Source organism: Streptomyces sp. NPDC028368 (assembly GCF_055565615.1).
Genome location: NZ_JBVHTY010000010.1, coordinates 53,648 through 168,990, shown reverse-complemented (window position 1 = coordinate 168,990; position 115,343 = coordinate 53,648). Strand labels below are relative to the sequence as shown.

Annotated in this window: 93 protein-coding genes, 2 tRNA genes, 1 other RNA gene and 1 pseudogene (2 of these 97 running past the window's edge); 39 read left to right on the top strand and 58 right to left on the bottom strand. The window is 71.0% G+C overall.

Going from position 1 to position 115,343, the window contains the following annotated elements; genetic code table 11:
• Positions 1 to 1,314, bottom strand: the beginning of a protein-coding gene (gene tmk, locus ACZ4S3_RS23665) for a dTMP kinase (protein WP_467937286.1). Its footprint begins 1,884 nt before the window's first position; only the first 1,314 of its 3,198 coding nucleotides appear in the window; it begins with the start codon at positions 1,312 to 1,314; its stop codon lies beyond the left edge, outside the window.
• A 122-nt stretch (positions 1,315 to 1,436) separates the two neighbouring features.
• The gene (gene topA, locus ACZ4S3_RS23660; RefSeq protein WP_467937285.1) at positions 1,437 to 4,268 is read right to left on the bottom strand and encodes a type I DNA topoisomerase; all 2,832 of its coding nucleotides are present in this window, start codon (positions 4,266 to 4,268) and stop codon (positions 1,437 to 1,439) included.
• Between the two features lie 791 nt (positions 4,269 to 5,059).
• On the opposite strand from topA, the gene ACZ4S3_RS23655 reads away from it, so the two are divergent.
• A complete protein-coding gene (locus tag ACZ4S3_RS23655) occupies positions 5,060 to 5,428 on the top strand; it encodes a hypothetical protein (RefSeq protein WP_467937283.1) in 369 nt (122 codons plus the stop codon).
• A gap of 5 nt (positions 5,429 to 5,433) precedes the next feature.
• Entirely contained in the window at positions 5,434 to 5,838 is a 405-nt protein-coding gene (locus ACZ4S3_RS23650) for a DUF2752 domain-containing protein (RefSeq protein WP_467937579.1), read from the top strand.
• A gap of 40 nt (positions 5,839 to 5,878) precedes the next feature.
• Here the strand turns inward: ACZ4S3_RS23650 and ACZ4S3_RS23645 are convergent, their stop codons facing one another.
• From ACZ4S3_RS23645 to bldG, 7 genes are all read right to left on the bottom strand, one after another.
• Entirely contained in the window at positions 5,879 to 6,283 is a 405-nt protein-coding gene (locus tag ACZ4S3_RS23645; RefSeq protein WP_467937281.1) for a hypothetical protein, read from the bottom strand.
• Positions 6,284 to 6,455: 172 nt separating this feature from the next.
• Entirely contained in the window at positions 6,456 to 6,653 is a 198-nt protein-coding gene (locus tag ACZ4S3_RS23640; RefSeq protein WP_467937279.1) for a hypothetical protein, read from the bottom strand.
• Positions 6,654 to 6,784: 131 nt separating this feature from the next.
• On the bottom strand, positions 6,785 to 8,323 hold the full coding sequence (locus ACZ4S3_RS23635) for a DUF7059 domain-containing protein (RefSeq protein WP_467937277.1): 1,539 nt from the start codon (positions 8,321 to 8,323) through the stop codon (positions 6,785 to 6,787).
• 101 nt (positions 8,324 to 8,424) lie between these two features.
• On the bottom strand, positions 8,425 to 9,009 hold the full coding sequence (locus tag ACZ4S3_RS23630; protein ID WP_467937275.1) for a small secreted protein: 585 nt from the start codon (positions 9,007 to 9,009) through the stop codon (positions 8,425 to 8,427).
• A 216-nt stretch (positions 9,010 to 9,225) separates the two neighbouring features.
• Entirely contained in the window at positions 9,226 to 11,631 is a 2,406-nt protein-coding gene (locus ACZ4S3_RS23625; RefSeq protein ID WP_467937273.1) for a sodium-translocating pyrophosphatase, read from the bottom strand.
• A 636-nt stretch (positions 11,632 to 12,267) separates the two neighbouring features.
• A complete protein-coding gene (locus ACZ4S3_RS23620; RefSeq protein ID WP_467937271.1) occupies positions 12,268 to 12,702 on the bottom strand; it encodes an ATP-binding protein in 435 nt (144 codons plus the stop codon).
• Positions 12,703 to 12,813: 111 nt separating this feature from the next.
• Complete coding sequence (gene bldG / locus ACZ4S3_RS23615; RefSeq protein ID WP_004571875.1) at positions 12,814 to 13,155, bottom strand: anti-sigma factor antagonist BldG; 342 nt, start codon at positions 13,153 to 13,155, stop codon at positions 12,814 to 12,816.
• Between the two features lie 80 nt (positions 13,156 to 13,235).
• Here bldG and ACZ4S3_RS23610 point away from each other — a divergent pair, with 80 nt between their 5' ends.
• Positions 13,236 to 15,680: a DEAD/DEAH box helicase gene (locus ACZ4S3_RS23610; RefSeq protein WP_467937269.1), complete on the top strand. Its 2,445-nt coding sequence runs from the start codon at positions 13,236 to 13,238 to the stop codon at positions 15,678 to 15,680.
• A 96-nt stretch (positions 15,681 to 15,776) separates the two neighbouring features.
• Here the strand turns inward: ACZ4S3_RS23610 and ACZ4S3_RS23605 are convergent.
• The 7 genes and pseudogenes from ACZ4S3_RS23605 to ssd all read right to left on the bottom strand — a co-directional run.
• Positions 15,777 to 16,010: pseudogene (locus ACZ4S3_RS23605) on the bottom strand (Rv3654c family TadE-like protein); the annotation flags it as partial.
• A 13-nt stretch (positions 16,011 to 16,023) separates the two neighbouring features.
• A complete protein-coding gene (locus tag ACZ4S3_RS23600) occupies positions 16,024 to 16,419 on the bottom strand; it encodes a TadE family type IV pilus minor pilin (RefSeq protein ID WP_467937267.1) in 396 nt (131 codons plus the stop codon).
• A complete protein-coding gene (locus ACZ4S3_RS23595) occupies positions 16,406 to 16,594 on the bottom strand; it encodes a DUF4244 domain-containing protein (RefSeq protein ID WP_467937265.1) in 189 nt (62 codons plus the stop codon). Before ACZ4S3_RS23595 ends, ACZ4S3_RS23600 begins: the two co-directional genes overlap by 14 nt.
• A gap of 49 nt (positions 16,595 to 16,643) precedes the next feature.
• Positions 16,644 to 17,255: a type II secretion system F family protein gene (locus ACZ4S3_RS23590; RefSeq protein WP_467937263.1), complete on the bottom strand. Its 612-nt coding sequence runs from the start codon at positions 17,253 to 17,255 to the stop codon at positions 16,644 to 16,646.
• Between the two features lie 182 nt (positions 17,256 to 17,437).
• Positions 17,438 to 18,274 carry a type II secretion system F family protein gene (locus tag ACZ4S3_RS23585; RefSeq protein WP_467937577.1) on the bottom strand — a complete coding sequence of 279 codons (837 nt, stop codon included), beginning with the start codon at positions 18,272 to 18,274 and terminating at the stop codon, positions 17,438 to 17,440.
• Between the two features lie 38 nt (positions 18,275 to 18,312).
• Positions 18,313 to 19,470, bottom strand: a complete 1,158-nt coding sequence (locus ACZ4S3_RS23580; protein ID WP_467937261.1) for a TadA family conjugal transfer-associated ATPase — start codon at positions 19,468 to 19,470, stop codon at positions 18,313 to 18,315.
• Positions 19,467 to 20,654 (bottom strand): septum site-determining protein Ssd, encoded by a 1,188-nt coding sequence (ssd, locus tag ACZ4S3_RS23575; protein WP_467937259.1) that lies wholly within the window; start codon positions 20,652 to 20,654, stop codon positions 19,467 to 19,469. Before ssd ends, ACZ4S3_RS23580 begins: the two co-directional genes overlap by 4 nt.
• Positions 20,655 to 21,148: 494 nt before the next feature.
• Here ssd and ACZ4S3_RS23570 point away from each other — a divergent pair, with 494 nt between their 5' ends.
• Positions 21,149 to 22,030, top strand: a complete 882-nt coding sequence (locus ACZ4S3_RS23570; RefSeq protein WP_467937257.1) for an HAD family hydrolase — start codon at positions 21,149 to 21,151, stop codon at positions 22,028 to 22,030.
• Between the two features lie 376 nt (positions 22,031 to 22,406).
• Here the strand turns inward: ACZ4S3_RS23570 and ACZ4S3_RS23565 are convergent, their stop codons facing one another.
• Positions 22,407 to 23,264 (bottom strand): Fic family protein, encoded by an 858-nt coding sequence (locus ACZ4S3_RS23565; RefSeq protein ID WP_467937255.1) that lies wholly within the window; start codon positions 23,262 to 23,264, stop codon positions 22,407 to 22,409.
• Between the two features lie 101 nt (positions 23,265 to 23,365).
• On the opposite strand from ACZ4S3_RS23565, the gene ACZ4S3_RS23560 reads away from it, so the two are divergent.
• The gene (locus ACZ4S3_RS23560) at positions 23,366 to 24,352 is read left to right on the top strand and encodes an ATP-binding protein (protein WP_467937253.1); all 987 of its coding nucleotides are present in this window, start codon (positions 23,366 to 23,368) and stop codon (positions 24,350 to 24,352) included.
• On the opposite strand, the gene ACZ4S3_RS23555 is transcribed toward ACZ4S3_RS23560, so the two are convergent.
• Positions 24,333 to 25,637: a polysaccharide deacetylase family protein gene (locus ACZ4S3_RS23555; RefSeq protein ID WP_467937251.1), complete on the bottom strand. Its 1,305-nt coding sequence runs from the start codon at positions 25,635 to 25,637 to the stop codon at positions 24,333 to 24,335. The genes ACZ4S3_RS23560 and ACZ4S3_RS23555 overlap by 20 nt on opposite strands.
• A gap of 324 nt (positions 25,638 to 25,961) precedes the next feature.
• Between ACZ4S3_RS23555 and ACZ4S3_RS23550 the strand changes: the two genes are divergently transcribed.
• The 6 genes from ACZ4S3_RS23550 to ACZ4S3_RS23525 all read left to right on the top strand — a co-directional run bounded on the left by ACZ4S3_RS23550 (position 25,962) and on the right by ACZ4S3_RS23525 (position 33,919).
• A complete protein-coding gene (locus ACZ4S3_RS23550) occupies positions 25,962 to 28,322 on the top strand; it encodes a SulP family inorganic anion transporter (RefSeq protein WP_467937249.1) in 2,361 nt (786 codons plus the stop codon).
• Between the two features lie 148 nt (positions 28,323 to 28,470).
• Positions 28,471 to 30,438 carry an acetate--CoA ligase gene (acs, locus tag ACZ4S3_RS23545; RefSeq protein WP_467937247.1) on the top strand — a complete coding sequence of 656 codons (1,968 nt, stop codon included), beginning with the start codon at positions 28,471 to 28,473 and terminating at the stop codon, positions 30,436 to 30,438.
• A 280-nt stretch (positions 30,439 to 30,718) separates the two neighbouring features.
• The gene (nhaA, locus tag ACZ4S3_RS23540) at positions 30,719 to 32,071 is read left to right on the top strand and encodes a Na+/H+ antiporter NhaA (protein ID WP_467937575.1); all 1,353 of its coding nucleotides are present in this window, start codon (positions 30,719 to 30,721) and stop codon (positions 32,069 to 32,071) included.
• Positions 32,072 to 32,116: 45 nt separating this feature from the next.
• On the top strand, positions 32,117 to 32,575 hold the full coding sequence (locus tag ACZ4S3_RS23535; protein ID WP_467937246.1) for a phage holin family protein: 459 nt from the start codon (positions 32,117 to 32,119) through the stop codon (positions 32,573 to 32,575).
• A complete protein-coding gene (locus tag ACZ4S3_RS23530) occupies positions 32,572 to 33,510 on the top strand; it encodes an alpha/beta fold hydrolase (protein ID WP_467937244.1) in 939 nt (312 codons plus the stop codon). Before ACZ4S3_RS23535 ends, ACZ4S3_RS23530 begins: the two co-directional genes overlap by 4 nt.
• 211 nt (positions 33,511 to 33,721) lie before the next feature.
• Positions 33,722 to 33,919 carry a hypothetical protein gene (locus tag ACZ4S3_RS23525; RefSeq protein WP_467937243.1) on the top strand — a complete coding sequence of 66 codons (198 nt, stop codon included), beginning with the start codon at positions 33,722 to 33,724 and terminating at the stop codon, positions 33,917 to 33,919.
• 78 nt (positions 33,920 to 33,997) lie between these two features.
• On the opposite strand, the gene ACZ4S3_RS23520 is transcribed toward ACZ4S3_RS23525, so the two are convergent.
• The 3 genes from ACZ4S3_RS23520 to nth form a co-directional block, all read right to left on the bottom strand.
• Positions 33,998 to 35,197, bottom strand: a complete 1,200-nt coding sequence (locus tag ACZ4S3_RS23520; RefSeq protein WP_467937242.1) for a MarP family serine protease — start codon at positions 35,195 to 35,197, stop codon at positions 33,998 to 34,000.
• A 13-nt stretch (positions 35,198 to 35,210) separates the two neighbouring features.
• Positions 35,211 to 35,939 carry an NUDIX hydrolase gene (locus ACZ4S3_RS23515; protein WP_467937241.1) on the bottom strand — a complete coding sequence of 243 codons (729 nt, stop codon included), beginning with the start codon at positions 35,937 to 35,939 and terminating at the stop codon, positions 35,211 to 35,213.
• Between the two features lie 73 nt (positions 35,940 to 36,012).
• Entirely contained in the window at positions 36,013 to 37,095 is a 1,083-nt protein-coding gene (gene nth, locus ACZ4S3_RS23510) for an endonuclease III (RefSeq protein ID WP_467937239.1), read from the bottom strand.
• A gap of 482 nt (positions 37,096 to 37,577) precedes the next feature.
• On the opposite strand from nth, the gene ACZ4S3_RS23505 reads away from it, so the two are divergent.
• Positions 37,578 to 38,252, top strand: a complete 675-nt coding sequence (locus ACZ4S3_RS23505) for a Crp/Fnr family transcriptional regulator (RefSeq protein WP_006604164.1) — start codon at positions 37,578 to 37,580, stop codon at positions 38,250 to 38,252.
• A 68-nt stretch (positions 38,253 to 38,320) separates the two neighbouring features.
• On the opposite strand, the gene ACZ4S3_RS23500 is transcribed toward ACZ4S3_RS23505, so the two are convergent.
• The 6 genes from ACZ4S3_RS23500 to ACZ4S3_RS23475 all read right to left on the bottom strand — a co-directional run bounded on the left by ACZ4S3_RS23500 (position 38,321) and on the right by ACZ4S3_RS23475 (position 41,939).
• Entirely contained in the window at positions 38,321 to 39,022 is a 702-nt protein-coding gene (locus ACZ4S3_RS23500; RefSeq protein WP_467937238.1) for an agmatine deiminase family protein, read from the bottom strand.
• Positions 38,968 to 39,387, bottom strand: a complete 420-nt coding sequence (locus tag ACZ4S3_RS23495; protein ID WP_467937236.1) for an agmatine deiminase family protein — start codon at positions 39,385 to 39,387, stop codon at positions 38,968 to 38,970. Before ACZ4S3_RS23495 ends, ACZ4S3_RS23500 begins: the two co-directional genes overlap by 55 nt.
• Positions 39,388 to 39,412: 25 nt before the next feature.
• Positions 39,413 to 40,243, bottom strand: a complete 831-nt coding sequence (locus ACZ4S3_RS23490; RefSeq protein ID WP_467937235.1) for an MBL fold metallo-hydrolase — start codon at positions 40,241 to 40,243, stop codon at positions 39,413 to 39,415.
• Entirely contained in the window at positions 40,240 to 41,226 is a 987-nt protein-coding gene (locus tag ACZ4S3_RS23485; RefSeq protein ID WP_467937233.1) for an NUDIX hydrolase, read from the bottom strand. The genes ACZ4S3_RS23490 and ACZ4S3_RS23485 overlap by 4 nt, the downstream gene beginning before the upstream one ends.
• Before the next feature lie 93 nt (positions 41,227 to 41,319).
• A complete protein-coding gene (locus ACZ4S3_RS23480; RefSeq protein ID WP_467937232.1) occupies positions 41,320 to 41,784 on the bottom strand; it encodes a RidA family protein in 465 nt (154 codons plus the stop codon).
• Positions 41,781 to 41,939 (bottom strand): DUF4177 domain-containing protein, encoded by a 159-nt coding sequence (locus ACZ4S3_RS23475; protein ID WP_020129281.1) that lies wholly within the window; start codon positions 41,937 to 41,939, stop codon positions 41,781 to 41,783. The genes ACZ4S3_RS23480 and ACZ4S3_RS23475 overlap by 4 nt, the downstream gene beginning before the upstream one ends.
• A 173-nt stretch (positions 41,940 to 42,112) precedes the next feature.
• Between ACZ4S3_RS23475 and bagA the strand changes: the two genes are divergently transcribed.
• Together bagA and bagB are read left to right on the top strand one after the other, a co-directional pair.
• Positions 42,113 to 43,090 carry an ATPase BagA gene (bagA, locus tag ACZ4S3_RS23470; protein WP_467937230.1) on the top strand — a complete coding sequence of 326 codons (978 nt, stop codon included), beginning with the start codon at positions 42,113 to 42,115 and terminating at the stop codon, positions 43,088 to 43,090.
• Positions 43,087 to 44,379 carry an ATPase BagB gene (gene bagB, locus ACZ4S3_RS23465; RefSeq protein WP_467937228.1) on the top strand — a complete coding sequence of 431 codons (1,293 nt, stop codon included), beginning with the start codon at positions 43,087 to 43,089 and terminating at the stop codon, positions 44,377 to 44,379. The genes bagA and bagB overlap by 4 nt, the downstream gene beginning before the upstream one ends.
• Before the next feature lie 262 nt (positions 44,380 to 44,641).
• Here the strand turns inward: bagB and ACZ4S3_RS23460 are convergent, their stop codons facing one another.
• Positions 44,642 to 44,983, bottom strand: a complete 342-nt coding sequence (locus tag ACZ4S3_RS23460) for a WhiB family transcriptional regulator (protein WP_238574326.1) — start codon at positions 44,981 to 44,983, stop codon at positions 44,642 to 44,644.
• 384 nt (positions 44,984 to 45,367) lie between these two features.
• Between ACZ4S3_RS23460 and ACZ4S3_RS23455 the strand changes: the two genes are divergently transcribed.
• A complete protein-coding gene (locus tag ACZ4S3_RS23455; protein ID WP_467937225.1) occupies positions 45,368 to 47,557 on the top strand; it encodes a transglycosylase domain-containing protein in 2,190 nt (729 codons plus the stop codon).
• A gap of 138 nt (positions 47,558 to 47,695) precedes the next feature.
• Here the strand turns inward: ACZ4S3_RS23455 and ACZ4S3_RS23450 are convergent, their stop codons facing one another.
• On the bottom strand, positions 47,696 to 48,160 hold the full coding sequence (locus tag ACZ4S3_RS23450; protein WP_467937223.1) for a GatB/YqeY domain-containing protein: 465 nt from the start codon (positions 48,158 to 48,160) through the stop codon (positions 47,696 to 47,698).
• A gap of 139 nt (positions 48,161 to 48,299) precedes the next feature.
• On the opposite strand from ACZ4S3_RS23450, the gene ACZ4S3_RS23445 reads away from it, so the two are divergent.
• From ACZ4S3_RS23445 to ACZ4S3_RS23420, 6 genes are all read left to right on the top strand, one after another.
• Complete coding sequence (locus ACZ4S3_RS23445; RefSeq protein ID WP_467937221.1) at positions 48,300 to 49,226, top strand: metallophosphoesterase; 927 nt, start codon at positions 48,300 to 48,302, stop codon at positions 49,224 to 49,226.
• Positions 49,227 to 49,466: 240 nt separating this feature from the next.
• Entirely contained in the window at positions 49,467 to 50,117 is a 651-nt protein-coding gene (locus ACZ4S3_RS23440; protein WP_467937219.1) for a Pr6Pr family membrane protein, read from the top strand.
• A gap of 12 nt (positions 50,118 to 50,129) precedes the next feature.
• Positions 50,130 to 50,203 (top strand) — tRNA-Pro (locus ACZ4S3_RS23435).
• Positions 50,204 to 50,935: 732 nt separating this feature from the next.
• Positions 50,936 to 54,949 (top strand): nSTAND1 domain-containing NTPase, encoded by a 4,014-nt coding sequence (locus ACZ4S3_RS23430; protein WP_467937217.1) that lies wholly within the window; start codon positions 50,936 to 50,938, stop codon positions 54,947 to 54,949.
• 726 nt (positions 54,950 to 55,675) lie between these two features.
• A complete protein-coding gene (locus ACZ4S3_RS23425; protein WP_467937216.1) occupies positions 55,676 to 56,464 on the top strand; it encodes a GntR family transcriptional regulator in 789 nt (262 codons plus the stop codon).
• Between the two features lie 5 nt (positions 56,465 to 56,469).
• Entirely contained in the window at positions 56,470 to 57,228 is a 759-nt protein-coding gene (locus ACZ4S3_RS23420) for a glycosyltransferase family 2 protein (protein ID WP_467937214.1), read from the top strand.
• A gap of 140 nt (positions 57,229 to 57,368) precedes the next feature.
• On the opposite strand, the gene ACZ4S3_RS23415 is transcribed toward ACZ4S3_RS23420, so the two are convergent.
• Positions 57,369 to 58,607 carry an amidohydrolase family protein gene (locus ACZ4S3_RS23415; protein ID WP_467937213.1) on the bottom strand — a complete coding sequence of 413 codons (1,239 nt, stop codon included), beginning with the start codon at positions 58,605 to 58,607 and terminating at the stop codon, positions 57,369 to 57,371.
• A 181-nt stretch (positions 58,608 to 58,788) separates the two neighbouring features.
• On the opposite strand from ACZ4S3_RS23415, the gene ACZ4S3_RS23410 reads away from it, so the two are divergent.
• Both ACZ4S3_RS23410 and ACZ4S3_RS23405 read left to right on the top strand, forming a co-directional pair.
• Positions 58,789 to 59,241 (top strand): DoxX family membrane protein, encoded by a 453-nt coding sequence (locus ACZ4S3_RS23410; protein WP_467937211.1) that lies wholly within the window; start codon positions 58,789 to 58,791, stop codon positions 59,239 to 59,241.
• A gap of 141 nt (positions 59,242 to 59,382) precedes the next feature.
• Positions 59,383 to 59,514 carry a hypothetical protein gene (locus tag ACZ4S3_RS23405; RefSeq protein WP_467937209.1) on the top strand — a complete coding sequence of 44 codons (132 nt, stop codon included), beginning with the start codon at positions 59,383 to 59,385 and terminating at the stop codon, positions 59,512 to 59,514.
• A gap of 177 nt (positions 59,515 to 59,691) precedes the next feature.
• On the opposite strand, the gene ACZ4S3_RS23400 is transcribed toward ACZ4S3_RS23405, so the two are convergent.
• Both ACZ4S3_RS23400 and ACZ4S3_RS23395 read right to left on the bottom strand, forming a co-directional pair.
• On the bottom strand, positions 59,692 to 59,823 hold the full coding sequence (locus ACZ4S3_RS23400; RefSeq protein ID WP_467937207.1) for a hypothetical protein: 132 nt from the start codon (positions 59,821 to 59,823) through the stop codon (positions 59,692 to 59,694).
• 711 nt (positions 59,824 to 60,534) lie between these two features.
• Complete coding sequence (locus tag ACZ4S3_RS23395; RefSeq protein ID WP_467937205.1) at positions 60,535 to 62,595, bottom strand: APC family permease; 2,061 nt, start codon at positions 62,593 to 62,595, stop codon at positions 60,535 to 60,537.
• Between the two features lie 259 nt (positions 62,596 to 62,854).
• Between ACZ4S3_RS23395 and ACZ4S3_RS23390 the strand changes: the two genes are divergently transcribed.
• Together ACZ4S3_RS23390 and kdpB are read left to right on the top strand one after the other, a co-directional pair.
• Positions 62,855 to 63,292: a CBS domain-containing protein gene (locus ACZ4S3_RS23390; RefSeq protein WP_467937203.1), complete on the top strand. Its 438-nt coding sequence runs from the start codon at positions 62,855 to 62,857 to the stop codon at positions 63,290 to 63,292.
• Between the two features lie 525 nt (positions 63,293 to 63,817).
• Positions 63,818 to 65,989, top strand: a complete 2,172-nt coding sequence (kdpB, locus tag ACZ4S3_RS23385; RefSeq protein ID WP_467937201.1) for a potassium-transporting ATPase subunit KdpB — start codon at positions 63,818 to 63,820, stop codon at positions 65,987 to 65,989.
• A 99-nt stretch (positions 65,990 to 66,088) separates the two neighbouring features.
• Here the strand turns inward: kdpB and ACZ4S3_RS23380 are convergent, their stop codons facing one another.
• Together ACZ4S3_RS23380 and ACZ4S3_RS23375 are read right to left on the bottom strand one after the other, a co-directional pair.
• Positions 66,089 to 67,165, bottom strand: a complete 1,077-nt coding sequence (locus tag ACZ4S3_RS23380; protein ID WP_467937199.1) for a hypothetical protein — start codon at positions 67,163 to 67,165, stop codon at positions 66,089 to 66,091.
• 277 nt (positions 67,166 to 67,442) lie between these two features.
• The gene (locus tag ACZ4S3_RS23375) at positions 67,443 to 68,282 is read right to left on the bottom strand and encodes a class I SAM-dependent methyltransferase (protein ID WP_467937197.1); all 840 of its coding nucleotides are present in this window, start codon (positions 68,280 to 68,282) and stop codon (positions 67,443 to 67,445) included.
• Positions 68,283 to 68,479: 197 nt separating this feature from the next.
• Between ACZ4S3_RS23375 and ACZ4S3_RS23370 the strand changes: the two genes are divergently transcribed.
• Complete coding sequence (locus ACZ4S3_RS23370; protein WP_467937573.1) at positions 68,480 to 70,306, top strand: S9 family peptidase; 1,827 nt, start codon at positions 68,480 to 68,482, stop codon at positions 70,304 to 70,306.
• A 54-nt stretch (positions 70,307 to 70,360) separates the two neighbouring features.
• On the opposite strand, the gene ACZ4S3_RS23365 is transcribed toward ACZ4S3_RS23370, so the two are convergent.
• The 10 genes from ACZ4S3_RS23365 to ffs form a co-directional block, all read right to left on the bottom strand.
• A complete protein-coding gene (locus tag ACZ4S3_RS23365; protein ID WP_467937195.1) occupies positions 70,361 to 71,266 on the bottom strand; it encodes an SURF1 family protein in 906 nt (301 codons plus the stop codon).
• A gap of 234 nt (positions 71,267 to 71,500) precedes the next feature.
• A complete protein-coding gene (locus ACZ4S3_RS23360; protein WP_467937193.1) occupies positions 71,501 to 72,763 on the bottom strand; it encodes a hypothetical protein in 1,263 nt (420 codons plus the stop codon).
• Positions 72,764 to 73,062: 299 nt separating this feature from the next.
• Positions 73,063 to 73,725, bottom strand: coding sequence for a SigE family RNA polymerase sigma factor (locus ACZ4S3_RS23355; protein ID WP_467937191.1), 663 nt, complete (start codon positions 73,723 to 73,725; stop codon positions 73,063 to 73,065).
• 548 nt (positions 73,726 to 74,273) lie between these two features.
• Positions 74,274 to 75,392 (bottom strand): aspartate-semialdehyde dehydrogenase, encoded by a 1,119-nt coding sequence (locus ACZ4S3_RS23350; protein ID WP_467937189.1) that lies wholly within the window; start codon positions 75,390 to 75,392, stop codon positions 74,274 to 74,276.
• Between the two features lie 13 nt (positions 75,393 to 75,405).
• Positions 75,406 to 76,677, bottom strand: coding sequence for an aspartate kinase (locus tag ACZ4S3_RS23345; protein ID WP_403499081.1), 1,272 nt, complete (start codon positions 76,675 to 76,677; stop codon positions 75,406 to 75,408).
• 295 nt (positions 76,678 to 76,972) lie between these two features.
• Positions 76,973 to 77,644: a DUF5063 domain-containing protein gene (locus tag ACZ4S3_RS23340; protein ID WP_467937187.1), complete on the bottom strand. Its 672-nt coding sequence runs from the start codon at positions 77,642 to 77,644 to the stop codon at positions 76,973 to 76,975.
• A complete protein-coding gene (gene recR / locus ACZ4S3_RS23335) occupies positions 77,637 to 78,236 on the bottom strand; it encodes a recombination mediator RecR (RefSeq protein ID WP_467937185.1) in 600 nt (199 codons plus the stop codon). Before recR ends, ACZ4S3_RS23340 begins: the two co-directional genes overlap by 8 nt.
• A 51-nt stretch (positions 78,237 to 78,287) precedes the next feature.
• Positions 78,288 to 78,638 carry a YbaB/EbfC family nucleoid-associated protein gene (locus ACZ4S3_RS23330; RefSeq protein ID WP_467937183.1) on the bottom strand — a complete coding sequence of 117 codons (351 nt, stop codon included), beginning with the start codon at positions 78,636 to 78,638 and terminating at the stop codon, positions 78,288 to 78,290.
• A gap of 308 nt (positions 78,639 to 78,946) precedes the next feature.
• Positions 78,947 to 81,463, bottom strand: a complete 2,517-nt coding sequence (locus ACZ4S3_RS23325) for a DNA polymerase III subunit gamma and tau (protein ID WP_467937181.1) — start codon at positions 81,461 to 81,463, stop codon at positions 78,947 to 78,949.
• A 117-nt stretch (positions 81,464 to 81,580) separates the two neighbouring features.
• Positions 81,581 to 81,679: signal recognition particle sRNA small type (gene ffs, locus ACZ4S3_RS23320), an RNA gene on the bottom strand.
• A 120-nt stretch (positions 81,680 to 81,799) separates the two neighbouring features.
• On the opposite strand from ffs, the gene ACZ4S3_RS23315 reads away from it, so the two are divergent.
• Positions 81,800 to 81,887: transfer RNA gene (locus ACZ4S3_RS23315), tRNA-Ser, on the top strand.
• A gap of 644 nt (positions 81,888 to 82,531) precedes the next feature.
• Here the strand turns inward: ACZ4S3_RS23315 and ACZ4S3_RS23310 are convergent.
• From ACZ4S3_RS23310 to ACZ4S3_RS23300, 3 genes are all read right to left on the bottom strand, one after another.
• Positions 82,532 to 84,862, bottom strand: a complete 2,331-nt coding sequence (locus ACZ4S3_RS23310; protein ID WP_467937178.1) for a transglycosylase domain-containing protein — start codon at positions 84,860 to 84,862, stop codon at positions 82,532 to 82,534.
• Positions 84,863 to 84,942: 80 nt separating this feature from the next.
• On the bottom strand, positions 84,943 to 87,366 hold the full coding sequence (locus tag ACZ4S3_RS23305; RefSeq protein ID WP_467937176.1) for a bifunctional polysaccharide deacetylase/glycosyltransferase family 2 protein: 2,424 nt from the start codon (positions 87,364 to 87,366) through the stop codon (positions 84,943 to 84,945).
• Between the two features lie 14 nt (positions 87,367 to 87,380).
• The gene (locus ACZ4S3_RS23300; protein WP_467937174.1) at positions 87,381 to 88,142 is read right to left on the bottom strand and encodes a hypothetical protein; all 762 of its coding nucleotides are present in this window, start codon (positions 88,140 to 88,142) and stop codon (positions 87,381 to 87,383) included.
• A 596-nt stretch (positions 88,143 to 88,738) separates the two neighbouring features.
• On the opposite strand from ACZ4S3_RS23300, the gene ACZ4S3_RS23295 reads away from it, so the two are divergent.
• The 9 genes from ACZ4S3_RS23295 to ACZ4S3_RS23255 all read left to right on the top strand — a co-directional run bounded on the left by ACZ4S3_RS23295 (position 88,739) and on the right by ACZ4S3_RS23255 (position 98,376).
• Positions 88,739 to 89,371 (top strand): RNA polymerase sigma factor, encoded by a 633-nt coding sequence (locus ACZ4S3_RS23295; protein ID WP_467937172.1) that lies wholly within the window; start codon positions 88,739 to 88,741, stop codon positions 89,369 to 89,371.
• 87 nt (positions 89,372 to 89,458) lie between these two features.
• Positions 89,459 to 90,277: a hypothetical protein gene (locus ACZ4S3_RS23290; protein WP_467937170.1), complete on the top strand. Its 819-nt coding sequence runs from the start codon at positions 89,459 to 89,461 to the stop codon at positions 90,275 to 90,277.
• A 223-nt stretch (positions 90,278 to 90,500) separates the two neighbouring features.
• Positions 90,501 to 91,091: an RNA polymerase sigma factor gene (locus ACZ4S3_RS23285; protein WP_467937168.1), complete on the top strand. Its 591-nt coding sequence runs from the start codon at positions 90,501 to 90,503 to the stop codon at positions 91,089 to 91,091.
• 5 nt (positions 91,092 to 91,096) lie between these two features.
• Positions 91,097 to 92,167 (top strand): zf-HC2 domain-containing protein, encoded by a 1,071-nt coding sequence (locus ACZ4S3_RS23280; protein ID WP_467937571.1) that lies wholly within the window; start codon positions 91,097 to 91,099, stop codon positions 92,165 to 92,167.
• A complete protein-coding gene (locus tag ACZ4S3_RS23275) occupies positions 92,164 to 92,979 on the top strand; it encodes an ABC transporter ATP-binding protein (protein ID WP_467937167.1) in 816 nt (271 codons plus the stop codon). The genes ACZ4S3_RS23280 and ACZ4S3_RS23275 overlap by 4 nt, the downstream gene beginning before the upstream one ends.
• On the top strand, positions 92,976 to 94,331 hold the full coding sequence (locus ACZ4S3_RS23270) for a hypothetical protein (RefSeq protein ID WP_467937166.1): 1,356 nt from the start codon (positions 92,976 to 92,978) through the stop codon (positions 94,329 to 94,331). Before ACZ4S3_RS23275 ends, ACZ4S3_RS23270 begins: the two co-directional genes overlap by 4 nt.
• Positions 94,331 to 94,960 (top strand): hypothetical protein, encoded by a 630-nt coding sequence (locus ACZ4S3_RS23265; RefSeq protein WP_467937165.1) that lies wholly within the window; start codon positions 94,331 to 94,333, stop codon positions 94,958 to 94,960. The genes ACZ4S3_RS23270 and ACZ4S3_RS23265 overlap by 1 nt, the downstream gene beginning before the upstream one ends.
• Positions 94,961 to 95,026: 66 nt before the next feature.
• A complete protein-coding gene (locus ACZ4S3_RS23260) occupies positions 95,027 to 95,500 on the top strand; it encodes a hypothetical protein (protein ID WP_467937163.1) in 474 nt (157 codons plus the stop codon).
• Positions 95,501 to 95,778: 278 nt separating this feature from the next.
• Entirely contained in the window at positions 95,779 to 98,376 is a 2,598-nt protein-coding gene (locus tag ACZ4S3_RS23255; RefSeq protein WP_467937569.1) for a SpoIIE family protein phosphatase, read from the top strand.
• 21 nt (positions 98,377 to 98,397) lie between these two features.
• On the opposite strand, the gene ACZ4S3_RS23250 is transcribed toward ACZ4S3_RS23255, so the two are convergent.
• Positions 98,398 to 99,534: a questin oxidase family protein gene (locus ACZ4S3_RS23250; RefSeq protein WP_467937162.1), complete on the bottom strand. Its 1,137-nt coding sequence runs from the start codon at positions 99,532 to 99,534 to the stop codon at positions 98,398 to 98,400.
• 120 nt (positions 99,535 to 99,654) lie between these two features.
• Here ACZ4S3_RS23250 and ACZ4S3_RS23245 point away from each other — a divergent pair, with 120 nt between their 5' ends.
• Complete coding sequence (locus tag ACZ4S3_RS23245; protein WP_467937160.1) at positions 99,655 to 100,146, top strand: MarR family winged helix-turn-helix transcriptional regulator; 492 nt, start codon at positions 99,655 to 99,657, stop codon at positions 100,144 to 100,146.
• A gap of 88 nt (positions 100,147 to 100,234) precedes the next feature.
• Here ACZ4S3_RS23245 and ACZ4S3_RS23240 read toward each other — a convergent pair whose 3' ends face one another.
• The 4 genes from ACZ4S3_RS23240 to ACZ4S3_RS23225 all read right to left on the bottom strand — a co-directional run bounded on the left by ACZ4S3_RS23240 (position 100,235) and on the right by ACZ4S3_RS23225 (position 105,678).
• Positions 100,235 to 102,247 (bottom strand): ABC transporter ATP-binding protein, encoded by a 2,013-nt coding sequence (locus ACZ4S3_RS23240; RefSeq protein WP_467937158.1) that lies wholly within the window; start codon positions 102,245 to 102,247, stop codon positions 100,235 to 100,237.
• 132 nt (positions 102,248 to 102,379) lie between these two features.
• Complete coding sequence (locus ACZ4S3_RS23235; protein ID WP_467937156.1) at positions 102,380 to 102,541, bottom strand: hypothetical protein; 162 nt, start codon at positions 102,539 to 102,541, stop codon at positions 102,380 to 102,382.
• A 599-nt stretch (positions 102,542 to 103,140) separates the two neighbouring features.
• Positions 103,141 to 104,100, bottom strand: coding sequence for a hypothetical protein (locus ACZ4S3_RS23230; protein WP_467937154.1), 960 nt, complete (start codon positions 104,098 to 104,100; stop codon positions 103,141 to 103,143).
• A 108-nt stretch (positions 104,101 to 104,208) separates the two neighbouring features.
• A complete protein-coding gene (locus ACZ4S3_RS23225; protein ID WP_467937152.1) occupies positions 104,209 to 105,678 on the bottom strand; it encodes an amino acid permease in 1,470 nt (489 codons plus the stop codon).
• Between the two features lie 550 nt (positions 105,679 to 106,228).
• Between ACZ4S3_RS23225 and ACZ4S3_RS23220 the strand changes: the two genes are divergently transcribed.
• Positions 106,229 to 107,731, top strand: coding sequence for an NAD-binding protein (locus ACZ4S3_RS23220; RefSeq protein ID WP_467937150.1), 1,503 nt, complete (start codon positions 106,229 to 106,231; stop codon positions 107,729 to 107,731).
• Here ACZ4S3_RS23220 and ACZ4S3_RS23215 read toward each other — a convergent pair.
• The 6 genes from ACZ4S3_RS23215 to ACZ4S3_RS23190 form a co-directional block, all read right to left on the bottom strand.
• Positions 107,664 to 110,186, bottom strand: coding sequence for a SpoIIE family protein phosphatase (locus tag ACZ4S3_RS23215; protein WP_467937567.1), 2,523 nt, complete (start codon positions 110,184 to 110,186; stop codon positions 107,664 to 107,666). The two genes, ACZ4S3_RS23220 and ACZ4S3_RS23215, sit on opposite strands and share 68 nt — an antisense overlap.
• A gap of 102 nt (positions 110,187 to 110,288) precedes the next feature.
• Positions 110,289 to 111,926 (bottom strand): PucR family transcriptional regulator, encoded by a 1,638-nt coding sequence (locus ACZ4S3_RS23210; RefSeq protein WP_467937148.1) that lies wholly within the window; start codon positions 111,924 to 111,926, stop codon positions 110,289 to 110,291.
• Between the two features lie 85 nt (positions 111,927 to 112,011).
• On the bottom strand, positions 112,012 to 112,653 hold the full coding sequence (locus tag ACZ4S3_RS23205; RefSeq protein WP_467937146.1) for a hypothetical protein: 642 nt from the start codon (positions 112,651 to 112,653) through the stop codon (positions 112,012 to 112,014).
• Positions 112,650 to 113,327, bottom strand: coding sequence for a hypothetical protein (locus ACZ4S3_RS23200; protein ID WP_467937144.1), 678 nt, complete (start codon positions 113,325 to 113,327; stop codon positions 112,650 to 112,652). Before ACZ4S3_RS23200 ends, ACZ4S3_RS23205 begins: the two co-directional genes overlap by 4 nt.
• Before the next feature lie 20 nt (positions 113,328 to 113,347).
• Positions 113,348 to 114,628: a putative T7SS-secreted protein gene (locus tag ACZ4S3_RS23195; RefSeq protein ID WP_467937142.1), complete on the bottom strand. Its 1,281-nt coding sequence runs from the start codon at positions 114,626 to 114,628 to the stop codon at positions 113,348 to 113,350.
• Positions 114,628 to 114,954 (bottom strand): hypothetical protein, encoded by a 327-nt coding sequence (locus ACZ4S3_RS23190; RefSeq protein ID WP_467937141.1) that lies wholly within the window; start codon positions 114,952 to 114,954, stop codon positions 114,628 to 114,630. Before ACZ4S3_RS23190 ends, ACZ4S3_RS23195 begins: the two co-directional genes overlap by 1 nt.
• A 211-nt stretch (positions 114,955 to 115,165) precedes the next feature.
• Between ACZ4S3_RS23190 and ACZ4S3_RS23185 the strand changes: the two genes are divergently transcribed.
• Positions 115,166 to 115,343, top strand: partial view of a hypothetical protein gene (locus ACZ4S3_RS23185; RefSeq protein WP_467937139.1) — the 5' portion only. Its footprint extends 458 nt past the window's final position; 178 of the gene's 636 nt are visible here — the first part of the coding sequence; the start codon lies at positions 115,166 to 115,168; its stop codon lies beyond the right edge, outside the window.

Here is a 115,343-nt window from a genome sequence, read left to right as displayed (position 1 = left end):
CGCGACGATGGCGGCCAGCGCGACCGTGAGGCGTACGACGGCGTGCAGATGCTCGGTCGTACGCGCCGCACGGAACTCCTCGACCTCCTGCTCCAGCAGGACATGGCCGGTGTTGGCCGCGACCCCCGCACCGACTCCGGCGAGCAGCCCCAGCAGCAGCACCGTCGTCGCGTCCGGGACCAGCCCCATGGCGAGCAGCGCGAGCCCGGTGACGGCCACCGCCAGGGCGAGCAGCCGGCGCCGGGGGAAGGCGGGCAGCACCTTGTGAGCACCGCGGATCCCGGCGGCCGTACCGCCGGTCAGCACGAGCACCAGGAGCGCGAAGGTGGCCGGCCCGCCGTTCAGGTCGAAGGCGTGCAGGACGGCCAGCGAGACGGCCGCGGCGATCGCGGCGGCCACGGCGGCGCAGGCGAGCACCAGCAGCGGGATCGCGCCCGTACGGCCCTTGTCGACGCCCGACGCGGCCGTCCTGGGACGGCGCAGTCCCTCCAGAGGGGAGCGCGGCCGCGGTGTCTGGGAACCGGGGAGCTCGATGAAGTAGAGGATCGATACGGAGGCGGCGAACAGACCGGCCGCCACATAGGAGCCCAGGGCCGCCTGGTGGAGGTGGAACCAGTCGATGCCGGTGCCCAGCAGCTTGCTGATGAGGGTGACGACCACCAGGGCGGCGGCCGCGATCGGCAGCGCGATGAAGCCGGTGCGCAGCGAGAGGCGGCGCAGCGCGTCCATGCTGTCGGGCAGCGGCCGGACGGCGGCGCCCTCCGGGGGAGGCGCGGGCAGCAGGGCGGGCGCCGCGCTCTCCCGCGCGACGGTCCAGAAGCGCTCGGCGACGCCGGTGACGAAGACCGTGACCAGCAGCCAGGCGAGCGCGTCCGACGGTGTCCAGTCGATCCACAGCGGCGCGATGACCAGCAGCGCCAGCCGCAGTCCGTCCGCGCCGATCATCGTCCAGCGCCGGTCGAGCGGCCCGGATGGTGAGGTCAGGGCCGACAGCGGGCCCAGCAGGACGGCTCCGAAGAGCAGGGTGGCGAGCATCCGGGCCGCGAAGGCCGCGGTGACCGCGAGGGCGGCGCCGCGATAACCACCGCCGAAGACGGCCTCGCCGCCCACCGGTACGTACAGCGCCGCCTGCAGGGCGAGGAGTACCAGGACAAACATGGACAGGGCATCGCCGATGCCCCCGACAAACTGGGCGCTCCACAGTCGCTTCAGCGGAGGGAAGCGGAGCAGGGCTCGCACCGCGCGCTCGCGGGAATCCGCGGCTAGGGCGCCTGAAGTGGGGGTCACGACCGTTGGCTGCTCGGCACGCGTCATCCTGCCAGCCTATCGGGACGGTCCACACGACCGGGCGCCCGCCCGAACAAAGAGGCGGGCCCGACGGACCGGAGTCCGTCTTGCCCGCCCTTGTCCCGCGCGTCGGCCGAAAGCCTGACGGCTCAGTCCTCGGCCGACGCCGCCGTCTTCTTGGCCGCCGCGGTCTTGGCGGTCGTCTTCTTGGCCGTGGTGGTCTTCTTCGCCGCGGTCTTCTTGGCCGTCGTGGTCTTCTTCGCCGTGGTCTTCTTCGCGGCAGCCTTCTTCGCCGGCGCCTTCTTGGCGGTCTTCTTCGCCGGCCCCTTGGCGCGCTTCTCCGCCAGCAGCTCATAGCCGCGCTCGGGCGTGATCGTCTCGACGTCGTCGTCCCGCCGCAGCGTCGCGTTGGTCTCGCCGTCGGTGACGTACGCGCCGAACCGGCCGTCCTTGACGACCACCGGCTTGCCGCTCACCGGGTCGGTGCCCAGCTCCTTGAGCGGCGGCTTGGCGGCCGCCCGGCCGCGCTGCTTGGGCTGCGCGTAGATCGCCAGCGCCTCGTCGACCGTGATGTTGAAGAGCTGGTCCTCGGTCTCCAGGGAGCGCGAGTCGGTGCCCTTCTTGAGGTACGGGCCGTAGCGGCCGTTCTGCGCGGTGATCTCCACGCCCTCGGCGTCCTTGCCGACGACGCGCGGCAGCGACATCAGCTTGAGCGCGTCCTGCAGGGTGACGGTGTCCAGGGACATCGACTTGAAGAGCGAGGCGGTGCGCGGCTTGACCGCGTTCTTGCCGCTCTTCGGGGTGCCCTCGGGAAGGATCTCGGTGACGTACGGGCCGTAGCGGCCGTCCTTGGCGACGATCTGGTTGCCGCTTTCGGGGTCCATGCCCAGCTCGAAGTCGCCGCTCGGCTTGGCGAGCAGTTCCTCCGCGTACGCCACCGTCAGCTCGTCGGGCGCGAGGTCTTCGGGGACATCGGCGCGCTGGTGGGCTTCATCGCCCTTCTCACCGCGCTCGACGTACGGGCCGTAGCGGCCGACGCGCAGCGTGATGCCGTCGCCGACGGGGAAGGACGAGATCTCCCGGGCGTCGATCGCGCCCAGGTCCTCGACCAGCTCCTTCAGTCCGCCGAGGTGGTCGCCGTCGCCGTTGCCGGCGTCCGAGGCGGCGCCTTCGGCCTCGCCCTCACCGAAGTAGAAGCGCCGCAGCCACGGCACGGCCTGCGCCTCGCCGCGGGCGATGCGGTCGAGGTCGTCCTCCATCTTGGCGGTGAAGTCGTAGTCGACCAGCCGGCCGAAGTGCTTCTCCAGGAGGTTGACCACGGCGAAGGAGAGGAAGGAGGGGACGAGCGCGGTGCCCTTCTTGAAGACATAGCCGCGGTCGAGGATCGTGCCGATAATCGACGCATACGTCGACGGGCGGCCGATCTCGCGCTCTTCCAGCTCCTTGACCAGCGTGGCCTCGGTGTAGCGGGCGGGCGGCTTGGTGGCGTGCCCGTCGGCGGTGATCTCCTGCGCGGTCAGCGCGTCGCCCTCGGCGACCTGCGGCAGCCGGCGCTCGCGGTCGTCCAGCTCGGCGTTCGGGTCGTCGGCGCCTTCCACATAGGCCTTCAGGAAGCCGTGGAAGGTGATGGTCTTGCCGGACGCGCTGAACTCGGCGTCCCGGCCGTCGGCGGCCCGGCCACCGATCTTGACCGTGACGGAGTTACCGGTCGCGTCCTTCATCTGGGAGGCCACGGTCCGCTTCCAGATCAGCTCGTAGAGCTTGAACTGGTCGCCCCTCAGACCGGTCTCGGCGGGCGTGCGGAAGCGGTCGCCGGAGGGGCGGATCGCCTCGTGCGCCTCCTGGGCGTTCTTGACCTTGCCGGCGTAGGTGCGCGGCTTGTCCGGCAGGTAGCTCGCGCCGTACAGCTGCGTCACCTGCGCGCGGGCCGCGGCGACCGCGGTGTCCGAGAGCGTGGTGGAGTCCGTACGCATATAGGTGATGAAGCCGTTCTCGTACAGCTTCTGCGCCACCTGCATGGTCGCCTTGGCGCCGAAGCCGAGCTTGCGGCTGGCCTCCTGCTGGAGGGTGGTCGTACGGAAGGGGGCGTACGGCGAGCGGCGGTACGGCTTGGACTCGACGGAGCGCACCGCGAAGTCGGTGTTCTCCAGGGCGGCGGCGAGCGCGCGGGCGTTCGCCTCGTCCAGGTGGAGTACCTCGTTGTTCTTCAGCTGCCCGTTGGGGCCGAAGTCGCGGCCCTGGGCGACCCGGCGGCCGTCGACGGTGTTCAGACGGGCGGTGAGGATCGAGGGGTCGCTGGCGTCACCGGCGCGGCCGGTGGAGAACGTGCCGGTCAGGTCCCAGTACTCGGCGGAGCGGAAGGCGATGCGCTCGCGCTCCCGCTCGACGACGAGACGGGTCGCGACGGACTGCACCCGGCCGGCCGACAGCCGCGGCATGACCTTCTTCCACAGGACCGGCGAGACCTCGTAGCCGTAGAGGCGGTCGAGGATGCGGCGGGTCTCCTGGGCGTCGACCAGCTTCTGGTTCAGGTCACGCGGGTTGGCGACGGCCTCGCGGATCGCGTCCTTGGTGATCTCGTGGAAGACCATCCGGTGGACCGGGACCTTGGGCTTGAGGATCTCCTGGAGGTGCCAGGCGATGGCCTCGCCCTCGCGGTCCTCATCGGTGGCGAGGAAGAGTTCGTCGGACTCGGCCAGCAGCTCCTTGAGCTTTTTGACCTGGTCCTTCTTGTCGCTGTTGACCACGTAGATCGGCTGGAAGTCGGCGTCGACATTCACGCCGAGACGGGCCCAGGACTCGCCCTTGTACTTCGCGGGAACCTCTGCCGCGCCATTGGGGAGGTCGCGGATGTGCCCGACACTGGCCTCGACCACGTAGCCAGGGCCGAGGTAGCCCTTGATCGTCTTCGCCTTGGCAGGCGACTCGACGATGACGAGTCGGCGGGTGCCGCCCTCTGCGGTCTCGCTGGTCGCGGACAACTTCGCTCTTCTCTCCGGTCGACGCTGGGAATGCCCCCCGGCCGGACGCCGGGGGCCACTGCGGTGACGCTTGACGCTGCGGAGTGTGACGGTACCTCCCGCCCCCGTGTCAAACGGAAAAACCCCACAACGCCACTCGAACGGTAACCCGACTACATGTCTTCGTGTCGCCGCGGACCGCACACGGCCCTTCCTGCGGGACCTTGACGATCTTCGCCACCAGGGCGGCGCCCTGTCCGTACCCTGCCTCGATCCCGCGCTCACCGCCACAGCGCCGCCGCCGGTGATCTCGCACAGTGACGATCCCCACGGCGGCCGCCGCCGGAACGGGGCTGCTCACGGCCCGGCGAGGGTTACGCCGAGTGTCACAAGGAGGACCCGGAAGCCGCCGCCGTCTTGATCCGGCGTGTCGGGCTGCTGGCAGGATGGACGTGGCACGGCTCACGGCTCGAGCCGACAACTGCCGTCATCACGCACTCGGGGGGTCACAACACTCATGGCGAACCAGTACCCGGGACCGCCGCCGGAAGAGCCCGGCCACAATCCGTACGCCCAGCAGCCGGGCGCCGAGCCGGCCGCCGGCAATCCATACGCCAAGCCGCAGGGCGACACTCCCGCCCCTGGATACGGCTATCCGCAGGGCGGCCGCCCCGGAGCGCCCGGGTACGGATATCCGCAGGCCCCCGCAGACGCCGCCGGGATACGGCTACCCGAACGCGGCCCCGCAGCCCGCCGCCGCGCCCGGATTCCCGCCGGGCGCCCCGCCGCAGCCCGCGCCGCTCCCCGTCCCGATGCAGGCCCAGGTCCCGCAGCCGGCCGGTATGGCGCTCTCGGTCGGCGATATAGCCGTGACCGGCGACACGATCATGACGCCGGCCGGCCCCATGCCGCTCAAGGGCGCCGTGTGGACGGTGACGGACATGTCGCGGACGGAGGAGAAGACCCCGACGCACGCGGTGGTGCTCGCCGTCATCTTCTTCTTTTTCTGTCTGCTCGGTCTGCTCTTCCTGCTCATGAAGGAGCGCACCACGACCGGGTTTGTGCAGGTCACGGTGAACAGCGGCGGCCGGCACCACGCCGCGATGATCCCGGTGCAGTCGCCGGAGCAGGTCATGTTCGTGATCAACCAGGTCAACTACGCCAGGTCGCTGAGCGTGTGACCGCGATGGCGCTCACCGCTGCGGCGATCCGCAAGCGCACCGTCCGTGTGGCCGCCGCCGGGCTCGGCGTCGGTGCGCTGGGCGCCGTCTACCTCTGGCACACCAACCCGCACGAACCCGGGCAGGTGCTGCTTCCCTGCCCGCTCAAATGGGCCACCGGGGTGCTGTGCCCGCTGTGCGGCGGGACGCGGATGGCGTACGACCTGCTGCACGGCGATGTCGCGACCGCCTTCCACGACAACATCGTGCTGCTCACGCTGGGCGTACCGGCCGTCTGCTACGTCGTCGCGCGCTGGCTGAGCGCGGGCCTGCGCGGGCGGTACTTCCGGCCGCGGCTGTCCGCCCGCGGCAATGCCGTGGTGCTCGGCATCGCCGCGGTGTGGATGATCGCCCGCAATCTCGTCGGCTGAGCCGGACCGGACGTCCCGCCGGGCCGGCTCAGCCCGGCGCTCAGCGGACGGTGACGGTCACCACCGGCGATATGGCGCTGCCCGCACCGACCCGGAGCTGGTTGACGCCCTTGAGGCCGAGCTTGACCCGTACCGAGTACGTGCCGGCGGCGTTGACCGGGGCCTGCGCGGGCAGCGCGACCCACTTGGTGCCCTGCTTCTGCTGGACGGTGACCTTGCTGCCCGCCTTGATGCCCTTGGCCGTACCGGAGATCCGGAACTCCTGCCAGGGGGCAACCTTGGTCGCGCTGGCCTTGGCCGTCAGCTGCGCTGCGGCCGGGGCGGTGGCCACGACGGGGGACGGCGCGTGCAGCTGGGCCGGCTCGGCGAAGGCGGCGGCCGATCCACCGGCCAGCAGGGCGACAGCGACCACACCGACGGTGGCGTAGCGAAGTGCACGGTTCATGGGGGTTCCTCACTGCTCAAGCCTGTTCGTGACCTTCACCGAGAAACACGAACGGCACGATGAGGAGGTTCCCCGTCCGCGGCGTGTCGGCCACCCGGAACGCAACTGGCCGGAAGTGAACGCCCGGTGCCGGGCGACCGGTTGACGACCGGTCGGACAGCGACGGGTGCGCCTACAGCAATGCCAGCATCCAGCACCCCGCGCCCAGGAACACCGCCCCGAACAGCAGCGCCGTCACCGCCCCCACCGCCCGGCCGACGCCATCGGCGACCGGCGCCCCGGTCCGTACGCATACGCCCGTCCACAGCAGCAGTCCGGCGCCGAACAGCGCGAAGGCCGCGCCCGCGAACGCCTCGGGTCCACTCTCCATACGGGCAGCGTGGCACCCGCGGGCGGCGCCCCGGAGAACGCCGGATGAACGGCTTCCGCTTGCCCCGCGCGGATGTCCGGCACGAGCCCGGCAAGAAGACCCCGTACGGGAGGGAAGGCCGGTCCGCCGCGTCAGCTCCCCGCGGCCACCCGCTCCAGGAATCCCTGCTCGATCAGCGTCCGGATCGAGGCCGGCGTGCGGTCCCGCAGCAGGACCGGGTCCTCGCCGACGAGTTGGGCGATGGCGTCCAGGATCCGCCCGGCGGACAGCGAGCCGTCGCACACCCCGGCGAAACCCGCGCCGACCGTGTCCACCTTCGTCGCCCGCCGCATACCGCGGTTCTGACGCAGCACCACATGCTCGGGGTCCTCCGCCCCGGGCAGCCCGACCTGCTCCTGCACCACCTCATCCGCGAGCCGGAAGTGGCCGGCCAGCAGCGCCGCGTCGTCCGTGGCGCGCAGATAGTCCTGCCGGTCGAAGTGCCGTACGACCGACTCCCCCAGCGGCTGTTCCACCGGATGCGGCCATTCCTCGACCGTGATGGCCGGGCTGTCGGAGCCGGACTTGCGCAGCGTGATCCAGCCGAAGCCGACCGCCTTGGTCTTGCGCGCCTCGAATTCGTCGAGCCAGGCGTCATACCGCTCGGCGTACGCCCGGTCGCCGGCGCGGTGGTCGCCCGCATCGCGCAGCCACAGCTCGGCGTACTGCGTGACGTCCTGGACCTCCCGCTGCACGATCCAGGCGTCGCAGCCGCGCGGCACCCAGGAGCGCAGCCGGTCATGCCAATCCTCGCCCTCCACATGCTGCCAATTGGCCAGCAGCTGGCAGTACCCGCCGTCGCTCAGATGCGCCGCGCTCTGCTGGACGAGGGTCCGGCACAGGTCGTCGCCGCCCATCCCGCCGTCGCGGTAGGTGAGCCGGGCGCCGGGCGAGATCACGAAGGGCGGGTTGGACACGATCAGGTCGTACGTCTCCTCCCCGACCGGCTCGAAGAGCGAGCCCTCCCTCAGGTCCGCCGGGCGCGCCCCGGAGAGCGCCAGCGTCAGTGCGGCGATCCGCAGCGCCCGCGGGTTGAGGTCGGTGGCCGCGACGCGGGTGGCGTGCTGGGCGAGATGCAGCGCCTGGACACCGGAGCCCGTACCGAGATCGAGGGCCTTGTCGACGGGCGTGCGCGCCGTGATCCCGGCGAGGGTCGTCGACGCACCGCCCACACCGAGCACCAGCTCCGCGCGGGCCTGATCCTCCTCGCCCCGGATGCCGCCGGCGCCGCCCACCGCGCAGCCCAGGTCGGAGACGATCCACCAGTCCTGCCCCTCGGGGCCGCCGTACGGCCGGACATCCACGGTGGCGCGCACCTCGTCGCCGTCCCGCACCAGCCAGCCGTCGGCGAGGCAGTCCGCCACCGGCAGCGCGGCCTGAGCCCGCCGCTCCGCCACCGGACGCTGCAGCAGGAACAGCCGCACCAGGGTTTCCAGCGGGCTGTCACCGCGCGTCGCCCGCAGCGCGGGGACGGTCTCGCTGCGCGCCAGCGCGGCATAGGCCGGCGCGCCGAGCAGGTCCAGCAGGCCGTCGGCGGTGAAGCCGGCGGTCAGCAGCGCCTGGCGCAGCCGGTCGGTGCGGGCCCTGCTGTCGGGGTCCTGGGCATCTGCGGTGGGGAGGTGCGTACTCACGCTCCCATTGTCAGGGCAAGCACTGACAATCGGCGACGGCCCGGCGCCACGCCTCTGTCGGGCGCGTCGCCGGGCCGTTGCGGGGCCTGTGGGCCGGATGACTACGACGACTTGGACGGCTTGGCCGAGGGGGCTCCCGACCCGCTCTGGCTCTGGCAGCCCTTCTGCTGGGCCATCGCCTTGCCGACGTCGCCGGACTCGAGGTTCTTGAAGGCCTGCTCGCTCTGGGTGTTGAGCTTCTTGATGCCGTTGGACAGATCGCTCAGGCCCGCCGCGAACTTCGCCTTGTCCTGGGTGCTGAGCGAATCGATCTGCTTCTTGAGGCTCTCGTAACCCTTCGAGAGCGAGTTGAGCTCGTTCACCGCGCTCTTCTGGGCGTCCTGGCCGCCGTCGCTGGGCGGGGCGCCCGCCTTGTCCAGGGACTTGGCCAACGAGGCATAGGCGTTGGAGATCTTCTGGAAAGCCGCCGAATCCGCCTGCTGGACCTTCTTGGAGTCCGTGTTGCCGCCGCCGGCCGTCTGCATGGCGGCGTTGGCGTCCTGGATCGCCTTGAACTGGGCCTGCGCGGGGTCGCAGAACTTCTTCGCCCAGCTGTCGAGTTCCTTGTTGCTGTCGTCGCTGCAGCCGGTCAGCGCGAGCAGGAGTGCCGCACCGCCGGACAGTGCAGCCACAAGCTTCTTGTTCACCGGATTGGTCCCTTCCATGGCTCTCGGCCCCGGAACTTACACGTCCGAACGGCCTGGTCCATGGGTCGGCCATCCCGTCGGCCCCTCATTGCAGCCATTTGCACCAAGGAGCGCAGGGCCGGCCGAGCACAACGACGGCGGGTGGCCGGCGCCCGCAAAATGCGCCGTCCACCCGCCCGTTGAGCCGCTGTCAGGGCTTTTCCGAGTTCGCTGCGGCTAGGACACCGCGGCCGTCTCTGTCGACTTGGCGACCTTTTCCGGCTGCTCGGAGTTGTCTTCGTCACCTACGGCGATTCCGCGCCGCTTCGAGACGTACACCGCCCCGACGATGACGGCGATCGCGAGCACCGAGACCACGATCCGCACGCCGACGTTCTTGTCGTCGCCGTATGAGAACTTCACCACAGCCGGCGCGATCAGCAGGGCCACCAGGTTCATCACCTTCAGCAGCGGGTTGATCGCTGGGCCCGCGGTGTCCTTGAACGGGTCGCCCACGGTGTCACCGATGACCGTCGCGGCATGCGCCTCGCTTCCCTTGCCGCCGTGATGGCCGTCCTCGACCAGCTTCTTGGCGTTGTCCCAGGCGCCACCGGAGTTGGCGAGGAAGACCGCCATCAGGGTGCCGGTGCCGATCGCGCCCGCCAGGAACGAGCCGAGCGCCCCGACGCCGAGCGAGAAGCCGACCGCGATCGGGGTGAGCACCGCCAGCAGCCCGGGGGTCGCCAGCTCGCGCAGCGCGTCCTTGGTGCAGATGTCGACGACCCGCCCGTACTCCGGCGTCTCGGTGTAGTCCATGATCCCGGGGTGCTCGCGGAACTGCCGGCGCACCTCGAAGACCACCGCGCCCGCGGACCGCGATACGGCATTGATCGCCAGCCCCGAGAACAGGAAGACGACCGAGGCGCCGAGCACCAGCCCCACCAGGTTGTTGGGCTGCGAGATGTCCAGGCTCAGCCCCATCCCGCTCGCGGCACTGCCGATATTGCGTACGGCGGTCGCGATGGCGTCCCGGTACGAGCCGAACAGCGCGGCCGCGGCCAGCACGGCCGTCGCGATGGCGATGCCCTTGGTGATGGCCTTGGTGGTGTTGCCGACCGCGTCCAGGTCGGTCAGGACCTGCGCGCCGTCACCGGTGACATCGCCCGACATCTCGGCGATGCCCTGCGCGTTGTCGGAGACCGGGCCGAAGGTGTCCATCGCCACGATCACGCCGACCGTGGTCAGCAGGCCGGTGCCGGCCAGTGCCACCGCGAACAGCGCCAGCATGATGGACGCGCCGCCCAGCAGGAACGCCCCGTAGACGGCCAGACCGATCAGCACCGCCGAGTAGACCGCCGATTCCAGGCCGAGGGAGATACCGGCGAGGACGACGGTGGCCGGGCCGGTCAGCGACGTCTTGCCGATGTCCCTCACCGGCCGCCGGCTGGTCTCGGTGAAGTAGCCGGTCAGCTGCTGGATCAGCGCGGCGAGCACGATGCCGATGGCGACCGCCACCAGCGCCAGCATTCGCGGATCGCCGGCGTGGCCGAGGATGTCCTCGTCGGTGACGCCCTTGAGGTCCTTGTAGCTGGACGGCAGGTAGGTGAACACCGCGGCGGCCACCAGGACCAGCGAGATGCCCGCGGAGATGAAGAAACCGCGGTTGATGGCGGTCATGCCGCTGCGGTCGCTGCGCCGGGGCGCGACGACGAAGATGCCGATCATCGCGGTGACCACGCCGATGGCCGGGACCAGCAGCGGGAAGGCGAGCCCGGCGTTGCCGAAGGCCGCCATGCCCAGGATGAGCGCGGCGACCAGCGTGACGGCGTACGACTCGAAGAGGTCGGCCGCCATGCCGGCGCAGTCGCCGACGTTGTCGCCCACGTTGTCCGCGATGGTCGCGGCGTTGCGCGGGTCGTCCTCGGGGATGCCCTGTTCGACCTTGCCGACGAGGTCGGCGCCGACGTCCGCGGCCTTGGTGAAGATGCCGCCGCCGACCCTCATGAACATCGCGATCAGCGCGGCACCGAGGCCGAAGCCCTCCAGCACCTTGGGCGCGTCGACGGCGTAGACGAGCACGACGCAGGACGCGCCGAGCAGGCCGAGCCCGACCGTGAACATGCCGACGACGCCGCCCGTACGAAAAGCGATCTTCATGGCCTTGTGCGAGACCGCCGTAAGATCCTTTTCTTTCGTATCGCCCTCGGCCGGCGTGGCTTCCCGGGCGGCGGCGGCCACGCGCACATTGCTGCGCACGGCGAGCCACATGCCGATATAGCCGGTGGCCGCCGAGAATCCGGCACCGATCAAGAAGAAGGCGCTGCGTCCCGCGCGCTGCGTCCAATTGTCCGCGGGCAGCAGCATGAGCAGGAAGAACACCACAACGGCGAATACGCCGAGGGTCCGCAACTGCCGTGCCAGGTAGGCTTTTGCGCCTTCCTGCACGGCCTCCGCGATCTTCTTCATACTGTCGGTTCCCTCACCGGCCGCGAGCACTTGGCGGACCAGCACCGCCGCAACGGCCAGCGCGGCCAGTGCGACGACGGCGATCACCAGCACGATGGCGCGGTTGCCGGACGTCAGTGACGGCCCGGCAAGAAATGAGGGGGTGTCCAGCAACTGAGGGGTGTAAGGCCCCGCCATTCGTCCTCCTTGACGTTTGGCACATGGGCGCGCGGAAGCACGCTCAGGCGTCCTGAGCAAGATGTGGACGGATTGTAGGGAGCCGCACCTGATCAAAACAGTGCGCCTCAAAGGGAATTAGCCGGTAGCCGCGATGATCAAAAGGATGACGCCCACAGAATTCGCCCGGACGAAGGAAAGCGACCAATTCGCTGACCGGTGACCGATGATCTCGCTGTCGTACTGATCGCCGCTGTTCAAAGACGCTGCGCGACCATGTGAGCCGGGTGTGTCCCGCGTGACGGCGGAAACAATTGATACGCCTGGTTACGGCCGAACGGGTGACCCGGGGCGGCCACCGCTCTTGCGGCCATGGTTGATGCGATGTCAGATCGAGTCCGGATCGGAACCCTGGAGGGTGACGACGTGCGACGCCCGGCAGCGCCGCAGGCGGCTGCCTTCAGCGCGTACGTCGGGGTCCGCTGCCCCGCGTCCTCAAGGGCGCCGCTGCAGACGTCATGGCGTCTCTCACCGACGCGGCTGATACCTCACCGACGCGGCTGGTCTCCCGCTGACGTGGCTGGTCCCCCACCGGCTGCGGACAAAGACCGGGACGTGCTCGTCCCGCGCCACGGCATCCGCGCCGCGGCATCCGCGCTACGGCACGACCGCGGCAGTCGCCGTCGGCCAGCTCATCCGGATCACGCCGCCGCTCTCGCCGGACGTCACCTCGACGTCGTCGACCAGGCCGCTGATGACCGCGAGGCCCATCTCGTCCTCGCCCTCGGGCTCGCTCTCCGCGCCGCCCGCGGCCGCTTCCCCGGCATGCGCACCGGCCCCGCTCGGTACCTCATCGCCCACCTCGATCGAGAACTTCTTCTCGTCCTCGATCAGCAGCACCCGCACGGGGGCTGTGATGTCGTTGCTGGCATGCAGGCCCACGGCGCGGCTGCACGCCTCCCCGACGGCGAGGCGCACCTCGTCCAGCACGGCCTCGTCCACCCCGGCGCGCCTTGCCACGGCAGCGGCGACCAGACGCGCGGTCCGGACGTGCTCGGGAAGGGCGCTGAAGCGAAGTTCGACGGTGGCCATGCCATCCCCCTCGATATGCGGACGTGCAACGCAGGGGGCCGGACGGAGCGCGCCCGGTACCCCCCACTACTTCCTTACCCCGCGCCTGGGGCGCGGGGCACCACCCAGCCGTCAGTCCGTCGCGGCGACGGCTTCATCGACCGAGGTGTGAATCGGGAACACCTTGGTCAGACCGGTGATACGGAAGATCTTGAGAATGCGCTCCTGGTTGCAGACCAGGCGGAGCGAGCCCTCATGGGCACGCACCCGCTTGAGCCCGCCGACCAGGACGCCGAGCCCAGTGGAGTCCAGGAAGTCGACACGTTCCATGTCCACCACGAGGTGGTAGCTTCCGTCGTTCACAAGCTCGACCAGCTGCTCACGCAGCTTGGGCGCGGTGTATACATCAATCTCGCCACCGACCTCGACGACCGTACGGTCGCCAACGGTCCGGGTCGACAGGGACAGGTCCACGGATCCTCCAGCACCTTGCTATCGAGCGGTCGCCCCCCTGGGGCCTCCCCACCGAAGTAGGGGCGGATCTGGCAGCCGCGATGGCATTCAATCACTTACCAGCAGGCGTGCACGACGCCTTGTCAGCATTGTCGGTCAGTCCGGTGACACACTCGGTGCCGATGGCCTCCAATCGACTGCCGCAGGACGCGGGCGCGCGACCCTCCCCAGGCATGATTCTCGACCGTCTCGCCCGGGGCGCGACCCGCGCTGCGCGCATCACTCATACGGAGCACTTGCCCCCGCGCATCGGAAGCCATGCCGACTGGCCCGAAGAGATCCGGCCGGAAGTGATCGATGCCATCCGTTCGGCCGGAATCGATCGTCCCTGGGCTCACCAGGCACGGACATCCGAACACGCGCTGCGCGGCGAGTCGGTCGTCGTCGCCACCGGGACCGCCTCCGGCAAGTCCCTGGCGTATCTCGCGCCGGTCCTCTCCACGCTCCTGGACGGCTCCGAGGCGCCCAACGGGCGGGGGGCCACGGCCCTGTATCTGGCGCCCACCAAGGCGCTGGCGGCCGACCAGCGGCGTGCCGTACGCGAGCTGGCCGCCCCGCTGGGCACCGCCGTCCGGCCCGCGGTCTACGACGGCGACACCCCGGTCGAGGAGCGCGAATGGGTGCGCCAGTACGGCAACTACGTCCTGACCAACCCCGACATGCTGCACCGCGGGATCCTCCCGGCCCACCCCCGCTGGTCCTCCTTCCTGCGCGCGCTGCGCTATGTCGTCATCGACGAGTGCCACTCCTACCGCGGCGTCTTCGGGTCCCATGTCGCGCAGGTCATACGCCGGCTGCGCCGGATCTGCGCCCGCTACGGCGCCGAGCCGGTCTTCCTGCTGGCCTCCGCCACGGCCGCTGAGCCCGGCGAGGCCGCGACCCGGCTGACCGGGCTGCCCGTGGTGGAGATCACCGAGGACACCTCGCCGCGCGGCGAGCTGGTCTTCGCGCTGTGGGAGCCGCCGCTGACCGAACTCCACGGCGAGCAGGGCGCCCCGGTCCGCCGCACCGCCACCGCCGAGACCGCCGATCTGCTCACCGACCTCGCCATCCAGGGCGTCCGCACCGTCGCCTTCGTACGCTCCCGGCGCGGCGCCGAACTGATCGCCCTGATCGCGCAGGAGCGGCTCGCCGAGGTGGACCGCTCGCTGCCCGCCCGGGTCGCCGCCTACCGGGGCGGCTATCTGCCCGAGGAACGCCGCGCGCTGGAACGCGCCCTGCACAACGGCGACCTGCTCGGCCTGGCCGCGACCACCGCCCTGGAGCTGGGCGTGGACGTCTCCGGCCTGGACGCCGTGATCATCGCCGGCTATCCCGGCACCCGCGCCTCCCTGTGGCAGCAGGCCGGCCGGGCGGGACGGTCCGGTCAGGGCGCCCTCGCCGTCCTGGTGGCCCGCGACGATCCGCTGGACACCTATCTCGTCCACCACCCCGAGGCGCTCTTCGACCAGCCGGTCGAGTCCACCGTCCTGGACCCGGACAACCCCTATGTCCTCGCCCCGCACCTGTGCGCGGCCGCCTCCGAACTCCCCCTCACCGAGGCCGACTTCCCGCTCTTCGGTCCCGCGACCGCGGGGCTGCTGCCGCAGCTGGAGTCCGCCGCGCTGCTGCGCCGGCGCGCCACCGCCTGGCACTGGACGCGCCGCGAGCGGGCCGCCGACCTCACCGACATCCGCGGCCAGGGCGGCTCGCCGGTGCAGGTGGTGGAGGCCGGCACCGGGCGGCTGCTGGGCACCGTGGACGCCGGCGCCGCGCACACCACCGTCCACGAAGGCGCCGTCCACCTCCACCAGGGCCGCACCTACCTGGTCAGGCAGCTCGACCTGGACGACTCCGTCGCCCTCGTCGAGGAGGCCAGCCCGCCGTATTCCACGACGGCCCGCGACACGACCGCCATCTCCATCCTCGAAACCGACACCGAGATCCCCTGGGGTGACGCCCGGCTGTGCTTCGGCTCCGTCGAGGTCACCAACCAGGTCGTCTCCTTCCTGCGCCGCAAGCTCATCACCGGCGAGGTACTGGGCGAGACGAAGCTGGACCTGCCGCCGCGGACGCTGCGCACCCGCGCGGTGTGGTGGACGGTCACCGAGGATCAACTCGACGCCGCCCGCGTCAATCCCCAGCAGCTGGGCGGCGCGCTGCACGCCGCCGAACACGCCTCCATCGGCATGCTCCCGCTGTTCGCCACCTGCGACCGCTGGGACATCGGCGGCGTCTCCGTCCCGCTCCACCCGGACACCCTCTTGCCGACCGTCTTCGTCTACGACGGCCACCCGGGCGGCGCCGGCTTCGCCGAGCGCGCCTTCCACACCGCCGCCGACTGGCTCACCGCCACCCGCAGCGCCATCGCCGCCTGCGAGTGCGACGCCGGCTGCCCGTCCTGCATCCAGTCCCCCAAGTGCGGCAACGGCAACGATCCGCTCCACAAACGGGGCGCGATCCGGCTCCTGGGCGAGCTGCTGCGAGGGGCCGCGCAGGGGGCGTAGCGGGTGCGCTGCGGCGCCCTGTGCGGCATCGGCGGCCGGCCCGGCTCTGGCTCGTACCCGCGCGGTGTACGGGGCGCGGCCCGCCTCGGCCGAGACGTCGGCGACCGCTCCGGCCAGGGTGCAGCGCACCAGTCGGGTGTGCTGTGCCGCGGCCACCCGCAGCGCCGCCGCGCAGGCCGTGGCCTGCCCCTGGAGGGCACGATCCGCGGCGGCCAGCGCCGCCAGGTCCGCGGCGCCACCCGCCCGGTGCCGCGCCGTGACGGCCTGGCCCACGCCGATCAGGGCCACGAACACCGCGCAGAGCGCCGCGGCCGCAAAGACCGTCCACACCGTCGCGGAGCCTTCATCGCCGCCCCACCGTCTCCTCCGCAACCGTCTCCTCCGCAAGAGCCACCGCCTCCCCTCTGACCTGCGCCGTCAGCCGCCCCAGACCGGGCAGCTCGGCCTCGACCCGTACGCGCACCAGATCGCCTTCCCGCGCCACCGCGACCCGCGCGCCCGGGGGAGCCGCGCCCCGGGCCGCCTGGATCACCGCCGCCGGCGGCTCCGACCGCGCGGCCGCCCGCGCCCCGGCCCGCGCCGCATCCACACACTCGATGCGGGCGCAGACCGCCATCAGCCCCCAGACGAGCGCCGCCACGACCGCCACCAGCACCGGCATCACGACGGCCGTCTCCGCCGTCACGAAGCCCGCGTCCCGAGCGGTCCGGCCGCGCGGGCCGGCCTCAGAACTGGACACTCAGTGCCCTCTCGAGCGCACCTTGCAACAGGTCCGCCACTGCGCCGCTGGTCACGACCTTGTAGAGGACCGCCGCCAGGGCACAGGCCGCGAGCGTGCACATGGCGTACTCCGCCGTGGCCATCCCCCGGTCCGCCTCCGCGGCGCGCACCCGCATCCACCAACGTCGAAACATGCCAACCCCCTTGAACTCATGACTCGTGGATCTCCCTTACTTCCAGATCTCAGTGACGCCCCAGCAGTCCGCCCGCCAGACCGATCAGCACCGGCGCCACCCCGAGCGTCAGGAACGCCGGCAAGAAGCACGCCGACAGCGGCAGGGTGACCAGCACCCCCGCCCGCCGGGCTCGCGCGGCCGCCGCTCTGCCGTGCTCCGCACGGAGCTCCGCCGCGATCCGCGCCACCGGCTCGACGGCCGGCACGCCCGATATCCCGGCGCGCTCCATACAGCGCGCCAGCCCCTCGGCCCCGGGGAGGGCGGCCAACCGCGGCCATACGACGGCCGGTTCACCGCCCAGACGGAGTTCCGCAGCCACTTGGCGCAGCCGCTCGGCGACGACGCCCTCCAGTGACCGGCCCACCACCTCGGCCGATTCCCGTGGCCCGGCCCCGGCGGCGAGGGTGGCCGCCAACAGGTCGGCGACCGGAGCCAGTTCGGCACGCACGTCGGCCTCCGCCAACCGCCCGGCTTCCGCGGCCCGTTGCCGTACGAGCCAGAGGTGCGCGCCGTAGCCCACGGCCAGCCCCGATATGACACCGGCCATTCCATCGACGAGAATGATCACGAAACCCGCCGCCCCCAGCGGCCCCGCCCACTCCTTGAGCCGACGGCCCATCCGGCCGTCACCCTTCGCCCGGCGCCCGCCGGCACGCGGCGCCGGCCGCCCGCGGCCCACGATCGCCCGAGCCCGTCTGCGTAGGGTCCGCTCGCGGCGGGCCGCTCGCACCAGCGCCGGCGCGTACGCCACAGCGATCGCAACCGCCGGCACTGTCCCCAGCCTGTGGACAACTTCCACGCTCACCGCACACCCCTCTCCTCGCCTGCGTCCACGACGATCCGCGCCGTCCAGGCCACGCCGCCCCACTCCAGTAGTCCGCCGATCACCAGACAGCCCCATCCGGCCGGGGTGTGCAGCAGCACCCGCAGCGGGTCGGCTCCGAGAGCGCTGCCCATCAGGAGCCCGCACACCGGGAGGAGTGCGAGCATCAGCGCCGTGGCCCGGGGGCCCGCCAACTGGGCGCGCAATTCCTCCTGTTGGTCGCGCCGGGCCCTGAGGCCGGCCGCGATCCGTTCCAGACCGGAGGCGAGCCCGGCGCCGCCCTGCACCGCGACCTGCCAGCAGGCCGCCATCCCGGTCAGCCCGTCGGCCCCGGGCAGCCGCGCCGCCGTGCGCAGCGCCTTGGGGACATCACCCCCATAACGCGCGGCCGCCAGCACCGCCGCGCCTTCGCCCCCGAGACCCGTCGCCCCGGTGGCGAGCAGGGCCCGGTCCGGCTGCTGTCCGGCCCGCAGTTCGCCCGCCACGGCCGCACACAGGCCGATCACCTCCGCCGTACGCCGGTCCCGTGCGCGCTCCGCACCCCGGGCGGCCAGCCACCTCCGGATGACGAACGCGGCCGCCGGCGAGGCGAGCACCGGCACCACCGACCCGCCGGCCACGCCGATCCCGAGCCCCACCGGGAAACACCAGGCCTCCCGCCCGATACGGCCACGGCCCCAGCGGCCGGCGCGCCACCGGGCCCACCACCGCGCCCTCTCCGGTGGCCTCCCGAACAACTCCCGAGCCCGCCGCCCCGGAATATCCCGCCACCCGCCTGCCGGCCACCCCGCCCCACCCGCGCAGAGCACCGCCATCACCGCCACCACCGCCGCTCCCGAGCCCGAAATCCCCCTCACCGCTCGCCACCCCGCGCGCAGAGCTCCCTCAGCCGCCCCCAGCCACGCGCCTCCCGGAAGCCGTCCGGGGCCCAGAGCGCGGCCGGTACGGTCACCACGAGGCCGTCGCGGTCCCGCTCCAGAACATGGATCTCGGCGATCCGCCGGCACCCTGACCGATCGCGTACCAGATGCAGTACGACCGAGAGCGCGGCCGCCAGCTGGCTGTGCAGAGCGGCACGGTCCAGGCCGGCCGTGGAGCCCAGGGCCTCCAGCCGCGCGGGGACGTCGCACGCGGCATTGGCATGCACCGTGCCGCAGCCGCCCTCATGGCCGGTGTTCAAGGCCGCCAGCAGGTCGGTGACCTCGGCGCCGCGCACCTCGCCGACCACCAGCCGGTCCGGTCTCATTCGCAGCGCCTGCCGCACGAGGTCCCGTAGCGTCACCCGCCCGACGCCTTCCTGGTTGGCCGGACGGGTCTCCAGCCGCACCACATGGGGGTGGTCGGGCCGCAGCTCCGCCGAATCCTCGGCCAGGACGATCCGCTCGTTCGGGCCGACCAGCCCCAGCAGCGTGCTGAGCAGCGTCGTCTTGCCCGAGCCCGTGCCGCCACTGATCACAAAGGACAGCCGGGCCGCCAGCACCGCGGCGAGCAGCCGGTCGCCGCCCGGTGGAACCGTCCCGGCCGCCACCAGGTCCGCCAGGGTGAAGGCCCGGGGCCGCAGCACCCGTAGGGACAGGCAGGTCCCGGCGACCGCCACCGGGGGCAGCACCGCATGCAGCCGGGTGCCGTCCGGGAGCCGGGCGTCCGTCCAGGGACGGGCGTCGTCGAGCCGGCGCCCGGCCACCGCCGCCAGCCGCTGGGCGAGCCGGCGTACCTCCGCCGCGTCCCGGAAGCGCACCGCCGTCCGCTCCAGTCCGCCGCCCCGGTCCACCCACACCTCGTCCGGCGCGGTGACCAGGACGTCCGTCACATCCGGCGCGGCCAGCAGAGGCTCCAGCGGCCCGCTGCCCACCATCTCGGACCGCAACGCGGCCACCACGCCCAGCACTTCGGCGTCCCCCAGGAGCCTCCCCTCCTCGCGAAGCGCCACCGCCACCCGGGCCGGCGTCGGCTCCGCCCCCGCCTCGGCCAGCCGCCTGCGCACCACGTCCAGCAGGTCCTGGCCGCTCATGCGCCCACACCGCCCCGGACAGCGGTGAATGCCGGCCTGCCGACGGGCGGACGGGACCGGGACGGGTCCGGGCCCGAGGGCGCCGGCATCCGCCCCCAGAACGCCGCACAGAACCGGGCCAGCGGACCCCGCGGCTGGGATCCCGGCGGCACACCCCGCGCCGTATCCCCCAACAGGCCCGCTTCCCATGCCAGTTCGCCGGCCAGCGGAAGCTCCAGTAGGCGGGCGATCTCCTCCGGGTCCAGGCCGGGGTCCGGCCCGGGGTCCGGCCCGGGGCCGCCCCGCGCGACCACGCGCACATCGCCGAGCACTCCCCGCACCCCCGCCGCCACCCGCTGCGCCGCCGCGACCGCGCGCAGCTCCCCGGGAACGATCAGCAGCCCCAGGTCCACCTGCGCCAGCGCCTCCGCCACCGCGTCATCGACCCGGCGGGGCAGGTCCACCACCACGACGCCGCCCCGTCGGCGCGCCGCCGCCAGCACCGCGCGCATGGCCGGTGGCGGAATGGCGACCTCGCCGCCCCGGTCCCAGCTGAGCACCCGCAAGGAGTGCAGCCGCGGCAGCGACTCCGCCAGGGCGCCGCCGGCCACCCGGCCCCGTGATTCGCGGAAGGCGGGCCAGCGCAGCCCCTTCTCCTTCTCCCCGCCGAGCAGGACGTCGAGCCCACCGCCCAGCGGATCGCCGTCCACCAGCATGGTGCGCGCTCCCTTACGGGCCGCCGTGACGGCGAGAGCGCAGGCCAGGGTGCTCGCACCGGCCCCGCCTCGGCCGCCGATGACGCCGACCGTGCGGGCCGGCGGGCCGACGCCCTCGACCGCGTCGGCGATCCGGTCGACCAGCCAGCGCTCACCGTCGGGGAGCGCCAGCACCCGTTCCGCCCCGATGGCGACGGCCTGCCGCAGGAGCGCGGGATCGTCGGCGTCGTGACCGGCCAGGACCACGCCCTCCCGGCGCCCGGCGCCACCCAGCCGCGCCGCGCAGTCCTCGCCGATGATCACCAGGGCGGCCGATTCCCAGCCCCTTTTTCGCGCCGGCAGACCGTGCGCCACCTCGGGCAGTGCACCGGCCGCCGCGCTCAGCCGCAGAAGATCATCGAGAAGCCGTTCATCCTCGGTGATGATCAGCAGGCGGCCCCGCTCTTCCTCGCTTCGATCCGGCCGTTCGGAAGTCATGGATCCGGCCACGTTCCGTCCCCCTATCGCTACACAACTCATGCATCCGCGAACTCGCGGACTTTCACGGTGCAGCGATCGGAAAAATCTCGTGGATCTTGACCCAAAACTGTGGACAACTCCGCGGCTGTGAATATCCCCGTCACCTATTCCGGCGACGAACCACTACTTCTACGGCCACAGAGCGGGACGAAGCCCGACAAGAAGATCCGGCCCGAAGTTGAGCTTTCGCAGAGCAGCGCAGCAGCTACAGGCAGTTACGAGTAATGCGCGTCGACGACGGGCGTCACGCGAGAGAAGGGGAACGGCGGGATCCGGGTTCCGCGACGCAAAACGCGTCCGGACATGCGACGACCCCCGCCGGGGGGGAGAGCGGGGGTCGTCCCCACGGCCGACTCGGGGGGGGAGGAGCCGGACCGGGTTAGCACGGTCGCGAACGATCCGTGACTTCCATGGTGTACCCGAGAGCCTTCTCAGGCAAACCCACGCGCCACACCTTACGCCGAATGGTTGGCCCCTATGCTCGCCCCGTGGAAAACCACTCCGTGCCTCACTCGACACCCCGTACTGCCGCGTTCTTCGACTTGGACAAGACCGTCATTGCAAAGTCGAGCACGCTGACCTTCAGCAAGTCGTTCTACCAAGGCGGCCTGATCAATCGCCGGGCTGTCCTGCGCACCGCGTATGCCCAGTTCGTGTTCCTCGCCGGCGGCGCCGATCACGACCAGATGGAGCGTATGCGCGAATATCTCTCCTCGCTCTGCCGCGGCTGGGATGTGGCCCAGGTGCGGGAGATCGTCGCCGAAACGCTGCACCGTCTGATCGACCCGATCATTTACGACGAGGCGGCCTCACTCATCGAGGAACACCACGCCGCCGGGCGGGACGTCGTCATTGTCTCCACCTCCGGCGCCGAGGTCGTCGAGCCGATCGGCGAACTCCTGGGCGCCGACCGGGTGGTGGCCACCAGAATGGTGGTCGGCGAGGACGGCCGCTTCACCGGCGAGGTGGAGTACTACGCCTACGGGCCTACCAAGGCGCAGGCCGTCCGGGAGCTTGCCGCGTCCGAGGGCTACGACCTGGACCGCTGTTACGCGTACAGCGATTCGGCGACCGATGTCCCGATGCTGGAGGCGGTCGGCCACGCCTTCGCGGTCAATCCGGACCGCGCGCTGCGCCGCGAGGCGGTCGCGCGCGGCTGGCCGGTGCTGTCCTTCAACCAGCCGGTACCCCTCAAACAGCGACTGCCGACACTGTCGCTGCCCCCGCGTCCGGTGCTCGCCGTCGTCGCCGCGGTGGGCGCGGCGGCCGCCACCGCGGGCCTTGTCTGGTACACGAGCAGGCGCAGAACGACGGCCAAACGCCTAGCCCGTATTGCCCGCATTTGAAGCCAAACGTAAATATCTGCGGTGCGGGGTTCCACTTGCCCCGCATCAGTAGTACAAAGGACTTAACGGCCCGCGAGACCAAGGACATCCGAGAGGACTACCTGAAAACGCAGCAAGGCCCACGGACCGATGCATGAAAGTCGGGCACCCACGCGACGCCGACCCGTCGATTACGGGCCAGCCGCACCAGGTAACGGACAAAGATTCCGACCTGATCGGCAAATATCGTGCACGCATGGTCACGCGACGGACATGCCAGCGACGGTACCCATCGGCAACGGGTACCGTCGCAACCCCTTTCCGGGGTAATGAAGTTCCGGCCTGTTAAAGGCCGGTCGAGGGCGCCGCCGTTCAGGGCGGGCGCCCTTACACCTGCTTATGCCGCGCCGCGCTGCAGCGCCTCGCAGACCGCGGTGCTCTCCCGCGCCCCCAGGTCCACCGCGCGGCCGCAGTGCGCGATCCACGCCGCGACGCCCTCCGGAGTCCCCGAGGCATAGCCCTCCAGCGCCGCCACGTACGCCGCACGCCCCAGCTCGGCGTGCCCGACCTCCGCCGGGCAGATGGACTTCGGGTCCAGCCCGCTGCCGATCAGCACGATCCGCTCGGCCGCCCGCGCGACCAGCCCGTTGTACGAGCCGAAGGGGCGCAGCGCCAACAGCTCGCCGTGCACCACCGCGGCCGTCACCAGGGCCGGGGCCTCGCTGCCGGCCAGCAGCAGCCGCGTCAGCCCGTCCAGCCTTCCGGCGACCTCATCGGCGTCCGGCAGCGCCAGCTCGATGAGCGGTTCGTCCACCGGCTCGGCCCCCAGTCGCGGCCGCCCCACCGCCTCGTCCGCCGCACCTCCGCCGGCCGCCACCAGGTGCAGGCGTGCCAGCACCCGCAGCGGCGACTGCCGCCATACGCTCAGCAGCTGCCCGGCCTCGGCGGTCAGCCGCAGCGCGGCGCCGACCGTCCGCGGCTCGCCGTCCACGCCGAAGTCGGTGCGCCGCCGGACCTCCTCGAGCGCCCAGTCGGCCCCCGCGAGCGCCGCGGAACCACGCGCTCCGCGCAGCGCCGCCTCGGAAGTGACCTCATTGCTGCGGCGTCGCATGATCCGGTGCCCGTAGACCCGGTCGACCCCCTTGCGCACGGAGTCCACCGCTTCGAGGACCCCCGGGAGCGACGCCAGGGCGGCGAGCGGATCGGCGCCGGCGTTCGGGGGTGCGGGGGTCGCGCCCCGGGAGTGTGCAGCCATGGGTACGACCCTACGCACCACCAGGCCGGACCCCTCGAAGGAGTGGTCTTCTTCACGCAAAGCCCTCACCCATCGCGATATGACGATTACCCTTGGTGAACATGAAGATCGCTTTCGTAGGCAAAGGCGGCAGCGGCAAGACCACGCTGTCCTCCCTGTTCATCCGCCATCTCGCCGCATCCCGGCTCCCCGTCATCGCGGTGGACGCCGATATCAACCAGCACCTGGGCGCCGCCCTCGGTCTGGACGAGGCGGCGGCCGCCGCGCTCCCCGCGATGGGCGCCCATCTCCCGTTGATCAAGGACTACTTGCGCGGCAGCAACCCCCGCCTCCCCTCCGCCGAGACGATGATCAAGACGACGCCGCCCGGCGAGGGGTCCCGGCTGCTGCGGGTCTGCGAGGACAACCCCGTCTACGACGCCTGCGCCCGCACCGTGCCGCTGGACGACGCCTCCGTGCGGCTGATGGCGACCGGCCCGTTCACCGAGTCCGATCTGGGCGTGGCGTGCTACCACTCCAAGGTCGGCGCGGTCGAGCTGTGCCTCAACCACCTGGTGGACGGCCGCGAGGAGTATGTCGTCGTTGATATGACGGCCGGTTCGGACTCCTTCGCCTCTGGGATGTTCACTCGCTTCGACATGACCTTCCTGGTGGCCGAGCCGACCCGTAAGGGCATCGCCGTCTACCGCCAGTACAAGGAGTACGCCCGGGACTTCGGCGTCCCCCTGAAGGTGGTGGGCAACAAGGTGCAAGGCCCGGACGACCTGGCCTATCTGCGCTCCGAGGTGGGCGACGATCTGCTGGTGACCGTCGGGCACTCCGACTGGGTGCGCGCCATGGAAAAGGGCCGCCCGGCCCCCTTCGCGCAGCTGGAGGAGGCCAACCGCCGTGCTCTCGAGGCCCTGCACAGCGCGGCGGACGCGTCCTACGAGCGCCGCGACTGGGAGCGCTACACCCGCCAGATGGTGCACTTCCACCTCAAGAACGCGGAGAGCTGGGGCAACGCCAAGACGGGCGCCGACCTGGCCGCCCAGGTCGATCCCGCGTTCGTACTGCTGGAGGGGGCGGCTACTCCACAACCGGCCTGATCCGGGCATCCGCACCGGCGGGCAGCACCGGCCCGTCCGGCCTGTCCGCCGGTCCGCGCGGGGCGCCTTCGGGGCCGCCGGAGAGATACGAAGCCCAGCCGCCCTGCGGCGACTCGCCGACCGACAGCTCCTGCAGCCTGGCCAGCACCTCGGGCTGCTGCGCGTCCAGCCACTCGGTCAGCTGCTTGAAGCTGACGCACCGCACGCCCGTCCTGGGGCAGATGGCCTTGATCGCTTTCTCGACGGCCCTCATGTAGGTCCCGCCGTTCCAGGACTCGAAGTGGTCGCCGATGAACAGCGGTGCGCGATTGCCGCGGTAGGCCCGCGCGAAGCCCTCCATGACGCCCGCGAACATCTGCCGGCCCCAGGAGGCGTGCAGGGCGCGGTCGCCGTGGGTGGTGCCGGACTGGTTGGCGAGGAAGTTGTAGTCCATCGAGAGGGTCTCGAAGTCCCGGCCGGGCATCGGTATCTCCTGCAGCGGAAAGTCCCAGAGGCCGGCGGTCTTCCGCGGCCAGGTCTGCAGCCCCCCGGACGAGCTGGCGTCGTAGCGGAAGCCCATCTCCTTGGCGGCGGGTATCAGGTTGTGCTGCCCCTCCAGGCACGGCGCCCGCCCGCCGACCAGTTCCTTGGAGTAGTCGAACGGCAGCGGCTGCTCGGATATGAGGCCCGAGTTGGTCTTCCAGTGTTCGACGAACGCCTCGGTCTGCTCGATCTCGCTGATCCATTCGTCGGGCGTCCAGACCCCGACGCCCCGGGGGCCGCAGAAGTGGCCGTTGAAGTGCGTGCCTATCTCGTGGCCGTCCTGCCAGGCGCCGCGCATCTGCGTCACGGTGTCCCGGATGCCTCTGACGTCATTGAAGCCGATCTCCGAGGTGCCGACGGCGTGCCGGGGCGGGGCGTACAGGTCCCTCTTGTCCTCCGGGAGCAGGTAGACGCCGCTGACGAAGAACGTCATGGCCGCCTGGTACTTCTTGCCGACCGCGCGGAAGTGCGAGAACAGCTTCTGGCCGTCCTCGCCCGCGCCGTCCCAGGAGAACACCACGAACTGCGGGGGCCGTTTGCCCGGCTCGAGGCGCACGGGGGTGGGCTGGTGCGGCTGCTCACCGGTGTACGCGGTCGAGCCGTCGCCTATGAGCTGGACCGTCTGGGCGGGGACATGCGGCGCGGCCCGTCCCTTCCTGGTGTTCTGCGGCGGGCCGCCGCGGGTGGGCCCGCCGCAGCCGGCTATCGCAGCCAGCGCCACCGCTGCCGCAATTCCCGCCGTCACCTTCGCCGGTGTCGCCATCGGCCCACCTCATTCCCGATGCCGTAGCACCTTCCGAGTGATTAATAGGAAGAACTACCCATAGCGGGATGCAAGCTCATAACTAGGAGAAAGAAGGCAGCCTAATGGTCATTAAATTCACCCCATAGAGGGAACGACTGCCTCATATGCCCGAAAAGGCTTCTCTTTATCTTTACGCGTCATTACGATCCGTTTACCGATGCTTGGGAGTCACCAGGTCGTCGACCCATCGCGACGACCACCTGGTCGGCTCGCGTCCCGCCGCAGTACACCGCCGCCCACGATCGCGCCCCGCGCGACCGCGTCGCCCCGGAGGAGACGGGAATGTCGCAGATCGAGAAGTCGCCACCGCCGAAGCCGCGTGCCCCGCATCCCGCCGAAATCCCGCCCGAGATTCCGCCCGAGTTCCCGCCCAGGATCCTCAAGGCTCCGGTGCCCGAGCCTCGCGTCAAGGAGGCCGGCCTCGCGGCTCTCCGCCGGGACCTTTCCGCCTCCGTCGTGGTCTTTCTGCTCGCCGTTCCGCTGTCGCTCGGCATCGCGCTCGCCACCGGCGCCCCGCCGCAGGCGGGCCTGGTCGCCGCGGCCGTCGGCGGCATTGTCGCCGGCCTGCTGGGCGGCGCCCCGCTCCAGGTCAGCGGGGCTGCCACCGGGCTCCTGGTGGTCACCGCCGATCTCGTACAGCGCTATGGCTGGCGGGCCACCTGCGCCATCACCGTCCTCGCCGGCCTCGTCCAACTCGCGCTGGGGGCGCTGCGGTTCGCCCGTGCGGCGCTGGCGATCAGCCCGGCGATCGTGCACGGCATGCTGGCCGGGATCGGCGTGACGATCGCCGTCGGGCAGCTCCATGTGGTGCTCGGCGGCAGCCCCGACAGCTCGGCGCTCGACAACGCCGCGGCACTGCCCCGCCAGTTGGAGCACCCGCATGCGGCCGCGCTGCTGATCGGCGCCGTCACGGTCGCCGTACTGGCCGGTTGGAAGCATCTGCCGGGCCGCGGCGGGCGCTGGGCACGGGTGATCCCGGCCCCGCTGGCCGCCGTCCTCGCCGCGACGGCCGTCAGCGCCGGAATGGCGGTGCCGCGGGTCGATCTGCCCTCCTGGCAGCCGCCCGGACTGCCCGCGCTGCCGGACGCCTCCTGGCCGGCCGTCGCCGCCGCGGTGCTGACCGTCACCCTGGTAGCCGGCACGGAGTCGCTGCTGTCCGCGGTGGCGGTGGACCGTCTCGCGGCCGAGCGGCCCGGCGCCCCCGGGGGCCGCTCGAAGCTCAATCGGGAGCTGGCCGGACAGGGCGTCGCCAACGCCGTCTCCGGGCTGCTGGGCGGTATGCCGGTCTCCGGTGGCGCGATGCGCGGCTCGGCGAATGTGAAGGCGGGCGCGGCGACCCGGCGTGCCACCGTGCTGCACGGCGTATGGGTGCTGCTCTGCGCGGGCCTGCTGGCCGGGACGCTGGAGCTGATCCCGCTGGCCTCGCTCGCCGCCCTGGTGATGGTCGTCGGCGTACGGATGGTGAGCTTCGCGCATATCCGCCATGTGCAGCGGCACCGCGAATTCCCGGTGTATGCCGTTACGTTGGGCGCGGTCGTGCTGCTCGGCGTGCTGCAGGGCGTGGCAGCGGGCATCGCGATCTCGGTGTTCCTGGCGCTGCGCCGGCTGACGCACACCCGCATCGCGGTCACGGAGGAGGCCGACTGCCACCGGGTGCGGGTCAGCGGGCAGCTGACGTTCCTGGCCGTACCGAGGCTGACCCGGGCGCTCGCTCTGGTGCCGGCCCGCGCCAACGTCGTCGTCGAGCTGTGCGGTTCGTTCATGGACCACGCCGCCTACGAGGCGCTGCGGTCCTGGTCCGCCGGGCACCGGGCGCACGGCGGCTGGGTCACCCTCGGGGGCCGCTCGGGCCGCCCGATCGCCGAACCCGCCAGCGCACACTCCTGCCGCCCGTGGACGCCCTGGCGCAACCACCACTGCACCCGGCCCGACCCGGCCCGCGAGGCGGCACCGGCGAGCAGCGGCAGCCAACTGCTCGGCGGGGTCAGCGCGTTCCAGCGCCATACGGCCCCGCTGGTGCGCGAGGAGCTCGCCCGTCTGGCGCGGGAGGGGCAGCGGCCCACCCAGCTGTTCCTGACCTGCGCGGACTCCCGGCTGGTCACAAGCATGATCACCTCCAGCGGTCCGGGCGATCTCTTCACCGTGCGCAATGTCGGCAATCTGATGCCGCCGCCCGGCTCGGACGCCTCCTGCGACTCGGTGGCGGCGGCGATCGAGTACGCCGTGGAGGTGCTGCGGGTGGGCTCGATCACGGTGTGCGGGCATTCGGGGTGCGGTGCGATGGGAGCGCTGCTGGCCTCCGCCGCGCCGGACGAGGCCGAGCCGACGCCGCTCGCCCGGTGGCTGCGGCACGGCCGCCCGAGCCTGGCCCGTATGCGGCGCATCGGGCGGCTGGGCCGGGGCGAAGTCGCCATCGACAACCGGCCGGTGACCGACGACCAGGAGCGGCTGGCGCTCGTCAACGTCCTGCAGCAGCTCGACCACCTGCGGGCACACCCGTGCGTGGCCCGCCGGGTGGCGGAGGGCTCGCTCGCCCTGCACGGCATGTATTTCCATGTCGGCGACGCACAGGCGTACGTGCTGGACGAGGCCTCCGGGCAGTTCGCGGCGGTCCACGGCGAGCCGGCGCCGGTCCGCGTCTGACCTGCGCGGGCGCCGCCGAAGAGCCCTGCGGAGGACCGGCGCCCGACAGGTCTACACCAATAGTTTTCCACAGCCCTTGTCACGGCCGGGCGCGGGCTGATGAGCTATGGCCTGGGACACATCTGACGGCCCGGGAATGGGAGATGTTGTGAGCAACGAAAGCCTGGCCAACCTATTGAAAGAGGAGCGACGGTTCGCACCGCCCGCCGATCTGGCCGCGCATGCCAACGTCACGGCTGCCGCGTACGAGCAGGCCGCGGCGGACCGGCTGGGCTTCTGGGCCGAGCAGGCCAAGCGCCTCAACTGGGCGGTCGAGCCCACGCAGACACTCGACTGGTCCAACGCGCCGTTCGCAAAATGGTTCGCCGACGGCAAGCTCAACGTCGCGTACAACTGCGTGGACCGCCATGTGGAGAACGGCCTGGGCGACCGGGTCGCCATCCACTTCGAGGGTGAGAGCGGCGACACCCGCTCGATCACCTACGCCGAGCTCCAGCGCGAGGTCTCCAAGGCCGCCAACGCGCTGATCGAGCTGGGCGTGCAGACCGGCGACCGGGTCGCGATCTACATGCCGATGATCCCGGAGACGGTCATCGCCATGCTGGCCTGCGCCCGCCTGGGCGCCCCGCACTCCGTCGTCTTCGGCGGCTTCTCCGCGGACGCGCTGGCGACGCGGATCAACGACGCCGACGCCCGCGTGGTGATCACCGCCGACGGCGGCTACCGCCGCGGCAAGCCGTCCGCCCTCAAGCCCGCCGTGGACGAGGCGCTGACCAGGCCCGGCACGGAGAACGTCCGCAGCGTTCTGGTCGTGCGCCGTACGGGCCAGGAGGACATCGCCTGGCACGACGACCGGGACGTGTGGTGGCACGAGATCGTCGAGCGGCAGAGCGAGACGCACACGCCCGAGGCCTTCGACGCCGAGCACCCGCTGTTCATCCTCTACACCTCCGGCACGACGGGTAAGCCCAAGGGCATCCTGCACACCACCGGCGGCTATCTCACCCAGGTCTCGTACACCCACCACGCCGTCTTCGACCTCAAGGCGGAGACCGACGTCTTCTGGTGCACCGCCGACGTCGGCTGGGTGACCGGCCACTCGTACATCACCTACGGCCCGCTCTCCAACGGCGCGACCGAGGTGCTCTACGAGGGCACGCCGGACACGCCGCACCAGGGCCGCTGGTGGGAGATCGTGCAGAAGTACGGCGTGACGATCCTCTACACCGCGCCGACCGCGATCCGCGCCTGCATGAAGTGGGGCGACGACATCCCGGCGAAGTTCGACCTGTCGTCGCTGCGGATCCTCGGGTCGGTCGGTGAGCCGATCAACCCCGAGGCGTGGATCTGGTACCGCAAGCACATCGGGGCCGATACGACGCCGATCGTCGACACCTGGTGGCAGACCGAAACCGGCGCGATGATGCTCAGCCCGCTGCCGGGCGTCACGGAGACCAAGCCGGGCTCGGCGCAGCTGCCGCTGCCCGGCATCGCGGCGACGGTCGTGGACGACGACGCCAACGAGGTGCCCAACGGCGCCGGCGGCTATCTGGTCCTGACCGAGCCGTGGCCGTCGATGCTGCGCACCATCTGGGGCGACGACCAGCGCTACCTCGACACGTACTGGTCCCGCTTCGAGGGCAAGTACTTCGCGGGCGACGGGGCCAAGAAGGACGACGACGGCGACATCTGGCTGCTGGGCCGGGTGGATGACGTGATGCTGGTGTCCGGCCACAACATCTCCACCACCGAGGTCGAGTCGGCGCTGGTCTCGCACCCGAAGGTGGCCGAGGCCGCGGTCGTCGGCGCCGCCGACCCGCAGACCACCCAGGCCATCTGCGCCTTCGTCATCCTGCGTGGCGGCGCGTCCGCCGAGGACGAGGGCCTGGTCGACGAGCTGCGGGCGCATGTCGCCCAGCAGCTCGGCCCGATCGCCAAGCCCAAGCGGATCATGCCGGTCGCGGAGCTGCCCAAGACGCGCTCCGGCAAGATCATGCGGCGGCTGCTGCGCGATGTCGCCGAGAACCGTGATCTCGGCGATGTCACCACTCTCACCGACTCCTCGGTCATGGACCTGATCCAGGCGAAGCTGCCGAGCGCGGCCTCGGAGGACTGATCGGAGTACGTCCCGCAGGGGGCACCGGCCGACTCGGCCGGTGCCCCCTTTGGCGTTCGCTCGGCGGCCGAGTGCCCGATATGTACGTAAAGTGAGACCTGCCGGATAGCCTCACACATCCGCCCGGTAAAGTGGTGAGCGCGTTAATGACACGCCAAGAAATTCAGGGTGCGCCGGGAAGTCTGGTCGGCAACTGCAACAGCCGTACACAGCTGCCGAATTGACCGGAGGTCATCCCGTGAACGCGCCCAAGACCCGTCGTTCCATATTCCTCGGGCGGATGTCACTGCCGGAGCGGAACTTCATCGCGGACGCGCTGCGCGCCGAGACCGTCGGCGGAGTCCTCCTTCTCGTCGCCGCCGTTGTAGCCCTGATCTGGGCAAACACCCTGAGCGGCAGCTACGCGTCGATCCGCGATTTCCACCTCGGCCCCACCTCGCTGGGCCTGGACCTCTCCGTCCAGCACTGGGCCGCCAACGGCCTCCTCGCCGTCTTCTTCTTCGTCGCCGGTATCGAGCTCAAGCGCGAGCTGGTCGCGGGCGAGCTGCGTGACCCCAAGGCCGCCGCCCTCCCGGTGATCGCCGCGATCTGCGGCATGGCAATGCCCGCGGTCGTCTACGCCGCCGTCAACGTCATCGGCGGCGGCTCGCTGCAGGGCTGGGCGGTTCCCACCGCCACCGACATCGCCTTCGCCCTCGCCGTCCTCGCGGTCATCGGCACCTCCCTGCCCTCCGCGCTGCGCGCCTTCCTGCTCACCCTCGCCGTCGTCGACGACCTCTTCGCGATCCTGATCATCGCGATCTTCTTCACCTCGAAGCTCAACTTCCTGGCGCTCGGCTTCGCCGTCGTCGGCCTGGTGATCTTCTATCTGCTGCTCCGCAAGGGTGTCCGCGGCTGGTACATCTACGTCCCGCTCGCGCTGGTCATCTGGGGCCTGATGGAGAACAGCGGGGTGCACGCGACCATCGCGGGCGTCGCCATGGGCCTGATGCTGCGCTGCCACCGGCGCGACGGCGAGAGCCAGTCACCCGGCGAGCACATCGAGCACCTGGTCCGCCCGCTCTCGGCCGGCCTCGCGGTGCCGCTGTTCGCGCTGTTCTCCGCCGGTGTGTCCATCTCCGGCGGCGCGGTCCACGACGTCTTCACCCGGCCCGAGACGCTCGGCGTCGTGCTCGGCCTGATAGTCGGCAAGGCACTGGGCGTCTTCGGTGGCACCTGGGCCACCGCCCGCTTCACCAGGGCGGAACTCAACCCCGACCTCAAATGGCCGGACGTCTTCGCCGTCGCCGCGCTCGCCGGAATCGGCTTCACGGTCTCGCTGCTCATCGGCGAGCTGGCCTTCTCCAAGGACCTCGCGCTGGCCGCCGAGATCAAGGCATCGGTGCTGGTCGGCTCGCTGCTGGCCGCCGTTTTCGCGGGCGTGCTGCTCAAAGTCCGCAACAACAAGTACAAGAAGCTGTGCGAGGACGAGGAGCGGGACGATGACCAGGACGGCATCCCCGACATCTACGAACTCGACAAGCCGGAATACCACCTGCGCATGGCCGCGATCCACGAGGCAAAGGCCGCCGAACACCGCCGCCTTGCCGAAGTAGCCGCCGACGCACACGCCGGAGACGATGGTCCGGCATGATCTGAGAGGCTTGGCAATCCGGGTGAAGACAAGAGGGAGACGGCGATGAGCGCAGCCGACGGGAGCACGGACCGCAGCCTCGGGCAACTGGTGGCCACGGCCACCGCCGAGATGTCCGCACTGGTGCATGACGAGATCGCGCTGGCCAAGGCGGAGTTCCGGCAGGACGCCAAGCGGGCCGGCATCGGCAGCGCCGCGTTCGTGGTGGCGGGCGCGCTGGCGCTGTTCGCGCTGCCGGTGCTCAGCTTCGCGGCGGCGTACGGCATCCACAACCTCGGCCTCGGGCTCGCCTGGTCCTTCCTGATCGTCGGCGGCGCCTTCCTGGTCCTCGCCGGCCTGCTGGTCCTCATCGCGATGGCCAAGATCAAGAAGATCAAGAAGCCGGAGAAGTCCATCAACTCCGCCAAGCAGACCGCGGCCGTACTGCAGAAGGCCAAGCCACACCCGCGCGTCGCGCCCGCGGACCACCCGGTCCTGGAGTCTGTGACACGCTCGTCGGTATGACAGCCCCTGACAGCACCGCCGCGGTCGTACGGATCGGCATCCCCGGCGGGAGAGAGGTCTCGCACCGGGACGTCGCGGCGAACGGCGCGCGATTCCACATCGCCGAGATGGGCGACGGCCCCCTGGTGCTGCTGCTGCACGGCTTCCCGCAGTTCTGGTGGACCTGGCGCCACCAGCTCCCCGCGCTCGCCGACGCGGGCTTCCGGGCGGTCGCGATGGACCTGCGCGGCGTCGGCGGCAGCGACCGCACCCCGCGCGGTTACGACCCGGCGAACCTCGCCCTCGACATCACCGGCGTCGTGCGGTCCCTGGGCGAGCCGGACGCCGCGCTCGTCGGGCACGACCTGGGCGGCTATCTGGCCTGGACGGCGGCGGTGATGCGGCCCAAGCTGGTGCGCCGGCTGGCGGTCTCCTCGATGCCGCACCCGCGGCGCTGGCGCTCGGCGATGCTCGCCGACGTACGGCAGAGCGCCCGCAGCTCGCACATCTGGAACTTCCAGCGGCCCTGGCTGCCGGAGCGCCGGCTGACCGCGGACGACGCGGCGCTGGTCGGCCGGATGATCCGCGACTGGTCCGGGCCCCGGCTGCCCGAGGACGACGACGTCGCGGTCTACCAGCGGGCGATGAGCATCCCCTCGACGGCACACTGCTCGATCGAGCCGTACCGCTGGATGGTGCGGTCGATGGCCCGCCCGGACGGCATCCAGTTCAACCGCCGCATGAAGATGCCGGTACGGGTCCCGACTCTGCATCTGCACGGCTCGCTCGACCCGGTGATGCGCACCCGCAGCGCGGCCGGTTCCGGCGAATACGTCGAGGCCCCCTACCGCTGGCGGCTCTTCGACGGGCTGGGCCACTTTCCGCATGAAGAGGACCCCGCGGCGTTCTCCACGGAACTGATCAACTGGCTGAAGGACCCGGAACCGGACCGGTGAGACCCGGAACCGGGGACCGGTGAGGCCGGGCCTCCGGGGACCGCTGAGCGGACGCCGTGGGCCGCTGAGCGGGCAGTTGAGGCCGTTCGGTGCGATCCGATCACAGCGATCTCGAACGTTCGTGTGACGAACAGCCAATTGCCTGGCGCATAGGCCAATTGGCGGCTCCCGGGGCGGTTACGGACCTTGGGCCACGGGCAGTGTCGTGGGTATGGGCTGGACGCACGACTACCGTGACGTGGCACGCAACCGCCGCAGCAGTGCCGCTGCAGTGGGCACTCGAGAGAGGGAAACCCCGGATCTCAGGTCCGGCGGCTCCCCCGATCCCGGGCACCCGATGGGCATTCCGCGCATCCTGCGCCGCAGAGCGCGCTGGATGAGTGCGCGCCTTCGCCATCCCCGAAGTTGAGCCGCCGCGCCCCGGCGCGCGCCCCGGCGGCACCGGCGCGGGAAACCTCGGTCCCCCGCGCCGCGCGCCTCGCCTGTCTCAGATCGCGCAGCCCTGGCTGTTGACCTGCCGCACGGCCGTACGCCCCTTGGTGATGTCCTCGCGGATCTCGTCGGCGGTCAGTGCGTAGCCGGTGTGGGAGTCGTCCAGCGACTTCGCGAAGACGACGCCGTAGACCTCACCCTTAGGGGTGAGCAGCGGGCCGCCGGAGTTGCCCTGCCGGACCGTGGCGTAGAGCGAGTAGACATCCCTGGCGACCGTGCCGCGGTGGTAGATGTCCGGGCCGTTGGCCTGGATACGGCCGCGGATCCGGGCCGCGCGGACGTCATAGCCGCCGTTCTCCGGGAAGCCGGCGACGATGGCGCTCTTGCCGCTGTTCGCGTCCGGGCCGGAGAACTTCAGCGCCGGGGCGTCCAGCGAGGGCACGTCCAGGACCGCGATATCGCGCTCCCAGTCGTAGAGCACCACCTTGGCGTCGTACTGGCGCCCCTCGCCGCCCACCTGGACGGTCGGCCGGGTCACACCGCCGACGACATGCGCGTTGGTCATGACGCGGTGCTTCCCGAAGACGAAGCCGCTGCCTTCGAGGACCTTGCCGCAGCTGGGCGCCGTACCGACGACCTTGACGATGCTGCGCTTGGCGTGCGCCGCCACCGGGCCGCCCGCCAGCGCCGGGTTGGGCGCGGGCACGTTCGTGATCGGCTCGTTGGAGAACGGCGTGAAGACCTGCGGGAAGCCGTTCTGCGCGAGCGCGGCGGAGAAGTCCGCGAACCAGGTGTTGGCCTCCTGAGGCATCACCCGGGACACGCCCAGCAGCACCTTGGAGTTACGGACCTCCTTGCCGAGCGTCGGCAGGGACGTGCCCGCCAGGGCCGAGCCGATCAGCCACGCGACCAGCAGCATCGCCAGGACGTTGACCAGCGCGCCACCGGTCGCATCCAGGGCCCGCGCCGGTGACCAGGTGATGTAGCGGCGCAGTTTGTTGCCCAGGTGGGTGGTGAGCGCCTGGCCCACCGAGGCACACACGATCACGATCGCGACCGCCGCGATGGCCGCGAAGGTGCCGGGCGTCGCGTCGCCGGTGATCTCGTTCCAGATCACCGGCAGCAGATACACCGCGATCAGGCCGCCCCCGAGGAAGCCGATCACGGACAGGATGCCGACGACAAAGCCTTGCCGATAGCCGACGATCGCGAACCACACGGCGGCGACCAGCAGCAGGATGTCCAGGACGTTCACGCCGGACACCGTCTCACGAGCGCCAGTCGAGCGGGACCTGCTTGTCACGGTCCCACGGAATCTCCCAGCCGGCGTAATGCAGAATCCGGTCGATGACACCGGCCGTAAAGCCCCAGACCAGGGCGTTCTCGACAAGGAACGCCGGGCCGACGTGTCCACTGGGGTGGCGGGTGGTCACCCGATGTGCCGGATCCGTGAGATCCGCCACGGGAACCGTGAAGACCCGGGCGGTCTCCGCCTGGTCCACCGCGCCCACCGGGCTCGGCTCGCGCCACCAGCCCAGGACGGGCGTCACGACGAAGCCGCTGACCGGGATGTAGAGCCGCGGCAGTACACCGAAGACCTGGACACCGGCCGGATCGAGGCCGGTCTCCTCCTGGGCCTCGCGCAGCGCCGCCCGCACCGGGCCGTGCCCCTCGGGATCGCCGTCCTCCGGGTCGAGGGCGCCACCGGGGAAGGAGGGCTGGCCGGCGTGCGAGCGCAGGGTGCCGGCGCGCTCCAGAAGCAGCAGCTCGGGGCCGCGCGGGCCCTGGCCGAAGAGGATCAGCACCGCGGACTGCCGGCCGCCGCTCTCGGGCGGCAGGAAGCGGCTGAGCTGCCGCGGCTCGATCGTGGCGGCCGCGCGGGCCACCGGGGCCAGCCACTCGGGCAGGCCGTCGGCCGTGACGGTAACCTCCCGGCCGCACACCGTCCCCGCGCGGGTCTCGGTCTCCTCGCCGTACTGCTCCCGTGCACTCGTCATACGCGCCCCTCAGCCCCTGGCATCTATGGTCGGTCCCCCTTCTGGGGGCCTCCGGTGGTCATCGCGGCGGCCGTCATGAGGCCGCCATCGGGGGCGCGGGCTGCCCCGGATAGTCGGCCGGCGGCTTCAGCCGCTGCCCCGGCTGACCGCCCAGCTCGTACTTCAGCAGCTTCTTCGCCTTCTCCGGGTCCGTCTCGCCCTCGCCGTACGAAGGGCAGAGCGGGGCGATGGCGCAGGCGCCGCAGGCGGGCTTACGGGAGTGGCAGACGCGGCGGCCGTGGAAGACGACGCGGTGCGAGAGCATCGTCCACTCGCTCTTGGGGAAGATCGCGGCGACGTCCGCCTCAACCTTCTCGGCGTCCTCCGCGGTGGTCCAGCCGAAGCGGCGCGACAGCCGGCCGAAGTGCGTGTCCACGGTGATCCCCGGCACGCCGAAGGCATTGCCCAGCACCACATTGGCGGTCTTGCGGCCGACACCGGGGAGCGTGACGAGGTCTTCCAGGCGGCCCGGCACCTTGCCGCCGAAGCGGTCGCGCAGCGCCGCCGACAGCCCGAGCAGCGATTTGGTCTTGGCCCGGAAGAAGCCGGTCGGCCGGATCAGCTCCTCCAGCCGCTCGGGGTCCATCGCGGCCAGGTCCTCGGGCGTCGGACAGACCGCGAACAGGCGCGGGGTGGTCTGGTTGACCCGCAGGTCGGTGGTCTGCGCCGACAGCACCGTGGCGACCAGGAGCTCGAAGGGGTTGGTGAAGTCCAGCTCCGGGTGGGCGTACGGATACAGCTCGGCCAGCTCCTGGTTGATCCGGTGCGCCCGCCGCACCATGGCGGCCCGCGACTCGGGCTTGCGGGCGGGAGCCTTCTTGGCGGGGGCCGCCTTCTTCGCGGCGGCGGACTTCTTGGCAGGAGCGGACTTCTTGGCGGGGGTTTTCTTGGCCGCGGCGGTCTTCGTAGCGGCGGTCTTCGTAGCCGCCTTCTTCGTCGCGGCCGTCTTCTTCGCGGCGGTCTTCGTCGCGGCAGGCGCCTTGGCCACCGCCGCCTTCTTCGTCGCGGCGTCCTTCGTCGTCACGGCCTTCTTGGCGACGGTCTTGGCTGCGGACTTGGCTGCGGTCTTCTCGACGGCCTTCTTGGCTGCCGCCGGCTTCGCGGGGGTTTCCTTCACGGCGCCCTTCTTCCCTGCCGAGGTCTTGCCTACCAAGCTCTTCGATACGGAGGTCTCAGCGGTTGCGTCCGCCCGTATCCCGCGCTTGGCCGCCGCGTCCCGCGTCGCTCCCGAAGCCGGCCGCGACGCGCCGGACCGCTGCGCCGCCCCCGTCCGGCCGGACGTCACCCCGGAGAGGGATTTGTTACCTTTATCCGCATTCGCCGCATCGGTGGACGGGTGTTCGCCCACAGCGGAATCGCCCTCGGCGCTCACTCGCTCAGCCCCCGAGTCCCTTGCTCTCACCGGCGTATTGGACACTCGGCCAGACTAAGGCCACCCACTGACATCCGCCCCGGCCACTGTGATTCGTGACCCCAATCGGCCCCCTGCCTTATGGCTTGCGGCACCGGTCCGGCAAACTTGTGATTGATCGCACTGTTTTGCATTCCGGCATGATGGGGACCACAGTCCCCCGGAGCATGTCGACAAGGAGAGATCTCGTGGACGACGTTCTGCGGCGCGCACCGCTCTTTGCGGCGCTCGATGACGAGCAGGCGGCCGAGCTGCGCGCCTCGATGGGAGAGGTCACGCTCGCCCGCGGCGACGCCCTGTTCCACGAAGGGGACCCCGGCGACCGCCTGTACGTGGTCACCGAGGGCAAGGTGAAGCTGCACCGCACATCCCCGGACGGCCGCGAGAACATGCTCGCCGTCCTGGGCCCCGGCGAGCTCATCGGCGAGCTCTCGCTCTTCGACCCGGGCCCGCGCACGGCCACCGCCTCTGCGCTCACCGAGGTCAAGCTGCTCGGCCTGGGCCACGGCGACCTTCAGCCCTGGCTGAACGCCCGCCCCGAGGTCGCCACGGCCTTGCTGCGCGCCGTCGCCCGCCGCCTGCGCAAGACCAACGACCAGATGTCCGACCTGGTCTTTTCCGACGTGCCGGGCCGTGTGGCGCGCGCCCTCCTGGACCTGTCGCGCCGCTTCGGCGTGCAGTCCGAAGAGGGCATCCACGTCGTGCACGACCTCACCCAGGAGGAGCTCGCCCAGCTCGTCGGCGCCTCCCGTGAGACCGTCAACAAGGCCCTCGCCGACTTCGCCGGCCGTGGCTGGCTCCGCCTGGAGGCCCGCGCCGTGATCCTCCTGGACGTCGAGCGGCTGGCCAAGCGCTCGCGCTGACACCACACCGCGGCAAGCCTGGGAAGGGCCCCTCGGAATTCGAGGGGCCCTTCGCCATGCGGCCGCCGCTACCCCACCGGCTCCTGCTGCGTCGCACAGTGGATCCCGCCGCCCTCCGCGATCACGTCGATCGGGATCTGCCGGATCTCCCGCCCCGGATACAGCTCGCGCAGCGTCCCGGCGGCACGGTCGTCGGCCGTCCGGTCGCCGAAGCGCGGCAGGATCACCGCCCCGTTGGCGACGCAGTAGTTGACGTACGACCCCAGGAAGTCCGGTCCGCGTTCGCCGACTTCGGACGCCTCGGACAGGTCGACGATCCGCAGCCGCCGCCCGTCCGCGTCCGTGGCCCGCTCCAGGGCCGTGCGCGCCTGTTCGTACACCCGCTGCCATACGGGAGGCGCAGCGGGCTCCGGGCGGCTCAGGACGACCACGCCGGGCTCCGTGAAGCGGGCGAGGGCGTCGATGTGGCAGTCGGTGATGTCCTCGCCGCGTACGCCCTCGATCCAGATGACGGTGCGTACGCCGAGCGCCTGCCGCAGGGCGTTTTCGATGTCGGCGCGCGAACGGCCCGGATTGCGGTTGGGGTTGACCAGCGAGCTCTCGGTGGCCGGCAGGGTCCCCTCGCCGTCGGCCTCCAGGGCGCCGCCCTCGGCGGTGACCCCGGCGGCGACCCCGGCGGCGACCCCGGCGGCGATACGAGGCGCTCCGGCGCGCTTCAGGAGGCGGCGGGCGACATTCCCGTCCCGGGGACGGGCTGTTCGCCGCCCCACCCGTTGAAGCCGAGGTCGACGCCCGCCACGCCACCGGGGCCCGTCACAAAGACCGGCCCGCTGTCCCGTACCCACAGGTCATCCACCGGGACGGGCAGGATCTCCACCCCGGAGCGGTCCGAAGCGGACACCCCGCAGGCCTGACGGGCCCGCCGCTCCTCCTCCGGGGCGGCCGGCACCGTCACCGGTTCGTACGCGGCGATGGTCCGGGCCGGCCCGGCAATGTCCTGTTGGACGGCGGGGGTGTCCGCGCCCCACACGGACGCGGCGGGCGGCCAGGCCAGGTAGGTACGGGCGTGCGGCACGGTCTCCGCGGGCATCGCCCACACGTCCGCGGCCCCGGCCGCGCACGGGAGTTCGGTCACGGCAGGCTCCGGCTTCGTCCGCGGATCAGATCAGCCCATGCTCGCCCAGATAGTCCAGCTGCGCCCGCACCGACAGTTCCGCGGCCGGCCAGAGGGAGCGGTCGACGTCGGCGTAGACGCTGGCGACAACCTCGCCAGGGGTGCGACGGCCGGATTCGACCGCGGTCTCCACCTGGGCGAGACGGTGCGCGCGGTGCGCCAGATAGAACTCCACCGCCCCCTGAGCGTCGTTCAGGACCGGCCCGTGGCCGGGAAGGACCGTCGATACGCCGTCGTCGACGGTGAGGGAACGCAGCCGTCGCAGGGAGTCCAGGTAGTCGCCCAGGCGGCCGTCAGGGTGCGCGACCACAGTGGTGCCCCGCCCCAGGATCGTGTCGCCGGTGAGGACCGCGGCATCGGCCGGGAGGTGGAAGGAGAGCGAGTCCGCGGTATGGCCCGGTGTCGGCACCACGCGCAGCTCCAGGCCGCCGGTGGTGATGACCTCGCCCGCCGCCAGGCCCTCATCGCCGAGCCGCAGCGCCGGGTCCAGGGCTCGTACGGCCGAACGGGTCAGCTCGGCGAACCGGGCGGCGCCCTCGGAGTGGTCCGGATGACCGTGGGTCAGCAGGGTCAGCCCGATGCGCTTGCCGGCCCGCTCGGCGGTGTCGATGACCGTCTGGAGGTGGGTCTCGTCGAGCGGTCCGGGGTCGATGACGACGGCAAGATCGGAGTCCGGTTCGGCCACGATCCAGGTGTTGGTGCCGTCGAGGGTCATCGCCGACGGGTTGGGGGCCAGCACGCAGTGGGCGCGGGCGGTGGCCTGCCCGGAGATCACTCCGCCTCGGGGCTGGCCGGGGAGGGCGGCTGCTTCGGTCATGGGGTCCCTCCCGAGGGGCTCGTGGCGCCTGAGGAGCCATCGGCATCGCCGTCCCCAGGGCCGTCATCGGTCGCGATGTGCTTGGTGAACTCGTCGTGCCCCGGCCAGCTCAGCACGATCTCGCCGCCCACCAGACGCGCACGGGCCAGCACCGGCGTCAGGTCCTGGGCCGCCGCCGCGGCCAGCGCGTCCGCGGCGGTGCCGTACGGCTGGAGTCCACGCAGCGTCGCGATGGTCGGCGGCATCATCAGCAGCTCGCCCCGGTCGTAGCCGGCCGCGGCCTCCTCCGGGCGGATCCACAGCGCGAGGTCCGCCTCTGTGGAGGCGATGGGGGTCCCCCCTGGACCGGAGCTTGTCGAAGGTCCTTGGGGGAGGGTCCGCTGGCCCTCGGGGAGCGCGGCGACGAAGAACCAGGTGTCGTAGCGCCGCGGCTCGAATTCCGGGGTGATCCAGCGCGCCCAGGCGCCGAGCAGATCGGAGCGCAGGACCAGGCCACGGCGGCCCAGGAACTCGGCGAAGGACAGCTCGTGGGCCACCAGGGCGGCGCGGTCGGCCTCCCAGTCCTCACCGGTGGTGTCCGCGACGACCGTGCCGGCCGAGGCACCGGCGAGCAGCACGCCCGCTTCCTCGAACGTCTCCCGTACGGCCGCGCAGACGATGGCCTGCGCGGTGGCCGGGTCGACGCCCATCCGGACCGCCCACTGGGCGCGCGACGGCCCGGCCCAGGCCACCGGGCGCTCGTCACGCGGGTCGACGGAGCCGCCCGGATATGCGTACGCGCCTCCGGCGAAGGCCATGGAGGCGCGTCTGCGCAGCATATGGACGGCGGGGCCGCGCGAGGCGGAGCCAGGGGCGGCGTCCCGCAGCAGCAGGACGGTCGCGGCCCGCCGGGGTGTGGCGGGGGTCAGCTCGCCGCTCGCGAGCGCCCGGATCCGGTCCGGCCACTCCGGCGGGTACCACTGGCCATTGGTCGTGGACGACATGGCCGGATGCTATGCGCTCGCGCGCGGATGTTCGAGGGCCCCTTGGGCGCTATTCGGCGCCCCTGGCCACTCTTCGGCTCTTCGGCTCTTCGGCTATTCGGCGATCTCGACCTGGATCTCGACCTCGACCGGGGCATCGAGCGGCAGCACCGCCACGCCCACCGCGGACCGGGCGTGCACGCCCTTGTCGCCGAGGATCTCGCCCAGCAGCTCGCTGGCACCGTTGACGACGCCCGGCTGACCGGTGAAGTCCGGCGCGGAGGCCACGAACCCGACGACCTTCACAACCCGCTGGATCTTGTCCAGGTCGCCGACCACCGACTTCACGGCGGCCAGCGCGTTGAGCGCGCAGGTCGCGGCGAGTTCCTTGGCCTGCTCCGGGCTGATCTCGGCGCCCACCTTGCCGGTGGCCGGCAGCGCACCGTCCACCATCGGCAGCTGGCCGGAGGTGAAGACGTACGCACCGGAGCGCACCGCGGGCTGGTACGTGGCCAGCGGCGGCACGACCTGCGGCAGCTTCAGGCCGAGCGCCGCGATCTTGTCCTCCGCCGCGCTCATGCCTTCGCCCGCTTCAGGTAGGCCACCAACTGCTCGGGGTTGTTCGGGCCCGGCACGACCTGGACCAGCTCCCAGCCGTCCTCGCCCCAGGTGTCCAGAATCTGCTTCGTCGCGTGCACGAGCAGCGGCACGGTCGCGTATTCCCACTTGGTCATGGGGCGAGCGTAATACCTGCACGGGGCGGCGGCGGACGCCGTCCACGCCGGGCCCCTGAGGTGCGTTCCCGCCGCGCCCCTGACGTGTCCCGGAGATTTCCGCCACGGATCTGGGGGACATCCCAGGCGTATCCCGTGCGTAGCCGCGACGCGGACTGGTTAGGCTCCTTGGCGTGAGCAGGCTCCATGTCGTCAGCGGCAAGGGCGGCACCGGCAAGACCACGGTCGCCGCTGCCCTCGCCCTCGCCCTCGCCACCGAAGGGCGCCGTACCCTCCTGGTCGAGGTCGAGGGCCGGCAGGGCATTGCCCAGGTATTCGAGACCGAGGCGCTTCCGTACGAGGAGCGCAAAATCGCGGTGGGACCAGGCGGTGGGGAGGTCTTCGCCCTCGCCATCGACGCCGAGCGCGCCCTCCTGGACTACCTCCAGATGTTCTACAAACTGGGCGGCGCGGGCCGGGCGCTGAAGAAGCTCGGCGCCATCGACTTCGCCACGACCATCGCGCCGGGCCTGCGGGACGTCCTGCTGACCGGCAAGGCGTGCGAGGCGGTCCGCCGTAAGGACAAGAGCGGCCGCTTCGTCTATGACGCGGTCGTGATGGACGCCCCGCCGACCGGCCGCATCACCCGCTTCCTGAACGTCAATGACGAGGTGGCGGGGCTGGCGAAGATAGGCCCCATCCACAATCAGGCGCAGGCCGTGATGCGGGTCCTCAAATCGCCCGAGACCGCGGTCCACATGGTGACGCTCCTGGAGGAGATGCCGGTCCAGGAGACCGCGGACGGCATCGCTGAGCTGCGCGGCGCCGGCATCCCGGTGGGCGGCATCGTCATCAACATGACCCGCCCCGCCCTGCTGGACAACGGTGACCTCGACATCGCCGCCCGCGGAGCCCGTACGGGCATCGCCAAGGCGCTCTCCCAGGCCGGCCTGGGCGGCGCACGGCGCGGCGGACTGGCCGACCGGCTGATCGACCCACTGCTGGAGCAGGCCCGCGAGCACGCCGAGCGGGTCGAGCTGGAGCGCGCCGAGCATGCCGAGCTGACGGCAATCGGCCTGCCCACCTACGAGTTGGAGCTGCTCCCCGAGGGAGTGGACCTCGCCGGGCTCTACCGCCTGGCGAGAGACCTGCGGAAACAGGGGCCCATATGACCTCGGACGACACGACGCTGGACGCCTCGGCCCCGTGGCTCGAGATCGATGCGCTGCTCGACGACCCGCGCACCCGCATCGTGGTGTGCTGCGGCTCGGGCGGCGTCGGCAAGACGACCACCGCCGCGGCGCTGGGGGTACGGGCTGCCGAGCGCGGCCGCAAGGCCGTCGTGCTGACCATCGACCCGGCCAAGCGGCTGGCGCAGTCGATGGGCATCTCGGAGCTCGACAACATCCCTCGGCAGGTCAAGGGCGTCGACGAGGCGGCAGGCGGCGAACTGCACGCGATGATGCTGGACATGAAGCGCACCTTCGACGAGATCGTCGAAGGGCATGCGGACGCCGACCGGGCGCGCGCGATCCTGGAGAACCCCTTCTACCAGTCCCTGTCGGCCGGTTTTGCGGGCACGCAGGAGTACATGGCCATGGAGAAGCTCGGCCAGCTCCGCGCCGGCGACGACTGGGACCTGATCATCGTCGACACCCCGCCGAGCCGCTCCGCGCTGGACTTCCTGGACGCCCCCAAGCGCCTCGGTTCTTTCCTGGACGGCAAGTTCATCCGGGTGCTGATGGCACCGGCGAAGGTCGGCGGCCGGGCCGGGATGAAGTTCCTGAACGTCGGCATGTCCATGATGACGGGCACCCTCAGCAAGCTGATGGGCGGTCAACTCCTGCGCGATGTGCAGACCTTCGTGGCCGCGATGGACACCATGTTCGGCGGCTTCCGCACCCGCGCGGACGCCACGTACCGGCTGCTGCAGGCGCCCGGCACGGCGTTCCTCGTGGTGGCCGCGCCGGAGCGGGACGCGCTGCGCGAGGCGGCGTACTTCGTCGAACGGCTGGCCGCCGAGCAGATGCCGCTGGCCGGACTCGTACTGAACCGTGTGCACGGCAGCGGCGCCGCCCAACTGAGCGCGGAGCGCGCGCTGGCCGCCGCGGAGACCCTCACGGACCATGCCGAAAATCTTGAACCGGCCGGCATTGTCGATCATCACAACGGGAAGGCTGCTTCAGGAACCGCCGGCGGCCTCTCCCCCGCTGCCGCGGCGGAGCAGGTGCCACCCACATCGGCCTCAGCGGCGCAGCTTGCCGCCGGGCTGCTACGACTGCACGCGGAGCGCATGCAGGTCCTTGCGCGCGAACGGCGCACACGGGACCGCTTCACCGCGCTGCATCCCGAGGTCCCGGTGACCGAGGTCGCCGCGCTGCCCGGTGACGTCCATGACCTCGCCGGCCTGCGCGCGATCGGCGATCGCCTCGCACTGGGCCCGGCCGATGCCGAAGGCTGACCAAGCCGACGGCTGACCACCCAAGACGACTGACCAGCCAAGACGATTGACCAGCCACGACGATTGAGCAAGCCAGCGACTAAGCAGGCCGACGACTGACCGCTGACTGACGGCCGACCACCAGCGTCCGGACCACGCCCACTTGGGCAGATCCGCCGATCCAGTGGTTTGCTGACGCAGCAGACCACTGCCTGGTGGCGTGCCGACCCAATGGCCCGCCCGCTCGCTCGCTATCGGCCCGCTTCCGGCCCGCCGCTTTCGGCTAGCCGACCGCGGCGTACTCGTCGAAGGCCTCGTCCTCGCAGTCCACCGGCAGGATGCCCGTGCTGCGCTCGTATTCCGTACGCGCTGTCTCCAGCAGCCGGCGCCACGACGTCACGGTCGGGCGGCGGCGCAGCAGCGCCCTCCGCTCCCGCTCGGTCATGCCGCCCCACACACCGAATTCCACCCGGTTGTCCAGGGCATCGGCCAGGCACTCCGTACGCACCGGACATCCGGTGCACACCGCCTTGGCGCGGTTCTGCGCCGCCCCTTGCACGAACAATTCATCCGGATCGGTAGTGCGGCAGGCTGCCTGTGCACTCCAGTCGGTTACCCAGCTCATGCTGGCGCCGTCCTCTCCCGAATCGAGGCTCCCCCACGGCGGCAAGCGGCATATTCACCGTTGCCAGTTGAGGACGTTACGGAAGGCAGGCAGGGCGCAACACCCCCTTCGGGCCCAATCTTGAATGGCCCGAACGGACTATGCGTACGCGGCAGATCACCCAACGGAGTGACCGGACGGCATATGTCGCTTTCCATCCAAGTCCGGACACTTCACCGTGGACACAAGGGACTTGCGGCGACACAAGGGGTCAAGAGGGGTGCGGTCTGCACAGAGAGAGGGGGTTGACGAACCGAGGCGTAACCATCCCGCTGTGACAGGTGAGAACAGGCTAAGCGAACAGGTGCACCCCTGTCCGGCGATTCAGAACGTAGGGTTGTCCGCATGGCTAAGAAGCGCGATGGCGGAGGTCTGTCCAAGACCCAGATGGCCGCCAAGTTCCTCGGTGTCAGCGTCCTCGCCGGAGCCGTACTCGCCGGCATCGCGCTGCCCGCAGCCGGGGCGCTGGGCCTGGCCGCCAAGGGCTCGGTCGAGGGTTTCGACGACATACCGGCCAACCTGAAGACGCCACCGCTCAGCCAGCGGACCACCATCCTGGACGCCAAGGGCGGCGAGATCGCGAAGGTCTACTCCCGCGACCGCACCGTGGTGGGCCTCAAGGACATCTCGCCGTACATGCAGCAGGCGATCGTCGCGATCGAGGACGCCCGCTTCTACCAGCACGGCGCCGTCGACCTGAAGGGCATCCTGCGCGCGGTCAACAAGAACGCCCAGTCCGGCGGCGTCTCCGAGGGCGCCTCGACGCTGACCCAGCAGTATGTGAAGAACGTCTTCATCGAGGAGGCGGGCGACAACCCCGACAAGGTCGCGCAGGCCACCCAGCAGACGCTCGGCCGCAAGGTCAAGGAGCTCAAGTACGCGATCCAGCTGGAGAAGGAGCTCGGCAAGCGCAAGATCTTGCAGAACTACCTCAACATCACCTTCTTCGGGCAGCAGGCGTACGGCATCGAGGCCGCCTCGCAGCGCTATTTCAGCAAGCCCGCCAAGGACCTGAAGCTGGAGGAGGCGGCCCTGCTGGCCGGCATCGTCCAGTCGCCGAGCCGCTACGACCCGGTCAACGACCCGCAGGAGGCGGCCCGGCGGCGCAACACCGTCCTGCAGCGGATGGCCGACGTGAAGGACATCACCCAGGCGCAGGCCCACGCGGCCGCCCAGAAGCCGATCCGCCTGTCGGTCAGCCGCCCCAAGAACGGCTGCATCACCGCCGTGGACGGCGCGGGCTTTTTCTGTGACTACATCCGCAAGGTCTTTCTCAGCGACAAGGCTTTCGGAAAGAACCGGACAGCCCGTTCCAAGCGCTGGAACCAGGGCGGTATGACGATTCACACCACCCTCGATCCGCAGACCCAGAAGGCGATTCAGAAGTCGGTCAGCGATCACGTCTACGAGGACGACCCGGTCGCCAGCGCCGCGACGATCGTCGAGCCGGGCACCGGCAAGATCCTCGGCATGGGCCAGTCCCGGCCGTACGGTCTGGGCGCGCACGAGACCCAGATCAATCTCTCGGTGGACCACGACATGGGCGGCGGCGCCGGCTACCAGCCCGGTTCGACCTTCAAGCCGGTGGTCGCGGCGGCCGCGCTGGAGCAGGGCACCAGCCCGTACCAGAAGTACTCCTCGCCGTTCCGGATGCAGTATCCGAGCCCGGTGCAGACCTGCAACGGCGAATGGCAGGGCACGGATGCCACCCAGAACGAGAACAAGTCGGAGGTCGGCCCGTACGGCATGAAGGAGGCGACCGCGAAGTCGGTCAACACCTACTTCGTCCAGCTGATCAGCGACATGGGCATCTGCCCGGCGGTCAAGATGGCCCAGAAGATGGGTATCGAGCGGGCGGACGGCAAGCCGTTGCAGCAAGTTCCGTCGATGACGCTCGGCGTGCAGGAAATGTCGCCGCTGACCATGGCCTCCGGTTACGCCGCCTTCGCCAACGGGGGCGAGTACTGCTCCCCCATCGCCATCGAGTCGATCACCGACGCGCGCGGCAAGGCGATGACCGTCCCGCAGAGCAGCTGCCGCAGCGCGATGTCCAAGAAGACCGCGGACACGATCAACACCCTCCTCAAGGGCGTCGTGCAGGACGGCACCGGCCAGAAGGCGGGCCTCAAGGGCCGCGACAGCGCAGGAAAGACAGGCACCAGCGACAGCCGTTACGCCGCCTGGTTCGTGGGCTACACCCCGAACGCGGCCGGCGCGGTCTGGGTCGGCGACCCGCAGCACCAGCGCAAGATGTACGGCATCACCATCGGTGGCGTCCCCCACGACAAGGTCTACGGCGCCGACACCCCCGGCCCCATCTGGCGCGACGCCATGACCGGCGCCCTGGCCGGCCGCCCCGCGCCGGCCCTGTCCACCGTCCCGATCAACGACCCGGGCAAGGGCAAGGGCGACAGCGGCAAGGGGAAGGGCAAGCCCCGGCCCGGCCGGGGCCACGGCGGCGACAACAAGCCCGGCGGTGGATGGCACATCCCGGGCTTCCCGGACATTCTGGGCGGCAATAACGGAGGCTGGTAACCGGCCCGTTGGACGGCCGGCGCCGGCCGACGGGACGAACGGCCGCCACGCCGACGCAAGGAAGAAGGGGCGCCCTCCATGAGGAGAGCGCCCCTTCTTCTGCCGTCCGGCGGCAATGCCGGGCGAGGCGGCGTGGGCTCAGCCCGCCAGCAGCTTCTTCACCACCACGGCGACCCGGCCGCCCTCGGCGCGGCCCGCCACCTGCGGGTTGACGATCTTCATGACGGCGCCCATCGCACGCGGCCCCTCGGCGCCGGCGCCCTTGGCCTCCGCCACGGCCGCCGCGACCAGCTGCTCCAGCTCGTCGTCGGTCAGCTGCTTGGGGAGGTAGTCCGCGAGCACCTCGCGCTCGGCGCGCTCCCGCTCGGCCGACTCGCTCCGGCCGCCCTTCTCGAAGGCGTCCGCGGCCTCACGGCGCTTCTTCGCCTCCTGCGCGATGATCTTCTCGACCTCGCCGTCGGACAGCACGCGCGCCTCGGTGCCCGCGACCTCCTCCTTCTGGATCGCGGTCAGCGTGAGACGGAGGGTGGAGGAACGCAGCTCGTCGCGCGCCTTGATCGCGGTGGTGAGGTCGTCATGCAGCTTGGACTTGAGCGTGGTCATGCCGTCGAGTATGCCCCTACCCACCGACAACCGCCGCGCCTTTTCCCGCCGCCCGGCCCTGCCGCCCCTCCCCTTGCCCACTCCACTCCCCTCCCCCTCCCATTCCCCCCTCCCCCCTCTCCTCTGCAACGATGGGGACATGCGCGCGCGATACGGAGTACCCCTGACCCTGACCGCAGTCGGCGCGGCCGGCCTGGCCTACGCCGCCGGCTTCGAAGTCCGCTCCTTCCGCCTCCGGCGCGTCACCGTGCCCGTACTGCCCCGCGGCATGCGACCGTTGCGCGTCCTGCAGGTCTCCGACATCCACATGGTCGGCGGGCAGCGCAAGAAGCAGCGCTGGCTGCGGTCGCTGGCCGGGCTGCGCCCCGACTTCGTGATCAACACGGGCGACAACCTCTCCGACCCCGACGGCGTCCCCGAGACGCTGGACGCGCTCGGCCCCCTGATGGAGTTCCCCGGCGCCTATGTCTTCGGCTCCAACGACTACTACGGCCCCAAGCTGCGCAACCCCGCCCGCTATCTGATCGAGAAGGCCCAGGGCCGGCACGGCCTCAACGGCAATGCGCCCGCCGTCGGAGTCGTCCACAACCCGTGGGAAGACCTCCGCGACGCGTTCGACGCGGCGGGCTGGGTCGGCCTGTCCAACTCCCGCGGCCGCCTGAAGCTGGAGGGCGTCGAGATCGCCCTGACCGGCCTGGACGACCCGCACATCAAGCGCGACCGCTACGCCGAGGTGGCCGGTGGCCCGGAATCCGGCGCCGACCTCTCCCTGGCCGTCGTCCACGCCCCCTACCTGCGCTCCCTGGACGCCTTCGCCGCCGACGGCTACCCGCTGATCCTGGCCGGCCACACCCACGGCGGCCAGCTGTGCATCCCCTTCTACGGCGCCCTGGTCACCAACTGCGACATCGACACCGACCGCGTCAAGGGCCTCTCCACCCACACCGCCGCCGGCCGCACCTCCTACCTCCACGTCTCCGCCGGCTGCGGCACCAACCGCTACACCCCGGTCCGCTTCGCCTGCCCCCCGGAGGCGACGCTGCTGACCCTGGTGGCGCGGGACTGACGCCACCGGTGCCGCGGGACCGATGACACCGACGTCACGGGCCGAGGCCACCGATGGCAACGGGGCCGATGACGCCGAAGGCGGGCCTTTGACGGCACGGGCGCGATGACGCCGAGCCGCACCGCCCCTGCGAGGCCCACGGCCGGACCGAGCGGCCCGGCCGATCGGGGAGGGACGCTACGGGCCCCGGCCCGGCCCCGTCCCTCCCCCCATCCGGGGCCCGCCCCCTAACGTGGAGGAATGTCCGACCCCACCCGGACCTCGCAGTCCACGCGCCACGCGACCGGCCCGGCCGGCGCCGCCGCCCGGACCCCGGCAGCGGCCGTCGCCCCCACCGTCCGCCGCCCCTTCGCGGCCACCGTGCGCGCCCTGATCGTCGCGACCGCCCTCACCGGCCTCGCCCTGGCGGCCACGCACTCCCCCGACCCGCCGCGTCTCCTCGCCGACTTCGCCTTCCAGGCCAACCTCGCGGCGGCCCTCGGCTTCACCGTCTCCGCCCACCGCGCCTGGACGGGCCGCCGCCCCGTATCCCCCCGTATCACCGGCGCGCTCCTCTGCTTCCTCGCCCTCACCGTCCTCGTCCCACCCACCGGCACCACCAACCACCTCCTCACCACGGCCACCCCCCTCTGCGCCCTGGCCGACTGGCTCCTCCTGACGGCGCCCCGCGGCTTCCGCCGGCCCTACGCCTGGCAGTGGCCGGCCTACCCCCTCCTCTACCTAGCCCTCACCACCGTCCCCACCTTCCCCAGCGCCCCCTCCCACCCCCTCACCCTCGCCGCGGCCGCCTGCCTCCTGCCCTTGATCACCATCGCGATCGACCAGGTCAGGCCCGCTCCCCGCCGCCACAAGAACCGGATTTCACCTATGGGGATCGGTCCGCTAAAGTAGAGCTCGTTGCTTCGGGGTGTAGCGCAGCTTGGCAGCGCGCTTCGTTCGGGACGAAGAGGTCGTGGGTTCAAATCCCGCCACCCCGACTGAAGGAACACAGGTCAGGCCCGGTTTTCGGAAACGGAAACCGGGCCTGATGCGTTCTCTGGAGCGTCTCCGGAGTGAGCGAGGGGTGGATCTTGAATGTGCGTCCGTCAGGCGCCACCCGCTGACGCTCCTTCAGGGGCATTTCCCTTGCTTGCCGAGCACCGCATCGGAAGTGATCCGCGCCACAAGCGACGGCGCCCCCGCAGCGCCGGTCGCCTCGGCGGGACAGGTCTCCGGGCTCAACTCGCCCTCGGGCCGGCAGGCGAGCCCACCCGGACCGCACTCATGCTCCGAGCCTCAGGGCAAAAACAACGCCGCGCCATTCGGCGCCGGTCCCTCCCCTCGTGGGGACCGGTGCCGAACGGTGCGGCGGTGTCGATCCGCGCCCCCCGTACCGGCGCGGATCGAGAAAAGGCCGGCCTCGTGGCCGACGCGGCGGCAGTCCGGAGGGGACCTGCTTCACAGATCCCTGGCGCTCATGCGCCGAGGCCGTCACCATCGGCTCGTGACTCCGACGGGAGATGACTGAGAACATGCGTCATGAGTTGTCTCTTTGGGCACTGAGCTGGTGGCCTGTCCGGGCTACGCCCGGTTGCTGCGCCGCTGCGTCGTGATCCTGCCAGCTGTGGCTCCCGCCGAGGAGGTTCCGGCATGGGAACAACGGCTTAACCACAGGTCAGACAGCTAAGGTGAGTTTTCCGGTCCGGACGCAAGCGCGGGGGAAGTAAGGAGTGGAGACCTTGAGTTCCGACTCAGGGGCACGCACAGCTTTCGCCGAACGTCTCGCGCTGCTGTACAAGGAGGCCGGCAACCCTCCCCTCAAGAAGGTGGCCGAGGCGGTCGTCCGCCTTCAGCGGGTCGACGAACGAGGGCGGCCCGTGCGGGTGTCCGTGCAGCGGATCAGCGACTGGCGACGCGCCAAGAACGTGCCTGCGCAGTTCGCCGCCCTCGCTGCGGTGCTGCACATCCTGATCCCCCAAGCACGGCGCTCGCGGCCCGCGCCGGTGTCCGCGGGCCTGTACGACCTGGCCCAGTGGCAACGTCTGTGGGAGCGGGCGGTCGCCGACCCGGTCGGCGACCGCGCCGCGCCATCCGCGCCAGAGGAGGAACACCCGCCGGCCGAAGCCGCGACCGTCCCCGGTGTGTGCCCGTACCGAGGGCTGGCTTCGTATCGCGAGCAAGACGCCCGGTGGTTCTTCGGCCGGGAGCGGAGCACGGATGCCCTCGTTGCCCAGCTCCGCGCGGCGGAGAAGACGGGCGGCCTGGTCATGCTCGTGGGCGCCTCAGGGGCGGGAAAGTCCTCCCTGCTCAACGCCGGCCTGGTGCCCGCATTGCAGAACGGCGCACTGGGCGATGAGAACAGCCCGGAGAGGGAGGTACTGCAGCTCATGCCGGGAGGCGATCCTCTCGCGGAGCTGACCCGCCGGATCCCTGGGCTCGCGCATGTCGTCTCTGCCTCAGAGGAGTCGGCGGCGAAGGAGCCCGGTACTCCGCACTTCGCGCACGCGGTGAGGGAGGCCGCCACGGCATGGGCGGAGCGCGGGACGTCCTCCGCCGCCCGTCCGGTCGTGATCGTGGATCAGTTCGAGGAGGCGTTCACCCTCTGCTCCGACGAGGCGGCCAGGCGCACGTTCATCCAGCTCCTCCACGCCGCCTGCACGCCCACCGAGTCGGGTGACCCGGCCCCCGTCCTTGTCATCCTCGGCATACGTGCCGACTTCTACGAACAGTGCCTCGGCCATCCCGAACTGGCCGACGCGCTACAGCACCGGCACATGGTGCTCGGGCCGCTGACCACCGCGGAGCTGCGCGAAGCGGTGACCGGCCCGGCCAAGGCCGTGGGTCTGGAACTCGAACCGGGGCTGACGGAACTGATCGTCCGGGAGGTAAGCGCCGACGGCCACGGCGGGGCGCACGACGCGGGGGTGCTTCCGCTCCTCTCCCACGCCCTGCTCGCCACCTGGCAGCGGCGGAAGGCGGGACGGCTGACGCTGTCCGGTTACCGCGCGGCGGGCGGAATCCAGGGGGCGGTGGCAGCGACCGCCGAGCGGGCCTGGTCCGGCCTCGACCCGACAGCACGTACGGCCGCGAGGCTGCTTCTCCTCAGGCTGGTCCGGCTGGGCGAGGACACCCAGGCCACCCGTAGGCGGGGGACGCGGCGCCAACTGGCGGACGAGTCGACAGACCCGAACAAGACGGAGGAATCGCTCGAAGCGCTGGTTCACGCCCGATTGGTGACGCTCGACGCAGAGGCTGTGGAGATCACCCACGAAGCGCTGCTCCACGCCTGGCCACGTCTGCGCGACTGGATCGACGAGGACCGGCACGGCAATCTGCTGCGCCAGCGGCTGGAGGAGGACGGCAGGGCCTGGGAGGGCTCGCACCGCGACTCGTCACTGCTCTACCGGGGTTCCCGTCTGGAGCAAGCCCGCAATTGGGCACAATCCGCCGGGGACACCTTTCTCACCCGCAGCGCGGTGGAATTCCTGGCGGCTTCGGTAAGACTGCGCAAGCGCACCGTCTGGATCAGCCGTGGTGCGGTGGCGGCTCTGATCGTCATGGCGATGCTTGCTGTCAGTTCGGCGGTGATCGCGTGGCAGCAGCGGGACGACACCGTTTTCGAGCAGGTGCTCGCCGAGGCCGATCGCGCCCAGTACACCGATCCGTCCCTGTCGGCTCAACTCGACCTGGTGGCGCACGGCTTGCGGCCCAACGACGAGGGCACCAAAAACCGGCTGATCTCGATCGTGAACGCGCCGCTGGCCACACCGCTTCTGGGCCACACCGGCGCCGTCTACCTCACCTCGTTCAGTCCGAACGGGCGGATCCTGGCCACCGCCAGTTACGACCGGACCGTTCGGCTGTGGGACGTGGCGGACCCGACTCGCCCCAAACCCCTGGGCAAGCCCCTCACCGGCCACACGAGCTGGGTGAGCACGGCTGTCTTCAGCCCGGACGGCCACACCCTCGCCAGCGCTTCGGACGACGGCACGATCCGGCTGTGGGACGTGCGGGATCCGCGCCACCCGCGCCCGCTCGGGGCACCCTTGGCCGGCCATGACGGCACGGTCTACCTGCTCGCCTTCAGCCCCGACGGACACACGCTGGCCGCCGCCGACGAGGATCACACCGTTCGCCTGTGGGACGTACGCGACCCGCACCGGCCGAAAGCGCGCGCTACCTTGACCGGCCACACCGGCGCCGTACGCTCCGTGGCGATCAGCCCCGATGGACGGACGCTGGCGGCCGGTGGCGATGACCGCACGATCAGGCTGTGGGACCTGGCCGAGCACCGTCGTCCGACGCCGATCGGCCAGGTGCTGACCGGCCATACGGGCACGGTGCACTCCGTGGCCTTCAGCCCGGACGGCCGCACGCTCGCCAGCGGCAGCTCGGACAACACCATCCGCCTCTGGGACGTGGCCGCCCCACGCCACGCGGCACCGCTCGGCCCGCCGCTCACCGGCCACACCGGCCCCCTGTGGTCCGTGGCCTTCAGTCCCGACGGGAACATGCTCGCCGCCGGCAGCGCGGACAGCACGGCGAGCCTGTGGAACATCAGCGATCCGGCATTCCCGTCACAGGTCGGCGAGCCCCTCGCGGGCAGCAGCGGTGAGATGTACGCCGTGGGCTTCAGCCCTGACGGACGGACGCTCGCCACGGGGAGCGGCGACGGCAAGGTCCGTCTGTGGTCGATTCCGACGTCGCACATGGTCGGCCGGAGCGGAGCGTTCCGCCCGGACGGGCGAGTGCTCGCCACGGCCGCGCGCGACGGACGGATCCGGCTGTGGAACGTGGAGAATCCCGACCGGCCCGTGTCGCGGAGCGAACCGTTCATGCCCGGGGACGGCGGCGAACGTTCGCTGACGTTCTCCCCCGACGGCCACACCCTCGCGGTGCTGACGGCGAACCGGGCGGTGTATCTGTGGAACGTCACCGACCCGGCCCGGCCGGTCTCCTACGGGCCGCCCGTCACCCTACGGACACGGTTCATGGGTCCCGATGCGCTGGCCTTCAGCCCGGACGGACGCACGCTCGCCACCGCTTACAACGAGCACACCATTCAGTTGTGGAACGTCGGCGACCCGTCCCACGTCGTTCCGTTCGGCGCGCCGCTCACCGGTCACAAGGGTTACGTCAACTCCCTCGCCTTCAGCCCGGACAGCCGCACGCTCGCCAGCGGCAGCGCGGACGGCACCATCCGGCTCTGGAACGTGACCGACCCACGCCATACCGCCCGGCTCGGCGCACCTCTCACGGGACACCTGGGACCCGTCAACGCGCTCGCCTACAGTCCCAACGGCCGCACATTGGCCAGCGGCAGCGACGACGACACCGTCCGGCTCTGGAATATGGCCGACCCCCGCAAGGCAACCCGGCTGGGCTCCCCTCTCACGGGCCATACCGAAGCGGTCGCGTCGCTGACATTCAGCAAGGACGGCCGCACCCTGGCGAGCGGCGGCAACGACAGCACGGTCCGGTTCTGGAACGTCACGCGCTCTTCCGGGGCCACTCCCATCGGTCAATCGACAAGCCCCAACGCCAAGACAGGCAATTTCTTGGCGTTCAGCCCCAAAAGCCACATGCTCGGAGTGTCGAGCGGCGCCGGCACCGTCCGGCTGTGGAACCTGAACGCCGACAAGGCAATCCACCGCATTTGCTCGACCACTCGGGGCGTTCTGACCCCGGAAAAATGGCGCGAGTATCTGCCCCATCTCTCGTACGCGCCTCCGTGCGGCGAGTAAGGAAGCCGAGGCTCAACGAACGGCATGTGTCCGAGCGTCAGGCGGACGCCCACGGGCTCCTCTGCGGCGCTTCCCCGGTACTCCGTTTCCGCTCCGCGCCCGACCGCGTCACGTGACTCCGATCACAACTCCGCGTGCTAATTCAGCAGTTGGCTCCCGTCGCGCAGCCAGTCTTGCTAGCCTTGGCCGTAGCCCGATCGCTGGTGCATCCCCCGTCGCCAGCGATCGGGCGCTTTCATGCCCTGCGCGGAACATGAACAACGCCAAGCGGAACGTGAACTACGCCAAGCGGAACGTGAACAACGCCAACGGGGAGACGCGAAAGCGCTCATCACACTCCCCCTCCCCTCACGTGACAAGACCTCACCCCCGGTGGTCGCCGTCCGCCCATTCACCACCAGGCATGCAATGGCGCGGCGCTTTCGATACGGCGGACTGAAGGCCTGCATTAAGGCAATAACCCCCCTCCCCAAACCCCTCCCCGTTCTGTTGAACAAACAACGGGTCAGGCCCTGGACGGAACTACCGACGCATCTTCAGGTGCTTCCGCAGTAGCCGATCGAACAGGCCCTACGGATGATCCGGGACAGAGCGCCCATCGCGCGCCGGGCGACTCCACTCATCAATGCCTCTTGAGGAGTCGTAAGCTGAGGCCGACTGACCGGCCTGCCGATCGACCGATCGAGCGATCGCCCAGGGCGCCAGGCAATGGAACGGTGAGCACTCATGGCAGTGGTGTACGAGCGGATCGCGGACGATCTCCGGAAGTCCATCCGCGCAGGTGAGCTCAAGCCCGGGGACCAGTTGCCCGCCGAGTCGACGCTCGTGGAGAAGTACAAGCGCAGCGCACCCACCGTGCGGCGAGCCCTCGAGGTACTCCAGGCCGAGGGCCTCATCGAGAGGCAGGAGGGGCGCGGCAGCTACGTCCGCCGCCCCCGCACCCCGGCGGTGCGGACGAATCTCCGCCACCAATGGGAGAAGGGCCGGGCGCGAAAGCCGGTGGAGCGGCGCGCCCAGGCCGGCGCCACCGAGCACGACACCGGCCTGAAGGTCGCCGACCTTGTCTTCCATGCGTCGTACCGAGCGATCGAGGCGAACGAGGATCTCGCGAAGGCGTTCGGCCTCCCGGAAGGCGCCATCCTCCTCGAACGCACCTACCGAACGAGGTACGCGGCCGAGAGCGCGCCCTTCAGCCTGGTGACCTCGTATCTCGTCCACGACCTGGCCGCGAAGAACCCCGACCTCCTGGACGCGTCGAAGGAACCGTGGCCTGGGGGTTCGCAGAGCCAGCTCTACACCGTCGGTATCGAACTGGACCGCATCGAAGAGCGCGTCACCGCGCGCCCGCCGACGCCTGAAGAAGCGGAGGAGCTGGAGCTGCCGCCCGGTACGCCGGTGCTCGTGCTCCGGAAGACCTCGTACGACACCCATCACCGCGCCGTGGACGTCTCTGACGTCATCCTGCCTGGCGATCGCACGGAAATGCTGTTCACCACTCCCCTGGAAAGGTGGTGAGTGCCGTGCGCCGGCGCGTCATCATCGTCACTGCCGTCCACGCCCCGTCGGCGCACTACCTGCCGGACGCGTACAAGTCGCTCTGCCGGCAGGAACTGCCCGAGGGCTGGGAGTGGCACTGGGTCATCCAGGAGGACGGGACGAGCGACGAGGTCGCCCCGCACGTCCCCGATGACGAGCGGGTGACCTTCCGTCAGGGGCGGCCCGGCGGCCCCGGCGTCGCCCGCACGATCGCCCTCTCGCACGCGGACGGCGAGTACATCAAGGTTCTGGACGCTGACGATCAGCTGCCGCCGGGCGTACTGGCCCGCGACCTGGCCGCTCTCGAAGGCGACCGCAGCATCGGCTGGGCGACGTCGCGTGTCCTCGACCTGCTGCCCGACGGCTCCACCGCCGGCTTTCCCGGCGATCCCGAGGCCGGACCGATCGAGCGCGGCGCCGTGCTCGCCTTCTGGAAGGCGAACGGCTTCCGCGCCCAGGTCCACCCGGCGACCCTCTTCGTCCGCCGCGACCTGCTGCTCGCCCTCGGCGGCTGGATGGCCCTTCCGGCTTCGGAGGACACGGGTCTGCTGCTCGCGCTGAACGCGACGAGCCGCGGTTGGTTCACGCCCGAGGTCGGGCTCCTCTACCGGAAGTGGCCCGGTCAGGCGACCAGTCAGGCGTCCCACACCGACACCGCGGAGCGCGACGCCCGCATGGCGGTCGTGGAAGCCAGGGCGCGGGAGCTCGCGCACTTCAAGTGGCAGTACCCCACTGCGGACTGACCGGCACGTCGTAGACGACTTCGCAGGGCACGGCGGGCACCACAACGTGCGTGGCCTCACGTGACCAGAAGGTCCGAAGCACGGTCAGGTCACTCACGCGATCGCCTCTTTTCCTCCCCTCCCCCCGCTGGCGCCTGGCGTCAGACAGTGGCCGCGGCCGCCCGGTCCCGGTCGAACGGCAGGTCGAGCATGCGAATCGCATTGCCGCGCAGCAGCTTGTACACGATGTCGTCCGGCAGTCCGCCGACATGATCGGCGGCCACCTCCTTGGTGTGCGGCCAGGTCGAGTCGACATGCGGATAGTCGGTCTCGAACGTGGCGTTGTTGACCCCGACGGTATCGATCGCCGCGACGCCGTGCTTGTCGCGGAAGAAGCAGCAGAAGATCTGCCGGTAGTAGTACGTCGACGGCGGCTCCGGGATCAGGTCCTTGACCCCGCCCCAGGCCCGGTGCTCCTCCCAGACCGCGTCCGCGCGCTCCAGGGCGTACGGGATCCACCCCATCTGCCCCTCGCTGTACGCCAGTTTCAGCCGCGGGAACTTCACCAGGACGCCGCTGAAGAGGAAGTCCATCATCGAGGCCATCGCGTTGTTGAAGCTCAGGGATGCCTGGACGGCGGGCGGTGCGTCCGGCGAGGCCGCCGGCATCTGCGACGACGAGCCGATGTGCATGTTCACGACCGTCCCGGTCTCCTCGCATGCCGCGAAGAACGGATCCCAGTAGCCGGAGTGGATCGACGGCAGACCGAGGTACGTGGGGATCTCGCTGAAGGTCACCGCCCGCACACCGCGAGCCGCGTTCCGGTGGATCTCGGCGACCGCAAGATCAATGTCCCACAGCGGGATCAGACACAGCGGGATCAGCCGGCCGCCGCTGTCCCCACACCACTCCTCGACCATCCAGTCGTTGTACGCCCGGACGCACGCCAGCCCGACCTCCTTGTCCTGCGCCTCGGCGAAGGTCTGGCCACAGAAGCGCGGGAACGTCGGGAAGCACAGCGACGCCTCGACGTGGTTGACGTCCATGTCCTCCAGCCGCGCCTTGGGGTCCCAGCAGCCGCGCCGCATCTGCTCCCGTGTGATGCCGTCCAGCGTCATCTCGTCGCGGGAGAAGCCGACGGCCGCGATGATGCGCTTGTACGGGAAGAGCAGGCCCTCGTACTCCCACCAGTCCGTGATCTGGCCCTCCGGGTCGGTGGTGAACCGGTACTTCCCCCCGACGTACTCCAGCTCGCCGATGCCGGCGGTGAAGGGCTTCGGCCCCTTGTCGCGGTGTTTCTTCGGAAGCCAGGTCTCGAAGAGATGCGCGGGCTCGATCACGTGATCGTCCACGCTGATGATCTTCGGAAGCTCCCCGGTGCCAGGCTCGTTACTGACCACGCCGTACCCCCAACTGCCCTGTCGACTCGGGGCCCATATCTGACGCCCCATCAGATTGAGACTATGGGATCCACCCTGCCGCGACAAGGACGAGGCCGCGATCCGCACCCCTTGCGAGATCGCCGAATGTTCGCTGAACTGACACATCGTCAGCTCCGCTCACGGCTTTGGGGAGAACACCATGCAGACGATCTGGCTCACCGGAGCCGAATGGTTCGCGGTCCTGCGAATCGGCCTCGGCCTGTGGTGGCTGGAGAGCTGGCGGCACAAGGACAAGAAGACCTGGTTCAACGGCGGCGGGATCGAGTGGGCGGCCGGCATCGCGGCCAAGCATCGGTGGCCCGTCGTCCGGCGGAGCTTCGACCGCATGGTCAAACCCCGCCCCCGCGCCATGGCGTATCTCGTCGCCTACGCGGAGCTGGCGCTCGGGCTCGGGCTCATTGTGGGCCTGCTGACACCGGTCGCCCTGGTCGCGGGGACCGTGCTGAACCTGATCTACCTGGTGCTGATGATCCACGACTGGGCGGAGCAGGGGCAGAACCTGATGATGGCGCTGATCTCTGTGACGGCGCTGGTTGCGATGAGCTGGCAGAGCTGGTCGCTCGATGGGGCCTTGGGGTGGTTCTTGCGCTAAGGGCTGTCCCGTAGGGATGCTGGAGAGATGGTGGCGACGTATGTCCGTCACCACTCCGACCGACCCCTCCGCGCCGCAGCACTCGGGTCAGGACCGCGCAGTATGGCCGCTGCTGATCCTCGTGCTCGGCGCCGTGGGGTGATGTTCGCGGCCGGCCTGCTCATCGTCTCCGCGCGGTACCCGGCGCTCGCCACCCCGCTGCAGGTCGCCCTCGGCGGGGCGACCCTCTACGGCGCGGTCGTCACCATCGCGGTCAACCTGGCCCGCCGGTAACCGCGTCTGCGTCCCGCCGGCTGACTCGGTCCGCTGGCGGGACGCCTCCGTACGCCTGGGCCGGCACGCGCCCCCAGCTGATGAAACGCTGCCTCAAGACGCTTTGGCCGGGCCGCCCATCTACTGGCCGCCCACCTGTTTGAGCCGTGAGCTGTCCACGCAAGGCGTCGGGCGCCTTCAGCTCCAGCCTGCCTTCCTCGCCGCGGCGACGGCAGCAGCCTCGGTCGCATCCGCCTTGGCGTTCAGCTCCGCATCCCGGCCCATGCCCTCCCTCCCCGATGCGTCTCCGGCAGCCCGGGATGCCGCCATGGCAGCTTCGTACGCAGCATTGGAGAGCTCGCTACCGGCGTCGTAAGACCGTGCCACTTGGGCCGCAACAAGTGCCGCGGCAGAGGCATTTCTTGCGCATCGTGCATCCGCCGCAGGGTCGGGCGGGCTCTCGGCAAGGTGGGCGAGTCCCTGCGACGACAACCGGAGGGCATGGGCGGCCCTCGCTGCGGGATCCGTTGGTACCACTGCGGCCGCGTCGTTATCGATGCCTGCGTACCGGCAGGTGGCCGCGGCCCGGTCGATGGCACTTCGGCCGCGTGCGACGTGACGTTTTCTGAGGGCTTCCTCGGTGCTCGATGGCACCTCGTGGGCCGACAGGACTTGGGCCGGCGAAACGGGGGTCGGCGGAACAGGGGTCGGCGGAACGTGGGTCGATGGGGCGTGTAATTTCTCACCGCTGCGGGAGTCACTCATTCCCGTCTCCTTGTCTGCCAGGGCAATTGAGGCGCCTGAGGGAAGGCCCGTTGTCGGCCTCAGAGACTGCACCGGCCATGAGCGAGCAACGGGCGTCCGGCAGGGTGGCACGTCGAGCGCCAACAGGCCAGAGAGGCGCCGGAACTCCGCGGGGTCAGCGAAGCCCGAAGGGAAATCTTCAGCTTGCTCGGCCAGAAAGCCGAGCAGGCCGAGCAGGCGGCGATGGCGCGTAGAGGCCGGCCGGCCTCACCCAAGGCGGTAGTGAAGGGCGAGGGTTCATCCTCCGCCGGCCCCCGGGCGCGGCGCCGGGCCGGTATTGCCGAGCCGAGGGGGGAGGGCGGGCTCGCCCCGGCGGACCGAGCCAGGGGCGCGGCGGCTGGGGCGCGGCGGGCGGCGTTCGGAGGAGCTGAGGTGCCAGGGGACGCTGGTGACCATGACGCCGGGGGCGAAGAGAAGGCGGCTTTTGAGCCAGAGGGCGGACTGGTTGTGGAGGAGGTTCTCCCACCAGCGGCCGACGACGTATTCGGGGATGAAGACGCTGATCACGTCGCGGGGGCTGGTGCGGCCGATGGACCGTACGTACTCCACGACCGGGCGGGTGATCTCGCGGTAAGGGGATGCAAGCGTTTTCAGCGGGGTGTCGAAACCCGTTGCATCCCACTGCGCGGTGAGGGCCTCGAGCTCATCGCGGTCGACGGCGACGGTGAGCGCCTCCAGGAAGTCGGGGCGGGTGGCACGGGCGTAGGCCAGGGCCCGTAGCGTCGGCTTGTGGATCTTGGAGACCAGGACGACGGCATGGACGCGTGAGGGCAGCACCATCTCGGTCCGCGGGTCCACGACGGCGAGTTCGGCCGCGGTGTTGTCGTAGTGCCGCCGGATGCCGCGCATCATCACCCACAGGACGATGGCCGCGATCACCGCCAGATAGGCGCCCTGGGTGAACTTCGTGAGCAGCACGACGACCAGCACCAGGCCGGTGATCACGGCGCCCACGGCGTTGATGGCGCGGGCGATGTGGTGGTGCCGCCGCTTGGCCGCGACCGGCTCGGCGCGCAGGGCCCGGTTCCAGTGCCGGACCATGCCGGTCTGGGAGAGCGTGAAGGAGGTGAAGACGCCGAGGATGTAGAGGTGGATGAGGCTGGTGACGGAGGCGTGGAAGGCCCACAGGAGGGCTCCGGCCACCACTGCCAGTGCGACGATGCCGTTGGAGAAGGCCAGCCGGTCCCCTCGGGTGTGCAACTGGCGCGGCAGATAGCGGTGCTGGGCCAGGATCGACGCCAGCAGCGGGAAGCCGTTGAAGGCGGTGTTGGCGGCCAGCACCAGGACCAGGGCGGTGGCGGCCTGGATGTAGAAGAAGCCGACGCTGTGGACTCCGCCGAAGATCGACGCGGCGAGCTGTGCGATGACGGTGCGCTGCGGGGTGGTGTGGCAGTTGCCGATGAAGCCGGTGAGCCGGCAGGCATCGTCGGTGATGTGGACGTGCGAGATCAGGGCGAGGGCGGTGATGCCGGAGAACATCACGATCGCGATCAGGCCCATGGCGCCCATCGTGGTCGCGGCGTTCTTCGACTTGGGTTTGCGGAAGGCCGGGACGCCGTTGGAGATGGCCTCCACACCGGTCAGCGCCGTACAGCCGCTGGAGAACGCGCGCAGCCCCAGCATGAGCAGTGCGAGGCCGGCCAGGTGGGCGTCGCCGGGGGCGGGCTCGATGCCGTACGCGGCGGACTCGGCCACCGGGGCGTCGCCGATGAGCCAGCGGAAGAGTCCGGTGACGCACAGGATGAGGACCCCGGCGATGAAGAGGTAGGTGGGGGCGGCGAATGCGCGGCCCGATTCGCGCACACCGCGCAGGTTCACCGTCGCGAGCAGGGCGACGAAGACGACCGCCATGACCGTGCGGTACTCGTTGAGGGACGGGACCGCGGAGATGATGTTGTCCACGCCCGAGGCGACCGAGACGGCGACCGTCATGACGTAGTCGACCAGGAGGGACGCGGCCACCACCAGGCCGGCCGACGGACCCAGGTTGGTGGAGACCACCTCGTACGAGCCGCCGCCCGACGGGTACGCGTACACGACCTGACGGTAGGACAGCACCACCACCGCCATCAGGCAGACCACGGCGACCGCCGCCCAGGTGGCGAAGTGCAGATAGGCCAGGCCGCCCAGGGTGAGGACCAGCAGGATTTCCTGGGTGGCGTACGCGACGGATGACAGCGGGTCGGAGGCGAAGATCGGCAGTGCCAGGCGTTTGGGCAGCAGCGTCTCCTGCAGGCCTTCACTGGGCAGCGCCCGGCCGATCAGCAATCGCTTGACTGCGTCCACGATTTTCGCCACGCGGGCGAGCGTACGGGCACGTCAGCGCGGAGCGGGGCTTTGGCGTGACCGCCAGAAGGGCTAGGCGGAGCGGCGTGAGAAGGGGAGGTCCCTCCCTCCCCGAGAGCCCTGCCCACGGGGACTGAGCGCAGGGAGCACTGCCCGTCTTCAGCGGCCGCACGCCCCCGCCCGGAGCGGCCATACCTCAGGGAGCGACGTAGAGCCAATCGTGGTGTCATCGAAGGCGGGGGGAAACAACGCTCCAAAGGCGGGAGAAATCATGGCTATGAAGCTGCGAGCCCGAGACATCATGTCCGCCGGGGTGCAGTGCGTAGGCGCGCATCAGTCGCTTCTCGACGCGGCGAAAATGATGCGCGACATGGATGTCGGCTGCCTGCCCATCTGCGGTGACAACAACAGACTTATGGGCTTGATCACCGACCGTGACATCGTCATTCAGTGTTGTGCGGAGGGAATCGATCCGGCGACGGTACAGGCCGGTTCGCTGGACGGCACGCTGCACTGGATCGATGCCGAGGCGGACGCCAACGAAGTTCTGGAAACCATGGAGACGCACCAGATCAAGCGCCTGCCGGTGATCGACGTCAAGGGCGGCCACCAGCTGGTCGGAATGATCACGGAGTCCAATCTCGCGAAGAACCTCAGCGACGAACAGATCGCGGAATTCGCGAGCCGGGTGTACGCAACCGCCGGCTAGGGCGTCCGCACAGCCGCGGCCGGGGGGCCGATGCCTTGTCGGAAAGCCGTCAGCCATCAGCCGTCTCCGTCTGCCCCGGGCCGGTCCGGCCTGACCCGGTCCGGCCCGGCCACACCCGGCCCGGCCAGGCCTCCACGATCTACCGGATCACGTACGTTGTCGCCGTTCCTGCGCGTATTCGGGGTTCGGGGTTCGGGGTTCGGGGTTCGGGTTTATGGATGCGGGAATAAGGGTGCGGGATTCGGGGTCTCTTGACGGCGATTTAACGGGAATTTGACGGCACCTCAGCTCCCTGACGGCAACGCGGCAGGGCAGCCGTAAGAGAGCCGCCAATTCCGTGCGTATCGAGGCATCCGGGCATCGATTGCGGCCTAGATTTCTTTCCGGCCGCCAGGCTGGACATGCCGGCCGGTGAACGTCCGCGCACGCGCACCAGTGACTCGGCGGCCACCCATCCCCGTCCCCTATCGGCCCGTCCAGCCGCCCGCGCCTGCGCGTGGCCGGACTCGCAGAAGGTCTCCCCGCATGCTTCCCGCCGCCCCGCCGCAGCCTCCTACGACTCCTCAGGACGATCAGACTCCCGGCGCGGCAAGGGCACCGAGAGGCCGGTCGCGGCGGCGGCGACGCGAGAGCGGCGGATTCTTCGACCCCAAACAGCTGCTCAAGGCCCTTCCCGACGCGCTGCGCAAGCTGCATCCCCGGGCGCTGGCCAAGAACCCCGTGCTGTTCGTCGTGGCGACCGGATCCCTGCTCACCACGCTCTCCGCGGCATTCCATCCCTCCGTCTTCACCTGGGTGATCAGTCTCTGGCTCTGGCTGACGGTGATCTTCGCCAACCTCGCGGAGGCGGTCGCCGAAGGCCGCGGCAAGGCCCAGGCCGCCTCCCTGCGCAAGGCGCGCACCGACACCGTCGCGCTGCGGCTGCGTAACTGGCGGGTCGGTATGCATCTGCAGCACGCGGACACCGAGGTCATAGCGGCAAGCGAGGTGCAGCAGTTCGACTTCCTGCTCATCGAGGCGGGCGATCTCATCCCGGCCGACGGCGATGTGGTCGACGGTATCGCCGCGGTCGACGAATCCGCCGTCACCGGCGAGTCCGCGCCCGTTATCCGGGAGGCCGGCGGCGACCGCAGCGGTGTCACGGGCGGTACGACGGTGCTGTCCGACGGCATCGTCGTACGGGTCACCGCGCGCCCCGGGCACTCCTTCCTCGACCGCATGATCGCCCTGGTGGAGGGCGCCACCAGGCAGAAGACCCCGAACGAGATCGCCCTCAACATCCTCCTCGCCGCGCTCACCATCGGCTTCATCCTGATCGTCGTCACCCTCCAGCCCATGGCCGGATACGCGGGAGCCACACCGTCCACCACCGCTCTCGTCGCCCTCCTCGTCACCTTGATCCCGACCACCATCGGCGCACTGCTCTCGGCGATCGGCATCGCCGGCATGGACCGGCTCGTACAGCGCAATGTGGTGGCGATGTCGGGGCGCGCCGTCGAGGCGGCCGGCGACGTCAATACGCTGCTGCTGGACAAGACCGGCACCATCACTCTCGGTAACCGAGAAGCGACCGCGTTTGTTCCCCTGCCCGGCATCGACGAACTCCAACTCGCGGAAATCGCCCAGCTGTCGTCCCTGGCGGACGAGACACCGGAGGGCCGCTCCGTCGTCGCGCTCGCCGAACGTCGCTGTGGCCTGCCGGCCCCCTCTGAGGGGGAAATGGAGCACGTCATATACGTCGAGTTCAGCGCGCAGACCCGGATGAGCGGCGTCGATCTGCGCTGGGCCGATGGCAGCGACGGCGCGATCCGCAAGGGCGCGGCCGCCCAGGTGATCGAGTGGGTCGAGCGGTACGGGGGCCATGTCCCGCCCGAGGCACGGAGGTTCAGCGAGGCGATCGCGGCCTTTGGCGGCACTCCGCTTCTGGTGGCGGTGCACGACGCTCACGGGCGACGCATCCTCGGCGTCATCCACCTGAAGGACGTGATGAAGGACGGCATCCGCCAACGCTTCGCGGAGCTGCGCCGGATGGGCATCCGTACCGTCATGATCACGGGTGACAACCCGCTGACGGCAAAGGCCATTGCCGCCGAGGCGGGGGTGGACGACTTCCTGGCGGAGGCGACGCCCGAGGACAAGATGGCGCTCATCAAGCGGGAGCAAGCCGGCGGCAAGCTGGTGGCGATGACCGGTGACGGCACCAACGACGCGCCGGCGCTGGCTCAGGCGGACGTCGGTGTGGCCATGAACACCGGTACCTCGGCCGCCAAGGAGGCCGGGAACATGGTGGACCTGGACTCCAACCCGACCAAGCTCATCGAGATCGTCGAGATCGGCAAACAGCTGCTCATCACCCGCGGCGCGCTGACCACCTTCTCCATCACCAACGACGTCGCGAAATACTTCGCGATCATCCCCGCCATGTTCACGGGCGCCTATCCGGGGCTGGCGGCGCTGAACATCATGGGCCTGCACAGCCCGACCTCGGCGATCGCCTCCGCGATCATCTTCAACGCGCTGGTCATCGTGGCGCTGATCCCGCTCGCGCTGCGCGGCGTGCGCTACACCCCGTCATCGGCGGACGAGTTGCTACGGCGCAACCTGGCCGTCTACGGGCTCGGCGGGCTGGTCGCGCCGTTCATCGGCATCAAGATCATTGACGTGGTGATCTCGGGGGTACCGGGGCTGGGGAGTTGACGGGGACGCGGGAGGAGAGACGGACGCCGGGGAGAGTGAGAGGGCCGCGGGAGGGGTGCGTGAGGGGGAGAAGGACGCGGGGAATGCCGGGCCCCGGACCTACTTGCCGGCCTTCGGCGCCGCCCGCCAGGTAACCAGCGGCTGGCCTGCCACCTCGCTCTGGAAGACGAGGGCGACCGGCGGGTCCCCCTTCGCCATCAGGTGGATGGAACACTCGGTCACCGTGGCGCCCGGCTTCACCATCTTGTACGGGACGGCATCGGGGCACTGGGGTACTCCCGGGCCACCGAGGTCGAGCAGGGTCAGCTTCCTCGACTCCTGGCCGCCGGCGCTCCGCAGCTTCATGCTGTCGTTCATGCTCGGCAACAGGCCGTACTTGCCGCGGTTCCGGTACTGCACCGTCACGTAATACGGGGTCAGCTTCTTCTCGTCCTCCCCCAGGTCGAACCGGCTCAGATCGGCGACGGAGCCGGTGCGCACGCTCTTCGGTGTGATGCGCAACGCGACGGAGTGGCTGCTGCTGTCCGCGGTGAGACCGTTGGCGGGCTCGCCGACGGGCAGCATGCCGCCGGAGGCTCCTCCCTTGGGGCCGTCGACCTGCCACAGAAGCGTGCCGCCTTTGTCGTCCTTGTACGAGACGGTCGCCGGCTGAGCGCCCTTCGGCAGCATGAAGATCGTGCAGTCCGCCGAGGTGTCGTCGGCGGCGAGGGTGGTCGTGCCGCTCTCGCGGCACTCGGCCGGCACGCCCGAGCTGGTGGCCAGCGGGTTGCTCTGGAACAGCGAGACCTGCTGGGCCGCCTGGCCGTCCGCCCCGTTGACGGAGAAGTTCCGCGCCGGGTCCGGACGGTTCACCGTCTCCTTGCCGATGTTGGTGTAGGAGATGGTGAGGTAGTAGGGCACCTGCCCCTTGAGGTCGTCGTCCAGCCGGATGTGCTTGAGGTCGGATTCCGAGCCGCGGGCCAGCCGCTTGGGTGTGATCCGCAGCTGGTGCGGCTTCTTCTCGGTGTCGGTCCAGGTGGCCTGCCGGGGCGTGGCCTTCATCGGCAGCGGCGTGGCCGGCCGGGCGGCGTCGGACGCCTGCGGCGATGCCTTGCCCGGTGTCGATGCGCCGCCGCATCCCACGGCCAGCAGCATGAACACACCGACACCCGCGGTACCGCCGATACCTCTGCGCACCCGCACAACAAACCCCCGTTGATCTATGCCGCCGACGCGTCGTCCGCGGACCGGTCGTCCGCCCACCCGGCAGCGGTCCTCGGACCGGCCGGACCGCCTGGCCATCCGGCCGCTCGGCCTTCCGGCCGTACCGAACCGGCCGACAGACTAGCCGCCCCGGGGCGGTCGGATCGCGGCGGGCCCAAGGCGTACGGGGTGCGGGGTATGGCGTGCGGGGTATGGCGTGCGGGTGCGACGTACGGCCCCCGGCGTACGGGGGCACGTCACCATGGACGGCTCACGCCTCCCGCGGACGGCTCGCCTTCAGCGAGTACATCAGGGGGATGCGGGGGCGGTCGTCGGGGAGCCGGTAGTAGCCGTCGTCGTTGCGGCGTAGTGCGCTGAAGCGCTGGAACATGGTCATGTCGTGTTCGTGCAGGAAGTCGATCCGCAGCCCGGCGCCGGCCAGGGCGGTGATGACGTCGCCGAGCGGGTGCTGCCATTCGACGCTGCGGTTGTTGACCGTGGGCGCGCTGAAGTCCGTGTAGGTTCCGGGGGTTTCGTCCACCCATGCGTCGCGGCTGAAGTAGTCGTAGGTGATGCGCGAACCCGTCTCTTCGTCCAGGGCGTCGCACAGCGGGTGGAATTCGGCGAGGTAGAGGAAGCCGCCGGGAGCTATGAGGGAAGCCGCGGTCTCGGCCCAGCGAACCAGGTCCGGGAGCCAGTTCAGGGCGCCGATGCCGGTGTAGACGATGTCGTACGACGAGTCGGGGACGGCTTCTGCTGCGTCGTAGACGTCGGCGGCGACGAAGGACGCGCGGTCCGGGCCATAGCCGAGCTCGGCGGCCAGTTCGCGGGCGGCCTCGATGGCCGGCTCGGAGAAGTCCAGGCCGACGACGTGGGCCGCGCCGCGATGGGCCCAGGACAGGGTGTCCTGGCCGAAGTGGCACTGAAGATGCAGAAGCGTACGGCCGGTGACATCGCCGACCTCCGCGCTCTCGAAGTCGCGGATCACGTCCCGGCTGCGGCGGAATCCGTCCTGGTCGTAATAATCGCTCGTGGTGTGGATAGCCACGCGTTCGTCCCACATCGCGCGGTTGGCCTCACGCCAGTCGTCGGGGCCGATATGTCTGTCCATGCGGCGAAGTTATCCACAGGCTGACGGCCTCGCCAACGCATTTGTGACGCCGGGCGCAGAATGGGCCCATGACGAACGAGACCACAGGCTCCGCCGAGGCCCCCGACCCGAACCGCTCGAACCGCCAGGACCATCCGACCCCTGCGACCAGCTCCAACAGCTCCCTCACCTCCCCGGGCTCGACCACCTCCACGGACATTCCTGACTGGGAAAAGCGGTTCCGTGCTCCGCGGATCGGACTGCCGGACTGGGCCGAGGACGCCCCGGACCGTTCCCTGTTCGTCTCGAACGCCACCGGCACCTTCGAGCTGTACGCATGGGACCGGGAGACGGGCGGTCAGCGGCAGGCCACGGACCGGCCGAACGGCACGACGGACGGGACGCTCTCGCCCGACGGCGAGTGGATCTGGTGGTTCTCCGACACGGACGGTGACGAATTCGGCATCTGGATGCGCCAGCCGTTCGCGGGCGGCCCGGATGAGCCGGCCACGCCGGGCCTGGCGGCCTCGTATCCCGCGGGGCTGTCCATCGCCCGCGACGGCACGGCGGTCGTCGGGCGTTCCACGGACGACGAGGGCTCGACGGTCCATGTCGTACGGCCCGGAAAGCCGCCGGTGGAGATCTACCGCCACCGTGAGTCGGCGGGTGTCGGCGATCTCTCGCACGACGGCTCGCTGATCGCGATCGAGCACACCGAACACGGCGATGCGATGCACTCCGCGATCCGTGTCGTACGGGCCGACGGTTCGACGGTGGCCGAGCTGGACGACACCAACGGCGGGACCGAGGAACTGGGCCTGTCGGTGATGGGCTTCGCGCCGGTGGACGGTGACGCCCGGCTGCTGGTGGGGCATCAGCGGCGGGGCCGCTGGGAGCCGATGATCTGGGATCCGTTGACGGGGGTGGAAACCGCCCTGGAGATCGACCTGCCCGGTGATGTGGGTGCGGACTGGTACCCGGACGGATCGGCGCTGCTGGTGGAGCACGAGTACCAGGCGCGGAGCGAGCTGTGGCGCTACGGCCTGGGCACGCCGACCGGCGATGACGGCGCGGCCGCGGAGGCCGGCCATGTGCTGACGAGGGTCGAGACTCCAGCGGGTACGGTCTCGGGCGCGACGGCCCGGCCTGACGGGACGGTGGAGTTCCTGTGGTCCTCCGCGGCGCAGCCGCCGGAGGTGCGGTCGACGAGCGGCAAGATCGTGCTGGACCCGCCCGGGATGAAGGCGCCCGGGTCGGTGCCGGTGACCGATGCCTGGGTGGAGGGCCCCGGCGGCCGTATCCACGCACTGGTGCAGCGGCCCGAGGGTGAGGGCCCTTTCCCGACCATCTTCGACATACACGGCGGCCCGACCTGGCACGACAGCGACGCCTTCGCCTCGTCCCCGGCGGCCTGGGTGGACCATGGCTTCGCGGTCGTCCGCGTCAACTACCGGGGTTCGACCGGCTATGGCCGCGCGTGGACGGATGCGCTCAAGCATCGCGTCGGGCTGATCGAGCTGGAGGACGTGGACGCGGTACGCGAGTGGGCGGTCTCGTCCGGGCTCGCCGACCCGAAGCGGCTGGTGCTGGCCGGTGGTTCGTGGGGCGGCTATCTGACGCTGCTCGGGCTCGGCACTCAGCCGGAGGTGTGGTCGGTAGGCCTGGCCGCCGTCCCGGTCGCTGACTACGTGACGGCGTACAACGACGAGATGGAAGCTCTCAAGGCCATGGACCGGACGCTGCTGGGCGGTACGCCGGAGGAGGTCCCGGAGCGCTTCGAGGCGTCGTCGCCGCTGACGTATGTGGAGGAGGTACGGGCGCCGGTCTACATCTCGGCGGGCGTCAACGACCCACGTTGCCCCATCCGCCAGGTGGAGAACTACGTCCAGCGGCTGGAAGGGCGCAACCACCCGCATGAGGTGTACCGCTACGACGCGGGGCACGGCTCCCTCGTTGTGGAGGAGCGCATCAAGCAGGTCCGCCTGGAGCTCGAATTCGCGCAGCGGCATGTGTTCGGGGACGAGGGTGACCACGGAGCGGCGTGAGTGTGCGGAGCGGCATTAGCCCGCGGGGGGGGAGGCCCCCAGGAGCCGCAGCGCTCAGGCGTGCGCCACAGGCCTCTCCCCGTCCCCGCCCCCATCCCCGTCTCCGTCCGCGCCCTCGCGTCCGTCCGTGCCCCCGTCCGCCTCGCCGTTCCGGCTCGCACCCGTGTCGCTCTCCGGCGGGAGGATGCCCAGTGCCGCGTCCTTCGCGGCTTCGGCCTCGCGGCGGAAGAGGCGGAACCACATGAAGACGACGAAGCCCGCGAAGACGAACCATTCGCCGGTGTAGCCGAGGTTCTGGAAGGCCTTCAGGTCCAGCCCGCTGCCCTCCGCCGCGACCGCGGGAACGGCGCGTAGCGGGGCCGGGGCGTCGCTGAGGGTGATCCAGGCGTCGTAGACCTTGTACGGCACGATGTTCACCAGGGACGCCGCGCTGATCATGCCGAGCTGTCCCTGCGGCAGCCCGCCATCGGACTGGACCCCGTCGGTGCCCTGGTTCTCGGACGCCTGCAACGCCCCGGTGACCGTCACCTCACCCTTCGGCGGCGCGGGCACCTTCGCCCGGTCGGCCTTGGAGTTCGCGTCGCCGGGCAGCCAGCCCCGTACGACCGGGAGGGCCTCGCCGGCATCCGTACGCAACAGGGTCAGCACATAGAAGCCCGGTCGCTCACCCTTGGCGCCCAAGGTGCGGTCCGGGACGAGCAGTTGGTGGCCGGCGTCATAGCGCCCGCGGGCGCTGGCCTGGCGGCCGGAGGTGACCTGGTCGACCGGCAGCAGGCTGTCCAGCGGCCGGGCGGCCGCGGCCTTGGCCTGGGCGGAGCGGTCTTCTTGCTGGTGGTGCGTATCGACACGGTCCTCGAAGCGGCCCAGCTGCCAGCTGCCCATGAAGATGCAGAAGGGAATTGCCAGTACGGCGAAGACGTTGATCCCCCACCACCGCGGGGTCAGCAGGAACCGATACACCCCACCAACGGTACGGGGCTCGAACAGCGAAGCCGCACCGCCCCCTCCGCGGCCCGGTTCCGGTCGTCAGGAGTCAGGCCGAGCCGTACCGGACCCATCCCCGAGTCTCCAGGCCCCGAGCCAGGTACCCAACCACGCCAGCACCCCAACACCCAGGCACCCCGTGCCCCACAGCTAGCCCATCAGCACCCGTACCAACACCAACATCAGCACCAGCACCAGCACCAGCACCAGCTACTGGTCCCCCAGCGCCTCGGTCCGGTACACGGTGCCGGCACACGCGTCCGTGATCTTGGCATCGGCCGCGGCCGGCTCACCGGCCTCCGGTGTATGGCTGAGCACAACGCCACCGGACGCCGCGCCACCGCCACCACCATCGGCGCCGCCCGTACCGTCGGCGCCGCCCGCCTGGCTACCGCCGCCGTCCGTCGCCGCGGCGCCGGACTCCGGGGAGTCGCCGGGCGCCTTCGAGGGCTCGGGCGTCGGCGAGGGCCCCGGATTGGCGCATCCTGTCGGGCCGCCGCCGGCTTCCGGGATCCAGGCGAACTTGACCTCGTACGCCTCGCCCGGCTTGAGAACCAGCTGGTCAGGAGTGGTGGCCGGGTCGGGCAACCCGGTTGCTTCGTCGCCCGAGGTGTGGTCGACGACATGGATACGGTCGGCGTTCGTGGCGCCCTGCGCGCTCACGCCGACGGTGCCGCCGCCGTCGATCGAGCACGCCGCGCCGGACGTGTTGACGACTCGGAACGCGCCGTAGACGCGGCCGGCCGAGTCGGCCGCGCCGACCGAGCTGGTGCCCTGCCCGAGCTGATCGCGGCTGCAGACCGGCGAGGTGACGTCCATCGTCTCGTCCGGGGCAGGGGTGCCGGCGCCCGCGCCGTTGCCCGTGCCGTTCTTCTCCCTGGCCCGGCCGTCCTTGCCCTCGGGCTTGCCCGTGCCCGCGCCCCGGCCGTCCTTGCCGGTCGGCTGCGGGAAGGCGTGCTCGGTGCCCTCGCCGTGTGAACCCTCGGTGCTGCCCGGGGCGCGCTGGCTGCTGGCGGCGTTGGCGGGCCGGTCCTCGGAGGAGTCGTTGAGATTCGCTACGTGCACCATGGCGGGGATCGACGTACCGCCGAGCAGCAGCGCGGCGGCCGCGCCCACGACGACGTGCCGACGGCGCTGACGGCGGGCCGGGACCGCGCGGCGCAGCTGTTCCAGCGCGTCCGGAGCGGGTTCCAGATCGCCGACGCGGTTCTGCAGGAGCCGCCTCAGCTCGTCCTCGCCACCGAAACCCCCGCCGAAGCCACCGCCGGTTTCCGTCCCGCAGTCGCCGCCCCCACCGTTGCCGCCACCGCTACCGTTACCGCTGCCGCCGTGCGCGTCCCGACCGTCGGTACCAGCGCCCTCAGCGAACTCGGCCTCATCACCGAACCCGTCCCGCTCCCCAAGCTCGGGGCCGTCGGCACGCCCAGGCTCAGCACTGCTCCCGGCCCCGCGAGGACTCCCAGCGCTTCCCACGCGCCCAGTGCCCCCAACACCGTCAGGGCTCCCGGAGCTATCGGAGCCCCCCGCTCCCTGCCTCTCGCGCACCACGTACAACCCACGCACCACATCACCCGGCACCCGCCGCACGTCACCCGTGTCGCCGGCCACCCCGTAAGAACCCATCACCCGCGACGACGGGGCCGTCCTGCCCGCGCCTCGCCGCGTTCCCCATCGGTCGAACCGATCAAACGAACCGGCTCGATCAACTCGACCAACCCGATCGAACCGACCGAATCGATCGACCGGTTCGTACGGACCGAACGTCTTGCCACTCATGCTGGAGCCTCCATCGCGACGCGAAGCGCCGCGATGCCACGCGACCCGTACGCCTTGACCGAGCCGAGCGATATGCCCAGTGTCTCGGCGACCTGCGCCTCGGTCATATCGGCGAAATAGCGCAGCACCAGTACCTCTCGCTGCCGCCGCTGCAGGCCGCGCATCGCCTGGATCAGCTGGTCCCGCTCCAGCAGGTCGTAGGCGCCCTCCTCGGCACTCGCCATGTCGGGCATCGGCTTGGAGAGCAGCTTCAGCCCGAGGATGCGGCGGCGCAGCGCGGACCGCGAGAGGTTGACGACCGTCTGGCGCAGATAGGCGAGGGTCTTCTCCGGTTCGCGCACCCGTCCGCGCGCGGAGTGCACGCGGATGAAGGCCTCCTGGACGACGTCCTCGCAGGAGGCGGTGTCATCGAGGAGCAGCGCGGCGAGACCGAGCAGTGAGCGGTAGTGCGCGCGGTAGGTCTCGGTGAGGTGATCGACTGTTGTGCCCGCTGCCATCGCGTCGTCAGTGTCCCCACGCTGAGCGGGAACCTGCGCGGGGCCCGCGGTGGGCCAGGGGGCGATCACCGGCATGCCCCCGGACACCCGGGAGCGCGGCGGACGTATCGTCGCGCCTGCTGTGCCCCCTGGGGCGATGGTGAATCCGAGTACCTCTGCCACGCCTGTTGGACACGCTTCCCCCCATAAGGGTTGTACGCGCAAGGCACCGCTTTTGGCGGTGCATCAAATGCCCTCATGCGTACCAGCTCTTCCCCAATGCCCCATATTTCCGACGCATTTACCCCGACACCCGAGGCTCCCGAAGCGGCCCGCGGGTGCCCCGAACCGTCCACGAGGAGTGGCCGGGATGACGCTTCCCGCCGAACCGCCGGTTGCAGTGTGACGGGGGCGAACAGTTAAACGAATCATCGACCCAGATCAAACGGCTCGGACCGAGGATCGCTCACGGAATCTTCACACGTCGCACAAGGTGTCCACAACGTATCTCTGAGAGATCAAGCCCGCGACACCCAATCCCGCCAACTCACGGAGACAAGGTACGGCGACTCGACGCGACACTCCGCGGCGAGCACCTCGGGGGCACCCCACACACAGACACCCCCACAAACGCCCCGCAAACGCCCCCCGCAGACGCCCACGAAGCCCCTGACCTGAGGAGACGCCCTCATTCCCGCCCCAGAACCGCCCGCCCCGACGGCCCGACGCCCCTAAGCCCCCCGCAACTCCCGCGCCACCAGCTCCCCCACCTGGGCCGTATTCAAAGCCGCCCCCTTGCGCAGGTTGTCCCCGCACACGAACAGCTCCAGCGCCCGTGGATCGTCCAGCGACCTCCGGACCCGCCCCACCCAGGTCGGATCCGTACCCACCACATCGGCGGGCGTGGGGAATTCGCCCTCCGCCGGGTCGTCGCTGAGGACCACCCCGGGGGCCGCCGCCAAGATCTCGTGCGCGCCCGCCACCGTGACGTCGCGCTCGAACCGCGCGTGCACGGCCACCGAGTGCGCCGTGATCACCGGCACCCGTACGCAGGTCGCGGTGACTCGCAGCCCCGGCAGCCCCAGGATCTTGCGGGACTCGTTACGGACCTTGAGCTCCTCCGAGGACCAGCCGTCCTCCTGGAGCGACCCGGCCCAGGGCACGACATTGAGCGCGATCGGCGCCGGGAACGGCCCCAGCGTGTCGCCGACGGCCCGCCGCACATCGCCGGGCGTCGTCCCCAGCTCCGTACCGGACACCGCGGAAAGCTGCGCCCGCAGCGTGTCGATGCCGGCCCGGCCCGCCCCCGAGGCGGCCTGGTACGAGGAGACGATCAGCTCGCTCAGCCCGTACTCGGCGTGCAGCGCTCCCAGCGCGACGATCATCGTGAGGGTGGTGCAGTTGGGGTTGGCGATGATCCCGCGCGGCCGCACCCGCGCCGCGCGCGCATTGACCTCGGGCACGACAAGGGGCACGTCCGGGTCCATCCGGAACGCGCCCGAGTTGTCCACCACCACCGCACCCTTGGCCACCGCTACCGGTGCCCACCGCGCGGAAACCTCGTCCGGTACGTCGAACATCGCGACGTCGATACCGTCGAAGGCCTCCTCGCTCAGCGCGACGACCTCGACCTCCTCGCCCCGCACGGTCAGCTTGCGGCCGGCCGAACGAGGGGAGGCGATCAGCCGGATCTCGCCCCATATGTCGGCGCGCTCGGACAGGATGCCGAGCAGCACCGAGCCGACGGCACCGGTGGCACCGACGACGGCGAGATGCGGCTTACGGGCCGTACGGGCGCCCGCCCCCGCGATGACCTCGTGGGACGGACGGCCCGCCTCGGCCGGAATCATCGTCCGGTGCCGCCTATCGCCCGGTACCGCCGTAGACCACGGCCTCATCGCTCTCGGTGTCCAGACCGAAGGCGCTGTGTACGGCCTGTACGGCTTCCTTGACGTCATCGGCGCGGGTGACGACCGAGATGCGGATCTCGGAGGTCGAGATGAGCTCGATGTTCACGCCCGCGTTCGACAGCGCCTCGAAGAACGTCGCCGTGACGCCCGGGTTGGTCTTCATGCCCGCGCCGACCAGCGAGATCTTGGCGATCTGGTCGTCGTAACGCAGCGAGTCGAAGCCGACCGCGGCACGGGTGCGCTCCAGCGCCGCGACGGCCTTGCGGCCCTCGTCCTTGGGCAGCGTGAAGGAGATGTCGGTCAGTCCGGTCGACGCCGCCGACACGTTCTGGACGACCATGTCGATGTTGACCTCGGAGTCCGCGATGGCACGGAAGATCCGCGCGGCCTCGCCCGGCTTGTCCGGGACTCCGACGACCGTGACCTTCGCCTCGGAGGTGTCGTGTGCGACGCCCGAGATGATTGCCTGCTCCATCGGCTGGTCCCCTTGCGGTTCGTTGCTGACCCACGTGCCCTTGAGCCCCGAGAAGGAGGAGCGGACGTGGATCGGGATGTTGTAACGGCGTGCGTACTCGACGCAGCGGTGCAGCAGCACCTTGGATCCGGAGCTGGCCAGCTCCAGCATGTCCTCGAAGGAGATCCAGTCGATCTTCCGGGCCTTCTTCACGACCCGCGGGTCGGCGGTGAAGACACCGTCCACATCGGTGTAGATCTCACAGACCTCGGCGTCCAGCGCGGCCGCCAGCGCGACGGCGGTGGTGTCCGAGCCGCCCCGCCCCAGCGTCGTGATGTCCTTCTTGTCCTGGGACACACCCTGGAAGCCGGCGACGATGGCGATATTGCCCTCGTCGACCGAGTCCTTGATCCGGCCCGGCGTGACGTCAATGATCCGTGCCTTGTTGTGCACGGAGTCGGTGATGACGCCGGCCTGGCTGCCGGTGAAGGACTGCGCTTCATGGCCGAGGTTTTTGATCGCCATCGCCAGTAGCGCCATGGAGATCCGCTCTCCGGCGGTCAGCAGCATGTCGAACTCGCGCCCCGACGGGATCGGGGACACTTCCTGAGCGAGATCGATCAGCTCGTCCGTCGTGTCGCCCATCGCCGAAACCACGACGACCACCTGGTGGCCGTTCTTCTTGGCTTCGACGACTCGCTTGGCAACGCGCTTGATGCCCTCGGCATCCGCAACGGATGAGCCGCCGTACTTCTGCACGACAAGGCCCACGTGCGCTCCTCGCAACTGTCTCTTCGGGAGTTTCCTCCCGGACCCCCGGAAATGGGGGTACTGCGGTCGGCTCAGTTTACCGAGCAAGCGGACTCCGCCCCGCGAATACCGCATCGTGAGACACGAAACTCATCTGGTGACCGCTGTCCGGAGCACCGTGAGCGCCGCGTCCCGGCGGCGGATCCGCGCGGCGCATCCTCACGCCGGCTCGGCCAGCACATGCCCGCTACGGGCCCGAGCACACAGGAACGTAACTCAGGTCACATGCCCCGGGCCATACGCACGCACCGGGCGCTCACGTCCCCTGCAGCCCCAGCGGCCCCGCGATCTCCGCCGCCATGACCTTTCCGGCCTCCTCGGCGAGCCGCTCCTCGTCGCCGTCGGTGCCGCCCATGGCACTGTCGGTGTCCAGACCGTCCAGCTCGTCCAGCGGCTGGTCGAGGCGTACGTGGGCGACCAGCGACTGCAGGGCGCGCAGCGCGGCCGAGGCGGTCGGGCCCCAGTTCGTGAGGTAGGAGAACTGCCACCACCACAGGGCTTCGCTGATCCGGCCGGCGCGGTAGTGCGCCAGGCCGTGCCGCAGGTCGGTGACGATGTCGGCGAGATCGTCGGAGATCCGGCAGGGCACCGGCTCCGCGCGCGGCACATACGGGTCGAAGACCTCGGAGTAGACGTCCACCGGGTCGAGCATGGCCGCGAACCGCTCCCGCAGGTCGTCCACGTCCGGCTCCGGGCCGCTGTCCGGCTCGTAGCGCTCGTCGGGAACGATGTCCTCGTGGGCGCCCAGGCGGCCGCCGGTGAGCAGCAGCTGGGAGACCTCCAGCAGCAGGAAGGGCACCGCGCTGTCCGGCTCGTCGCCCTTGGCGACCTCCGTCACGGCGACGATGAAACTCTCGATCGAGTCGGAGATCGATACGGCGAAGTCGTCCGGGTCCTGTGTCGCGTTGTGCAGCGTGGCATCAGACATCGAGAAGTCTCCTCCCTTCGAAGGCCCGCCCGAGCGTGACCTCGTCTGCGTACTCCAGATCGCCGCCGACCGGCAGCCCGCTCGCCAGTCGCGTCACTCTCAAGCCCATGGGTTTGATCATGCGGGCCAGGTACGTGGCCGTGGCCTCGCCCTCCAGATTCGGGTCGGTGGCCAGGATCAGCTCGGTGACGCTGCCGTCCGCGAGCCTGGTCAGCAATTCCCGTATCCGCAGGTCATCGGGGCCGACGCCCTCGATCGGGCTGATCGCCCCGCCAAGGACGTGGTAGCGGCCGCGGAACTCGCGGGTCCGCTCGATCGCCACGACGTCCTTGGGCTCCTCCACGACGCAGATGACCGCCAGATCGCGCCTCGGGTCCAGGCACACCCGGCACTGCTCCTCCTGCGCGACATTGCCGCACACGGTGCAGAACCGGACCTTCGCCTTGACTTCCATCAGCGCGTTCGCGAGCCGGCGGACATCGGTCGGCTCGGCCTGAAGAATGTGGAAGGCGATCCGCTGCGCGCTCTTGGGACCGACGCCGGGCAGCCTGCCCAATTCGTCGATCAGGTCCTGAACCACGCCTTCATACACGGAACGTCTTCTTTCTCTTCTGCCGTGCTGCGTACGCTAGTTGGCTACTCCTCAGAAGGGGAGACCGGGGATGCCACCGCCGCCCAGACCCTGGGCGAGGGGGCCGAGCTTCTGCTGCTGCAACTGCTGGGCGCCGGCATTGGCGTCCCGGACCGCCGCGAGGACGAGGTCGGCAAGCGTCTCGGCCGTCTCCTCGGCGGAGTCGGTGTCGATCGCCTTGGGGTCGATGACCAGACCCTGGAGCTCACCGGAGCCGGTCACCGTCGCCTTGACCAGACCGCCGCCCGCGGAACCCTCGACGGGTGTCTCCGCCAGCTCCTGCTGGGCGGCCGCGAGGTCTTCCTGCATCTTCTGGGCCTGCTGAAGCAGCTGCTGCATATTGGGCTGACCACCGGGGATCACGACGTGACTCCTGCCATACGACAACGATTTGGTGCGGTAGCCCGAGCCTACGTGTTTCGCGCCCGGCGCGCCCTACGCCGTACGGAGGAGCCCGGATATGCCCCGTAGGCCCCCGTGCGCGCCGTGGTCCGGGGCCGGTTCATGGCGATCGGGGCGAGGGAATACCCGCCCGTAACCGCCGCCTGACCGCTCCCCATGACGGACCGCAACGCCCCGCGACAGCCCGTCATCCACGGACTTCCGCGGCTGCGCCGTCACCCGCTGCCGTCCCTCTTCACGCACCGTCGCCCCCGCTCATCATGGTCCGCTCACTCGTTGTTGTTGAACTCTTCCACCACCGTTGCGCCCAGCTCCCGCACGATCAGGTCGTGGCCGCTGAGGGCGGAGTCGACCAGGTCCGGGTCGTCCTCGGCCGGCATGTCGTACTCGATCGACATCGGCGGGGGCTCCGGCGGGGTGTAGGAGGGCTCCGCCGCGGAACCGCTCCGGCCGCCGCCGGCGGACGCCGAGGGGGCCACCGCCTCGCGCGCCATCCGCGCGCCCTGGCCGCCGCCGGTCCCTCCGCTCTGGCCGCCCTGCCCGCCGCCTTGCCCGTACTGCCCGCCGGCGCCCTCGGACGCCGCCGGGGCGCTCTGCTGGGGCGGCTGCGGCGCGTACTGCTGCGGCGCGGCGGGCGCCCCGCCGCCGAAGCCGCCGCCCGCTCCGCCACCGCCGCTACGGGGCGCACCACCGGCCGGCGGATTGGCGCCGCCCGACGGGTCGACGATCGCCTCGACCCGCCACTGCACCTGGAACCGCTCGGCCAGCACGTCCTTGAGGACTTCCTCGCTGCCGCCGTTGGCGAAGCTGTCGCGCGCACCGGCATTGGGGAAGCCGATCTGCAGGGTCGTGCCGTCGAATCCGGACACCTGAGCGTTCTGACTCAGCAGGATCCATGTGAAGCGCCGGCGGCCCTTGACCGCATCCAGAATGTCCGGCCACATCTGCCGCACCTGTGCGGCTCCCTGCGCCGGTGCCGCCTGCGGCTGCTGCTGTACGGGGGCGGGAGCGCCGGCAGGCGGTCCGGCGGGGGCCGGAGGCCCGGCGGGCGCACCGCCTTGCGCTCCTTGGCCCCCCTGCCCCGGCGTCACGGCCGACGGCCAGCCGCCGGGCTGCCGCCCGCCGCCACCGCCGCCACCCCCACTGCCGGTGCTTCCGGTGCTGCCGGTGCTGCCGGGCCACGCCCCGGGCCGCGCGGGCGCACTCGCCTGCGGGCCGGCCTGCGGCGCTGCCGCGTCTCCCCCGCCGGCCCGCTGCTGCTCGCCACCGGAACCGGCAGCCGGCCCGGCGGGCGCCTCCTCGGCAGCCGGTGCGGCCTGCGAAGGCCCTGGTCCCTGCTCCGGGGCGGCCTGCGGCACCTGAGCCGCCGGCACTCCGGCCCCCGCCCCCGTCTGCGTACCGTTCCCGCTTCCGCTTCCGTTCCCGCTGCCGCCGCCCGTCGCCCCGCGCACCGCGGCCCGCGCGGCCGCCGGTCCGGACGGGCCCGCGGGCGCCGCCACCGGATGGGCTTCCGGCCCCGGCACATACCCGGCCGCCGGCCCGCCCCCGGAAGAAACCACCGGCGCCCCCGCCCCGAGGCCACCGCCCCCGGCCGGTACGCCGCTCATGCCGGCCGGCGCCATCGCACCCGCGCCGCGCTCCAGCCGGTCCAGCCGCGCCTGCACCGACCGCTCGTCGTCGTACGCCGCGGGCAGCAGCACCCGCGCGCAGATCAGCTCCAGCTGCAGCCGCGGCGAGGTCGCCCCGCGCATCTCCGTCAGGCCCGTATTGACCAGATCGGCGGCCCGGCTCAGCTCCGCCGCCCCGAACACGGACGCCTGCGCCGTCATCCGCTCGACAACGTCACCGGGGGCGTCGATCAGCCCCTTCTCCCCCGCGTCCGGGACCGCCGCCAGGATCACCAGGTCGCGCAGCCGCTCCAGCAGGTCGGCAACGAACCGCCGCGGATCGTTGCCGCCCTCGATGACCCGGTCCACCATCTCGAAGGCCGCCGCCCCATCCCCCGCGGCGAACGCCTCCACGATCGAGTCCAGCAGCGACCCGTCGGTGTATCCCAGCAGGGCCGTCGCCATGGCATACGTCACACCATCGGCGGCCGCACCGGCGAGGAGCTGATCCATCACGGACATCGAGTCACGCACGGACCCGGCGCCCGCCCGGACGACCAACGGCAGCACGCCGTCCTCGACCGGGATCTCCTCCTGCCCGCACACCTGCCCCAGGTACTCGCGCAGCGTCCCCGGCGGCACCAGCCGGAACGGGTAGTGGTGCGTACGCGACCGGATCGTCCCGATGACCTTCTCGGGCTCGGTCGTCGCGAAAATAAACTTCAGATGCTCCGGCGGCTCCTCGACGACCTTCAGCAGGGCGTTGAAGCCCGCCGAGGTCACCATGTGCGCCTCGTCGATGATGTAGATCTTGTAGCGACTCGACGCCGGCCCGAAGAACGCCTTCTCCCGCAGCTCACGGGCGTCGTCCACGCCACCGTGCGACGCCGCGTCGATCTCGATCACATCGATGGAGCCCCGGCCGTTCCTCGCCAGGTCCACACACGACTGGCACGTGCCGCAGGGCGTGGGAGTGGGACCTTCCTCACAGTTCAAACACCGCGCCAGGATCCGCGCACTGGTCGTCTTGCCGCAGCCGCGCGGCCCGCTGAACAGATACGCGTGGTTGACCCGGTTGTTCCGCAACGCCTGCTGCAACGGATCGGTCACGTGCTCTTGCCCGATGACCTCGGCGAAGGTCTCGGGTCGGTAGCGGCGGTACAGCGCGAGGGACGACACGCATACGACGATATCGGGCCCCACTGACAACCGGCCCTTCCCCAAGCTCTTGGCTTCTCCCCCAGTGCCTTGAGGGCCTGGGCGGTACCCCCAAGAGCAGGGGGGACCCCGTTCGCCAACGCAAGCGCCCCCCACGCACCCGCCAGAGCCGACCTACCCTTGCTGCCTTCCGGCCCTGGGGGAGTTCAGTCAGATAGCGCCACGTGAGGGGCTGAGCCCCACACTAGCTGATCCCCCACCCCAAAAACGAACCCGTCCCCCGCCCACTCCCCGCCCCGGCCCCGTCCGCCGGATGATGTTCGCGAGCACTCCCCAACGTCTTGTATTGTTTGCGGCGGAGGATTCGCCTAGTGGCCTAGGGCGCACGCTTGGAAAGCGTGTTGGGGGCAACCCCTCACGAGTTCGAATCTCGTATCCTCCGCCATTGCTCTCACCGGGCAATACGTCGAAGGGCCCCACCGCTTGCGGTGGGGCCCTTCGACGTTCTCCGTCTCAGTTCTTCCCGTCTCAGTCGGCTCTCGTCTCAGCCGGCCTCGGACGGCGCCCCCCGTGCGCAATCAGCCTCCAGGAGGCGCCGACTGCGCACGGGGGGGGCGGCGCCATCAGCGCACCGCAAAGTACGTCTGGCCTGCCCTCTGGTTGCCGTGGTGATTGCAGGTGCCTCTGCGGGGCCGGCGTCGATCATCGGCGGTTGAGCGCGGCGCGGCACACGCCGCAGTACGCAGTACATGGCCGCGTCCCGCCCGTAGCGGCGCAGCAGCGGTCCGCAATCGGCGCCCGGTCCCGGCTCCCGGACCGGGCGGCCGCGGGCAGCCGGAGCCGCGGCCCGTCGGCGGGCGTGATCAGCGCCGGTCGCGCCCGCTGCACCGGCATCCGGCATCCGGCATCCGGCATCCGGGCATCCGGGCATCCGGGCATCCGGGCATCCGGGCATCCGGGCATCCGGGCATCCGGGCATCCGGGCATCCGGGCAAGGCTGATGCCACCGGTCGGCTGCACCAGGTCATGAACGGGCCGGGTAGCGGCCCGGCGATACCGGGGAGCCGGTCCGCCCCTGTTCGCTCACGGTCACCGGCACTTGTGGTGACGGCACTTGGGGCTCGTTGTCGGGGCGCCCGGCGTGGGGGCGGGAGAGGGGGCCGTCCTCTTGCCGGCCTTGCCGGTCCTGCCGGTCTTTCCGCCCTTCTTGGCGGGGGTGGCGGACGGGGAGGGCGTGGGGACGCCTGGCTCGTCGGTGCCGTGGCCGAGGGGGACGGCGGTGGGGAAGGGGGCGTCGGGGAGGCCGGCGAGGGCGTCACTCATGTACCGGGTCCAGATTTCGGTGGGGATGTCGCCGCCGAACACCTTCTGCAGGCCGCCGACGCCCACCAGGGACTGCAGCTGGGGGTGGGTCGCGTCCTCGCGGAAGAGGACCACGGAGGTGGCCAGTTGGGGGGTGTAGCCGACGAACCAGGCCGAATGGTAGTCGTCGGTGGTACCGGTCTTGCCCGCGGCCGTCCTGCCGAGGGCCTTGGCCTTGGTGCCGGTGCCCCGGGCTATGACGCCCCGGAGGACGTCGGTCACGTTGTCGGCGATGGCCGGCGGCAGCGCCCGTACGGGGGCGGGGGCGGTGAAGCCGGGGAGTGCGGAGCCGTTGTGGGTCACCTTGGTCACCGAGTAGGGGGTGGCCCGCATACCGGAGGCGGCGAAGGTCGAGTAGGCGCCTGCCATGCGAATGGTGCTCGGTGTCGAGGTACCGATGTAGAAGCCGGCGCTGGGGGCGGCGAGGCTGCTGTGGCGCAGGCCGAGGGCTTGCGCCGTCCTCGCCACGTTCCGGTAGCCGACGTCCTCTCCCAGTTGCACGTACGGCGTGTTGACCGACTGCTCCATCGCCTTGCGCAGCGAGATGTAGCCCCAGTGGTGGGGGGTGTCGTTGTGCTGGTGGAGGAGGCCGGTGGGGTCCTTGTCGTCGGTGACGTAGGCGCCCTGCCGGTCCTTGATCTTGATGCCGTCGTCACCGTTGAACTTGCTGGCCGGGGTGATCGGCGCCGGGGGCTTGCCGGGTTGCAGTGCAGCTCGGTGCTGGAGCGCGGCGGCGAGGACGACGGGTTTGAACGTCGAGCCCACCGGGACGCCGGAGGTGTCGGCGTTGTCCGAGTAGTGGGCGTGGTCGTAGCCCGGGCCGCCGTAGACGGCGAGGATCCTGCCGGTCGTGGGGTCGACCGAGGCGGCTCCGACCTGGACGTCCCGGTCGACCGACCGGTGGGCGGGGTCGAGGCGTTGCGCACGGACCCTGGCGACGGCCCTGGCCAGTCCTGCGGTCCGTTTCCTGTCGAATGTGGTGTGTATTTGGTAGCCGCCCCTGCTCAGGCTGCTGTCGGTGATGTTCGGGTTGTGCGCCTGGGCGTACGACCGGGCGAGCTGGACCAGGTAGCCGGTCTGGCCCGGGAGGCCCGAACCGAGGGTCCACTTCCTGGGTGCCGGGAATCCTGCGGCCGCGTACCGTGCGCGCTGCTGCGGCGTCAGCTTGCCGGTCTTCACCATCCGGTCGAGTACCCAGGACCAGCGCGCCTTTGCCTTCGCCTTGGCCGTGGGGTCGGAGTCCGCGTGCTGGAAGAGGCTCGGCTCGTTGACCGCCGCGGCGAGGAAGGCTCCCTGGCTCGCATTGAGCTTCTGCACCGGAAGGCCGTAGTACGCGCGGGCCGCGGCCTGGATGCCGTTGGCCTGCCGGCCGAAGTAGCAGGTGTTCAGATACCCCTGGAGGATCCGCTGCTTGCTCATGGCGGCGCCGATCTTGGTGGAGATCAGCAGTTCCCTGAGCTTCCGCGAGACCGTCTGCGACTGGTCCAGGTAGGTGTTCTTGACGAACTGCTGGGTGATCGTCGACCCGGACTGCGCGGTGCCGCCCTCGGCCATGTGGACGACGGCGCGGAGGATGCCTTGCGGGTCGATGCCCGGGTCGGTGTAGAAGGAGGCGTTCTCCGCGGCGATGAAGTCCCACCGCACATCGGCGGGGACCTGCGAGATCCGGATGTTCTGCCGGTTGACGCTGCCGTCGGTCGCCAGGACCGTGCCGTTCGACCAGTAGTAGACGTTGTTCTGCAGCAGTGCCGTGGGGTTGGGGTCGGGGATGGTGACCGTGGCGTAGGCATAGCCGACGGCCGCTGCCGTGGCGCCGAAGAACAACAGCAAGAGCGCCAGCAGTTGACGCAACGACGGCAGCCAGCGGCGCGGGCCCGTCCTGTCCTGGTGCGGGTAGTCGATCCACCGTCTCTTGTCCGGCGCCGCTCTCCGGGCACGGCGTGACGTGCCCGGTCCGGGGGGTCGGTGCGGTGAGGGACGGTCGCCCGTGGTGCGGACACCCTCGGCAGGCGTGCCGCCGTTGGACTGCTGCGACGGTCGGCGCCGGTGTCCGCTCATGGGCTCGGATCACTGTCCTCTCGGTAAAACCCGGTACAACTCGGTATAGCTCAGTACGACTCGGTGCAATTCAGTACGACTCAGTACGGCTGCGACGTCTCGTGCGGTGCGGGCTGCCGGAAATCGTTGTGGGGTGGGGGCTGCCAGTAATCGTTGTGGGGTGGGGCGGTGGAAGGGCTGTCGAACGGTTCCGGCTGGTGGACGGGGTCGTACGGCCCCGGTCGGTGGAAGTCGGCGTACGGTTCCGGCTGGTGGAAAGGGTCGTACGGCCCCGGCTGCGGCAAGCCGTCGTACGGCGCCGCGTGCGCAGCGCCGGGATCCTGCGGAGGCAGGTCATGGCCGGGCGCCTCCGCACCCACCGGGGCCCGGAGGCTGCCGTACCGCTCCATGCGCTGCCATCTCAGGCGGGAGCCCGAAATGGCGGTGAAGACGGACTGGATCACCACCAGGTACATCAGCTGCCGGTAGACGAACTGCTGCAGCGGCAGGCTCCACAGCGGACCGGGCCGTTCCCCGTCCAGGCGGAACGCGTACCGGCCCATCAGGAGTTGCAGCAGCAGGAAGCCCAGCCAGAGCCCGATGATCCGGACCGGGTCGAGGAAGAGCAGCCCGTACACGGCAAAGATGTCCACGACGGGGGCGAGCAGGGGCAGCAGGACCTGGAAGAGGAGGAGGTAGACCAGGCCGCGTCGGCCGAGTTTCCCGGCGGCGCCGCGCTGCACCAAGGCGCCGCGGTGCTTCCACATCGCTTGCAGGGTGCCGTAGCACCAGCGGTAACGCTGCCGCCACAGGGCGTTCAGTGAGGCGGGCGCCTCCGTCCAGGCCACCGCGCCCTCCTCGTAGACCACGCGCCAGCCGGCGCGGCACAGCGCCATGGTGAGGTCGGTGTCCTCGGCGAGGGTGACGTCACTGACGCCGCCCAGGGCGAGCAGCGCCCGGCGGCGGAACGCGCCGACCGCCCCCGGGACGGTCGGCATGCACTCGGCGAGGTCGAACAGGCGGCGGTCGAGGTTGAAGCCGACCACGTACTCGATGTGCTGCCAGCGGCCCAGCAGGCCACCGCGGTTGACGACCTTGGCGTTGCCCGACACGGCGCCCACCCGGGGGTCGGCGAAGGGCTGCACGATCGTGCGGACGGTGTCGGATTCGAAGACCGTGTCGCCGTCGACCATGACCACCAGCTCGCACGAGGCGGCGGCGAGTCCCGTGTTGAGCGCGGCGGGCTTGCCCGCGTTCTGCTGTCGGATCACCCGCACCCCCGGCAGGTGGAGCGACTCCACCAGGTCGGCGGTGCCGTCGGTGGAACCGTCGTCCACCACGATGATCTCCACCGGATGGTCCGAGGCGAGCAGTGAGCGCACGGCCGCCTCGATCCCGGCGCTCTCGTTGTACGCGGGGACGATGACGCTGACCGGTTCGGTCACCGGCGGCCCCCAGGACCGGCCGCGGGGCCCCGTCCGCAGCCGCCGGTGCCGGCGGGCCGCGATCAGCAAGACCGCCACGCGCAGCACGCTGATCGCTCCGGCCGCGTACATCAGCACGCCGAGCAGCCACACGGTCCAGTCGCCGGCCTGGAGCAGCCCGATGAGGGCCTTGCCTTGCAGATGGTCACCGAGCCCGGCGCGGTGGAGCGTCCCAGCCATGCCGACCGAGGCGCCGACCGTGGTGAACCGGAAGCCCTCGGTCTTGAGCCGTGGAATCAGGGCGCTCAGCGCGGCAACCGTCCCCGACCGGTCACCGCCGCCGTCGTGCATCAGCACGATCTGCCCGGCACGGCCGTGGGGTGTGGCACGGGCGAGGATGCGGTGCACACCGGGGCGCTGCCAGTCCTTGGCGTCCCGTGTGGAGAGCACCGTGACATAGCCCTCCCTGTCCGCCTGCTCGAGGACGGACCAGTCGGCATCGTCCAGCGCGTCGTTCTCCGAGGAGTACGGCGGCCTGAGCAGTGCGGTGGTGACCCCCGCGGCGCCGGCCACCGCCAGCTGCGTCTCCCGCAGCTCCAGGGAACGCTGCCAGGGGGCGAGGCGGGCCAGGTCGGGGTGGGTGAAGGTGTGGATACCGATCTCGTGGCCCTCGGCGACGATCCGGCGGACCAGCTCCGGGTGGGCCACGACCTGGGTTCCGACGACGAAGAACGTCGCGTGCACATGGTTGCGGCGCAGTACGTCCAGGATGCGCGGCGTCCAGACGGGGTCGGGGCCGTCGTCGAAGGTGAGCGCGATGGAGCGGTCCTTGACCCTGGCGGTGTGCGCAGAGGTGGCGGCGTTTGCGATCACGGGGCCGCCGTGGGTCACCTGACCGGGCACCGCCTCGCTCCGTCCCCGGGCGCCGGTCACGGCGTCCGAGGTGATCCCGAACATGTGGTGGGTGTAACCCTGGAGCAGGAGGGCCAGCGACAGGGTCACCGCGAGCACGCTCAGCAGGAGCCAGTGGGCGCGGGGTGTGATCGGGCGGGTGCGGCCGTGGCGGCGGGCAGGAGCGTTGCGGTGTCGGCGGTCGGTCACGTCAGGGCCTTGGATCACTTCACGGGCTTGTGGGACGAGCCGAGGGCGCGGCCCTTGGGAGCGGGGGCGGTCGTGATGGGGGCGGCGGTCGTGGCGGGCGCAGCCGTGGACCGGGACGCGGCCGCAGGGTCGGCGGAGGCTGCCGGCCGGGCGGTGGGGCTGGGGGCTTTCCGCCCCGCTGTGCCGGAGTTCTTCTGCGCCGCGGTCGGGCTCGCGCTCCGCGCCGGGTCTCCGGTGCCGGACGAGGGGTCGGATGCGGTCGCCCTGGGCCTTGCCGAGTGCGCGGAGTCCGCGTGCGGGACGAACGGAGAGCCGATGCTGGGGCCGCCCAGCATCGTGCTGATCAGCACGGCGACATAGCCGCCGGCGGGGATCACCAGCAGCCGGGCGGCTCGGAGCACGCGGCGCTGGCGTCGCCCCGAGGAATCGACGAAGACGGGCCGCGCCGACTCGCTCGTGGGCGTGTCGGGTTCTGGCACGGGGTGGCCGGGTGCGTCGAACACCGGAAGCTGCGCTGTGTCGGATACCGGGAGCTGCGCTGTGAGGACGTCACCGTGCGGGGAGTCCCACGCCGTCATGGTCCGCCCCGTCGGGTACGTCCACTGCGCGGGCTGCGCCCCGCCCCAGGGCGGCGAGGCCGAGTCGGTGGTGACGCCCGTTACGCCCCCTCCGTACTCGTGGCCATAGGCGTACTCGTGGCCATAGGCATAGGTGTAGCCGGCACCGCCGTACGGATCCTCGCCGTACACCGCTCCGCTTTCGTCCGTCCACCGCACGAGTCGTGTCCCCTGTCCTGGCCGACCGACGCGGTCGCCCGCAAAGAAAGAGCGAACTCGGCCCGAAGTGTTACACCTGGCCCTCACGGGACGGATGAAGTCTCCGGAAAGGTGTGATCCGGACAAGGTGCGAGCAGATGTGCCGATACCCGCCTCAGGCCGGCACCCGCTTCACCACCGCGTCATCCCCGACGCCCGCCGCCGGTCCGGTGCATGTGGGGCGGCCGGGGGCCCGTGGAGTGGGCGGGCTCCCAGCCGCCCGTCCCTCTCCGAGCCGCTCGCAGGGGGGGAGTCCACAGCGGCCCGGAGAGGGGTCCGGCGGTGCCGGCATCCGGCAGGGGTTCGCCGTCGGCCTGCCCGGTACCGACCCCGGTACTCAGCCAGCGCACGACCGGCGCGAAACGTCACACCGCCGGGGCAGTGCCGGTCGCGCACCGCCGTAGGCACACCGATGGACTGCGGCGACGGCGTGAAGGACCACTGGATGTTGTGACACTTTCGCGAAGGCAGACGCTGTTTCTCATGGGCGGTCGTTGCGTCCGGAGCGCGGCGGACGACACGGACCCGCTATCAACCCGGTGCGAACGAGGACAGTCTTGGGCCAGGAAGGGCAACCCCGGCGCGCAAAGCCGTACGACGGGGAATTGGGTGCAGCGGTCACGCGAGCCCAGGACGGCGATGATGCCGCTTTCGCGGTGGCCTACCGGCTCGTGCAACCGGGCCTGCTCGGCTATCTGCACGGGCTGGTCGGCGAGGACGCGGAGGACGTGGCCTCCGACGCCTGGCTGGAGATAGCCCGCGACCTCGGACGTTTCAAGGGGGACGGGGCCGGGTTCCGCGGCTGGACCGCGGCCATCGCCCGGCACCGGGCACTGGACCATCTGCGCCGCCAGCGCGTGCGGCCCCGGGCCGGCGGGACCGAACAGGACGTACTGAACCTGCCCGGACCGCACAACACCCATGACCAGGCCCTGGAGTCCCTCTCCACCGAGCAGGCCCTCGAACTGGTTCGCGGGCTGCCGCGGGACCAGGGCGAGGCGGTGCTCCTGCGGGTCGTCGTGGGTCTGGACGGTCCCGCCGCTGCACGCGTCCTCGGCAAGCGTCCGGGAGCGGTGCGCACGGCCGCCCACCGGGGCCTGAAACGTCTCGCCCGCCAGCTGGGCGTCGGCGGCGACGCGGACGAGGGTGTGACGGATGAGGCTTCCCGAACGCTGGGAAAGTCGAAATGAACGACGAAGGCGACAGCGGGCGGCCAGAAGGCACCGGGCCCCGGCACCTCAACGAATCGAAGCGGTCGGACAGGAGCGGAAGCGGACATGGGTGAACGGCTGAGCGGCGATGGAGCTCCGGTCCGTCACCGGCATGGGCACCCTGACGGCAGCGTCTCCGGCCCGTGGGACGTGCAGGACTCCGCCACGCTGGAATCAGTGTTGGGCGCCGCCATCCGCACAGACCGCCTCGACCCCGAGGCCGAGCAGCGAGCCCTGGCCTCCTTCCGGGCCGCCGCCCACGGCGCGGGCGAGCGCCGGGCACGTACCCGGCGCCGGGACGACTGGCGGCCGCGCGAGGAGCGGAGTGTCCGGCGCCCGGTGCGGATGACGTTCGGCGTGGTGTTCGCCGGCCTCACGCTGGGCGGTGTCGCGGTCGCGGCCGTCGGTTCGGCCGGCTCGTCCGCCGGCGGTGCCGGTACCGGCCGGGGGACCGCGCGCCCCTCTGCGGTCGCCCCGGACCAGCCGGGCGGTACGGCCTCGCCGTCGTCCTCCGGCCGCCCCGGCCCCACGGACCGCCCCTCCCCCGCCCAGGACGCCGAGGCCCACTGCCGGGCCTACAAGCAGATCGAAGGGCGCGGCAGAGCACTCGATGCGACGGCCTGGCAGCGGCTCGTCGCGGCCGCCGGCGGAAAGGACAAGGTCGCCGCGTACTGCTCCGAGCAGCTGACGCGTGCGACGGCCGCGCCGAGCGGCCCGGCCGGCACGGGCAAACCCGGCAAGGGCGCCGCGAAAACCGGCAACGGCACAGCAGGGAACACCGGCGCCTCCGGCAACGGCACGCCCGACGCCAACCCCGGCGCCACGCACAGCGCGACCGGGAACGGCCGGACAGACGAGGGAAACGGCGGCGGGGAGCACCATTAGCCCCGCCCCTGAGCAGGCAGAACGGCCCCAGCTGAACCCCCGGACGAAGACTTGGAAAGCGTGTTGGGGGCAACCCCTCACGAGTTCGAATCTCGTATCCTCCGCCATTGCTCTCACCGGGCGTTGTCCGTCTGCGGCGCAGTAGGCCGCGGTTCACGGAAGCGGGATGCCGGCCGGGGCGGCGGCGTGAACCGGGTGCGGTCCGCCGGGCGATAGAGAGGGCGTGAGACTGTTCCGCCCCGTGGGGGCAGACCGAGAGCCGGATGACGATGGGGTGCTGCTGCGTGCCGTGGCCCGGGGGGACCAGGGTGCGTTGGCTGCGCTCTACGACCGGCATGCCGGTTGGCTGCATGCGCGGCTGACGCGGCGGTGCGGGGATCCGGAGACGGTGCGCGAGGTCCTTCAGGACACGTTTGTCGCCGTGTGGCGGTCCGCCGGCACGTACCGGGGCGGTGAATCCGGTGGCTGGCTGTGGGTGATCGCGGCGCGGCGGCTGGTGGATGCGCAGCGGGCGCACGCACGGGCCGAGCGCATCGCGTACGAGCCGCCGGCGGCTGCCGCGTCCGCCGAGGACCGGGTCCTGGCCGGGCTGGAGTATGGGGATGTGGGCACGGCCCTCGACCGGATCTCGCCGGAGCTGCGCGAGGTGCTGCGCGCCACGGTCGTCGACGGCCTGACCACCCGCGAAGCGGCGCTGGTGCTCGGGATACCGGAGGGCACGATCAAAACCCGGGCCATGCGGGCCCGCCGTGAACTGCGCGCCGTCCTGGCCCAGTTGTCCGATGGCGGTTCGCCGGTGGGAGATCTCGCATGACGCGCATGATGGGGAAAAACGCCCGCCCGGGTGAGCTGCGGCGGGGCGCCGCGCCTGCGGTGTGGCATGTGGATGCGGCGATGAGCGCGCGGTATGCGGCCGGGTCCCTGCCCGAGGCGGACGCGTGGTCTCTGGAGAAGCACGTGGAGGCATGCACCCGGTGTGCGGCCATGGTGTCGGGGGCCGTCCGCGCGACGGGTGGTGCGGCCGGGGACGCGGCGGAGGTACTGGCGGAGGTACGGGAATCGTTGCTGCTCGCGGTGGCGGAGGCGGGGACGGGGACGGGGACGGCACGCTCGGTCACGGAGGCCGGGGCGGCGGGTGCGATCGCGGAGGCCGGGAAGGGCGACGCGGGCGCGGGTTCCTCCCGGCGCGTCTTCCCTGCCCTAGGGCGTCGGTTCGGGCGGGTGGTCTGGGCCGCCGGGCCGGGGCTGCGGGGGTCGTGGGTGGTCGCGCTGCTGCTGGTGTGTGCCGCGGCCGCGGGGCTGGCGTACGGAGCCGGGTTCGACGGTGCGCGTCCCGTGCTGCTCGCGCTCGCCCCGGTGCTGCCGCTTGCCGGCGTGGCGCTCTCGTACGGGCCGCATGCCGATCCGATGTATGAGATCGGCGCCGCGACGCCGTCCGGCGGGCTGCGGCTGCTGCTGACCCGCACCGCCGCCGTGCTCGGAGTGAGCCTGCCGTTGCTCACCGCGGTGGGTGCCCTGCTGCCGGACACCCCGGGGGTGCCGGGCGCCGCGGCCTGGCTGCTGCCGGGGCTGGCCCTGACGCTGGGAGCGCTCGCGCTCGGCTCGTACGTCGGGTGCCGGGCCGCCACCGGGGTCGTCGCCGCGGGCTGGACGGCGGCGGTGGTGCTGCCGGTCCTCGCGGCGCGTGGCGAAGGCGGGGGCGGGGGGATCGTCCCGGTGGCCGCGCTCGCCGGGCAGCTGGCGGAGTACCTCTCCGGGCCTGCGGTGCAAGGCGGTTGGGCGGTGGCCGGCGCGCTCTGCGCGGGGCTGCTCGCCCTGCGCCGCCATTCCTTCGACTTCGGCCCGGCCTCCGGCCGGGGCTCGCGCCTCGACCGTCTGGAGAATCTGTGATCACCACACCCGCTGACAGCACCGGCGCCGGCACCATAAGTGTCACCGGGCTGCGTGTCCGGCACCGCAGAACCGTTGCGCTTGACGGCATCGATCTCGACTTCGGCCCGGGAGTGCACGGGCTGCTGGGCCCGAACGGCGCCGGCAAGACCTCCCTGATCCGGGTACTGGCCACGGTCGCGCGCCCCGACGGCGGACGCGTCGAACTCCTGGGCCGCGATCTGTCCGGCCACCGGGAACTGGCGGCGGCCCGGCGCCGACTCGGCTATCTGCCGCAGGACTTCGGGTACTACCCGGGTTTCACCGTGCGGGAGTTCGTCGCGTACGTGGCCTGGCTCAAGGAGATGCCGGGCGCCGAGGCCGGGGCGGCGGTCGAGCGGGCCGTGGCGCGGGTCGGGCTCGCGGACCGTATCGACGCCAAGGTCAAGACGCTGTCGGGTGGCATGGTGCGGCGGGCCGGTATCGCGCAGGCCATCGTCAACGATCCGGCCGTGCTGCTGCTCGACGAGCCGACCGCCGGTCTCGATCCTGAGCAGCGGGTCGAATTCCGTTCGCTGCTGCAGGAGCTGGGCGCGGCAGGCACCGTGATCGTCTCCACCCATCTGGTGGAGGACGTGGCGGTGGCGTGCACCGAGGTGACCCTCGTCGAGTCCGGACGGGTGGCTTATCGCGGTACGCCTGCCTCGCTGGCCGAGCTCGGCGAGAGCGCGGACGGTACGGGCATCGGCGGCAATCCCATCGAGCGCGGCTACACGGCGGCCCTGCGCGGCCACCGGGCCGGCGCGGCGCCCGCCGCGGGGGTGCGACGATGACCGCCCCGGCCCTTTCCCGTCCGCCCGCCGCACGCGCTCCGCGACGGGGCCGGCGCACTCATCACCCGCTGTACGCCGAGCTGCGCAGCGGTCCCGCCCGCTGGGCCGCGCTCGCGATGTCCTTCACTCTCCTCGTGCCCACGGCGGTGAAGTCGGCCTATTGGCAGGGGAGTTGGCACGAGACGCAGGATCAGTTGCAGACCGTGGCCGCGCTGCTCGGCGGCCCGTTGGCCGCGGCCGCGGGGTGCTGGCAGGGCGGCAGGGAGCGCCGGTCGCGCACGGCGGAGCTGCGGGTTTCCGGTGCCAGGGGTCCGCTCGCGCAGTTCCTGGTGGCGGCTGGGCCGGTGGTGGTCGGTGCCCTCGTCGGCTACGCGGTTGCCGTGGCCGGGGCGCTGCTGGCCACCTGGCCGTATGTCTCGGCCGGTCGGCCGCTTGCCGGGCCGCCGGCGGCGGACGCGGTGTTCCTGACCGCGATGACGCTGGGCGGCATGGTCGTCGGACGACTGTGGCGGTGGCGGCTCGCCGCGCCCGCGCTCGCCGTCTGCGCGTATGTGGCGCTCGGCTTCCCCACCTACCAGATGTCGCCGGTCCGCTACCTCAGTCCGGCCACGGTCCAAGGAGCCGACGTCGTGCCGGTCTGGTGGGAGCCGTTGGCGATGGCCGTGTGGACCGGCGGTCTCGCCGGCGCCGCCGTCGTCGCGTACACCGTCCGCCGCCACCGGTACGCCGCCTTGCTGCCACTGGCCGTCGCGGTCGCCGCCGCCGTGGTCGTCGTGCGGACCGGAGACGGCATGTGGCGCCCGGACCCGCTCGCGAAGACGCAGGTGTGCAACGACTCGTCTCCACGGGTGTGTGTCAACGGGCTGGACAGCGGCCTGTTGCCGGAGGTCTCGCGCGCCTTGTCGGGGATCACCGGGCGGCTCGACGGGGTGGCGAACGTCCCCGTCCGCTTCGAGGACCGGCACCGTGCTCCGCACCGTGGCGAGGCGCAGCTGCCCCAGCTCTTCCTCGGCCAGAGCGTCGTACGCGGCAAACTGGCCGATCCGGAGCGCTTTGCGTGGGAGGCCGCGGCCGGGTTGGTGTGGCGCAACTGCGAGTCGTCCGGTGACACCCGCACCGACGGCGTCGTACGGGACTGGCTCGTCTCCAACGGCCTCAGTGACCGCAGGCGCAGGACCGACGCGGCACAAGCCCGCGAGTGGGGCGACAAGGCGGCGATTGCCGGCACCGAGGCCGATGCACGGTCCCTGGCCCGCCTTACGCACATGAAGGACGGCCAGCGGCGCGCCTGGCTCGGCCGTTACTTCGCGACCGCCGGCAGCTGCGATCCAAACGAGGTGCCCGCACTGTGATGCGCGACAGCGACGGATCCGCGTACGCGCCGACGTACGGGTACGCCCTCTGTGCCCGCTCGCGGGCCCTGCCCCTCACCGTGGCCACGCTCCTCGGCACCGCGGCCCTGGCCGCCCTCTGCGCACACGGGCTGAACGCCTATATCGACCCGTACCGGCGGGTGCCGGTCGTGGCACTCGCGCCGATGCTCGCCGCCTCGGCGATCGGCACCAGCCTGTACCAGCACTCCGCGGAGCTGGACCGGACGGCCGTGCGGCCCGCGTGGCCCCGGCGGCTGGCCCATCTGCTGGCGCTGACCGCGCTCGCCGTCGGCACCCTGGTGCTTGCCGTGCCGGGGCACGCGCAGGAGTTCGGCGCCCTGGCGATGGCCCGCAACCTGGTGGGGGCGGTGGGGATCACGGTGGCGGCCGCCGCCGTGATCGGCGCCCGGCTGAGCTGGCTGCCGACGGTGGCGTATCTCAGCGCGGTGTACTTGGCGGGTGGTGGCGTCCCCGGCCGGGCCGCGACGGTATGGGCCTGGGCCACGCAGCCGGGGCCGCAGCCCGCGGCATGGGCACCCGCGGTCGGCGCCTTCGTCGTGGGCGCGGCGCTCTATGCCGTACGCGGGGCGCGGCCGGAGAGCCGGTGACAGGGCGATTACGGATCGGCAAACCTCCGCCCAGATGGCACGCTGCGGGCGGGCGCGGCCAAGGACGTGGACCTCGATCTGGGCTGCATGATCAGGTTCCGCGATGGCGGCAAGACCGTGGTGCAGGGTCTCGGAAACGCGTTCGGTGCGGTGGACCGTCACCCGTATGTGGCGTTGGACGCCGATGACCGCACCGGCGCGCGGGCAACGGGCGAGAACCTCGTCATCAATCTCGACCACCAGGCCGAATTCTCCAAGCTCCTGCTCTTCGTCTATATCTACGACGGCTCGGGGGACTTCGCCGGCCTCGATGCGGTGGTGACCCTCACCTCCGACCGCGGCGATCGCTTCGAGGTACGTCTCGACGAGTGCCCGCCGCAGGCGCATGCGTGCGCGATCGCCCTGATCAAGCGGCAAAAGGACGAACTCGTCGTGGGGCGCGAGGTGCGGTGGTTCACCCCGCAGGACGGTCCGGGTGTCCAGGACGTGATCTCCCGGGCGTACCGGCTGGGCATGAAGTGGACGCCCGGGAGGAAGTAGCGGGGCGGCCCCGGCGAGGTTCACTGGCGACTGCCGGGACCGGGAGTCCGTCATACAGTCATCTGATACCCCGGCGTGGTGCGCCTCCGACACGGCGGGGCGCAAGATACATATGACGTATGGCCCGAATCTCCGGCCGCTTTCCGTGGCTACCGTCGGGGCGCTGGTTCCCCCGTCGGCGCGGCGGCGACGGCCGGCGTGAGCGACGCGGGAGCTCGCCGAAGCCGTCGGCGCGGCGCCTGCGCTCGGTGGCGCGCACGCACAGCGTCGCCAGTCAGATGTTCGTGCTGCAGGTTCTCATCGTGCTGCTGCTCGTGGTGGCCGCGGTGACCACATTGCTGGTCCAGTCGCGGAGCGACCGGTTCCAGGGGGCCCGCGATCGTTCGCTCGCCGCGGCCGAGTCCTTCGCGCACGCCCCGGGTCTGGTGCAGGTCCTGCGCGGCCCCGACCCGTCCGCGGTGCTGCAGCCGCTGACCGAGGCCGCCCGCAAGAAGGGCGGCGTCGACTTCATCGTCGTCATGAACCGCGCCGGCATCCGCTATACGCACCCCAAGCCGAAGGAGATCGGGAAGCATTTCGTCGGCACCATCGCGCCTTCGCTCGCCGGTCGCATCACCATCGAAAGCGTCTACGGCCCGCTCGGCCACGAAGTGCAGGTGGTCGTCCCGGTGACCGACTCGCGCGGCAGAGTCGTGGGCATGGTGTCGTCGGGCATGCAGGTCCGGCACGTGAGCAGCGCGATCGACCGGCAGCTGCCGGTCGTGCTCGGCGCCGGGGCCGCCGCGCTCGCCCTGGCCACGGGCGGCACGGCGCTGGTGACCCGCCGGCTGCGGCGCCAGACCCAGGGGCTGGGCCCGGTGGAGATGGCCCGCATGTACGAGCATCACGACGCGGTGCTGCATGCCGTGCGCGAGGGCGTGCTCATCGTCGACGCGGACGGGCGGGTCCTGCTGGCGAACGACGAGGCGCGCCGGCTCCTCGGCCTGGCCCCGGACGTGGAGGGGCACCGCGTCACCGATCTGGGACTCGACGACCGGACCGCCGAGCTGCTGGCCTCGGGGCGGCCGGTCACCGACGAGGTGCTCCCGGTCGGGGACCTGCTGCTGGCGGTGAACATCCGGTCCACGGACCGCAGGGGAGGGCCGCCCGGCAGCGTGGCCACACTGCGGGACTCCACCGAACTGCTCGCCCTCGCGGGAAAGGCGGAGGCCGCCCAGAGCCGCCTGCGGCTGCTGTACGAGGCGAGCGTGGCCATCGGCACCACCCTCGATGTGCAGCGCACCGCCGAGGAGCTGACCCAGGTCGCGGTGACCTGGTTCGCCGACTTCGCCACGGTCGACCTCGCCGAGCCCGTCCTGAGCGGCGAGGAGCCGCCGACGATGGCGTACAGCGAATCGCCCGAACTGCTCCGTGTGGCGCTCGCCGGTGTCAGCGACGACCATCCCCTCTACCGGACGGGCGAGCTCCACGCGTACCCCGCACCCACCCCGATGGCCGCGGGCTTCATCTCCGGCCAGTCCGTGCTCGTACCCGATGTGCGGGACGCCGAGAACTGGCGCGCCCAGGACCCCGAACGCCTCGAGCTGGTCCTGAACTACGGATGCCAGTCGCTGATCACCGTGCCGCTCCAGGCGCGCGGCGTCCACATGGGGGTCGCCAACTTCTGGCGTACCCGGGAGAGCGCCCCCTTCGAAGAGGGTGATCTGTCCCTGGCCGAGGAGATGGCGGCGCGGGCCGCCGTGTGCATCGACAACGCGCGCCGCTACACGCACGAGCACGCCATGGCCGTCACGCTGCAGCACAGCCTGCTCCCCCGCGGTCTGCCCGAACAGAACGCCCTGGACATCGCCCACCGCTACCTGCCCGCGCAGACCGGGGTGGGCGGCGACTGGTTCGACGTCATCCCGCTGCCGGGCGCCCGCGTCGCCCTGGTGGTCGGCGATGTGGTCGGCCACGGGCTGCACGCCGCCGCCACGATGGGCCGCCTGCGCACAGCGGTGCAGAACTTCTCCACCCTCGACCTGCCGCCCGACGAACTGCTCAGCTATCTGGACGAGTTGGTCAACCGCATCGACCAGGAGACGGCCGAGGCGGACGAGGAAGCCATGATCGCGGGCGCCACCTGCCTGTACGCGATCTACGACCCCTCCTCCGGGGTGTGCAGCCTGTCCCGGGCCGGCCATCTCCTGCCGGCGCTGGTGCACACCGACGGCAGCGTGCAGTTCCCCGAACTCCCCGGCGGCCCGCCGCTCGGCCTCGGAGGCCTGCCCTTCGAGGCGGTGGATCTGCGGCTGCCCGAGGGCAGCAGCCTCGTGCTGTACACCGATGGTCTCGTCGAGGACCGCACCCGGGACATCGACACCGGGCTGCGGATCCTCGCCACGGCGCTGGCACACGCCGACCGGACGCCTGACGAGACATGTGAGGCCGTCCTGGACGCCCTGCTCACGGACCGTCAGCGCGACGACATCGCCCTGCTCATCGCGCGCACCCACCTTCTGCCCCCCGACCGCATCGCCGACTGGGAGGTCCCGTCCGACCCCGCGGCCGTGGCCGACGCACGCGCGGACATCACCGGGCAACTGACGCAGTGGGGCCTGGAGGAAACGGCCTTCACCACCGAGCTCATCCTCAGCGAGCTCATCACCAACGCCATCCGCTACGCCACCGGCCCGATCCGCGTACGTCTGCTGTACGACCGCACCCTGATCTGCGAGGTCTCCGACACCAGCAGCACCTCCCCGCACCTTCGGTACGCCGCGGCGGAGGACGAGGGCGGCCGCGGCCTCTTCCTCGTCTCCCAGCTCGCCCAGCGCTGGGGCACCCGCTACACACCGGGCGGCAAGATCATCTGGGCGGAACAGGCGCTTCCGTGAGCAGGGCGGCGGTCCCGTCGCCTACGGGGTGCCGGCGCGCAACTCCCCCACCCCGCCGCCGTCGTCCAGCCGGGCGATCCGGCGCTGCGCGGCGAACGCCGCGGCCGGGTACCGCGGGTCCGGGCGCAGCGCGTACTCGCGCAGGCAGGCCTCGGTGAACTTGATGACATGCTCGTCGCCGTGTTCGGCGGCGCGTGCCCCCAGTTCGGACATCGACGGCAGGGTGTCGGGGATCTCCGGCCGTCCCACCGCCGTGCCCTCCGCGCCCCGGTCGACGGTGAAGGCCAGCAGGAACGCCGCCTGTACCTGCCACAGCCGGGCCACCGTCTGCGCGTGCACCTCGTACGGCAGGTGCGGGAGCACCATGCGTACGGCGGCGGGTGCGGTGACGCCGTGGATCAGCGGGACCGGGTACACCTCGGGGTGGCCGAGGTAGACGTCGGCGAACTGGGCCGTCATCTCGCTCAGCAGCCGGGGTGCCTGTTCGGGGGACAGCCACTCCAGCGCGTCGTGGTAGCCGGGGAGCCGGTCGAGCGAGTCCAGCCGGTCGCGGACGGTGCCCGGACGCAGGCCGCCTTCCTGGGGCACCCGGGGCAGCGCGGCGACCGCGGCGGACAGCTCGTACGGACCGTGCAGCCGCGGGCGGCCGGGCAGCTCGGTGTAGCGGGCGGCCCAGTACGCCAACCCCCGGGCCAGTTCGGTCAGTTGCAGCCCGGCCGGCTTGTCGTCGGCGGCGTACAGGCCGCGTACCGCGTGGGCGGTACGGATGAGGCCGTGGGTCAGCCCGGCGAACAGGCCCGGAATCAGGCGCGGCCACCAGCGGGCGAGCACGTCCCGCCAGTGCGCCTCGGCCAGTTCGCGGACGAAGAGTCGCTCCCAGTCCCCGGCCCGGCGGAAGTCCCCGAGGACGGGGCGCCAGGAGGATTCGTCCGCGGGGTCCAGGGCGAAGCGGGCGGCGGGCGGTTCGTGGTGTGCCATCGCGCGCCGGTAGCGGCCCACCCACCGGGCGACCTCGTCCTCCTGTCCCAGCAGGGCGAGCGCCTCGGCTCCCATCGGGCCGTGGTTGGCGAGATCGACCCCCTGCCCGCGCTCGTACCCGAGGTCATCCATCCGTTCCAGCGCATCGTTGACCGCGTCGCGGTAGCTGATCGACGACATGTGGCCACCCCACTTCCGGTTCCTGCCGCAGTCCTGCTGCGGCCCCGCTTCCTCACCGCATCACGGATGAGTCGGCAAACCCAAACAGTTTGGATTCCCGAAGCATCTACACTTCGCAGTATGCACCACGCCCACGAGGCCGGGAAAGCGCCCCGGACGCCGACCCCTGAAGACCTCCAAGTCGTCGGCCTCGTCCCCCTGTTGGCGCCCCACTTCCGTGGCGCCGTCGTACGGGAACTCATGCCGGATCCGCTGCGCGACGCGATGGAGTCACACCAGCTGACGCCCCGCCATGGCGCGGTACTGCCGCAGCTGCTGGCCGGACAGCCGCTGACCGTCAGCGAGATCGCCCGGCGGCTGCAGGTGTCGCTGCCCACGGCCAGCGAACTGGTCGGCGGACTGAACCGGGCCGGCATCGTCGTCCGCACCGAGGACCCGGCGAACCGCCGCCGCATCCTGGTGTCACTGGCCGAGGAGTACCGTCCGGCACTCGAAACCTTCGTCGCCCGGCGCAGCGAGCCGCTGCTGCGCGCCCTGGACGGTCTGTCCTCGGCCGAGCGGGCGGGGTTCCTGGCGGGACTCCGCGCCTGGGTCCGGGAAGTGCAGGGGTAGCTCCCGCCCCACGAACCTCACGCTCGGGTGTCGTGCGGTTCCGGTGGGGGGGTGGGGGGGCGGCGAGCAGAGGTGGCGGCCGAGGTGGCTAGCGACTGTCCGTCGGGCCGGCGGAGGGGGCGGCGGGGCTTGCCGCATGAGAGTGCACCGCGCCGTTTCGCGCGGGGGGATGCGCTTCGAGGAGCGTGGCGTACAGGCCGCTCTGGTGAATGAGTTGGGCGTGGGTGCCCGACTGGACCAGTCGGCCCTCGTCCAGTACGAGGACGCGGTCGGCGTGCGCGGCCAGGCCCAGGTCATGGGTGATCACGATGGTGGTGCGGCCTTCGGCGAGGCGGCGCAGCGGTGTGAGGATGCGCTGGGCGGCGAGGGTGTCCAGGCCGGTGGTGGGCTCGTCGAGGAGGAGTACGGGTGCGTCGCGGAGCATGGCGCGGGCGATCGCGACCCGCTGCAGCTGGCCTCCGGAGAGCCGGGCGGTGCCAGGGGCGATGACGGTCCGGTAGCCGTCCGGGAGGGCGGAGATGAACTCGTGGGCATCGGCTGCCCGCGCGGCGCGCAGCACGTCTTCATGGGTCGCGTTGACGCCTCCGGAGGCGATGTTCTCCTCGACCGTGTCGTGCAGGACCAGGGTCTGCTGGGGCAGCAGGGTGATGTTCCGGCGGAGCTGGGCGAGCGGCAGCAGGTTCACGGGGATGCCGTCCAGGCGGATGCTGCCGGCGTCCGGGTCGTAGAAACGCAGCAGCAGCGCCGCCAGCGTCGACTTGCCCGCGCCGCTGGGACCGGTGATGACCAGCAGTTCTCCCGGGCCCGCGGAGAAGGAGAAGTCGCGCAGGGCCTCGGCCTGGCCGCCGGGGTAGCGGAAGGTGATCTGTCGCCCTTCCACCTCGCCGATGGCGCGGCCCCGGATCTGAACGACCTTGGAGGCGGGCGGGTCGGTGACGGCGGGGCGGGCGTCGAGGATCTCCAGCAGGCGGTCGGCCCCGGCCGTCGCGGCGGTGACCGTCAGGCCGAGCGCACCGAGGTTACGGATCGGCGGGTAGAGGTAGCCGATGAACGCGGCGAAGGCCAGCAGCTGCCCCAGGGACATCCGGCCCGCGGAGATCTCCCAGGCGCCCAGACCGATGATCGTCAGGACGCAGAGCGTTTCGAGGATCTCCACCAGTTGCGCGTAGAACTCGTTGAGGCGGGCGCTGGTCACGGATGCGCGAAACCACGTACCCGCTTCGCGGCGCAGCCGCTCCTCCTCGTCGTGCTGACGGTTGTACGCCTGGGTCAGGACGACATTCACCAACGTCTCCTCGACGACGGAGGTGATGGCGCCGTCCGCCCGGCGTTCACGGCGCGACACCTGTTGCAGACGGCCCGTGAAACGGCTGGTGGCGACCCAGAACAGCGGCGCCAGCGCGAAGGTGGCCAGGGCCAGGTCCCACCGCAGCCACAGGGCCGCGGCGGCGTAGAAGATGACGCTGAACACCGCCGTACAGGCCTGGACCAGGCCGGTCACCACCAGCTGCTCGATGGCATCCACATCGCCGGTCAGCCGCTCCACCAGGTCACCGCGGCGGTTGCGCTGGTAGAAGTGCGGCGGCAGCGTCTGGAGATGGGCGAAGACGCGGGCCCTGAGCCGCATCACGAAGCGCTCGGCGGTCCAGGCGCCGAGCGAGTTACCCAGGTAGGCCACGATCCCGCCGGCGACGGCCACCGCGAGCCACTGGCCGCCCGGGGTCCAGAAGGCGCTGACAGAGCCCTTCTGCAGAGCCTTGTCGGTGAGTTCGGCGAAGAGCAGGATTGCCGCGGTCTCGGCGAGCGCGGCAACGACCGCACACAGGCCCACACAGAGGAGCCAGCGGCGGTCGCCTTGCGTCAGCGGCCAGAAGCGGCGGAATGCCGCGCGGGCACGCACATGTTGGGGATAGGGGTAGTTGACCTCGTATGCGGCGTCCGTGGTGAGGCCGCCCGCTCCTGCACGCGCCCACGTCGCCGTCGGGGACGCTGCGTCAGATGACGCCGGAGATGCCGAGTCCGCTGAGTCCGCTGAGTCCGTCACCCTGCGGGGTGGCGCTTCGGGGCGCGCGCCGCGCCGACGTGAGCTGCGAAGATGCATGGTCTCTGCGCCAAACCGTCGTTCGTGGATGCTCGGGCCGCTTCGGGGCGCTTCCGGCCCCAAAGAGACGAGGCCGACTCGCGCGGAACGCGAGCCTGCCTCGTTCTCAGGACATCTCGTCAGGACTGCTCGTCAGTAGTTGAAGAACCGACGCCGGCGGTGCCTGCGGTGCCTGCGACCGTAACCACCACGGCCGTAGCCACCGCGACCATAACCACCACGGCCGTAGCCGTCGTCGCCATAGCCCCAGTCGCCGCCGTGCCGACGCCTGCGGGGGAAGACCTTGAAGCTCATCTTCGCCTCCTCGATTCCGTTCGGTTTGTCGCGTCCGATGTGAACTACGACACTTTCGAGGCTACGACGCTCCGTTACGGGCAACAAGGGCTTATACGTGAAAATTCACGCAAGACGGATATATGCCGCAGAGTCGCCTATTAGGTGCATAGCGTGGCCGCACGGGAGGGCGCGCGGTACGAGCTCGGACCGCCCTCTCGGCTCGCCGACCTGCGGGTTTGCCGGGCGCGGAGGGCGGCGGAGGCGGCGGCCGGGCCGGCTGCGGGGCCGTACGGGACGGCCGTACGGCGTCGAGGAGCGCATACGCTCCGGATTCAGCGCCCCGCCGCGCCGAGGCCACACACCGGCCGGAGGCAGCGGTACGCCGCGCCCCCCCCCGATGACGGGCTCGCTCGAACCCCGGCGGGCCGGAGCGGCAGGAGCGATCGGCTCAACGGCTTTGTTTCGTGCGGCAGTTGATCCCGTCACGAAGGGAACTCGGTCGGCGGCGCCGCGACTTGGGCGGGCCGGCCTCCCTCCCGGTAAGCGTCGGGAGGGGCCGGCCGGGGTGCCGCCGGCACAGGCTTGACCTCACGTCAGATCGAGGTCGCGTCCTGGCCTCAGCCGGAACTGCCCTCGCTGTGCCGCTCGTAGAAGTGCGAGAACCGCTCCAAGGGGTCCCCGTCCGCACTCCACGGCCAGGGAGTTGCCAGGCCTCCCGTGGCGCGCAGCGCGGTGGCCGCCTCGGCGGTCCGGGTGGACTTGAGCAAGGCGTAGGCCAGCAGGTTGAGATCGGCCGCCGCCGCCGCGTGGGTGAGGAACCCCGGGGTCGGCCAGTCGCGGGACGCCTGGTCGAGGGCCTTGGCCACATCGGGCCGGCGCCAGATCTCCGCGGCGCCGAGGGCCATCAAACCGCCGACGGCGACGGCGCGCTGGTGGTTGCGGACGATGGCGGTGAGTTCCATGCCGGCGGTGGGGGCGTCGGGCGGCATCGCGGCGCGCAGGCCGTCGAGCAGGTCCAGGACCAGGACGCTGGAGCCGCATTCCTCCGGTGACAGATAGCGCAGGGCCTGGAGGTGGGCCTCCCGGTTCCAGGGGTCGCGGGCCTTGATCTCGCGCCAGACCGGCGACAGTTCGCGGGTGGGGCGGCGCTCCAGGCGCAGCGAGGCCAGGTGGAGGGTCCAGGGTGTGGGGTCGGCGGGGAGCAGGTCGGCGGCGCGCCGGCAGGCCTCACGTACGTTGCTCAGGTCGCCGACGGAGTCCTGCTGCTGGGCCTGGAAGAGGTCCGACCAGGCGTGGAGCAGCAGCGCCCCCGGATCCTGCGGACTGTGCTGCCGCCAGATGCCGGGCAGCGAGCGGCCCGCGGCCCCGGCGAGCACCTTGAGGCGGTGGGCCTTGCGGTCCCAGTCCTGGCCGGCCTCGTTGATCACGTTCTCGAGCAGGGCCATGACGGCGGTGTCGAGTGAACCGCGGGCCCAGCAGGTCTCGACGCGCTTGCGGACCTTGCCCAGCGCGAGGTCGTCGAGTTCGGGGAGCAGACGGGGAAGGCTGCCTTTGCGGCGGCGTCTGAAGGCGGGCATGTCTTCGGCGGCCTTCCGATGGTGGGACGTATGCGGCGGTAGGGGTTCAGGATGCGCTGTACGGGCGGCAGCGTGTCATGCACGCCGCCGCCCGTACAGCACGTGAGGCTAACGAGATGTGACGGCCGCCTTCTCGGCGGTGTCCCCCTTGCGGCCGAGACGGTCGCGGACGAGGGAGATGGCGACCACCAGGACTGCCAGGAGCAGCGACAGCAGCACCTGGATCCGGCCGCCGCCCTCGCTGTCGTCGGTGAGCATGTAGACCAGCACGAACGAGATCATCGCGATGGTCGCCCAGGTCAGATACGGGAAGAGCCACATCCGTACGACGAGCTTCTCCGGGTTCTCGCGCAGGATGATGCCGCGCATCCGCAGCTGCGAGAAGCAGATGACCAGCCAGACGAAGAGCGCGACCGCGCCCGAGGAGTTCAGCAGGAACGCGAAGACCGTGTCCGGCCAGAGGTAGTTGAAGCCGACCGCGATGAAGCCGAAGAGAACGGAGGCCAGGATCGCGGCCTGCGGGACGCCCCGGGAGTTCGTACGGGCGAAGGCCTTGGGTGCGTCGCCGCGCCGGCCGAGGGAGAAGGCCATCCGGGAGGCGGTGTAGAGGCCGGAGTTGAGGCAGGAGAGCACGGCGGTCAGCACGATGACGTTCATGATCTGGCCGGCGTGCGGGATGCCGATGGTGTCGAGGGCGGCGACGTACGAGCCCTTCTTGGCGATCGACGGGTCGTTCCAGGGCAGGAGCGAGACCACGACGAGGATCGAGCCCAGGTAGAAGATGCCGACCCGCCAGATGACGCTCTTGGTGGCCTTGGTGACCGCGCGCTGCGGGTCCTCGGACTCACCGGCGGCGAGGGTGACGATCTCGCTGCCCATGAAGGAGAAGACGACCATCAGGACGCCGGTGAGGATCGTGCTGGGCCCGTTCGGCAGGAAGCCGCCGTGCGCGGTGAGGTTGCTGAAGCCGGTGGCCGCGTGGTCGGAGCCGGGCAGGACGCCGAAGATCGCGAGGCCGCCGAGGACGATGAAGGCCGCGATGGCGACGACCTTGATGCCCGCGAACCAGAACTCGAATTCGCCGAAGGAGGCGACCGAGGCGAGGTTGGTGGCGGTCAGGACGATCATCACGATCAAGGCCCAGGCCCACTGCGGGACGGCCGGGACCCAGCTGGTGAGGATGGCCGCACCGGCGGTCGCCTCCACGGCGAGCACCACGACCCAGAAGAACCAGTACAGCCAGCCGATGGAGAAGCCGGCCCAGCGGCCGAGCGCCCGGTCCGCGTAGGCGGAGAAGGAGCCGGACGTCGGGTTGGCCGCGGCCATCTCGCCGAGCATCCGCATCACGAAGACGACCAGCGCGCCGACCAGGGCGTACGAGAGCAGGATGCCGGGGCCGGCCGCCTTGATGCCGGAGGCCGAGCCGACGAAGAGTCCGGCGCCGATGACCCCGCCCACGGCGATCATGGACAGATGGCGGTTCTTGAGGCCCGAGTGCAGACCTGACTGTCCAGGGGCCTGGCCGTCACCGGGGGGTGCGGGCGGCGCGGCCACGGGGCTGGAGGGAGGTGTAGTCATCGCAACATCCATTGAGGGTTGGAGGGGTCATGCACGGGGTGATGGCAGGGAGCGCCTCAGCAGCTGCTCGATCGGGGTTCTCGGTGGCCGTTCTCGTACCGGGACGTGCGAGGGCCGGTGTGGACAGGTGGCGATCATGGCCCTGACGCGTGCCGACCGCGGCAACGAAAGGGCCGCGGTCTGTGATGCCTGCGTGGGTGGGGAAGCGCCGACCGCGCGCCACGCTAGTGCCCGGCCTCCTCGTGAGAGGTGAGCCGCATCACGTCCGGATTGGATTTGCGCAAGCGTATGCGGCGATCCGCAACGGCGTATTTGTGCGGCCCGACAAATTCGCCCCCGATAGCTGTGCGGTCGGCCAATGCAGATCCCCGCACGACGGGCCCCGCCATCGCCGCCCGAGGCCACAGCGCCGCTGGTCGCGGCGGACAACGCCGCCTGTGGAGCCTTGGCCGTACGGACAGAAGTCCGGGCCCGCCCGCGCCCTAGCGTGATTCCCGCTACATCACCCACTTCAGCAGCGGTGCGCGACAACGGCGGAACAGGGAGCGAAATGCCGGGTGAATGTGACCGGGAATCAGAACAGCGCACGGGCCGGGAATCCGGCGGGGAATGTCCGGGGGAATTCGGCGGGCCGGTACTGGTGATCGGCGCGACCATCCTCGCCCGCCGCGTCTGCGCCGCCCTCTCCGGGAGCGGACACCGGGTGGACCACCTCCCCGCCCCCGACGACCAGGACCTGCGCCAGGCGCTGGCCGCGCGGCCGTCCGGCGTCGCCGTCCTGGTGGGCGAGGACCTGTCCGCCCTGCGCTACGCCCTCGCCGTACGGCATGTCTGCGCCACCGTACGGATCGTCGTCACCGTCTTCGACCGCACCGTGGCGCAGCAGCTCCGTTCGCTGCTGCGGCACTGTGTGCCGGTCTCGCCCGCCGACCTTCTGGCGCCGACGCTGGCCGGGCTGTGCGTGGACCCGGACCCGGACGTACTGGCCGTATGGGACGACGGGCACGGCGCCGTGGCGGTCCGGCGGCGGGCGGGGCGGCTGGTGCAGACGCCGTGGCGGGCGGGTGCGGCGGCGCGGCGGCGGGCCGTACTGGGGCGGCTGCGCGGGCAGTTGCAGCCGCACGACGCGGACGCCCGGCTGCTGCTCATCGGGCTGCTGGGCATCGTGGCCGTCCTGGGCCTGGACTGGCTGTGGCTGGTCGGCGTCCTCCACCGGCCGGCCGGCACCGCGTTCCTGGAGGCCGCCCGGGTCGTGGCCGGGGTCGGACCGGCCGTACCGCACGCCGGCCATCCCGTGTACGAGGTGGTGTCGGGCGTCGCGATGCTGGTGACGGTGGGGTTCAGCGCGCTGCTGACGGCGGGCATCGTCGACCGGCTGATCGGGCCGCGGCTGGTGGGCGTGCTGGGGCCGCGGGTGCTTCCCCGCGCCGGGCATGTCATCGTCGTGGGCCTGGGCCAGGTGGGGCTGCGGCTGTGCCAGACCCTGCGTCAGCTGGGGGTTCCCGTCATCGGGGTGGAGCGTGAGCCGGCCGCGCCGAATCTGCGGCTGGCGCGGTCGATGGGGATACCCGTGGTGCTGGCGCACGGCGAGGACCGTGAGGTGCTCGCCCGGCTCGGCCTCCCGCGCGCCCGCGCGCTGGCCGCGGTGGGCTCCCATGAGCTGGACAACATCGCCGTCGCGGTCGCCGCCCACGGCGTGGCGCCGGACGTCCGGGTGGTCCTGCGGGCCGGTGAGGACGAGGCGACCGCCGAGACGCGGTCGCTGCTTCCGCTGGGGCTGACCCGGGACATCACGCGGACCAGCGCGGCGTATGTGACCGCCCATCTGGCCGGGCACCCGGCGGGCGCCCCGCCGCGGCGCGTGGTGGCCGACGCCGACTGCGACTACGTCCAAGTGGCCGACGGCGGCGGGCTGGTGGGCCGGCCGGTACCCACCGGGGACGGCTGCGGCCATGTGCGCCCCGCGTCTCCCTGCCCCTGCACGCTCACACCGCCGCGACCGAGGAACCGTCCGCCGGCCCGTCCGGAGCCGCATTCTGCTCGGTCCAGATGATCTTCCCCGTCGGCGTGTACCGCGTCCCCCACCGCCGCGACAGCTGCGCCACGATGAACAGCCCGCGCCCGCCCTCATCGGTGGTCCGGGCGTGGCGCAGCCGCGGGGACGTGCTGGAGGCGTCGAACACCTCGCAGATCAGCACGTCCTGCCGGATCAGCCGCAGGGTGAGGGGCCCGGAGGCGTGGCGGATGGCGTTGGTGACCAGTTCGCTGACGATCAGTTCCGTGGGGAACAGCAGATCGTCCATGCCCCATGCCGTCAGCTGCCGGTCGGCGAGGGTACGGGCGCTGGCGACGACGGCCGGGTCGGAGGGCAGGTCCCAGGAGGCGACCTGGTGGGTGCCGAGCGCGCGGGTACGGGCCAGGAGCAGCGCCGCGTCGTCGGACGGCGGGCCGGCCAGCAGGGCCTTGACCACCTTCCCGCCGGTCTCCTTGAGCGTCGCTCCGGGTTCCGTGAGGGCGTTGCGCAGCCGGGACAGTCCGACGCCGATGTCCCGGTCGCAGGCCTCGATGAGGCCGTTGGTGAAGAGCGTGAGCAGGCTGCCCTCGGCCAGCTCCAGCTCGACGGATTCGAAGGGCATCGCCCCGAGGCCCAATGGCGGTCCGGCGGGCAGGTCCGGGAAGTCCACCGTGCCGTCGGGGCCGGTGATCGCGGGCGGGAGGTGGCCGGCGCGGGCCATGGTGCACTTCCTGCTGACCGGGTCGTACACGGCGATCAGGCAGGTGGCGCCCATGAACGTGGCGGCCACGCTCGCGTTCTCCGCCTCCACCGCCGCATCCGCGCTGCGCGTCTCCACCAGGCCGATGACCAGGTCGTCCAGCCGGGCCAGCAGTTCATCGGGCGGCAGGTCCAGGTTGGCGAGGGTACGGACGGCAGTGCGCAGCCGGCCCATGGTGGCCGCGGCGTTGATGCCGTGTCCGACGACGTCCCCGACGACCAGGGCGACCCGGGCGCCGGAGAGCGGAATCACGTCGAACCAGTCGCCGCCGACCCCGCTCGGGGCGTCCGCCGGGTAGTACCAGGACGCCACTTCCAGGGCGGAGCCGCCGGTCAGTTCGTGCGGCAGCAGATTGCGCTGCATGACCCGGGCCGCGGTGCGCTCGCGGGTGTAGCGGCGCGCGTTGTCGACGCAGACCGCGGCGCGGGCGACGAGTTCCTCGGCGAGCCGTACGTCGTCCGCCACGAACGGGCCCAGCCGGCGCGAGCGGACGAAGGTCGCCGCGCCCAGGGTGATGCCGCGGGCCCGGATGGGCGCCACCATCACCGAGCGGTATCCGAAGGCGCGGATGATCGCCGCCCGTTCCGGGGTCTCGGCGACCCAGGAGCTGTTCTTCAGGTCCAGGATCGGCTCCACCATGGACTCGCCCTCGAGCAGGCAGCGGGCGATGAGGGAGGAGGGGGCGCGCTGGACGGTCTCCCCGAGGGCCGGCCCCGCCTCCGGGCAGCCTTCGTGGACGGACTGCTGCCCGGAGCGGCGCATGGTGGGCGTGGTGGACACCGGCCCCGGTGCCGGCTCCTCGCCCCTGATGACCGAGTCCAGCAGGTCCACGGCGACGAAGTCGGCGAGCGGCGGTACTGCGACATCGGCCAGTTCCTGGGCGGTCCGGGTGACGTCGAGGGTGCTGCCGATCCGGGCGCTGGCGTCGTTGAGCAGGGCCAGGCGTTCCTGGGCGCGCCAGCGTTCGGTGACGTCGATGACCATGTACCAGATGCCGATGCGCCGGCGCTGGACGTCCTCCAGGACGAAGAAGGAGGCGGAGTAGGCGCGCTCCTGGCTGGGGTCGGCGTAGGTGGGGCTGCGGAACTCGTAGTCCATCACCGGGGACCCGGTCCGCAGGACCCGCTGCATCCGCTCCTCGAACGCCTCGGCCTCCAGCTTCGGCAGGACCTCCTCGACGGTGTGCCCCAGCCGCCGTTCCAGGGGGATCAGCCGCCCCAGTACGTCGTTGACCCAGACGTAGCGCAGGTCGATGCCCAGGACGGCCATGCCGACCGGCGCATGTGCCAAAAACGGCTCCAGCATCAGCTGGTTGACCCCGCCGCCGGGCAGCCGCCACTCCTCCAGGGCGAGGACCGACCACCGTTGGCGGCCCGTACCGTCCATACCGTCCGCCCCAGCCCTGCCGTCCGCCCCGTCGACGACGGCCGTGACCTGCACGGCCAGCTGCACCTGACGGCCGTCCCGGTGGCGGGCGGCGACCGAGCCGCCCCAGCCGTCCCCCGCCCGGCACCACTGGGCGACGGCGGCCACCCGCGCCGTCTCCTCGGGCATCGCCAGCAGCTCCGCCGCGGAGTGGTGGAGGATCTCCCCGGCCGGGTATCCGAGCAGCCGCTCCGCCGCCCGGGTCCAGGAGACGACCCGCCCCCGCGCGTCCAGTTCGGCCGTGGCCGCCTTTGCCACGTCGCATGCCGGAGCGCCGCCGCCCGGCGGGACGTTCTTCGAGGTCATCATCGCCAGCCCGTCACCCACCCCGTCAGCCCAAAAGCCGCCCAATGAGGCATATCGCCCATTCTAGAAGGCTCAAACGGGGTACGGGCGGGACCCCGCGACGGGTCAGACCGCCGGCGGCAGCCTCAGCTGCAGCATCGCCAGCAGCCGCTGGTCCGGCCGGCTCAGATCCAGCCCGGTCAGCTTCTCGGCCCGGCGGATCCGGTAGCGCAGCGTATTGGGGTGCACATGCAGCCCGGCGGCGGCGGCCCGGACGTCCCCGAAGGAGTTCAGATAGGCGAGGACGGACTGGGCCAGCTGCCCCTGGCTGCGGCTGTCGTGGCGCACCAGGGCGGTCAGCCGCGGGTCGCGCATGTCGGGGTGCGCGGACAGCAGCGCCAGCAGTTCGCTGACCAGCACCTCCGCCTGGATGTCGGGCAGCGCGGCGACCGTGGTCGGGACGCCGACCCGCACCATGGCGTCAAGAATCCGGTCCGCCTCCCGGCGCGACTCCGGGACGTCCCCGAGCCCCGGCACGATGCAGCCGACCGAACCGCGCAGCGCCAGCCCCAGGTGGCGGCGCGCGGCCTCGCTGATCTCCTGGCCCCAGCCGCGCAGCGTGCCCAGGTCGATACTGCGCGGCAGTTGCGGCAGCAGTACGTAGATCCGCGCATCGACCTGGGTGACCAGGGCGCTGCGGTGCCGGGCGGCGGTGTGCACCGAGATGAGGTTGCTGACCTCGGACCGGGTCAGCTCGGAGGCGGACGCGGTCGCCTCGGCGGCCCCGTAGGAGAAGCCCAGCACGGCCGCCGGACGGGCGGTGTCCAGGCCCAGGTGGGACGCCAGGGGCTGCGGGCCGGTGCTGCCCTCCAGGAGGCCGGCCGCCAGGGTCCGGGTCAGCGTCAGATCGGCGGAGAGCTCCCGGCGGCGGCGTACGAGATGGAGCGCGGCGACCCGGGCGGCGCCCAGCAGCGCCTGGTCCGCGTGCTCGCTCAGCACCGCCGCGCCTTCCTGCACCCAGATGGTGCCCAGCTGCCGCTCCCCGGACCGGATGGCCACCGCGAGCCGGCGGCGGATGCCCAGCTCGGGATGGCTGTCGATGGGGATCACCTCGTCCGAGGCGCGCAGCCGCTGGAAGACGCCCCACTTCCGCAGCTGCGCCAGATACGCCTCCGGTCCCTGCCAGCCCAGGATGGACAGCCGCCGCAGGTCATCGACCTCGTCGGAGTCGGTGGAGCGGGAGTAGGCCAGCACGCGGTGGGCGGTGTCCTCGATGCTGACGATGCCCCCGGTGAGGACGGCGGTGGTCTGCGCCAGCGCGAAGAGATCCCCCTCCTCACCGGCCTCCCCGTTGCGCCCCGACGGCACTTCCTCGAGCGCCGCACGGGCCAGCGCGTCGACCTGTTCCCAGCGCGCTTCCCCCCGTACGGACAGCAGCGCGACCCCCGCCTCGACGGCGCACTCCCTCAGGGCTGCGGCCTGCCCGGGAACGTCCAGCTTGACCGCGATGGCGGCGGCCCCGTCCCGCCCGCCGGCCCGCAGCGCCGGGAAGGCGGCGCGACCACGGGCGCCTATCGCGAGGACCAGCGCACCGGGCGGGGCGAGCGGCGGATCCTCGGGATCCAGGAGCGCCACGCTGCGGATCTCCACATCCAGCCCGGCGGGCGCGGCCTGGAGCTCCACCAGGGGTTCCCCCAGCGACATCAGGAGCTGACGCAGGGTGATGCCGGTGCGGGGTGGCGATGCCTCGGCAGCTGGATCCATGATCGGCGCCTTCGGTGGGGTCGGTGACCTGCTACTGATGCTATCCGCCGGGCACACCGCGACCGCCGCTGCCGGAGCGGGGCGGTTACCGCAGCGGGTGGCGCCTCTTGAGGCCGGCGCGCGCCGCCCGCGCGAGGCGCTCCGCCCCGGCGTTCGCCCGCAGTCCATCGCTCAGATCCCACGGCTCGGGCTGCAGGAACAGCAGCTCGCCGGTGCCGGCCACCAGGGCCGCGCCCCCGAACGCCTCGTCACCGGCGAACCAGAGGCCGCCCGCGATGCTGTGCGGCCGGCCGCCGCGCGGCATCACATTCATCGCCAGCAGCGTGGCGGGCCCGTCCGTGCCGTCGTCGCCGAAGCCGACCAGGAACCGCAGGCGGTCCCGCTCGCGCCGCACCATCTCGTCCGGCCGCCGGAACACGAGCGGATAGGCGCGAAAAACCCGGGAGCATTTACGCAGCCAGGAGACGGACGACCAGAACATGATCACCGTGACCAGGGCCCCGATGAGCGCCACGATCGCCAGCGGCAGCAGATATCCCAGCCCCGAGGCGATCGCCAGGACGAATACCGGCACGAAGAGGACGAGGTACTTCGCGAGCCGCTTCAGCGCCAGGGCGTAGTGGTATTTCACCGCGCCCCGGACGTCGGTGCCGTCGGTCGGGTACGGAACCCGGGTCCGGGGCGCAGCGGCCCCGGCCCCGGCCCGGTCGCCGTCTCCCGACGTCACCCGAAGACGCTCCGCACCGTTTCCGTGGAGCCGTGGCCCGCCCCGGAATCGGACTCCTCTTCGACCGCGGCCGGATCGGTGAACGAGAGCGTACGGGCGGTGCCGAGCAGCACCTCGCGGTAGTCGGCGGCGAGTTCCACCGACCCGGTCACCAGCTGCACGGTGATGACCGACGACGAGGCGGTGTCCGGGACCGCCACCAGTCCCTGCCAGATCGTGCCCTCCAGGGGCTCTTCCTGGCCCTCGGGGGGCAGGCCCGGCGCCACGGTCTTGCGCTCCGACTGGACCAGGAAGCCGGTGCCGATGGGCAGTTCCACCGGCCGGATGCCCTCGTCGGGCCCGGTGCCGGTGGAATCGGCCAGCATCTTGGTGAGCACGACCTTGGGGTTCACGCCCGGCATCGGGAGGCTGGAGACCGTGATGACGGATATCGAGGCGTCGCCGTTGTCGTCCGGGTGCACCCCGAGCGCACAGCCCAGCACCTCGTGCTTGCGCATCTTCATCAGGACGACGGCATAGAGCCGGAACACCTGGTCGGCACGGTCACGGAATTCCTCGGGCAGCTCCCGAATCTGCTCCGCGACCGCGTCGAGTCCCTCGAGTGACGGGTCGAGATCCAATTGCTGGTACCCGTGCGGAAGTCCGTACCAAAAGAGCGGCTTGGGCTCGGCCACCGCAACATCAAACCGGTCGTTCACAGCCGGATACCCCTCACCAGTTCGCCGATATCGGCCGCGATTTCGGTGGCCGCGCCCGTGATACCCGTCGAGGCCGCGGCCGCCTTGGTGCCTTCGGCGGCGTCGTGCCCGTAACCGTCGTCCGGGATGACGTTGAGGCTTTCCAGCGACGACGCCATGTTCGCCGCCACGTTGACGCCGTTCACGGCGAAGTCCCAGGTCTTGGCGCTCGTGGCGACATCCAGCGCCTTGTACGAGAACGCGGGCACCACTTCCTTGGCGAAGGTCCCGAGTTTGGAACCGGCCGACAGGGCCTCGCCGCCTTCCCTGGCGACCGCCGCCGCGAGGCCCGCCTCGCTGCCCGCGCGGGCCAGGGCGCCGACGCCGGGCACCATGCCCAGGGCGTCACCGCCGACGGACGCCCATGCGGTCAGGCCTTCCTTCCAGCCGTATTTGCCGGTCAACGAGTCCCGGAAGTCCTCGCTCGAGAGGTTTTTCCCCATGGACACCGCGCTGGCCGCCACCGCGATTCCGGCGAAGAGCGGAGCCAGCGGCGTCGGGAAGAGTGCCAGCAGACCGGCGATGGCGCCGATCGTTCCGGCGTGCTCCACCAGGAAGTCGACGGCCGCCTTGATGCCCTCGCCGATGGCGTCGAGGGTTTTGCTGAACCACCCCGGCTCCTTCGGGGCCAGCTTGTCGTCGGCCTCGTCGAGCTTGCCGGCTATCTCGTCGGCGCGGTGGGTGTGGTCGCCGTCCAGCTCCCGCGCCTTCTTGATGACGTCCTGGTAGGCGGTGTTGGCGTTGTCGAGGTGGGTGGTCGCCTCGTTCAGCGAACGCTCGGCGGCGCGCAGCCGGGCCGTCGCGGCGTCGGCCTCCGCCTGGCTGGGGTATTCCTTGCCGCCGAGTTTGAGATCCGGGTTCTGACTGGCCTGGTCACGGCTCGTTTTGGCCTTGTCGGCGGCCTCTTTCTTCCGGGCCGCCTCCTCGTCGTACTTCTTCGCCAGGTCGCGGTGCGAGATGAGATCGCTGTCCCATTTGCCCAGCCAGCCGGCGGCCTTCTCCAGCGAGTGCGCGGCGTTCTTCATATACGTCGGGAGTTCGCCGTCGAGGGCGTCCCGGAACGCGTCCGCCGCGTCCCCCTCCCAGTGACTGCTCTCACCGAGGAGCCGCTCGATCTGACGGTGGGAGTTGCCCAGCGCGGTCGCGGCGGCCTGCACCTTGCGCTGCAGCGCGGAGACCTCGCCCGGAATTCCCGGGACCGGATTCCACCCGAGATCGGGGTACGGATTGTCAGCCATCAGTTCTGCCCCCCGCCGGCCGAAGTCGCCGTCTTCTCCATCTGGTTGAGGGCCTTCGAGAGGTTCTCCTCAAGCGCTTCGTAGCTCAGCTTGTTCGCCTTTACGCCCTCGCTGATGGTGCTGATCATTTCCTTCAACTGCTCGGACCCGTATTTCCACTTCTCCTGGAAGGTGTCACACGCCTCGTCGAGCTTCCCCGTCCCGATCTGATCGGCACGGACGTGCGACAGCGCATTGCGCGCCTCGTCCAGCTCTTTGAGTGAGTCCTGCAGCGACTTGACGAATCTGTCCAACTGATCCGTATCAGTCTTGAAATGATCCCCCATGAAATGACCCTTCGTGGTGTCAAGCGAAGCGAATTTAGCGACACATGCAGGACAGAACAGACATTCCCGTCCGGTGCCGATCGGCGGCAGTTTAATATATGAGTAAAGGCCGGGATGGCGCTTGCCCCTTGGGGAACTGGCGGTGTCCGAATGCAGAACAAGACCGGCGCCTGACGAGGTCCGAGGCGGCGCCGCAGGCGAGGAGGACCCCGTGGACGACGCCCGGATTCAGGCTGCCCGGGAGCGGGCCCAGCGCGAGGCGGCCAAGCAGGCCCGGCCCCAACTCGCGCCGGGCGAGGCCGCGTTCGACCACCCGGCGACCCACGCCGCCTGGACGGCGGCGCGCCGCCGGGTGCGAGGGAGCCTGACCCTGTGGACCGTCCTGTGGG

Coding starts and splice junctions, on each gene's coding strand:
- ACZ4S3_RS23210 (WP_467937148.1), bottom strand. CDS start 111,926: ATGGATCCAGCTGCCGAGGCATCGCCACCCCGCACCGGCATCACCCTG.
- ACZ4S3_RS23645 (WP_467937281.1), bottom strand. CDS start 6,283: ATGAACCGTGCACTTCGCTACGCCACCGTCGGTGTGGTCGCTGTCGCC.
- ACZ4S3_RS23195 (WP_467937142.1), bottom strand. CDS start 114,628: ATGGCTGACAATCCGTACCCCGATCTCGGGTGGAATCCGGTCCCGGGA.
- ACZ4S3_RS23265 (WP_467937165.1), top strand. CDS start 94,331: ATGCGCGACAGCGACGGATCCGCGTACGCGCCGACGTACGGGTACGCC.
- kdpB (WP_467937201.1), top strand. CDS start 63,818: ATGCTTCCCGCCGCCCCGCCGCAGCCTCCTACGACTCCTCAGGACGAT.
- ACZ4S3_RS23235 (WP_467937156.1), bottom strand. CDS start 102,541: ATGAGCTTCAAGGTCTTCCCCCGCAGGCGTCGGCACGGCGGCGACTGG.
- ACZ4S3_RS23560 (WP_467937253.1), top strand. CDS start 23,366: ATGAAGATCGCTTTCGTAGGCAAAGGCGGCAGCGGCAAGACCACGCTG.
- ACZ4S3_RS23585 (WP_467937577.1), bottom strand. CDS start 18,274: ATGGCGGTGCTCTGCGCGGGTGGGGCGGGGTGGCCGGCAGGCGGGTGG.
- ACZ4S3_RS23425 (WP_467937216.1), top strand. CDS start 55,676: ATGGCAGTGGTGTACGAGCGGATCGCGGACGATCTCCGGAAGTCCATC.
- ACZ4S3_RS23475 (WP_020129281.1), bottom strand. CDS start 41,939: ATGACCAAGTGGGAATACGCGACCGTGCCGCTGCTCGTGCACGCGACG.
- ACZ4S3_RS23375 (WP_467937197.1), bottom strand. CDS start 68,282: ATGGACAGACATATCGGCCCCGACGACTGGCGTGAGGCCAACCGCGCG.
- ACZ4S3_RS23225 (WP_467937152.1), bottom strand. CDS start 105,678: ATGACTACACCTCCCTCCAGCCCCGTGGCCGCGCCGCCCGCACCCCCC.
- ACZ4S3_RS23530 (WP_467937244.1), top strand. CDS start 32,572: ATGACAGCCCCTGACAGCACCGCCGCGGTCGTACGGATCGGCATCCCC.
- ACZ4S3_RS23310 (WP_467937178.1), bottom strand. CDS start 84,862: ATGAGCGGACACCGGCGCCGACCGTCGCAGCAGTCCAACGGCGGCACG.
- ACZ4S3_RS23640 (WP_467937279.1), bottom strand. CDS start 6,653: ATGGAGAGTGGACCCGAGGCGTTCGCGGGCGCGGCCTTCGCGCTGTTC.
- ACZ4S3_RS23490 (WP_467937235.1), bottom strand. CDS start 40,243: ATGACCGAAGCAGCCGCCCTCCCCGGCCAGCCCCGAGGCGGAGTGATC.
- ACZ4S3_RS23610 (WP_467937269.1), top strand. CDS start 13,236: ATGGCATTCAATCACTTACCAGCAGGCGTGCACGACGCCTTGTCAGCA.
- ACZ4S3_RS23625 (WP_467937273.1), bottom strand. CDS start 11,631: ATGGCGGGGCCTTACACCCCTCAGTTGCTGGACACCCCCTCATTTCTT.
- ACZ4S3_RS23580 (WP_467937261.1), bottom strand. CDS start 19,470: ATGAGCGGCCAGGACCTGCTGGACGTGGTGCGCAGGCGGCTGGCCGAG.
- ACZ4S3_RS23590 (WP_467937263.1), bottom strand. CDS start 17,255: ATGGGCCGTCGGCTCAAGGAGTGGGCGGGGCCGCTGGGGGCGGCGGGT.
- ACZ4S3_RS23255 (WP_467937569.1), top strand. CDS start 95,779: ATGTTCGTGCTGCAGGTTCTCATCGTGCTGCTGCTCGTGGTGGCCGCG.
- ACZ4S3_RS23525 (WP_467937243.1), top strand. CDS start 33,722: ATGGGCTGGACGCACGACTACCGTGACGTGGCACGCAACCGCCGCAGC.
- ACZ4S3_RS23440 (WP_467937219.1), top strand. CDS start 49,467: ATGTCCGACCCCACCCGGACCTCGCAGTCCACGCGCCACGCGACCGGC.
- ACZ4S3_RS23570 (WP_467937257.1), top strand. CDS start 21,149: ATGGTTGGCCCCTATGCTCGCCCCGTGGAAAACCACTCCGTGCCTCAC.
- ACZ4S3_RS23455 (WP_467937225.1), top strand. CDS start 45,368: ATGGCTAAGAAGCGCGATGGCGGAGGTCTGTCCAAGACCCAGATGGCC.
- ACZ4S3_RS23405 (WP_467937209.1), top strand. CDS start 59,383: ATGTTCGCGGCCGGCCTGCTCATCGTCTCCGCGCGGTACCCGGCGCTC.
- ACZ4S3_RS23445 (WP_467937221.1), top strand. CDS start 48,300: ATGCGCGCGCGATACGGAGTACCCCTGACCCTGACCGCAGTCGGCGCG.
- ACZ4S3_RS23220 (WP_467937150.1), top strand. CDS start 106,229: ATGCCGGGTGAATGTGACCGGGAATCAGAACAGCGCACGGGCCGGGAA.
- ACZ4S3_RS23350 (WP_467937189.1), bottom strand. CDS start 75,392: ATGATTCCGGCCGAGGCGGGCCGTCCGTCCCACGAGGTCATCGCGGGG.
- ACZ4S3_RS23650 (WP_467937579.1), top strand. CDS start 5,434: ATGGCGCTCACCGCTGCGGCGATCCGCAAGCGCACCGTCCGTGTGGCC.
- ACZ4S3_RS23280 (WP_467937571.1), top strand. CDS start 91,097: ATGATGGGGAAAAACGCCCGCCCGGGTGAGCTGCGGCGGGGCGCCGCG.
- ACZ4S3_RS23215 (WP_467937567.1), bottom strand. CDS start 110,186: ATGATGACCTCGAAGAACGTCCCGCCGGGCGGCGGCGCTCCGGCATGC.
- ACZ4S3_RS23410 (WP_467937211.1), top strand. CDS start 58,789: ATGCAGACGATCTGGCTCACCGGAGCCGAATGGTTCGCGGTCCTGCGA.
- ACZ4S3_RS23485 (WP_467937233.1), bottom strand. CDS start 41,226: ATGTCGTCCACGACCAATGGCCAGTGGTACCCGCCGGAGTGGCCGGAC.
- ACZ4S3_RS23535 (WP_467937246.1), top strand. CDS start 32,117: ATGAGCGCAGCCGACGGGAGCACGGACCGCAGCCTCGGGCAACTGGTG.
- ACZ4S3_RS23620 (WP_467937271.1), bottom strand. CDS start 12,702: ATGGCCACCGTCGAACTTCGCTTCAGCGCCCTTCCCGAGCACGTCCGG.
- ACZ4S3_RS23250 (WP_467937162.1), bottom strand. CDS start 99,534: ATGTCGTCGATCAGCTACCGCGACGCGGTCAACGATGCGCTGGAACGG.
- ACZ4S3_RS23190 (WP_467937141.1), bottom strand. CDS start 114,954: ATGGGGGATCATTTCAAGACTGATACGGATCAGTTGGACAGATTCGTC.
- ACZ4S3_RS23450 (WP_467937223.1), bottom strand. CDS start 48,160: ATGACCACGCTCAAGTCCAAGCTGCATGACGACCTCACCACCGCGATC.
- ACZ4S3_RS23655 (WP_467937283.1), top strand. CDS start 5,060: ATGCAGGCCCAGGTCCCGCAGCCGGCCGGTATGGCGCTCTCGGTCGGC.
- ACZ4S3_RS23550 (WP_467937249.1), top strand. CDS start 25,962: ATGTCGCAGATCGAGAAGTCGCCACCGCCGAAGCCGCGTGCCCCGCAT.
- bagB (WP_467937228.1), top strand. CDS start 43,087: ATGACCTCGGACGACACGACGCTGGACGCCTCGGCCCCGTGGCTCGAG.
- ACZ4S3_RS23400 (WP_467937207.1), bottom strand. CDS start 59,823: ATGGCGGCATCCCGGGCTGCCGGAGACGCATCGGGGAGGGAGGGCATG.
- nhaA (WP_467937575.1), top strand. CDS start 30,719: ATGTCACTGCCGGAGCGGAACTTCATCGCGGACGCGCTGCGCGCCGAG.
- ACZ4S3_RS23245 (WP_467937160.1), top strand. CDS start 99,655: ATGCACCACGCCCACGAGGCCGGGAAAGCGCCCCGGACGCCGACCCCT.
- ACZ4S3_RS23240 (WP_467937158.1), bottom strand. CDS start 102,247: ATGCATCTTCGCAGCTCACGTCGGCGCGGCGCGCGCCCCGAAGCGCCA.
- ACZ4S3_RS23555 (WP_467937251.1), bottom strand. CDS start 25,637: ATGGCGACACCGGCGAAGGTGACGGCGGGAATTGCGGCAGCGGTGGCG.
- ACZ4S3_RS23460 (WP_238574326.1), bottom strand. CDS start 44,983: ATGAGCTGGGTAACCGACTGGAGTGCACAGGCAGCCTGCCGCACTACC.
- ACZ4S3_RS23595 (WP_467937265.1), bottom strand. CDS start 16,594: ATGTTTCGACGTTGGTGGATGCGGGTGCGCGCCGCGGAGGCGGACCGG.
- ACZ4S3_RS23565 (WP_467937255.1), bottom strand. CDS start 23,264: ATGGCTGCACACTCCCGGGGCGCGACCCCCGCACCCCCGAACGCCGGC.
- ACZ4S3_RS23340 (WP_467937187.1), bottom strand. CDS start 77,644: ATGTCTGATGCCACGCTGCACAACGCGACACAGGACCCGGACGACTTC.
- ACZ4S3_RS23515 (WP_467937241.1), bottom strand. CDS start 35,939: ATGACGAGTGCACGGGAGCAGTACGGCGAGGAGACCGAGACCCGCGCG.
- ACZ4S3_RS23480 (WP_467937232.1), bottom strand. CDS start 41,784: ATGAGCGCGGCGGAGGACAAGATCGCGGCGCTCGGCCTGAAGCTGCCG.
- ACZ4S3_RS23390 (WP_467937203.1), top strand. CDS start 62,855: ATGGCTATGAAGCTGCGAGCCCGAGACATCATGTCCGCCGGGGTGCAG.
- ACZ4S3_RS23270 (WP_467937166.1), top strand. CDS start 92,976: ATGACCGCCCCGGCCCTTTCCCGTCCGCCCGCCGCACGCGCTCCGCGA.
- ACZ4S3_RS23230 (WP_467937154.1), bottom strand. CDS start 104,100: ATGCCCGCCTTCAGACGCCGCCGCAAAGGCAGCCTTCCCCGTCTGCTC.
- ACZ4S3_RS23290 (WP_467937170.1), top strand. CDS start 89,459: ATGGGTGAACGGCTGAGCGGCGATGGAGCTCCGGTCCGTCACCGGCAT.